Source organism: Rhodococcus sp. IEGM 1307, from assembly GCF_030056915.1.
In the GTDB taxonomy this organism is placed as follows: Bacteria; Actinomycetota; Actinomycetes; order Mycobacteriales; family Mycobacteriaceae; genus Rhodococcus_F; species Rhodococcus_F opacus_D.
The window spans coordinates 688136-803478 of the sequence record NZ_JASHKW010000001.1; the positions used below are offsets into that span (position 1 = coordinate 688136).

Sequence of the window (115343 nt, forward strand, 5' to 3'; positions counted from 1 at the left end):
AGGGCGATACGCACAGCACCGAACCGATCGGCGAGCAGCCCGCCCGGGATCTGCGACAGCGCGTAGGCGACGAAGAACGCCGACACGATCAGGCCGCGCTGCCCGTAGTCGAGTGCGAATTCCGTACCGATCGCGGGCAGGGCGAGATTGATGACGAGTCGGTCGATGTAGTCGACCGCCCACGCCGCGAAGAGCAGTAGCACGGTGATGCGAGTGGAACGCAGCACGATAAATCTCCTCACAAGACGAACTCGATGGGTGGGATGACTCACAATGGACCGCGTGGCACTCGAAACCCCTGACGCGCAGCATTCCGGCGCAGAACACCCCTTCGTGCCGGATTCCGGCGGCGCCTCGTTCAGCGAGTTCGACCTGACCCTGCTCAACGCGCTCCAGATCAGCCCACGCGGGTCCTGGGCCCAGATCGGCACTGCCCTCGGTGTGGACGCCACCACCGCCTCCCGGCGCTGGCGCCAGCTATCCGACGACGGACAGGCGTGGATCACCGCGTACCCGGTCGGGCAACACCACACGAACGCCTACGTGACGCTCGAGTGCACTCCCGAGGCCGTTCACCGCGTCGGCTCAGCACTGTGCGGGCTGAACTGCGCTTATCAGGTCGAACGCACCGACGGCAAGGCGCAATACTTCGCCGCCGTCGCCACCGCCGGCCCCCAGGCCCTCGACGATCTGGTCCACGACCATCTGAGCCGGATACCCGGAGTGGTCTCGATTCGGGCCGAGCTGTGTCTGCACGTCTACCACGAAGGCGGCGGATGGCAGCCGCGGACGTTGGACAGTGCCCAGCGCGCCCAGCTCACCACGCCACCGAGTGATCCGTTCCCGGTTCCGCTGAAGGCGTCCGACCGTCCGTTGCTGGACGCATTGAGCGCCGACGGGCGCTGCAGCTACGCCGAATTGGCCGACCGGTGCGGAGTCAGCGAGACGACCGTCAGGCGCAGGCTCGGCAAGCTCACGCGATCAGGCCAATTGGCCTTCCGATGTGACATGACCCAGCAGGCAGCAGGCTGGCCGCTCAATGCAATATTCGAGGTCGACGCGGGTGCCGATCTCGACCGTGTGGGCCGTGCCGTGTCCACGTGGCCCGAAATCCGGCTGTGCGCCTCGACCAGCGGGCGATACAACCTGCTCGTGTACCTGTGGCTGCGCTCGGCGCAGGACTGCCGCCGCATCGAGGAACGGCTCGTTGCCCTGTCCGACAACGTTCGCGTCGACAGCCGCCGGGTGACGCTTCGACCGCTCAAACGGATGGGGCGGTTGCTCGGCCCGCACGGCGCCGCAGTCGGCCACGTTCCCTTGGATGTGTGGCGCGACAGTTCGCCGAGATCGGCGTAGACGAACAACCCACACGATTTCGCTGTTGTGGTGGCCGCGTCCCGCAGGGAAGGTAGAGGCATGTCGATTCCTCTGAACTCCGCGCGGGCGGCGCTCGACCCCGAGGAACTGCTGGCCGTGGCGATCGCCGAAGCCGAACTCGGCAAACGTGAGGGCGGAATACCGATCGGGGCTGCATTATTCGCCGGCGACGGAACCCTGCTGGGCAGCGGTCGCAACCGACGAGTCCAGCACGGCGACCCGTCCGTCCACGGTGAGACGGACGCCTTCCGCGCGGCCGGGCGCCAACGTGACTACCGCTCGACGATCATGGTGACGACCCTGTCACCGTGCTGGTACTGCAGCGGTCTGGTCCGGCAGTTCAACATCGGCGCGATCGTGGTGGGGGAGAGCGTGACGTTCACCGGCGGTCACGAATGGCTCCGCGAGAACGGCGTGGACGTGACCGTCCTGCGCGATCAGCACTGCATCGACCTGATGGCCGAATTCATCGAGACCCAGCCCGAACTCTGGAACGAGGACATCGGCGTGGCCGAATGACCGGCGCCTCCGGCACCCGTGCGCCTTTCCGGTAGCGGGGGCTACCCGAAAGGCGCACGGGTCCGAAGGGCCTCGTCGGTCAGTTCCAGCCACCGGGTGACGCCGATGTCGTGGAGGAACTGCCGGTCGTGGCTGACCACGATCAACGCGCCGCGGTAGCTGCGGAGCGCCTGCGTGAGGTGAATGAGACTCGGCAGGTCGAGGTTGTTCGTCGGCTCGTCCATCAGCAGCAGCCGCGGGGCGGGTTCGGCCAGCAGGATGGTCGCGAGCGCGGCCCGCAACCGTTCCCCACCCGACAATGCCGCCGCGAGCACATCGGAATCGTTGCCGCGGAACAGGAACCGGGCCAGTTGGGCACGGATCTGTTCCTGCGACGCGTGAGGCGCCGCCGCGGCCACGTTCTCGGCGACCGTGAGCGATTCGTCAAACACGTCGAGTCGCTGCGGCAGCGCCTTGAACGGAACTCGCGGTCCCGCGGCCACGACGGCGTCGAGCAGGGTCGTCTTGCCGACGCCGTTGCGTCCGACGAGGGCGATCCGCTCGGGGCCCACGACGTCCAGCGACACCTGCTGTCCGCTGAGCAGGCTCACGTCCCGGACGGAGACCACCTCCTGGCCCGAATGCACTTCCGTGGCCGGGAGGTCGATGCGCACCTCGCGGTCGTCCCGCAGGGCACTTTCCGCTTCCGTCAACGACTCCCGCGCTTCGTCGACCTTCGCGATGTGGTTGTTCCGCAGCTTCCCCGCGGATTCCTGCGCCTGACGCTTCCGCAGCCCCATCACGATCTTCGGTTCGCGCTTGTTCTCGAACATCTTCTGCCCGTACCGCTTACGACGGTCGATCTTGATGCGGGCCTCGACGAGTTCCCGCTTCTGCTTCTGCACATCGCTGCGGGCATCGCGCACCGCGGCCCGCGCAGCCTCCTGCTCCGCCTCGACGATCTCCTGGTAGGCACTGAAGTTCCCGCCGAACATGCGGATCTCACCACCACGCAGCTCCGCGACGGAATTCATGAGATCGAGCAGGTCGCGGTCGTGGCTGACCACCAGCAGGGTGCCCGGAAACTGTTGCACCACCTCGTAGAGCTTGCTGCGGGACGCGCTGTCGAGGTTGTTGGTGGGCTCGTCGAGGAGCAGCACCTCCGGTTCCTTCAACAGTTGCGCGGTGAGGCCGAGCAACACGGTCTCACCGCCGGACAGGGTGCCGACGGTGCGATCGAGGTCGGACGTGCTGCCGAGCACGCGTTCGAGACCGAGCCGGTGCAGGGTCGAGACCGCCCGCTCCTCGATGTCCCAGCGGCCGGTCGCGGCATCGAAATCGTCTGGTGTGCCGTCGCCGGACTCGATGCGGTGCAACGCCGCCCGGAGGTCGGCGATGCCCAGGATCCGGTCGACCTTCAGTGTGGGATCGAGCGTGATGTCCTGCGGCAGGTACGCCACCTCGCCCTGCGCCGTCACCGACCCGCGGTCGGGGTGCAGGCGCCCGGCGATCAGCCGGAGCAGGGTGGATTTACCGGAACCGTTGAGACCGACCACCCCGGTGCGTCCGGGGCCGAAGACGGCATCGAGGCCGTCGAAGACCGGCTCGCCGTCGGGCCAGGTGAACGTGAGGTCGGACAGGGACAGATATGACTGGGCCATGGGGTACTCCCGAGGTGTGTGCGGATGAAGACTCGCGTGACTACCTCGTCAGGAGCAATGGACCGTTCCCCTCTGTCTGACACGCCCGGTGCGCATCGGTGACGTCCACGATAGGACGCCGCCGATGCCCGCGCAATCGAATTAGATCTGAGGGCCGTCGGCCCGGAGTTCGTCCACCTTCGCCATGGCGTCGCGGAGTTCGGCGAGCCACTGTTCGCTGTGCTGGCCGGCCAGGCGCACCGTCCACATCAGGGCGTCCGACCGCGACCGCGCCACACCGGCGTCGACGAGCGTGTCGAGAACCTTGCGTTCGGGTTGGCGCAGCCGGGTCATCACCGGAACGGCGAGGTGGGTGAACAACGTCTTGTGGCCGTCGAGGCTGACGCCCCACGCGACCTTGCGTCCGTAACGCCTCTCGGCCTCGTCGGCGATGCGCATCCGATCGCCCCGGGTCGTTTCGCGGAACCGGGAGATGCGTCCGTCGATCGCGGCCTCCGAACCGGAGTCGGCGGACTCGACGGGCGGCAATTCGCCGACCACCACGATCTCCTCGCGGTCGACCTCGACGGTCGCGGGGCCGGTGAACCAGTCGTCGGGAAGACGGCCGGTGAACCATTCGGCCGCGTCGCTCGCATCGGGGACATCCGCCTGCTGCCATCCACCGGGCCGGCCGAAGCGGCGCGGGCCCGGACCTTGTGTGTTCCTCATGGCGTCCTCCTGGGGACCCTGGTGCCGCGATCACTGTGATGCAGCACTGATTACATGATTACACCGATTATTCGAAGCGCGCCACCACGTCAGGCATGATCGAGTCCGTGCGCACCTCAACCGTTCGTCACAGCCCCATCCCTCCCACCCCCACCCGGAAGGCAGCGGCCGGAATCGCCGTCCTCGCGTCCGTGCTCTCCGCCTGCGGACTCTTCGGGCCGGACCAGCCCGACACCGTCTCGCAGCAGTTCGCCGACGCCCTCAACAGCGACGACGTGCAGGCCGCCGCCGAACTCACCACCGATCCGGTCGCCGCAACCGCCGCGATCACGGCGATGTACGACGGGCTCGGAAACAAGGACGGGACGTTCACCCGCACCGACGTGCAGGAGGCGGGTGACAACGGCGGCACGTTCACGATGGACGTGTCGTGGCCGTTCGCGCCGGGGCAGGAGTGGAAGTACAGCACCACCGGCAACGCCACCAAGGAAGGCGACGACTGGAAGATCGTCTGGGACCCGGCCGTCCTCGCACCCGGCCTCACCGACGACACCACCGTCCGGTACACCACCACGACCGGGGCGCCGCCGAAGGTCCTCGCGGCGGGCGGGGCACCGATCCTCGAGCAACAGGTCGTGACGCTCGTCAACCTCGAACCGGGTGCGGACACCGCGGCGGTGGCCGCGTTGCTGTCGCCCATCGCCCCGACGATCACCGCCGCCTCGCTCCAGCAGGATCTGGCCGGCGCCCAGGGCAAGCCGGTGACGGCCATCTCGCTGCGCGCCGAGGACCTCGCGCCGATCGAACCGCAGTTGCGGCAACTCGCCGGCGTGACACTCGCCCCGCAGACCAGACTGCTCAGCACGGACAAGGCGCTGGCCTCACCCACCCTGGCGGGCCTCGGCGACCTGTGGCAGGAGGGACAGGACGCCTCCGCCGGCTGGGCGGTGCAGCTGGTCGGCCGGGACGGCGCGGCCAAGAGCATCGCCGGCGAGCAGGGCCCCGACGCCCCCGACATCGCGACGACCCTCGACCTCCCGATGCAGATGGCTGCCGAGCGGGCGCTCGCCGACGTCCCGCAGCAGGCCGCGATCGTCGCCCTGCGACCGTCCACGGGCGAGGTGCTGGCGGTAGCGCAGAACGCCCCGGCCGACGCACTCGGGCCGATCGCGCTGACCGGCCTCTACCCACCGGGATCCACGTTCAAGACGGTGACGACGTCCGCGGCCCTGCAGGCCGGCGCCGCCACACCGGACACCGTTCTGCCCTGCCCCGGCACCGAGAACATCGAGGGCAGGCAGATCCCCAACGACGACGAATTCGACCTCGGCGCGGTCCCGCTGCACACCGCCTTCGCGCGGTCGTGCAACACCACCATGGGACGGCTGGCGGTCGGCTTGCCGCCCGACGCCCTGCAGCAGGCCGCGCTGCAGTTCGGGCTCGGCGTCGACTACGTGACGCCCGGGCTGACGACCGTGACCGGCAACGTGCCCGTCGCCGACAGTCCGGCGGCCCGCGTCGAGTCCGGGATCGGGCAGGGGCAGGTGACCGCGACGCCGTTCGGGATGGCCATGGTGGCCGCCTCCATCGCGAACGGTTCGACGCCGTCGCCTATGATCGTGCAAGGCCAACCGGGAACCGCCGACAAGGCGGCGCCCACCGTGCCTGCGAACGTCACCTCCGACCTCCGGACGATGATGCGCGAAACTGTGACGGGCGGTACCGCTACTGCGCTGCAGGACATTCCGGGACTGCTCGGCAAAACGGGGACGGCCGAGTCGGGAAATGGTCCAGCGCACGGCTGGTTCGTCGGAATCAAGGACGACCTAGCATTTGCCGTATTTATAGCAACAGGTGACAGTTCGGCCCCTGCTGTGCAGGCTGCGGGGCGTTTTCTTCGATAAACCCGTTCGCGCTTGGCTGTTCGGGGATAAGTTGTGGCTCAACCGTAACTCCTTCGTAGGCAAATGGTGCTTGTTACGCATGTGACTGAAAGCAAGATGGTGGACATGGGGAATGGACGATCGCTTGGCCGCCGCAACAGATACGTGATCGCCCTGACGTCGGCTGTCGTTCTGGCGGTGATTCTGGCGTCGTGTGTGCTGTCGAAAGAGGAGGCGACCGCTCAGTCGGTCGTCGACGACTTCGTCAACGCACTGAACGAGGGCGACGCCGCCGCTGCTGCAGCGCAGACCTCTTATCCCAACGCCGCGGAGACGGCGATTCAGCAGATGTTCGACGGTCTCAAACCCGAGGACGCCAAGTTCGACCTGACCCAGTTCATGGATCTCGGCTCGGACTCCGGCTTCTTCACCGTCGGTGCCGCTTGGCATTTCGGTGAGGGCAAGGATTGGACCTACCAGGTTCAGGGTGGCGTGCGGAACCTGTCCGTCGGCTGGCGCATCTCCTGGGATCCGTCGATCCTCGCGCCCGACCTGGGCAACGGACGGATCGTCCGCTACGACCGGACGGACGCCGCTCCGCCGCGGGTCTTCGACGCGTTCGGTGCGTTGCTCATGAACGAGCAGACCATCAACTCGGTCACCCTCGATCCCGCCACGATGCCCGATCCCGTCGCGACCACCCGGCGGCTCGCGGAGGTCCTCGAGCCGGTGGCGCCCCTCGTGACGTCCGACACGATGATGGCGGAGATGGCCGAGAAGCCTGGCCAGCAGGTCACCGCCGTGCTGCTGCGCGACCAGGACTGGGAGTACCTCGAGCAGGATCTCGCTATCCCCGGTGTCGTCACCATCAAGACGCCGAAGCTCATCACGGCGGATCGGCGCATCACGACGCCGCTGCTGGATCCGCTGCGCAAGGTGTGGCAGGCAAACCGGGATGCCACGGCCGGCTGGGCCGTCCATCTCGTGGACCCCGACGGCACGCTCATCCCGCAGGCAGGCTTCCAGGGCCCGCCTGGACCGGACATCGTCGCAACCATGGACTCCCGCCTGCAGCTGGCAGCCGAGGAAGCCGTGGTCAGTGTCGGCACCCCCGCGACGATCGTCGCGATCCAGCCGTCCTCCGGCGCCGTGCTGGCCGCCGCGCAGAACAATCAGGCGATGGAGCAGGGGCCGATCGCGTTCCAGGGCCTGTATCCCGCCGGGTCGAACCTCGACCTGGTGAAGAAGGCCGCCGGACTGCAGAAGGGCGTCGACCCGTCGTCGCTGTCGATCGAGGACATCGAGAAGGCGGGCAATCAGCTCGGGCTCGGCATGAACTACAAGATCCCGGGCCTCGACCATCAGACCGCCGTCTTCACCGCCGACCAGTCGGGCATGAACCAGGTCATGAACCGTAAGGACAGCGACCTGCCCGCCGTGACGCCGTTCGGGATGGCCATGCTGGCCGCGTCGATCGCGCGGGGCAGTGCGCCGGCCCCGATGATCGTCCAGGGACAGCCGGGCACCACGGATGTGGCCGCTCAGCCGCTTCCGGCGAACGTCAACGACCAGCTCCGCGGCATGATGCGCGACAACGTGGTGCGGGGCGGAGCGTCGTTCCTCAACGGCTACCCGGACCTCATGGGCATGAACGGGGCGAGCGGCGACGACCGCTGGTTCTACGGCTCACGCGGCGACCTGGCCTTCGCGGTCTTCGTCGCCGACGCCGATGGTGGCGACCGGGCGGTGAAGATGACCGACATGCTGTTCCGTGAGATGGCGAAGCCGGCGAACTGAGGACACGGTGATGGCGAAGCCGGCGAACTGAGGACACGGCGGGGCCGTCCGCGCTGAGGGAGTAAGTGAGCAAGGGTAAGTTTCTACCTTGTGTCCCTGCTTGATATCGGTCTTCTCGTCGTAGCGGGGTTTTTCGCGGGACTGGTCGGCTTCGTCACCGGCCTGGCGTCCATCGTGTCGTATCCCGCACTCCTCGCGGTCGGTCTGCCGCCGGTGACCGCGAACGTCACCAACACGGTCGCGATGGTGGCGGTCGGCGTCGGCGCCCTGTCCAACTCGACGCGGGAGGTCGCCGACACCGGTCCCAAGCTGTGGCGCTGGGCGCTGTACTCGGCTGCGGGCGGCCTGGTCGGCGCGGGAATCCTGCTGGTGGCCCCGGCGGGGTCGTTCGAGGCGATCGTTCCGTTCATGGTGGCGTTCGCCGCGCTGGCGCTGCTGTTGCAGCCCCGACTCCGCGCGCTCGCAGGCGAGCGGGACATGCCACGCGCGTATTCGGTGTCGCTGTTCGTCGTCGCCATCTACGGCGGATACTTCGGTGCCGGCGCCGGCGTGATCTTCCTGGCGATCGCGCTGATCCTCACCTCGGAGAAGATCTGGCGCGCGACCATCTTGAAGAGCTTTTTCCTCGGCGTCGCGAACCTGGTGGCGGCGATCGGGTTCGCGGTCTTCGGTCCCGTCCACTGGGGCGCCGCCGCCGCGATGGCGATCGGCGCCCTGGCCGGTGGCTGGTGCGGGCCGCCTGTCGTCAGGCGGATACCACCGTCCGTCCTCCGCGTCGTCATCGCGATCGCGGGATTCGGGTTGGCCGCGTGGTTGTGGGTGCGCTGAGTCGACGCTCAGTGCATCGTCAGTGTCGTAATGCCGCCATGCGTCAGTGCACGCCCTTCATCAGACGCCGGATCCACGGGGAGCCGATGGCGAGGAGCACACCGACGGCGATCGAGCCCAGCCCGACCGCGGTGAAGTACGGGACTTCGTTGTTCTCGTCGTAGTAGCCGGCCAGTGTGCCCGCCATGGCGGTGCCCAGGGCGACGGACAGGAAGAACAACGCCACCATCTGGGTGTGGAAGGCCTCGGGCGCCAGTTTGGTCGACAGCGACAGCCCGACCGGGGACAGCAGCAGTTCGGCGAATGTGAACAGCAACAGGATTCCGGCCAGACCCAGCAGCGGTGCACTGTTCGCGCCGCCACCCGACATCGGGATGAACGCCAGGAACGCGATACCCATGATGACGGTGCCCGCCGCGAACTTGATCGGCGACGACGGCTGGCGGGGTCCGAGCTTCGTCCACGCGGCTGCGAAGACGCCCGCGAAGATGATGATGAAGACCGGGTTGATGGACTGCACCCAGGACGGCGGGAAGTCCCAGCCGAACAGATTGCGGTCGAGTCGCTTGTCGGAGTACACCGCGACGGTGGTGAACTGCTGCTGGAACAGCGACCAGAACACCGCGCTGGCGATGAACATCGGGATGAACGCGTAGACGCGGCTGCGCTCGACGGCCGTGATGCGGCGGCTCGACAACATGATCGCGAAGTAGCCGATCGCCGCGACGATGGTGAGGCCGACCACGATGTCCGACATGTTGGCCGCGGTGATCACCCCGGTCAGGGACAGGGCCGCAATGACCACGACCGCGGCGGCGCCGATCGCGATCCACTTGGGTCGCTGGGCGCGGGGGAGGGGATTGGGCGGTTCCGCGCCGATGCCGCGGAGGTGCTTGCGGCCGAGCGTGTACTGGATCAGTCCGAGCGCCATGCCGATTGCGGCGAGCGCGAAGCCGGCGTGGAAGCCGATGGAGTCCTGCGCCCAGCCCGTCAGCAGCGGGCCGACGAGGGCGCCGAGGTTGATGCCCATGTAGAAGATGGAGAATCCGGCGTCCCGGCGCTCGTCGTTTTCGTCGTAGAGATCACCGACGAGGGATGTGGCGTTGGCCTTGAGCCCGCCACTACCGAATGCGACGCAGACCAGGCCGATTCCCACACCCCACAGTCCCGGGAACACGGCGAGGGCGATGTGGCCGAGCATGACGAGGATGGCGCTGTAGAACAGGGTCCGTTCGGAGCCCAGGAGCCGGTCGGCGATCCAGGCTCCGAGAATGGTGGACAGATACACCGTTCCGCCGTAGGCGCCGACGATGCTGGTCGCGGACGATTCGGCGATTCCGAGGCCACCGTCGGCGGCCGAATAGTAGAGGTAGTAGATCAGGATGCCTTGCATCCCGTAGAAGGAGAATCGCTCCCACATCTCGACGCCGAACAGGTTCGCGAGGGCGAACGGCTGGCCGAAGAAGCCGCGGTCGGACCGCTTCTCGTCCCGGGCCGGATCGATGGTGTCACTCATGGGAAAACTGTCTCACCTCGAGCGGGTGTGCGTGTGCCGTCGGGGCGGATTCGCCGCTATCGGGTGGTGGCGCGCGACTTCGTCACGATCTTCGCGACGGCACGCCAGCCGAGGAGGACCACGGCGAGCACCGTGCCCGCCACGAGGACGAAACTGAACGCCGTTCCCTGGCCGCTGACGACGCGCAACAGCATGCTCACCGCGAGCGTCGACAGCCACACCACGATGCCCGTCGGGACGATGAGGAACGCGTCGAACTTGTCGCGGTAGAGCGCGACGGTGGCCAGCCAGCCGACCGCCAGGCCGGTCAGGAACGGCCACGCCGTGGTGGCCAGACCCGTCAGTGCGTTGGCTTCGTCGTGACTGCGGCGGCCGATGGCGCAGAACACGATCACGAGGACGACGTCCAGGACGAGCGCGGGGAGGTACTTCTTCACACGGCCAGCCTAGAGGTGGTGCCTTCTCACAGTTCCGGCCGATCGACTTCGCGAGACCGCGCCGGCCGGAACGCGTCGCGAGCTGACGGTCGTGCGGTCACCGATCGTGGAAGGGCACGGCGTTCATACGATGACGCGGTGCGGGTCGGTACGTGAGAACGTTCGCAGGTTCCTCATCCGCATCGGGTGATGCGGACCGGGGCTGATCACCGCAGTGTTGTCAATCGTAGGGCTCGCCCACAGTCGGGGCCGGTATGGAGACCCGACGCGTATCCGAGACGAAGAACAGGGACGAAGAAAAGGATTGCCGTGACGAACCAGACGTTGTCCGATCTGGCATCTCATGCCTACATCTACGGATTTCCCCTCGTCTTCAACGTGGACCAGGTCCACCGGTATGTCCACGAGGGAGTCGGAGCGAATCCCGCAGCAGGGTTCAACACTTTCAGCCACGCGCGAGCCTTGGCCGGCCCGGCAGACACGTTCGTGACCATCAACAACGACACCGTGTACTCGATGGCCCAGATAGATCTGTCCGTGGGACCTGTCGCCCTGCACGTTCCGGACACTGCCGGCCGGTACTACGTGCTGCAGTTCGTCGACGCCTGGACCAACAACTTCGCGTACGTGGGCCATCGCGCCACCGGCACTGCCGCCGCCGATTTCCTGTTGGTGCCGCCGGGCTGGAACGCCGGCGATCCGGGCGACGCCACCGTCATCACGTTCCCTACGACGATTGCCTCGATCGTCGGCAGGTGGGGATGCTCCGGCGACGACGACCTTCCTGCTGTTCATGCATTGCAGGATTCGACCACTCTGACCGTGCTCCACCCCGGCACCCGACCCGCGGGTCTCCCGTCGCCGGATCCGACGGTCGGCACCGACCTTCTGTTCTTCGAGAAGCTACGGCTGTGGTCACAGGCTTTCCCGCCGGCTACACGCGATCGCGCATTGCAGGACTCGTTCGCACCGCTCGGAATCGACCGATCCGGCCCCACTCCCTACTCGTCACCCGACGACGAGACGGCGGCAGCTCTGCGCGCAGGCTTGGCTGCCGGTCGTCAAAACCTGGACACGGCACTGACAAAGGGGTCGAGTCCCGAAGTCAACGGCTGGAAGCTGACGTTCCACGCCTTCGACTACAACCTCGACTTCTTCGAAGTCGGGGCGCTCGACGACGCACGATTCAAGATCGAGGACCCCACCTTGCGGATCATCGAGCGGGCTGCCGCAGCCAAGGGAGGGCTCTGGGGGAATCACCCCTACGAGGCGGCATACATCATGACCTACCTCGATGATCGGGGCCGGCAGCTCACCGGTTCGAATACGTACACACTCCGGCTCGACCCGACTCCGCCCGTTGACGCATTCTGGTCGCTGACCATGTACTCGGTGCCGGACTTCTTCCTGGTGAGCAACCCGATCAACCGCTATTCGATCGGTGATCGCACTCCCGGGATCGTGCGCGACGAGGACGGGTCGTTGACCATCACCATCAGCCACACCAAACCCGCGAGTGATGCCGCAACCGCGAACTGGTTGCCCTCTCCCGCAGGAGACTTCCGGCCCGTACTCAGAATGTACGAGCCCGCACCATCAGTGCTGGATCAGACGTACGTCGTCCCACCGATCACCAGAATCTGAGACTGCGAGCGGACGACAGTCCCAGGTCGTAACGGGCACTCGTTTCAGTACCACTTATATCGACGCCCATGGGTCAGGCCTGCAGGCCGGCCTCGATCTCGAGGGTGATGGTGATCTTGTCGCCGACGACGGCTCCGCCGCCTTCGAGGGGCATGTCGATGGTGATGCCGAAGTCCTTGCGGTTGAGGACGGTGGTGGCTTCGAAGCCGGCGACCGGGCCGTTGCCCATGCCGGGGTTGACGCCGTTGAACTCGAGGGCGAGCTCGACGGGGCGGGTGACGCCGTGGAGGGTGAATTCGCCTTCGACCACGTAGTCGTCGCCCTTGGGGCGGACGGCGGTGGAGGTGAAGGTGGCGGTGGGGTACTGCTCGGCGTCGAAGAAGTCGGCGGACTTGATGTGGGCGTCGCGGTCGGTGTTCTTGGTGTCGATGGACGCGACCTGGATTTCGGCGGTGACGGCGGCGGTGCCGTCCTCGGCGACGGTGATCGCGCCGGTGAAGTCGTTGAAGGTGCCGCGGACCTTGCTGACCATGAGGTGGCGGACGGAGAAGCCGACGGTGGAGTGGACGGTGTCGATGGCCCAGGTTCCGGCGGTGAGGTTGGGCAGGGTGGCGGTGGCGGTGGTCATGTGAACTCCTCGGATCGTCGACTCAAGTAGTTGAATGTTCAAGTTCTTGTATCTTCAACTATGAACCCGGTGAATTTCTTCCGCAACCCGAATGTGATGCATGTCACATGACGCACGTGAGTGGCACGGTGTGCCCGGGGGCGCTTTCTCACTCACGTGGGGGAAGGCAGGCGCGTGCCGCGGCGAGGACCGTGGCGCCGGCGGCGTCGAGCGGTTCGGTGCTGCGCAGTGCACGGGCGAGGACGAACGCCCCCTCCAGGCTGGTGACGAAGCCGAGGATCAGGCGCCTCGCATCGGCCTCGTCGAATCCGCGCTCGCGCAGCAGGGCGCTGCCTGAGTCGATCCAGCTCGTGAACACGTCGGCCGTGGCCACGCGAAGCACCTCGTTGGTGCTCGCGACCTCGAGTGCGACCGTGGCTATGGGGCAGGCGTCCGCGTAGTCGGTGGCCACCAGGGTCTCGCCCGCCAGCCGGAACCCGACCTCGATCCCCTCGAGGATGTCGGAATGTGCGTCGAGGATGGAGAAGACCAGCCGGGCGTACTCCTCGCCCGACGAGCGGATGACCTCTTCGCCGAGTTGCTGCTTGCCGCCGGGGAAGAAGTGGTAGATCGACCCGAACGGGGCGCGGGCCTCCGCGGCGACCTGCTTGAGTCCGGTCCCGGTGTAGCCGTTGCGGCGGAAGAGGTCGCTGCTGGTGCCGAGGATCCGGGCCTTTGTGTCGTTCACTTTTCTGCCCTCCGACCGTTGCGCTCGGTGCGTACCTCATCGTAACCTGATTCTCAGTAGAACGATCTATCAAATGGAGTGAGTGCCATGAAGCAGATCGAGCTCTCCGCAGGCACCGTCGAGTATCGGGACACCGGGGGCGACGGCCCCGTCCTCGTGTTCATCTCCGGCCTGACCATCGACGGCACCGTGTGGCGACACGTGGTGGAGCAACTCGCCCCGGACTTCCGCTGCATCGTCCCGAACCTCCCGCTCGGCGCGCACCGCATTCCGATGCGCGAGGACGCCGACCTCTCGTTACGCGGGCTCGGACTGCTCATCGGCGAATTCCTCGAACGGCTCGATCTCGCCGACGTCACCCTCGTGCAGAACGACTGGGGTGGCGCGCAGGTGCTGATCGCCCTCGGCGACTCGAGCCGCATCGGGGCTCTCGTCCTCACCCCGTGTGAGGCGTTCGACAACTACCCGCCCGGAATTCCTGGTCGCGCAATCGGTCTCGCGGTGGCGATCCCCGGTGGTCTCACGTTGGCCATGCACGCGCTGCGATTCCGGGCGATGCGACGGGCGCCCGCTGGCTGGGGCTGGATGAGCAAGCGACCCGTACCGAAGTCGGTGATGGACGGCTGGTTCCGGCCCGCGACCACCGACCGCCTGGTGCGACGAGATCTGCGCAAGTACACGACCTCGGTGCCGCCGAAATCGACGCTGCGGGAGTGGGCGGAAGCGAACCGCAGCTTCGACCGCCCGGTCCTCGTGCTGTGGGCTGTCGAGGACAAGGTGATGCCCCGCGACCACGGCCGGCGCCTGGCCGAGCTGTACCCGCACGCCGAACTGCAGGAGGTCGAGGACAGCTACACGTTGATGCCCGAGGATCGCCCGGACGTGGTCGCGGAGGCTTTGCGGCTTCGCCACCCGTGAGTACTTATTAACCGCGGGAGGTTAACAAGTACTCACGGCTCGATACACCGCCCGGATCGCGGAGGCCGTCACCGACTGGTGTGAGCCCATGCCCCACACCGTCCGATCCCCGACGCGGCACTCCGCCAACGTGATCGCCGCGCTGTCGCTGCCCGACCTCTGCGAGTGCTGGGTGAGGGAGAGGACGTCGACGTCCATGCCCTTCGACGTGAGGACGTGGGTCATCGCCTCGACGGGGCCGGTGGCGACCGCCTCGCCCGACACTTCCACGCCGTCGACGTCGAACACGACGAACAGCCGGTCGCCGTCGGGGCCGTGCTCGACGGACCAGCGGCCGAGGCCGCCCCGGTAGCCGTACTCGGCGCAGAACAGCGTCCACAGTTCCTCGGCGGTGATCTCGAGCCCCGACGAGTCCGCCGCCTCCTGCACCTTCGCAGCGAAGTCGATCTGAAGCCGCCGTGGCAGCGTGACACCGTATTCGCTCTGCAGCAGATGCGCGATGCCGCCCTTGCCGGATTGACTGTTGATGCGGATGACGGCCTGGTAGTCGCGTCCCACGTCCGCCGGGTCGATCGGCAGGTACGGCACCGCCCACGGTGCGCTCCCCGCATCCAGCCCGAGTGCCGCCGCGGACGCCCGATGCTCCGCGAATCCCTTCTTGATCGCATCCTGATGGGTGCCGGAGAATGCCGTGTACACGAGGTCGCCGCCGTAGGGGTGCCGCTCGTGAACGGGAATCCTGTTGCAGTACTCCACGGTTCGCCGCACCGTGTCGATATCCGAGAGGTCGATCATCGGGTCGACGCCCTGCGCGTGCAGATTCAGGGCCAGCGTCACCAGATCGACGTTGCCGGTCCGCTCACCGTTGCCGAACAGGCAGCCCTCGACCCGCTGCGCACCCGCCAGCACCGCCAGTTCGGCGCAGGCGACGCCGGTGCCGCGGTCGTTGTGCGGGTGCACCGACAGGATGACCGAATCCCTCCGCTCCAGATGCCGGTGCATGTACTCGATCTGGTCGGCATACACATTGGGCGTCGAGACCTCCACCGTGGCAGGCAGATTGTGGATCACCGGACGGTCGGGGCTCGCGTCCCACAGCCGGGTCAGGCTGTTGCACACGTCGAGCACGAAGTCCGGCTCGGTCAGGTTGAACACCTCGGGTGAGAACTCGAAGCGCCGGCCCGAATGGTCACCGGCGCCGCGTGCCACCTCCTGCGCTGCATCGAAGATCAACCGGTGCAGCGCTTTCCGATCCTTGCCGAGAACGACGGAGCGCCACGTCGGCGCCGTCGCGGTGTACATGTGCACCACGACGTTCGGCAGTCCCTCGACCGACTCGTACGTCCTGGCGATCAGATCGTCGCGGGCCGCGGTGAAGACGACGATCGTCACGTCCTCGGGCACCAGGTCCAGACGCACGAGGTCGCGGACGAAGTCGAAATCGGTCTGGCTCGCTGACGGGTATCCGACCTCGATCTCCTTGTAGCCGATCGAGATCAGCAGTTCGAAGAATCCGCGTTTGCGCTCCGGATCCATCGGCTCGGCGAGGGCCTGGTTGCCGTCGCGCAGATCGACGGGCACCCACAGCGGGGCGGTGGTGGTGCGTTGCGTCGGCCAGGTGCGGTCGAGGTCGGGGACGGGAACGCGGTCCCAGATCGCGCGGTAGCGATCGGAGGGCATCGGTGAGGGTTGCTGGGTGTTCCACGTGGGGGCGGTGCCGGTCATGACGGTCTTCTCCTCGGAAATGGGATGCACGAGACGACCGACGCGGTGAAACCCCGCGGCAGGGTGCCGGCCTTCAGGCCCCGCCGCGGCAGTGGAGGAGAAGTCCACGGAACGCCACGGCGCTAGACTAGGAGAAATTCACTCATCAGACAACCTGAGGAGTTCTGCGTGACTTCGTCGATACGACGCCACCTGCTGACGGACCAGGCGGCGGATCTGCTGCGCGCGCGGATCGCGAGCGGAGAATGGGAGGTCGGTGCCAAGCTCCCCGGCGAGACCACGCTGGCGGCCGAACTGGGCGTCGGACGGTCGACGGTGCGTGAGGCCGTCCGGATGCTCGCGGGCCTCGGCATGGTCGAGTCGCGGCAGGGGGCCGGCGTGTTCCTCCGCAGGTCGTCGCCACGGCAGGACTGGGACCGGGTGCTCCGGACCGAGGAGATCCGGCACGTCGTCGAGGTGCGCCACACCGTCGAGATCGAGGCGGCCCGACTGGCGGCGTCCCGGCGCGACGAGGCCGATGTCGCGGCGCTCCGTCGGGCGCTGGACGCACGGTCCGCGGCGTCCGGGGCCGGTGCTGCCGCGTTCGTCGACGCAGACATCGCCCTGCATCGCGCGGTCGTGGTCGCCGCGCACAACCCGGTGCTGACCGAGTTGTTCGAGACGTTCGTCCCCCGGCTGCGGGAAGCGATGCTCGATCTGACGGCGGCGCTGGACCTGAGTGCGGGCAACGAGCCCGACGCGGACGCTCACCGACTGCTGGTGGAGGCGGTCGCCGACGGCGACGCCGAGGAGGCCGTCCGGATCAGTACCGCGCACCTCGAGCGGCTTCGCCGCCCGTGAGTACTTATTAACCGCCGGCGGTTAACAAGTACTCACGGCTGGGAGTCGGGCTCGGGGTCCCCGGTGTGCTTCGTGCGCTTGGTGGTCGGTGACGATTGCTCCCGGCGCTCGAACTCGAGGTCCATCTCCAGGTCCTCGTGTTGGTTGTGCCGGAACAGGATGAAGAAAACCACCCAGCCGACGATCGCGACGAGGATGTAGCTCACGACGCGGTAGACGAACACGGCCGCGAGGGCCTGCGACGCGGTGGCTCCCGCCGCCGTCAGCGTCGCGATCAGGGTGCCGTCGACGAACCCCAGCCCGCCCGGGGCGAGTGGAATGCTGCCCACGGCCTTGGCCGCGGCGAACGCGATGAGCAGACCCGCGAACGACGGTTCCGCGCCCACCGCCCAGCACGCGAAACCGAGGCAGGCGACGTCGGCGAGCCGGTGCACCGCCGACCACCCGAACGTGATGACGGAATCCTTGCGGCTCAGCTCGACCGAATCGAGCTGGCTCAGGATTTCCTTCCACCGCTCGACGCCCGTTTCGGGGGGATTCTTGCGGAACTTGTTGTACCGGGTCAGCACCCAGTGTCCGATCGACTCGATCGAGTCGGGATTACGTGAGATGTAGCGCAGCCCGTAGAACAGGGCGAACGCGGCCACCAGCGACAGTGCCAGCGTGACCGGACTCACCTTGGTGCCCACCGCGAACGCGCCTGCGGCGCCGAGTAGTGCGAGGCTGCCCGCGGCGATCACTCCGGAGATCGCCAGCTGCCAGGACGCGACGATGGGGGTGGCACCCCATTTGCGGGTCTGCTTGTAGGTGAAGGCGGTGGAGAACACCTGACCGGCCGGCAGGCTCACGGCCATCGCGGTGCTCGCGTAGATCACCGACACCGACTTCAGCTGACTGACGACGACACCGCCCGCCTGCAGCAGGCGCTGCTGGACCGCGCCGTACCCGCTCAGGGAGACGGCCTGGGCTGCGATACATGCCGCGACCCACCCCCAGTGGATCTCGGTGAGTGCTTTCCACGAGTCGCTGAGCGTGGGCCACAGGTAGATGCCCTCGACGGTCAGCAGGGCCAGGAGGCCGGCGCCGAGTAGCCATTTGATCCACCAGTATCGGCTTCGCTGCCGAGGAGGCTCGGCAGTGGGCGGGTCGGATCGAGGCTGGGCCACCTGGCCAGCGTAACCAACGGGTAGCGGATTACTCCGGATAGTCCTCCGGCCAAGCCAGATGGGTGTTGCGGCGGCGGCCCCGCAACTGGACCTGTTCGCCGAGTTCCCAGTGCGCCTGTTCGTCGTCGTCCGCGAAATACAGGGCGCTCGTCGAGGCCAGCACGCGGCTGGGGTGGAGCTTGGCCAGTTCGGTGAGCCGCGACGCCTCGTTGACGGGATCGCCGATCACCGTGTACTCGAAGCGTTCGGCGGCGCCGATGTTGCCGGCGACGGCGAGGCCTGCGGAGACGCCGATACCGACGTCGAGGCCGGTGATCTCGTTCAACGCGAACCGCAGTTCCCGGGCCGCCGCCAGCGCCGCCGTCGGTGCGTCGGGGCGGTCGAGCGGGGCGCCGAAGATCGCGAGCGCCGCGTCACCCATGAACTTGTTGACGAAGCCGTGGTGCCGGTCGATCACGTCGACGACGACGCGGAAGAACTCGTTGAGCAGGTTCACGACTTCGCCGGGGGGACGCTCCGCGGCGGCACCGGTGGAGCCGACCATGTCGACGAACAGCACCGCGACGAACCTCGTCTCTCCGCCGAGTTCGGTACCGAACTGCAGTGCCCGCCGCGCGACGTCCTCACCGACATGCTGGCCGAACAGTTCGCGCAGCAGCCGCCGTTCGTCCGATTCGCGCATCATGCGGTTGAACCCGACCTGCAGTCGCCCGATCTCACTGCCGTCGAACACCTCGACGCGGACGTCGGTGGCACCGCGCTGGACGCGTTCGATGGCCCGCCGCAGCTGTTTGATCGGGTCGGAGATCTGGCTGGCCGTCAGCATCGACAGCGCGAACGCCTGCGCGATCGCGATGATCGACAGCAGCATGATCGCCCACGCGAGCGCGTTCGGGGAGAACACCAGGTCGGTGGTTATCTGCGTCACGCACAGCAGGATGATGCCGATGACGGGCATCAGCGTGCCGAGCCCCCACGTCATGGCCATCCGGGTGCCGACGCCGGGCGCCATGGTCCGGTCGAACTCGCCCTCGCTGAGCGCGCGGGCGGCCACGGGACGCAGGATGCGTTCGCCGAGCATGTACGTGAAACCGAACGTCGTGGTCGCGGCCATGCAGACGGTGACGATCACCGCCACCGCGAGTTCCGGCATCTCGGTGATGGTGAGCAGCACGAAGATGATGCCGCCGAGGATCCACAGCACCAGGTGCACGATCGCCTGCCGCAGCGGTGCGTGCAGCGCCGACATCTGCTCGCTGCGCGTCGGCGGACCCCCACGCAACTGCCAGCGGACGACCGACCTCAGCATCATCGCGGCGGCCGTGAGACTCACCACTGCGGCGAATGCGAGGTAGCCACCGAAGATCGCGACGTTGCGCACCCGGTCGGCGATGATTTCCTGCGATTCGGGGATCGGCACGCCGTACCGCACGAACGCGAAGACGAGGATGGCGCCGATGAAATTGGCGAGGAGCATCGAAACCATATAGAGCGGCCATCTGCTGCGGACCGTCGCCGCGATCGCTCTATAGGATTTCCGCACGCCGTTCAATTTAGCGGGGGGTGTACCGGGTGGCGTAGGACACGTCCCCTAAAGGGCGCATATGCGTGCCCCGCGTGCGTGTTTCCCACGCGAATCGCCCGGCACTGTCCGAACCTCGATACGCTCCGCACGTGAACGCGAACGAGCAACGCTCGGACACTGCCGCGGTAACACAGGGCGGGGGCCATCCCTCGGCGTCCGTGCACCCGGTGGTGCGGGTGGCGGCCGAATGGACGTGGCGGCTTCTGGTCATCTTCGCGGGCCTGCTGACCCTCGGCTACATCGTGACCAGGCTCGACACCGTTCTCATCCCGGTGGGTCTGGCGCTGCTCTCGTCGGCGCTGCTGCTGCCGCTCGTCGACTGGCTGCAGGCCAAGGGCGTGCCGCGGTCGGCTGCCGTCCTGGTCGTCCTCATCGGTTCGATCGGCATCGTCGCCGGGATCATGACGTTCGTCGTCGAGCAGTTCATCGAAGGTCTCCCCGGCCTCACCGAACAATTCGAGGCGAGCGTCACACAGATCCAGGGATGGCTCACCGACGGCCCGTTGCACTTCAGCGAGGATCAGATCCGGCAGGCTGGCGACTCGGTGGTGAAATCCATCCAGGACAACCGCCAGCAGCTGACGAGCGGGGCACTGACCACCGCCACCGTCGTCGGCGAAATCTTCACCGGTGCCCTGCTGACGCTGTTCACGCTCATCTTCTTCCTCTACGGCGGATCTCAGATCTGGGAGTTCGTCACCCGCCTCGTCCCCACCGCGTCACGGCGACGGGTCCGGCTGGCGGGGAGTCAGGGGTTCGGCTCGCTGATCGGGTACGTCCGGGCGACGGTGGCGGTGGCCGCCGCGGACGCCATCGGAATCGGCGCGGGACTCGCGATTCTGGGGGTTCCACTCGCCCTGCCGCTGGCGTCGCTCGTGTTCATCGGTGCGTTCATCCCGATCGTCGGTGCGTTCCTCACCGGGTTCCTCGCGGTACTCGTCGCCCTCGTCACCAAGGGATTCCTCACCGCGCTGATCGTGCTCGGCATCATCATCGGGGTGATGCAACTCGAGGCCCACGTGCTGCAACCCCTGCTGCTCGGCCGCGCGGTCCGGTTGCACCCGCTCGCAGTGGTGCTGGCCATCACCACCGGCATCGTCCTGGCCGGGATCGTCGGCGGCCTCCTGGCGGTGCCGATCGTCGCGCTGCTGAACACGGCGGTGCGCTCGCTCATGTCCGAGGATCCCGACGCCACCTACGACGCACTCGAGGTCGACGACCCGGCAGTCCCGCTCTATCCCGCCGAGGCCGACGGCCCGCACCCGCCGCATCCCGCCGACCCGCATCTCGACGACCCGCATCTCGACGGCACAGCGCAGACCCATGACCGACCGGAATGAGCACCGCACCCGCCTGCACTACCGGCCGCGGGCCGCGACCGAGCTCGACACCCAGCCGGACGCACCGCTGTGGCGGGCGGCGCAGGCCTTCCGCCTCGTCACGCTGGTGTACGCGATCAGCTACCAGATCGTGTCGGTGCAGTACTACACCCATCAGCGGCTGAGCTGGTTCCTCGTCGCCCTGATGGCGGTGTGGTCGGGACTCTCGGCCGTCCTGCTGTCCCACGGGAAGGTCCCGCGCTACCAGGTGGTGATCGCCGACCAGCTGATCGTCATCGCCCTCATGGCGTCGACTCGCCTTGTCTCCGATCACGATTGGTACAACCACCATCAGACGCTGCCGACGACGCTGTGGGTCACCAACGCGGTGATCTCCGCCGCCGTGTTCGGCGGTCCGTGGCTCGGGATGGCGTCCGGTGTGCTGATGGCGACGGTGAGCGCGGTGGTGCGCGACCAAGTCAACCTCGACCTCTGGCGGGACGCGACGGCGCCCGTTCTGGTGTCGGTGGGTCTGGCACTCGGGCTCGCCACCACCACCGCGAGGCGTGCGCAGGCCCAGCTGGAGCAGGCCGTGCGGTTGGCCGCCGCCACCGAGGAACGGGAACGACTCGCCCGCGAGGTACACGACGGCGTCCTGCAGGTGCTCGCGCTCGTCCGTCGCCGCGGCAACGAGATCGGGGGACCCGCAGCCGAACTCGCGGATCTCGCCGGCGAGCAGGAGGTGGCGCTGCGCATGCTCATCTCCGAGCAGGGCGCCGGTGTGGTGTCGGATCTGGGTGGAAGCGCGATCGATCTGCGACTGCTGCTGGGCACGCGGGCGAGCACCACCGTGTCCGTGTCGACCCCGGCGGATCCGGTGACGATCGAGCGCGGCCGGGCGACGGAACTCGTCGCAATCGTCGACACCGCACTGTCCAACGTCGCACTGCACGCGGGGACCGGTGCCCGGGCGTACGTGCTGCTCGAGGATCTGGGCGACGAGGTGATCGTCAGCGTCCGCGACGACGGCAGCGGAATCGCTCCGGGACGGCTGGCCGAAGCGGAGGCCGAGGGTCGCATGGGAGTATCGAAATCCATTCTGGGCCGCGTCGGTTCGCTCGGCGGCACCGCCGAACTCGACACCGAACCTGGTCAGGGCACCGAATGGGAGATCCGCGTGCCGAAGGGAGACGAAACGCATGGGTGACACGGAGACTGACGAGCAGATCACCGTGATGGTCGTCGACGACCACCCGATGTGGCGGGACGCCGTGGCCCGCGACCTCGAAGGCGCCGGGTTCACCGTGGTCGCCACGGCCGACGGCGTCGCCGCCGCGGGACGTCGGGCGGCGGCGACCCGACCCGGTGTCGTGCTCATGGACATGCAACTGCCCGACGGGAACGGTGCCGCTGCCACCGCCGCCGTCCTCCAGGTGTCGCCGGACAGCCGGGTGCTGGTGCTGTCGGCGTCGTCCGAGCGTGACGACGTCCTCGACGCCGTCAAGGCCGGTGCGTCCGGGTACCTCGTGAAAAGCGCGTCCGTGGAGGAGCTGCTGGACGCGGTGCGGGCCACCGCGGCCGGGCAGGCGGTGTTCACTCCGGGGCTCGCCGGACTCGTGCTGGGGGAGTACCGCCGGATGTCGAGTGCGCCCGCCGGCGAGCAGGGTCCTGCCGTCCCCCAACTCACGGAACGGGAGACCGAGGTTCTGCGGTTCGTCGCGAAAGGGCTCAGCGCCAAGCAGATCGCCACCAAACTGTCGCTGAGTCACCGCACCGTCGAGAATCACGTCCAGGCCACGCTCCGCAAGCTGCAGCTGGCCAACCGCGTCGAGCTGACCAGGTACGCCATCGAGCAGGGCCTCGAGTAGCCGTGAGTACTTGTTAACCGCGGGCGGTTAACAAGTACTCACGGGCGCTAGCCTTGTAGGTATGGAGGCACGGGACCTACGCGTATCGGATGCGGAGCGCGAACACGTCGGCGAATTGTTGCAGCGGGCGGTGGGCCAGGGGATGCTCTCGCTCGGTGAGTTCACCGAGCGGATGGACACGGCACTCGCCGCGAAAACACGCGCGGAACTGAACGTCGTCCTGGTGGATCTGCCGGGAATCCAGCTGATCTCCGAGTTCACGCCGCCGCCGTACCCCGACCAGCCGTACGTGTCTCGCCCGGCGCCGCCGGTTCCGCCGGTCGCGCACCGGTTGCCCGCGCCGCCGCCGGGCGACGTCATCCGGGGCCGGATGTCGTCAGTCAGCCGCACCGGCTCCTGGAACGTTCCCCCTGCCCTCGAGGTGAACACCCGGGTGTCGACGGTGACGCTCGACTTCACGCGGGCCGTCATGTCCACGCAGGTGGTGCACGTGACGATCGACGACTACGCGAGCACGATCTCGCTGGTCGTGCCGGAAGAGGCGACGGTCGACCTCAACGGCGTCGAAACGGTCGGTGGTTCCGCGACCAACAAGGTGCGGACCGGCCCTCCCATCGGCCCGCTGCACGTCGTCGTCCGGGGCAAGGTCAGGTTCGGGAACGTGACCGCCAAACACCCGTTCGGCACCTCGATTCGCCGAATGTTCGGGTAGCACGACGCAGGCCTCTCGAGTAGGCCTACTCATGTGTGGGGGCCGTCGCCGCAGGACGATTGATCCATGTCCACACCTGGTACTCCTTCGATAGACCCGCGGCTGGTCGCGCAGCTTTCCGGCGACTTCTCGGCGCTCGGGCAGCAGATGCGCCACGTGGGTGAGAACCTCGCGGTCCTGCAGGCTCAGCTCGCAACCATCCAGAGGCCCCAACCGCAGCCCCAGCCCCAACCGCAGCCGGCGCCGCAGCCGATGTACCGACCACCGGTGCCGCAGGCACCCCAGGTCGCCCAGCCGCCGCCACCCGTACCGGCCGTCCCGTACCGTCCCGCTCCGCCGCCACCGCCCCGGGCGGCTCGCGAACCCTGGTGGCAGCGCGACGGGGTGATCAGCCGCGTGCTGGCCGTCGCGGGTGTCGCCGTCACTCTGATCGGTGTCGTGATGCTGCTCGTGCTGGCGGCGCAGGCCGGCTTCTTCGGTCCGGAACTGCGCGTCGCGGCGGGCGGGTTGTTCTCGGCCGGTCTCGTCTACACCGGTGCCCGTGTCTTCGGACGGCCCGGCGGCCGGGTCGGCGCGATTGCGCTCGCAGCAACGGGTATCGCCGGCGCCTACCTCGACGTCGTGGCCGTCGCGGTCGTCTATCACTGGTTGCTGCCGGTGCTCGCGATGGTCGTGGCACTCGGGATCGCGGGAGCCGGTGTCGCACTCGCGGTGCGGTGGGGTTCGCAGCCCCTCGCGCTGCTCGTGGTGACCGGCGCTGCCGTGCTCGCACCCGTCCTCACCGACGGCATCACGCTCACCCTCATCGGGTTCCTGTTCGTCATCCAGGTCGCCAGCTTCCCCGCGCAACTCGGTCGCGACTGGCTGTACCTGGCGGTCGCGCGGACGTGCCCGGTGGTGATCGCGTTGCTGATCGCGATCGCGAGTTCCGGACTGTCCGACCGGCCGGAGAGATTCTGGCTGCTCGCGTCCGCCGCACTGGTCGCCCTGTTCGGGCTCGTATCGTCGATCATCCTGTTGCGCAGCAATTCTCGTGACGTCACCGCGACCGCGATGATCGTCACGACGGCCGTCCCGACGCTGGTGATCGGCCACCTCTTCGACCGGCTCGGGTCCACGGTGATCGCGCTGGTACTGGCCGCAGCGATGTTCGCCGCGTTCGCGGCGGCGCGGTCGTTGCCGCGACACGCACGGATCGCGCTCGCGGGCGTGGGTACCCTAGCTCTGCTCGAGGCCTGCCTCATCGGATCGAGCGAAGACCTCGCGCCGCTCGTCCTGCTCGGGGTGGCGGCACTGTTCCTCACCATCGGCGGGCAGGCGGAGTCGCGGATCGCGTACGCCGTCGGCGCAGTCTTCACCGTCGTCGGCGGATTCGCCTTCGTGATCACCGCGCCGCCGTTCGTCCTCGTCGACGAGTACAGTGCGCTCGACTCGCTCGGGGTGACCACGGTGCTGTCCTCGCTGGTGCTGGCGGGAACCGTGTTCCTGTTCGTCTGGTACGCGCACACGCTGAAACTGTTGAGCGACAGCACCGCCCAGCCGTGGTGGGTGCTCGCCGGACTGGTGATCCTGTACGCCGTCACCACTGCGACGGTGTCCGCGGGCACGGCGCTCACCGGGACGTCCGCAGGATTCATCGCCGGACATTGCGCCGCGACCATCGCGTGGATGGCGGCGGCGACGGCGGCACTGGTGTTCGGACTGGCCCGCCGCGACTACGCGCACACGGCACTCGGCGTCGGGCTCGGACTGACCGCTGCGGCGCTGGCCAAACTGTTCCTGTTCGACCTGGCCACCCTCGACGGCCTGTTCCGCGTCCTCGCGTTCCTCGTGGTCGGCCTGCTGTTGCTCCTCGCCGGCACCCGCTACGCGCGTGAATTCGCGGAGCGGGAGGCCGGACGGGGAACGCCGAACGGCTCCGTCAGCGCCGGTTCTGCCGAGCGATGAGTTCGCTGACGCTGACGGCGTTGCCGTCGTCCGCGCGGTGCCTGCCGCTCGCGGCGTCGTCCGGATCGACGGGCGGCTCCTCGACGCTGCGGCGGCGCGAGCCGTTGGCCGGCGTTCCATTGGCAGGGGCGCCGTTGGACGGGGTTCCGTGCGCAGGCGAGCCGTTGCTGCGCCTGCCGCCGTTCACGGGTTCCGAAGGCTCGGCGGCACGACGCCTCGACGGAATCGGCGGCACCGGGCGGGCAGGAGACGACTGGGGGGTCTCCTGCTCGTACGGTGCAGGCACCGAGCGCGGCGAGCGGGTCGGCAGTGACGGCGCCGACGCACTGGGTCGCGGTTCGGCGGGCGAGGAGATCGGCCGCGGTTCGGCGGCCGACGTGGACCGGAGGTCCGCGAGCCAACTCTCGATCGGACGTGACTCGGTGGCCGGACCCGGGGCCGGGGCGGGGGCCGCCGGACGGGGCCGCGGAGCAGGACGCGACTGCGGCGCGGGCCGCGACGGGGGTGCGGGGCGCGACTGCGTCGGGGCCGGACGCGGCGGAGCAGCCTGCGGCAGCACCGTGGTCTGCGGTTCCGCGGTCGGCGTGTCCTCGATCTCCTCCGGTGCCCGAGCGGGGCGGCCGGTCGCCGAGCGGCGGGCCTCGTTCTGCGCCCGGCGTGCCTTCGCGTCGTCCTCGGACATCTTCGCGGCCAGCGCCCGCGCGGTGACCAACGGGATCGGCTCGGTGAGCGGTTCCGGTTTGCGGGGTGCGGGCGGCGCCGCGAGCTTGCGCTGCGGCGGGACGGCACCGATCGGGGTGAGCTCCGGGACGTCGGTGGGCATCAGCTCGTTGTCGAGGATGGGCTCACCGAGACCCGTCTTCTCCTGGATTCGCTTCATCCACGCCGGCGCCCACCAGCAGTCGTCGCCGAGGAGTTTCATCGTGGCCGGCACGAGGAACATACGGATGAGGGTCGCGTCGATGATCAGCGCGGCGATCATGCCGTAGGAGATGTACTTCATCATCACCAGTTCCGAGAACCCGAACGCACCGGTGACGACGATGAGGATGAGTGCGGCCGCGGTGATGATGCGGCCCGTGTGCGCCGTGCCGATGCGGATCGACTCCGTCGTACTGGCCCCCTGCGCCCGCGCCTCGACCATGCGCGAGAGCAGGAACACTTCGTAGTCGGTGGACAGGCCGTACACGATCGCGATGATCAGCACCAGCACCGGCGACATGATCGGGCCGGGGGTGAAGTTCAACCACTCCGAACCGTGACCGTCGATGAAGATCCACGTCAGGATGCCGAGCGTGGACCCGAGGCCCAGCGCGCTCATCAACGCCGCCTTGATCGGTAGCACCAGCGAGCCGAACGTCAGGAACATCAGCAGCGTCGTCAGGACGAGGACGGAGATCACCATCGTGGGCAGGTGGTCGAGCAGCGCGGCGATACTGTCCTGCTCGATCGCCGGGGTACCGCCCACCAGCACCTGCACGCCGTCCGGACTGTCCATGGCGCGCAGATAGTCGATGGTCGGCTTGGACTCGTTGCGGTCGACGAGGCCCGCCTTGAGGACGACCACACCGTCCTTGGCCGCACCCTCCGGGGTGAATCGCTCGATCAGCCCCGGCGCGCCGCTGGCTTCTTTGATGATCTGGCCGAGCGCCTTGTTGTCGGCGTCGGACACAACCAGCTTGACCGGTTCGGTGCGCAGGTTCGGGAAGATCTCGTCGAACTGTTCCTGCGCGGCTCGCGTCGAGCTGTCCGGGGGAAGGTAGGTCTCGTTGATGCCACCGAACTTGATGCCTGTGAGGGGCACGATCAGCAGGAGCAACCCCACGACGATGGGGATGGTGACTTTGAGCGGGTTACGCATCACCCAGCGGGTGAGCCGGCCCCAGATGCTCGCCTCGATCTCTTCGGTGTTCTTGGTCTGACGGAAACGGTCGAGGCTGAGGGCGTCGATGCGCTTGCCGAGGATGCCGAGGATCGCGGGCAGGATCGTGATCGACGTCAGCGCCGCCAGGCCGACCGTGGCGATGGCGCCGTAGGCGACGGACTTCAGGAAGCCCTGTGGGAACAGCAGCAGACCGCCGAGGCTGGCGACGATCATCGTCGCCGAGAAGACCACGGTGCGGCCCGAGGTCATCACCGTTCGGCGGACGGCGGAGCGGGTGTCGTACCCCTCCGCCATCTCTTCTCGGAACCGGCTGACGATGAACAACCCGTAGTCGATGGCCAGACCGAGCCCCACGAGGGAGACCACGGGCGCGACGAACGAGTTGACCTCGGTGAAGTTGGTGATCAGCCGGACGACGCCGTTGGCCCCGACCACGGTCAGGCCGCCGATGATCAGCGGCAGCGCCGCCGCGACGACACCACCGAACACGAAGAACAGCAGGATGCCGACGGCCGGGATCGCGAGGATCTCCATTCGCCTGATGTCCTTGGCCATCGTGTCGTTGAGCGCACCCGACACGGGCTGGAGGCCGGCGAGCTGCACGTCGACGCCGTCGATGTAGAACTCGTCCTTGACGTCGCGGAAATTGGCAGTGACCTCGGTGTCGTTGTCGCCGACGATCGCGATGCTCTCGATCGCGTGCTGCTTGTCGGCGTCCGCGGCGGACGCCAACTGTGGTGCGTTGCCGACCTTGAAGTAACCGCCGTTGATCTTGAGGATCTTGTCCGGGTGTTCCGCGGCCAGCCGCTCGAGGTTCTCGACGACCTTCGCCTGGAACTCGGGGTCCTCGATCGTCTTGCCCTCGGGCGCGGTGTAGAGCGCCACGACGTCGCTGTTGGTGTCGCGACCGAAGGTGCCGTCAGCCAGCTTGGCCGCGGCGACCGACTCCGAGCCCGGATCGTCCCAGCCGCTCTGGCTGAGATGCTTCTCGAGGCCCAGGCCGTACGCGGCCGAACCGAGCAACAAGGCAACCATGATGCCGATGACGGTGAATCGGGCCCGGTAGACGACGCTTCCCCAGCTCGCGAACACTGATCAACTCCTACTCGGCAGCACTCTTCCGCCCGACGAGCAGGGCGGAAAGCGGTCGGAACGGCTGCAACCAGGCACCCTCGTCGGGCAGTGTGTCGAGGCTGACCCGAGGGAGTGGCTCCCGGAACACGCCGGGGATGTCCTCGAGATCGACGAAGTCCAGAAGGTCGGACGCGACCGCCCAGCTGGCGTGCTCGCGGAACCCGAGTATCTGGACCGGAATGCCGGTCGCGGCGATGTCCTCCAACGGTTCGCGAAACGCTTGACCGTCGGCGGAGGCGACCATGACACCGGCCAGCCCCTCGCCGTGACGAAGGGCGATGTGGTCCAGCATGTCGGAATCGACGTCGCTGTCCTCATCGATCTTCGGCTTGGCGAACACCGCGAAGCCCACATTACGCAAGGCTTCGACCCACGGTCTCACGACATCGGCGCTGCCAGCCGCGATGTTGGTGAAGACCGTCGCCTCGGGTTCGAGTGTGTCGGTGCCGGACGCGGACAGTTCCGAGGTCCGGGAGAGCAGCCAGCGGCCGAGTGCGTCGAATCGTGGCCGGTAGGCAGCCGTGGGCCGGCCGCCGAGGATGGCGCCGAGACCCATGTCGAGGTTGGGCGCGTCCCAGACGAGAAGGACCCGCTTCTGGTGGCGTCCGTCACGTGCACCCACCACGGGAGATCCTGACGACACCGCGGTGCCTGCCGGGACCGCACCGGCTATGTCGGAGTACTGCTCGCTGACGCTCATGACCTGATCTTCCCCCAAATCAACTCGGTGATCGCACTGCCGACCTGGTGGGCCTTGTCCTCGAACTTCGTCACCGGGCGCTCGTGCGTCATCGGCGATTCCCAGTCGAGGGAGGTCAGGAGGGGTTCCGCGTTGCCTGCCTCGGCGATGGCCTCGGCGTACTCCGCGTGATCTGTTGCGACATGCAACACACCACCGGCCTTCAGGCGGCTCGCGATCAGGGCGAAAGTGGGGGACTGCAGTAGGCGCCGCTTGTGATGGCGGGCCTTCGGCCACGGGTCCGGGAAGAAGACACGGACTCCGGTGAGCGATTCCGGTTCGATCATGTTCTCCAGGACATCCATGGCGTCGCCGCGCAGGACCCGGATGTTCGGGATTTCGTCCCGTTCGATCTGTTGAAGCAACTGTGCGAGCCCGGGCCGGTAGACCTCGACGGCCATGAGGTTCACGTGCGGTTCGGCCTTCGCCATCGCCGCGGTGGCGGTGCCCGTTCCCGAGCCGATCTCGAGGATCAGAGGGGCGTCACGGCCGAACCACGACGGCGCATCCAGGAGATGGTCCGAGACGTCCGCGCCGATCCGGGGCCATTGCCGGTCCCACGACTCCTGCTGCGCAACGGTCAGAGCGCCCCTGCGCGAGCGGAAACTTGTCACCCTCGGGTGGAGACGGGACCCCTTCGAGTCCTTCGTCTGCCCCTCCTCGGGGACGGCGGGTGCATCCTGATCAGCGTGGTTCACCGGACCATTGTCACGCATGAGGGGCGTTTCTGGCATACGGGTCTGAAGTTCACCTTGAGACTTTTTCGGTAATCCGGTGCCCAGCCTGCACGGTTGCCCACGCCGATTCGGGGTCGGTCTGACAGAATCGGCGCGGGACGAAGGGGGTGACTGCGTCATGGGCACTGCAGATGCCGGGGGCGGGGAACTGGCGGATCTCGCCGAACTTGTGGCGGCACTGGACGGGGTTTCCGGTGACCGTGTGCGCGACGCCGTGGCCGCGTTTCGGGCGCCGATCCGGGTCCAGACCGCGGGTCGAGCGGGTGTGGGCAGGTCGACCGTCGCCGCGGCGCTGACCGCGAACGGGATCGCCGGCGCCGTCGTGGAGGAAGCGGACGCCGTCGACGTGCCCGGCGCACCCGACCCCACGCTGGACGGCGACGTCGTGGTCTACGTCCTCGTCGAGTCGGTGCGCGACGCCGATCGGGACGCCGTGCGGACGCTGGACCCGGCGCAGGCACTGTTCGTCCTCAACAAATCCGACACGTTGGGCGCGTCGCGCGCGGCGGCCGACGCCTGGGCGACGGCGACCGCGCGTGCCGCCGAGTGCTCGGACGAAGGCGGCCTCCCGACTCTGCCCCTCATCGGAACGCTCGCAGGAACGTCACCGGAGTCCGGAATCGACGCGGTGTCGGCTGCCGTCACCGACCGGGTCGCACGCACCCGGGCGCGCCGCGGCGAGACCCTGCTGAACGCGCTGCGGTCGCAGGCGGCGCGCAGCCCCGCGTCCCGCGACGCGCTGGAGCGGTACCTCGCCGGCGACCATGCCGTCGCGCTCGCCGCCGCCGCGGCCCGGCTTCATCTCGACGACTGCGCCGCGGAGGCGCCGGAGCCACCGCGCAGCGCCGCGGACGCCGCCCGGTGCGCGGACTGGTGGAGGGCGCAACTCGCCCGGCAACCGACGGCCCGCCGCCGCCGGGCGGTCGTCGACGTCCGGCGTCACTACGTTCGCATCTGGCAGCAGCTGAGCGGCAGCCCCGGAACGTGACGACGCAACAGCTGTCGGATCTGCCCGCCGAAACCGTCGACGTGGTGACGCGATGGAACCCGGACGGCGTCGCCCGCCTGAAGTCCGGTGAAGCCCCGCAGCCCGGTGTCTTCGTGGCGGGGCCGCGGCGCGCCGGGAAGTCCACGCTCGTCGGCGGGCTCCGCGCACTGGACGCATCCGCGCTCGCGTTCGTGGAGGACCCGGTCGACGCCCGAGTGATCCTGATGGTGCTCGATGCCGCGGCACCACTCGGACGGGAGGAGCTGTCCGTTCTCGACGTCGTCGCGCGACCGGCCCGTCCCGTGGTCTTCGCGCTCACCAAGACCGATGTCCACCGGAACTGGGCAGGTGTGAGCGAACGCGACCGGGCCCTGCTCGCCCGGCACTCGGCGCGATTCGCCGACGTGGAGATCCACCCGGTGGCGGCGGGTGACTCCGGGGCCGAGGCGCTGCTCGCGGCACTCCTGCGCGCCGCCCGCGCCCACACCCCCGACCCGCGCTCCGCCACCGAGACCGTGCTCGAGCAGACCCGGCGGATGATCGTGGCCACCGCCCGGTCCGTGCGGGAGACCGAACCCGGCGCCGAACTGCGCGCCGAGCGGGTTCGCGCGCTGACGCTGCGGGACGGCAGGCGCACCGAACGGGTCGCGCAGCTCCGCGGTCAGGTCCAGCTCGCGAAGGTCGAGTTGATGCACGAGGTGGCCGCCCAGTGTCGCGCGGCCGGCACGACCGCACGCGCCGAGATCGACCGCGCCGGCCGCGGGACGCTCGAGGGTTACCCCGACCGGCTCGCCGAGATAGTGCGCGAGAGAAGTGGTGCGGTCGATGCCGCGGTCACCGCGCGCCTCGACGACCTACGGTCGCGGGTCGGCGTCACCGTGGCCGCGCCCGAAAGCGACGTTCCGCTGCCGGAGCCGGTTGCGCCGGACGGTCTCGAACCGCGACACCGCGGACTCGAAGACCGGATGACGATCCTGATCGGTGCGTCCGCCGGGCTCGGTCTGGGCAGGCTGGTGGTCTCGCCGCTGTCGATGGTGCCGGCGCTCGACATCGCGACCATCCCGCTCACCCTCGCGCTGGGAGCCGTGGCGGCGTGGTGGCTGACGCGGGCGCGCGGGCACGTCGCCGAACGCGCTCACGTGCGGCAGTGGGCCGCCGACGCGTTGGTGCACGTGCGGTCCCAGTGGGAGCAGTTCGTCCTCGGCCGGCTGCTGGCGGCCGAGGCTCAGGTGAGTGAGGCGATCATCGCCGAGAGCCGGGTGTGCGCCCGGGACGTGGAGGAGCGGGTCGCGCAGATCGACGGCGAACTCCGCCGCCTGGCCGCGAGACGCAACGGGCAGCTGTCGTCCTGCGAACGCGACGTCGGGGCCGTCGATCGGGGTCTGCAGGAGGTCCGCCGGCAGCCGGGGGAACCGAATCGCCGCACCGAACGTCTGAATACATAGATGCCTGACCGAGGTTCGCCCGCTTTTGTGTGGAATCGTGTTGAATTATCTTGATATGTCTTGATTTGTGCGGGAAACTGGTCCGAAATGCGAAGGGAGACCGCGGTGGCGACGACTGAGAGTTTTCTGGTCCCGGACGTGCCGAACCTCGATACGGACACTTTCGGTCCCGATTCCGGGGCGGTCGCGCTCACCGGTCCCACCCACGACATCGACGGAGACGGCGTCCTCGACACCCAGACCTTCGACGCGGGCGACGCCGTCGTCATCGCCTCCGACCTCGACTCGGACGGCGACGCAGACCATCTGACGATGATCCACGAGGACGGCGCGTACGCGTCTTGGGAGTTTCGCCGCGACGGCGACGGCGTCGTGCACTGGCAGCAGACCGATGGTGGGACTCTCGGTAACGGCTGAACACCTCCGAAATCCGCACTGCAGACGCGGGAAAGGCCCCTGGTAGCTCTACTGAATCGTTTCTGTGACCATTCCAACCGCACCCGATTCCCCGAGACGGGACTCGCGGCGTTAACCTCTAGGGATAGGACACCCGGCGCCCGCGTCTTCCATGTGGCATGGACGGCCTGGCTGGACCCCGCCGAGAGGGGAAATCGGACCGTCTGGCACTCGCTGCGAGGTTCTCTCAGCGGACGGCAGATGGTCCGGTTCCGGCTCACCCCAGGAGAGTTTGATGACCTCAGCGACCATTCCCGGTCTGAACGGAACTGACGGCACGCCCCCCACGGAGCACAGTGAGCTGCTCGCCTGGGTTCGAGAGGTTGCCGAACTCACTCAGCCCGACCGCGTCGTCTTCGCCGACGGCTCGGACGCCGAATGGGATCGACTGACCGAGCAGCTCGTCGAGGCCGGCACGTTCACGCGACTCAACGACGAGAAGAAGCCGAATTCGTTCGTCGGCAACTCCGACCCGTCGGACGTCGCACGCGTCGAGTCCCGCACCTACATCTGCTCGCGAGAGGAGATCGACGCCGGGCCCACCAACAACTGGATGGACCCGACCGAGATGCGGTCGCTCATGACCGACCTCTACCGCGGCAGCATGCGCGGACGCACCATGTACGTGGTGCCGTTCTGCATGGGTCCCCTCGGTGCCGACGACCCGAAGCTGGGTGTCGAGATCACCGACTCCGAGTACGTCGTCGTCTCGATGCGCATCATGACGCGCATGGGTACCGCCGCGATGGAGAAGCTCGGCACCGACAAGCCGTTCGTGAAGGCGCTGCACTCGGTCGGCGCACCTCTCGAAGAGGGCCAGGCCGACGTTCCGTGGCCGTGCAACGATACCAAGTACATCACCCACTTCCCCGAGGATCGCGAGATCTGGAGCTACGGGTCCGGCTACGGCGGAAACGCGCTGCTCGGTAAGAAGTGCTACTCGCTGCGCATCGCGTCGGCGATGGCCCACGACGAGGGCTGGCTGGCCGAGCACATGCTGATCCTCAAGCTGATCTCCCCGGAGGACAAGCCGTACTACATTGCGGCCGCGTTCCCGAGCGCCTGCGGCAAGACCAACCTCGCGATGATCCAGCCGACCATCCCCGGATGGCGCGCCGAGACCCTCGGCGACGACATCGCGTGGATGCGCTTCGGTGAGGACGGCCGCCTGTACGCCGTCAACCCGGAGTACGGCTTCTTCGGCGTCGCGCCGGGCACCAACTACGGGTCGAATCCGAACGCGATGAAGACGCTCGAGGCCGGCAACTCGCTGTACACGAACGTCGCGCAGACCGACGACGGCGACGTCTGGTGGGAGGGTCTCGAAGGCGACCCGCAGCACCTCACCGACTGGAAGGGCAACGAGTGGACGCCCGAGTCGGGGGAGAAGGCCGCGCACCCCAACTCGCGCTACTGCACCCCGATGTCGCAGTGCCCGATCCTCGCGCCCGAGTGGGACGACCCGCAGGGTGTTCCGATCTCCGCGATCCTGTTCGGTGGACGCCGCAAGACCACGGTTCCGCTGGTCAGCGAGTCCTTCGACTGGCAGCACGGCACGTTCCTCGGTGCGACGCTGTCGTCCGAGCAGACCGCTGCCGCCGAGGGTGCCGTGGGCACCGTCCGCCGCGACCCGATGGCCATGATCCCGTTCATCGGCTACAACGCCGGCGACTACCTGAACCACTGGATCAACCTCGGCAAGCACGCGGATTCCGAGAAGCTGCCGAAGATCTTCTACGTCAACTGGTTCCGTCGCGGTGACGACGGCCGCTTCCTGTGGCCCGGTTTCGGCGAGAACTCCCGCGTGCTGAAGTGGATCGTCGACCGCATCGAGCACAAGGCCGGCGCAGAGTCCACCCCGATCGGATTCGTTCCGACCGCAGCGGATCTGGAGCTCGGCGGCCTGGACGTCGACGCCGACGACGTCGACGAGGCGCTGAAGGTCGACGTCGACGAGTGGAAGCAGGAGCTGCCGCTCATCGAGGAATGGTTCGAGTTCCTCGGCGAGAAGGTTCCCTCCGGCATCCGTGACGAGTTCGAGGCCCTGAAGCAGCGCCTGAGCTAGTCCCTCCCCGGTGACCGAATGTCACAGTGGTTCAGTCCGACTGAACCACTGTGACATTCGTCGTTTCAGGGGAGGATTCTGCAGTAAACGCATACCATTCGGTTTGTAAAGCCTCGATTCTCGAAGCTCGCACCCGACGAAAGGATTGCAGATGCAGACAGGGACCAGCAGGGGCATGAAACGACTCGCCGGAGGTGCCGCACTCGCTGCCGCTGCCGCCGCCACCGTAGCCATGACCATGCCGGCGACCGCTTCCGCAGCGCCGGAAGTCCAGCCTCCCACCGTGGTGACCGCGGTCGACGGAAACACCCTCGACATCACCGTCACCAACCCCAACGTCCTGAATCTGCTGGACGCCCAATCCTGCGGTGCCGTGGCATTCGACGCCACCAAGCTGCCCGCCGTCCTCGCCGATCCCACCGTCGTCCTCGAACCGGGATTCGTCGCGTGGGCCACCAACCCGATCGAGCGCGTCGTCGCGAACGCCGCAGGCAACGCGGTCAAGACGTTCACCACGCCGGAACTTCCCGACGGCGCGTACGCGGTCCTCGGCGAATGCCTGTCGCTGACCACTGTCGCCAACCCCCAGACCACGATGCCGCAGATCGTCCTCGTCGGCGGTCCTCTGGGCGGGATCCAGTTCGGCAGCTAGACCGCAGAAACGGCGACGAGCCGGCGATCTCACACGGTGATCGTCGGCTCGTCCTCTGTCGACAGGGTGAGTATCGCGCGGACCACGTGCGAGCTCCGTTCGAGCCGGGCCTCGAGGTCGCGGAGGGTATGGGCGACACGGGACTCCGCGTAGTCACCGACCAGGTCGACGCTCGCCACCAGGTACGCCTGTCGTGGTCCCAGGTACTCCATGCGCAGAAACGTCACCCGGTCGACCTCGGGCAGCGCCTCGAGCGCCTCGATGCCGGCCTGGCGCAGGGCGGGGGATGCCTCCTCGCCGATCAGGAATCGCCGGTTGCGGTCGATCAGAATCAGCGCGATGACGCCGAGCAGGATCCCGACCAGGATGGAGCCAATTTCGTCGGGGATCGCCGATCCCGTGATCTGGTGCAGCAGAACGCCCAGGAACGCGATGACCAAACCGATGAGCGCCGCGGCGTCCTCCGCGAACACGGCCCGGGTGGTCGGATCGGACGTGCGGAGTGCGTGGGCCAGGACGTCGCGGTCGATGGCGATGGCCTCGGCGCGCAACTGTCGGTACGCCTGCTGGAAGGAGATGGACTCGAGCACGAACGAGACACCGAGCACGACGTATGCGACGGCGAAGTTCGTAGCCGGCTCGGCGTGCACGAGCTCCTGGATGCCGTGCGTGACGGACACCCCCGCGCCCAGCGCGAACAGCCCGAGCGCCGCGAACATCGACCACACGTAGGCCTCGCGCCCGTACCCGAGCGGATGGATGCGGTCCGGCGTGCGCTTGGCCCGCGAATTGGCGATCAGGAGCAGGATCTCGTTGCCCGAGTCGGCCCACGAGTGGGCGGCCTCCGCCACCATCGACGCCGAGCCGGTAACCACGGCGGCGACGGTCTTGGCCAGTGCGATCAGAATGTTCGCGCCGAACGCGAGAACGACGGTGAGTGCACTCTCACCGTCGGCGTCGCGGGTGGTGTCCGGGGTCGATGCGGTCACCCGATCACGCTAACGCCTGTGCGCCTTTCTGGTAGCTGCAGCAACCAGAAAGGCGCACGGGCGGCGAAGCGCCTATCCGCTGTAGCCGGGCGGCATGAGGACGGACTTGGTCTCGCAGAACGCTTCGAGCCCCTCCGGTCCGTTCTCGCGACCGATGCCGGAGGCCTTGTAGCCGCCGAACGGTGAGCCGGGGTCGAACGCGTACCAGTTGATGGCGTAGGTGCCGGTGCGGATCTGCTTCGCGACGGCGAGACCGTGATCGATGTCGGTGGTGTACACCGAGCCGGCGAGTCCGTAGTCGGAGTCGTTGGCGATCTTGATCGCCTCGTCCTCGGAGTCGTAGGGGATCACGGACAGGACGGGTCCGAAGATCTCCTCGCGGGCGATCGTCATCGAGTTGTCGACGTCCGCGAAGATGGTCGGCTCCACGTACCAGCCCTTGTCGAGGCCTTCCGGACGGCCGCCGCCGAGCACCACGCGGGCGCCCTGTTCCTTGCCCTTGGCGATGTAGCCCTCGACGCGGTCGCGTTGCTTCTCGGAGATCAGCGGACCGAGTTGCGCGGCCGGGTCGGACGGATCGCCGACGGTCATGAATCCGGCACCCGCCACGAGGGCGTCCAGCACCTCGTCGTAGCGGGAGCGCGGGGCGAGGATCCGGGTCTGCGCGACGCATGCCTGCCCGGTGTTCATGAGTCCGGACATCACCAGCATCGGCATCGTGGACGCGAGGTCGGCGTCCTCGAGGATGATGGCCGCCGACTTGCCGCCCAGCTCGAGGGAGCAGCGCTTGAGGTTCTGTGCGGCGATGGCGCCGATCTTGCGGCCGACGGGACTGCTGCCGGTGAACGTGATCTTGTCGATCCCGGGATGCGACACCAGGTATTCGCCGGTCTCGGCGCCGCCGGGCAGGACGGAGATGACACCCTCGGGAACCCCCGCCTCCGCGAAGATCTCGGCGAGAAGGTGCGTGGAGAGCGGGGATTCGGGTGCCGGCTTCAGCAGGACGGTGCAGCCCGCGAGCAGCGCCGGGGACAGCTTGTTGACGGCGAGGAACAGTGGCACGTTCCAGGCGAGGACCGCGGCCACCACACCGACGGGCTCCCGCAGCACCTTCGTCTGCCCGAACGCGCCGGTGCGGGTCTGCTCCCACTCGAACTCGTTCGCGAGACCGGCGTAGAAGTTGAGGGTCGCGAGCGACGGCGTCTGCTGCATCATCCCGACCATCGCGGGCGGCTGACCCATCTCGGACGAGATCAGCGCGTTGAGGGCGTCGCCGCGCTCCTCGATGAGTTTCGCCGCCTTCGCGAGGATCTCGCCGCGCTCGGCGGGAGTGGTCTGCGGCCACGGACCTTCGTCGAATGCCCGCCTGGCCGTGGCGACGGCGTCGTCGATGTCGGCCGGCGACGCGACGGGACAGCTGCCGACGCGTTCCTCGGTTGCCGGGGAGAACACTTCGAGCACCTGATCGGTGGCCGGGGCCACCCACTTGCCGCCGATGTAGAGCTTGTCGTAGTCGGTCATGAGTCCATTCCTCGTGTCGTTCCCCCGGTCAGGAGGCGGTGTCGGTGAAACTGTCGAATCCGTACCGTGCGTGTGGGCCGATCGCTGCGACCTCGAACAGCCCTGTCCCGACGACGGTCTCGCCGCCGTCCTCGAGCCGGAAGCGGGTGAGATTGTCGACGGGGCAGAACATCCGGAGTCCCGGTTCGATCTCGGACGCTCGTTTGCGCAGTCCCTGCACCACGAGTTCGCCCTGCCACATACCGTGACGCCAGTCGGCTTCGAGGCCGTACCCCGTGCCGATACCGATGTAGTTGGGAACCAGCAGGTCGCAGGTGACGGTGACGACCTCGCCGGTCGGGCGGTGGAAACTCAGCGAGGCCGCCGTGACGTCGCGTGTCCCCGGTTCGAACTTCAACTCGTGTTCGGGTCGGCCCAGCCATTCGGGTTCGCGGTCGGCGTCCGGCCAGATGCGGACGGCTTCTTCGACGATGCGCCTGCCGAGTTCGTCCTCCTGCAGGACGACGGAGACGGAGTAGTCGTCGAACTGCATCACCGAGTAGATCCAGAAGAAGTTCTGGATCCCGTCGACCGCGCGCCGTCCGGGCGGCTCGGACTCGCCGACGGGGCGCACTCCCCACGACCGGTCGCGGTTGCCGCGCCAGGTGTCGGGGGTGACGGGGCGGCTCTGCCCGTCGATCGTGAGTTCGCCTGCCCAGGTGCCGGTCTGGACGAATCGGCTCGTATCGAACGTGACGCGCTCGAGTTGCCTGCGGAAGTGGCGGGGCTCCAACGTCGCGGGGATCGCGCCGTCGAAGGTGAGGTCGAAGGAGAGGTCGTAGTCGCCGGGCGCGAGCACCACCCGCAAGCGTTGCAGACCCTCGAGGACCTCGACGCGGAACGGCCCGACGGTGCTGACGGAGCGGTCATGTCCCAGCGCCGCCGACCCGCGGACGACGATGTGGTCGTCGCCGCGGCGGAGCACCGCGAACGCGTCCGTCACGCCGAGATTGGGGTACTGACCGAGACCGATGATGAGGAAGAGGTCGGACTCGGCCGAGGGATAGCAGTTGAAGTAGTAGCGGTCGTAGAAGTTGCGGTCGGACGTGGCGACGCGCCGGATGGGTTCGGCCACCTGATGGATGGGGTAGTCATCCATCGGGGACAGCGGATTTCCCGCGTAGTCGGCGGTCATCGGATCTTCTCCCAGTACGTGCCGTCGAGCATCGCCTCCAGCGACGCGCGGTGCATGATCATGTCGTCCGGATCCTCCGGAGCGACGGCCTGCCCGAAGTGGATGGCGCGCTCCTGGATCCGCAGCATGATGGTGGCCTGCCGCAGCGCCGCGTAGGCGGTGTAGTACTCGAGATCGCGGGGCGTGTGACCCGTCAGCTCCTCGTACAGGGCGGCGAGGTCGTCGAGTCGCAGGAAGTCCGGCATTCCGTCGAGTCCGGCCGACGCGGCGATGTCCTCGAAGAACCGGTGCAGGTACGTCATCCAGCCCAGGTCGAGTTCGCGGGGCCCGAGTGCGGCCATCTCCCAGTCGAGTACGGCCACGGGCCGGAAGTCCTCGAACATCATGTTGCCGATCCGGGCGTCGCCCCAGCAGAACACGGCGGGGGAGGGGTCGTCCGGGAGGTTCTCCTCCATCCACGCGAAGCCGCGTTCGATCAGCGGGGACCGGGGACCGGACAGCGTCGTCCATTCGTAATAGTCGCGTTGCTGCCGGATGTGCGCGGCGAGCGCCTCGGTGACGGTGGGACCGGAGCCGGGCAGTCGCAGGAACGCGAACCGCTCCCACGGTCGGTCGATGTCGTGGAGCTGCGCAAGCACATTCACCGCACTGTGCTGCAGCAGCGCGCGCTGCTCCTCGGTCGCCTCCGTCACCCACGACCCGAAGTTGTAGGGCATCACGTCCGGCGGGACCTGCCCGGAGACGCGGGCCATGACGAAGAACGGGGCGCCCAGCGGACCTGGATCGGATTCGGACCAGTAGACGACCGGGACCGGGACGGCGGAGTGCTCCCGGACCTGCGCCATCACCTGGAACTGTCCGTCGAGGTCGTACTCCGGGAAGACGGGCATCGTCGTGTCGGCCGGCGCGACCCGCGCGACCAGAGGGTGAATCTCGCCCGACCAGGTGGCGTCGAACAGGATGGTCTCGCTCGACATGCCGTTGGCATCGGGGAGGTGGACGTGCGTGACCTCGGGTGCGGCGTCGGCGGGCAATTGGGCGGCGAGCCGGCGTTGCAGCGCGTCTCGCAGTACCTCCGGATCGCGTCGGGAGTCAGTGGGCCGGGCGACTTCGGACGAGTGATCGGAGTCGTCGGCGGATCGGGCAGTGCTCGTGCTCACGGTCACCTCCTCTCCTGAACGTAGTGTGACCTTGAACACTAGAACACGTTACAGAATTTCGGAACAGGTGAGGAGATCCCGCTGCGTCAGCCCTCGTCGGCGGCCAGCACTCCCGCCCCGACGAGGGTTCCGGAGGCGCCGAGTTCCGCCGGGACCACCCGCAGATTCGCGACGAACGACAACCGGGCGTGGCGGGCGGCGGCCCTGCGCATCGGGTCCCACAACGGGGGTCCGGCCTGCGCGAATCCGCCACCGATCACCGCGAGATCGACGTCGAGGAGGGCCGCGGCCGACGCGATGGCCTGGCCCAGTGCGGTCCCCGCGCGGTCGAAGGCGGCCACGGCGACGTCGTTCCCGTCCGCGGCGGCCCTCGCCAATTCGACGCCCGTCGTGCCGCGCCATCCCCGGGAGCGGGCCCAGCGCACGGACGACGGTCCGCTCGCCACCGTCTCCAGACACCCCACCCCGCCGCACGTGCACGGCTCGGTTCCGCCGGGGACCACCAGGTGACCGATGTGACCTGCGTTTCCGGTCCGGCCGGTGGCGATGCGGCCGCCGAGGACCACTCCGCCGCCGATGCCGGTGGACACGACCAGGCTCAGCAGGTCGGGGGCACCGCGCCCGGCACCGTGGTGATGCTCGCCGAGAGCGGCGGCGGCACCGTCCATCGCCAGCCTCGCGGGGACGCCGGGAAAAAGTACCTGCACCAAGCCGACCAGGCCGAATCCGCCCGACCACTCGTCGATGTTGATGGGTGACGCGGTGCCGGCGACCGTGTCGACCGGTCCCGCGCACGCGATGCCGACCGACGTGATCGTCGCCGCTCCCGCAACCTCGCGCAGCAGCGCGGCGCACGCGTCCGCGACGCCGGTCTCCGGCGTGGGGGTGGTCGCCGGATGCGGCACCGTGCCGGCCGCGTCGACGATCCCGGCGGCCATCTTGGTGCCACCGATGTCGAGAGCCAGCGCGACCACGGTCAGTGCTTCCGCATCACGAGAACGAGATTGCTCACCAGGAACTCCCGCAGTCCGGGGACTCGCACCATCCACCACGCCCAGCGCGGGTGGTAGCGGGGGAAGGCCGCCAGGAAGTCCGCGTCCGGGGCACGCCGGGCCCACCGAAGCCCGTCGGCCGCACCCACTTTGAACAGCGAGACACCGTAGCGGTTCTTGGGTTCTCGGCCGTTCTTGCGCAGGTAGCGGCGGGCGGCGTACTCACCGCCCAGTGCATGCCACGGCCCGGTCTCGTGGCCGCCGAACGGGCCCCACCACAACGTGTACGACAGCACGATCAGGCCGCCTGGTTTCGTCACCCGGACCATCTCGTCCGCCATTGCCCACGGTTCGCTGACGTGCTCGGCGACGTTGGAGGAGAAGCAGATGTCCACCGACGACGTCCGGAACGGCAGCGCCAACCCCGACCCGCGGACCGCGCCGCCCACGGCAAGGCCAGCCGCATGCATCTCGGACGGATCCGGCTCCACCGGGACGTACCGGGCGCCGGCCCGCTGGAATACGTCCGCGAAGTAACCGGGGCCGCCGCCGACGTCCAGGACCGTCGTCCCGGTGAGATCCGAGTCGGTGAGACCGCCGTACAGGTCACCGATCAGTTCGACGGAGTCGCGGGCGAGGGTGCCGTAGAACAGGTCGGGTGCGGTCTGTTCGTGCCGGAAGTCGCTGAGCAGGCCGAACGACCGCTTCAGGGTTGCCCGTCGACCGAATCGCCGGGTCACGGGAGGCGTCGTCACGAGACTGAACCTTAGCGAGTGCAGCCGCCGGGGCCGCAATCCGTTCGCGGTGGCTGCAACATCCGGTGGAACGCGACCGATAGGGTGTTCGGGGACTACAGCGCGGACCGTCCCGCCCCGAGACCACATGTACCGCACCGACCACAGGAGTATATGAACGTGCGAGAGGTTCTGCTGCTCTGCTGGCGCGACACCGGTCACCCGCAGGGTGGCGGCAGTGAGCGGTACCTCGAGGAGGTCGGCGCCCAGCTCGCGGCGCGGGGAATCAAGGTCACCCTCCGCACCGCCGGTTACCGCGGCGCCGCCAAGAAGGAGACCGTCGACGGCATCGAGATCAGCCGGGCGGGCGGACGGTACAGCGTCTACCCCCGCGCCCTCGCCGCGATCGCCGCGGGCCGGCTCGGGTTCGGACCGCTGCGAGGCATCCGGCCCGACGCCGTCATCGACACCCAGAACGGCATCCCGTTCTTCTCCCGCGTCGTCGCCGGTGCACCCGTGACGCTGCTCGTGCATCACTGTCATCGCGAGCAGTGGCCCGTGGCGGGCCGGTTGATGGGCAAGATCGGCTGGTGGGTGGAATCACGGTTGTCGCCGCGCACCCACCGGGACGACCAGTACCTCACCGTGTCGCTGCCGTCCGCCGACGAACTCGTCGAACTCGGTGTCGAGCGCGAACGGATCGCGGTGGTGCGCAACGGCGCCGACGACATTCCTGTCGGCGTGGACATCGGCGGCACCGACACCCGGACCGCGCACCCCAGTGTGTGCGTCCTGTCCCGGCTGGTGCCGCACAAGCAGATCGAGGACGCCCTCGAGACCGTCGCGGCGTTGCGTCCCACGATCGCCGATGTGCACCTCGACGTCATCGGTGGCGGCTGGTGGGAGCAGAATCTCCGCGACCGCGCGCACGAACTGGGCATCGGCGACGCCGTCACGTTCCACGGGCACGTCGACGAAACCCGTAAGCACCAGTTGCTGTCGCAGTCCTGGGTGCACGTGATGCCGTCCCGCAAGGAGGGCTGGGGTCTGGCCGTCATCGAGGCCGCACAGCACGGGGTCCCGACCGTCGGTTACCGCAGTTCCAAGGGGCTGACGGATTCGATCGTCGACGGCGTGACCGGTGTTCTGGTCGGCAGTGCGGAAGCGGCGACGGCCGACGTCGGCGAACTGACCGCGGCCGTCAACGCCCTCCTGCTCGACCCCGAGACACGCATGGTCCTCGGGGAGAAGGCGCGGGTCCGCGCGGGTGAGTTCTCCTGGAAGCACACCGGTAACGGCGTCCACGAGGTGCTGGCGGGCACGGCCGCGGGCCTGCGGACGTCAGGGCTGGTGTCGCCGGCGCTGGCGCGTCCGGGCCTCGAGCACGCCCGCGCCGAGTAGACCGCCGGCCAGCAGCAGCGCCCACAGCACGTGGGCCGCGACCACCGTCGCACGCGCCCGGTCGGACGCCTCGTGCCGCGCGACGTCGCCGCCGACGCGGTACAGCTCCAGATGCCCGTCCGAGAACTGTCGCTCCAGACCGGCCAGGGTGGTCGCGGATTCGCCGCGCGGCCCGGGCGTGTCGCGCTCGACCAGGACCCACCGGACGCCCAGCGACGCGAGTTCGGCGGCGGAACCGCCGGTGAGCAGCACCCGTTCCACCTGCTGCGCCCGGGACCCCTCGCCCGTCACCGTGCCACCGGCCACCACCAGTTCGCCCGTCTGCAGCACGTCCTCCGGCAGCATCCTCGGGGCGGGGTCCAGGACGGGAGCGGCACCGCTGTAGGAGAACTTGCGGAACATGCCGGTGGGCAGCACGGCGACGTCCCCGCTGTCCGACTCGTGCGCCACCTCGGCGGCCACCTGCTCCCACGACGGCGGATAGTGGACCGGGCGCAGCGCGCCCCCGACGCCCCACGCGAGGTCGGGGAGGGCGAGCAGCACGACCAGGACGGCCGAGACGGACCACGTGCCGGGGCGTCGCAGCACCGCGGCCGCGGCGGCGAGCGCATACAGCGGCGCCGCGAGCGCCACCCACTTCTGCGCGTCCCGGAGCAATCCGGCGCCGGGGACGTTCTGCACCAGCCAGCGGCCGACGTCGAGTCCCCACGCGGTCGCGCCGAGTGTGGGCAGCAGCACCGCCACCAGCCCGAGCGCTGTCAGTGCGGCCACCACGGGATGCCGTCGCCGCCGCCACAGCGCCGGGAGTCCGCACAAGACGACCCCGAGCAGCAGGACCGTTCCGACGAGGGCGAACAGTGTGGTCCGGGTGTCCGGGACGGCGGTCTCGTTCCACACGCCGCCGAGTCCGGCGAGACTGCCCAGGGTCGCCAGCCCCGGCTCGGCGCGCGCCGCGAACGCCGCGACCCCTGCGGGATCGGAGCCGTCCCCGCCGCCGCCGCCCAGTGCCGTGGCCGCCAGCCACGGCGCGCTCGCGACGACGAACAGGCCCAGCGCGCCCGTCACCCGGAGCCACGCGGCCGAACGTCCGCCGAGGAGCGCGAGGACGGCCACCGTCGTCACCGCCGCGAGCAACGCCCCGGTGGGTGTCAGACCGGCCGCGGCGAGGCAGGCCGCGAGGGCGAACCACCCCCGGCGGTGACCCCGTCGAATCGCGACCGCCGCGCACACCGTCCACGGCAGCGCCGCGTACCCGGTCAGCAGGCTCCAGTGCCCCTGCAGCAGTCGCTCGGCGACGTACGGGTTCCACACCGTCACCGTCGCGGCGACGAGCTGCGGTCCGAGCCCCGCCGTCGGCAGGACGGTGCGGACCATCCGGGCGGCACCCCAGCCCGCCGCCCACAGCGCCAGCAGCAGGATCGCCTTCACCACCAGGCCGCCGTCGACGAAAACGCTCAGCGTCGCGAGCAGAGCGTCCTGCGGCACGGCCCGCGCGGCGGCGTCCGTGAGGCCGAGCGCCGAGTCGGTGAGATACGAGCGGGGAGTGCTGACCGCGTCCCGCAACAGCAGATAGCCCGGACCGAGCAGCGGCCCGAGGATCAGCAACGCCAGAAGGAGGCTGTAGACCGGCGCGACGAACGATGCTCGGCGCCGGGCGGTCATGGGCCGTCACGATACGTGGTGCATCGACCCGGCTCGCAGGGCACGTAGTGCATCATGGGGCGCATGCCACGCCAGACCCTCACCAGCTCGGCGGTCGCCGGGGTGACGATGGTGACGGCGGGCTCGATGATCGCGAACATCGCGTCCTACCTGCTGCATCTGCCGGCGAGCCGCTGGCTCGGCCCGGCCGGCTACGGGGAGTTCGCGAGCCTGCTCGCGGCCCAACTCGTCCTCGCCGTCCCCGCTCTCGCGCTGCAGACCGTCGTCGCCCGCGAGGTGGTCCGGGGCAAGGGAGCCCACGCGGTCCGCCTGCTGGGGTACCGCTGCGCGGTGATCGTCGCGGTCGCCGCGATGCTGCTCGCCCCCCTCGTGTCGTGGGCCCTCGACACCGGCATGCTCGCCACGTTCTCGGCGCTCATCACGGCGCCCGTCCTGGTCCTGCTCGCCACCGAGCAGGGACTGCTGCAGGGCGCGGCACGGTTCGGTCCGCTCAGCGTCGTCCTCGCGGCCGCGGGTATCGCGAAGGTCGTACCCGCGGTCGTGGTTCTGGCCGTCGGCGCCGGGCCGGGCCTCGCCCTCGCCGCGAGTGCGGTCGGCACGGGGCTGGTGGCCCTGTGTGCGCGCCTGTTCGCCGATTCCGCGATCACCGGGGAGTCGAGCATCCGGATCGGCGTCGCGGCCGTGCTGAAGGCGTCGCAGGTGCAATTGGCGCTGATCGCGTTGTCGTCGATGGACCTGGTGATCGCCCGGATCGTGCTCAGCAACGACGACGCCGGCCTGTACGCGCTGGGCGCCGTCGCCACCAAGGCCGCGTTCTGGCTGCCGCAGGCCGTCGGGGTGGTGCTCTATCCGCGGATGGCGAATCCCGCGCACTCCGTCCAGGCGATCCGGTCGGCGCTCGCCGTCCTCGTCGGACTCGGCGCGGTCCTCGTCGCGGCCGTCGCGGTGGCCGCCCCCCTCGTCCCGCTTCTCGTCGGCGACGCATACCAGCCCGTCCAGTCGCTGCTGTGGCTGTTCGCGCTCCACGGTGCCTGCCTGGCCGTCCTGCAGGGCGCCCTGCTGTCCGCCATCGCGGGGGAGCGGACGCACCTCGCCGTGATCGCCTGGATCGGCTTCGCCGTCGAGATGACCGGCATGCTGACCCTCGCGTCCACGATCGGGCAGTTCATCGCCGTCGCCGTGACGGTCGCGTCGAGCACCGCACTGGTCGCCAGCGTCCTCGCCGTGCGCAGCGCGCGGCGCGATGCCCCGCGCCCGATCTGACATCCGGGCGGTCCGACGAGCCGCCTGTGACATCGGGCGACACCGCACGGGCCGCCCCCGGGAACGACGAAGGGGACCTCGGTGCACTACCGAGGTCCCCTTCGCACCGGACTACGTGGCGTCCGGCTCCTTACGTCTAGCGCTCGTCGTACCTGCGCGGATCTTGCACGGGAATCTCTTCCGTCTTGTCCGTGGTCCAGTCGTGCTGCTCGGTGGGAGCCTCCGACTTGTCCAGGTCGACGTGGCGGCCACCGTCGCTCGGCGGGTAGTCGTCGCCGGCGGTGTGCGCGGGCTGCCTGCCCTTGCCGCCGCGCAGACCCAGGACGAGTCCCGCGATCAGTGCGATGACACCGAGGATGCCGGCGATGATCGGCACGGTGCGACCGAACGTGCTGATCTTGTCCATGCCGTCCTTGGCCTGCTGGACCTGGTATTCGATGGTCTGCTCGTTGAACGGCAGTTCCACCTTCAGGACGTCGATCTCCGGCTTGTCCTTGTTGCGGGCGTAGTACTGGTGCAGCTGCTCCTGGCCCTTGACGACGACACCGGTCTCGGGCTCGACCCACAGGTCGCGCACGTTGGTGTACCAGCGGGTCATCGTGACGGGGAGGGTGCCACCGGGGACGCCCCACGCCTCGGCGGGCAGCGTCAGCTTGTTGGTGGGCGAGCTGACCACCTTCGACAAGTCGACCGGTTCGATCGTCTGGTTGTAGTGGTACACCTTCAGGCCGTTGATCTCCGTCTCCTCGACGAAGTTGATGTCCTGGGTGGCGCGCGCGTTCAGGTCGAAGTAGGGGTAGCTCTGCTTCTCCGAGTTGAACGGGAACTTGTACTGCAGTCCGTCGCGCGGAACTTCCTCGGCAGGCTGGTTGGGCTGCGTCTGGATGGTGCCCACCGGGTCGTTGGTCGGCATCGACGTCTTGCGGTCGACGGTGTTGCGGTCGACGATCGCGGACAGCAGTCCGGTGTCGCCCTGCTTGTCGGTGCGACGCAGCGTCTGCCCCGCCTGGAGAGTGACGACGTCCGCGTCCGCGGGGTCTTCGGTGGTGACGTAGCGCTGTGACACCAGTGGAACGTTCGTGTTGACTTCGGCCTTGCCTGCGAGAAGAGCCTGCGAGTTGAGCACGCTGCCGGAACCTTCGGCGATCGTGGTCACTTCGAGGTCCAAGGGCGTCTTCTCCAATTTGCCCACCGTGTAGGTGGGAATGAGAATGGCGACGGCCAAGAGGAAGGCACCGAGGCCCACCAGAATGCAAGCAAGTATCCGGCTCGGCCCTGAGCGCTCCGCCATGCTTTCTCTCCTAACCCAATTCTGTCGATTGAGATTCCCCCACCGGCAGCACGGCTGCACGGATCGCATGGAGCCCACATCGACACCACGTGAGGCAAAACACTAACAGTCTCGAATGCGCATTTGCCCCATCGGATAGTAAACGCATCGGCCGTTCGCCAGCGAAGTGACTCGAACGGAGTTTTCCGTCACAGCCCCCGGACCAGGCACACTGTTGGTGATGAGCACCTCGGCCACCACCACGAGCACGACCGCACCGCCGCGCAGTTTCATTCCCGCACTCGAGGGAATGCGCGGTCTCGCGGCGCTGGGGGTGCTCGTGACGCACGTCGCGTTCCAGACCGGTGCGACGCACGTGCCCGTTCTCGGGCGCATCTGGGGACGATTCGATCTGGCGGTGGCGGTCTTCTTCGCGCTGTCCGGATTCCTGTTGTGGCGCAGCCATGCCGGGGCGGCGCGGGGGATGGGCCCCGCCCAGGGAATCGTCCGGTACTGGATCTCGCGGGCGACGCGCATCCTGCCCGCGTACTGGGTCGCCGTGGCGGTGGTGTTGACGTTCCTGCCCACCGCGAACGCGAGTTACCGCACGTGGTGGGCGAATCTCGGTCTCGTGCAGGTGTTCGTGCCCCTTACGCTCACCGACGGTTTGACCCAGATGTGGAGTCTGTCGGTGGAGGTGGCCTTCTACCTGGTGCTTCCGCTGCTGGCGTTCGCGCTGGTCCGGTTGCGGGGTCCGGCTGCGCGGCTGCGGGTTCCGGCGATTCTCGCGTTGATCGCGGTGAGTCTGACGTGGGCATTCGTGCCGGTGTCGACGCCGGGTGGCATTCATCACGACAACTGGTTACCGGGGTACCTGCCCTGGTTCGGAGCCGGGATGTTGCTCGCCGAGCTGGCGGTGAGTCCGCCCGGGCGAATGCACCGCTGGGCGCATCATCGCGTCCGGATGTTTCTCGTCGCCGCAGTGGCATTCGCGCTCACCGCGACCGATCTGGCCGGCCCGGAGGGGCTGGTGCGTCCCGAACCGTGGCAGTACGCCGTCAAGATGGCGCTCGGCGCCGTCATCAGCTTCGCGCTGATGGCCCCGCTGGTGCTGTCCGACACGTCCACCCACCGCTACCTCGCGAGTCCGCTCGCTCTCGCAGTGGGCCGCTGGTCGTACGGCATCTTCATCTGGCACCTCGCGGTGCTGTCGATCGTCTTTCCGGTGTTCGGGCTCGTTCCGTTCACCGGCCACTTCGTCTACATCCTGTTCCTCACGACCGTGATGAGCGTCGCGGTCGCGTCGGCCAGTTACGCGTTGGTGGAGGAACCTGCTCGCCGCGCCGTCAAGCGCTGGGAGGCGCGCGCCAGGAGCACGGACCGTCCGAGCGGCAGCACCGCCAGCCCGGTGGCGACGAGCGCCAGCAGCAGCGGGAACTGAACGAGGAACGAGTGCCCCACGTACCCGCCGGGTGCGCGCCACGGGCCGGTGGAGAGCATCGCCATGCCGAGCATCGTCGACGCTCCGGCGACCCCCACCAGCACGCGCGCGGTGGTGGCGGTTCCGCGTAGGCGGACGAGGGTGACGGCCAGTAGCGTCACCACGACCGTCGTCGCCGCGCCGACGGGACCACCGATCACGGTGGCGGCAGCGAGGATTCCCAGCCACCCGACCGTCGCGCTGCCCCAGGTCCGCGGTGCCGGGCCGGGATCGCGCTCGCGTGCGCGGCGCGGCCACAGTGCGGCGGCGATCAGCGGAATCAGCAGGAGTAGACCGCCGAAGATCCCCAGGCGGTACCAGTGGTCGGTGGGGAAGTCGAGGGTCACCGTCCCCTCGGTTCCCGCGGGCAGGATCCACCCCTGCTGCCAGCCGTCCACGACGATCGGTGTCAGTTCGCTGCCGTCCGGTGCGGTGGCCACCCAGCCGACGTTGGTGCTCTCGGGGACGACGACGACGCGCTCGGCGTCCGAGCGGGGCACCGTGAGTTCCCGGTGGTTCTCCGTCCATGCGGTGGTCGACACCTGCTCGGTCGGAACGGCCTTGGCCTGCGGTCCGGCGTCGAGGCGGAGACTGTCGACGAAGAACGCCGACCCCGGGTCGACGGTCACGTCCTGGGATCCGGCTCCCAGCGGGACGGGGCCGGGGGTGTCACAGAGGGTTGCGGGAACCGGGTCACCGGAGAGCACTTGCCCGACGGTTGCCGTGACGCTCGTGCGCACCGGCTGCCCGCCGATCGTCACGACCGGCCCCTCCTCGCAGGGCACCGTCACCGGGCGGGCGCCGGCGTCGTCGGCCGGACCCGAACCGGGCAGCAGGACGCCGTCCTCGCCCAGCACCCCGACCTCGGCGAGGCCCGCCGGCTGCAGCTGGGCGAAACCCAGCGCGTTCTGATCGAGGGTGCTCTTCCAGGACACGAGGCTGAGCACTATCCGGTCGGTCACCCGGGGTTCGACCGTCACGGTCCCGTCGTCCTCGTCCTCGTCCTCGTCGACGTCGCGCACCTGCGGTCCGTTCCCGAGGTCGACGGCGACCCGGTCGGGGGCGGCGGGCACGGCGCCCGCGCTGGGCGTCAGTTGCAGGCCGGTGACCAGCGTGGGTTGGGGAAGGTCGATCGTGAGGGTCGGTTTCGCGCCCTTGCCGCTGGTGGTGTCCTGCTTCGCCGACCAGCTGGTACGCGGATCGTTGTCGGTGGCGGCGAACGCCGACCCACGAAGGTCGGTGATGTTGCTGGTCCCATGGGCGGACGGCGAATCCCGTTGAGTGAGAATCTCTTCCAGTGGTGCGCCATGCCGTGCCCGCAGCACGAGCTGCGGCGTGACCGCGGTGGGTTCGGGCACCGACAACGTTCTCTCGAACGTGCCGACCTCCTCGGGCGGCAGGACGAAGGCGTTACTGCACCGCACGCGGTCCGGGGACTCGGCGCACGAGTTGCGGCCGGGGAGTTCCTGGCTGAGATCCCAACCCGAGACGGACGCACCCTGAGGAGTGGAAGGCAACACGGTCCGGTACCGGATCGGCACGGTTACCGGGGCGTCACGCTGGGAGAAGTCCTCGACCGACACCTCGCTGATGCCGAACTGCGTTCCCGCGGAACCGTTCTCGGTTCGGGTCGCGGTGATCCGCACCCACGGGGTGACACCGCCGGGAACGGACACGGCGATCGGTTTGCCCGGGGCATCCACCTTCACGGCCGTGCTGCCGTTGGGGGTCGACACCTCCATCCAGCGGACGGGGGCGCCGATCGCCGCCGGGCTGGTCGTGATGTGCAGCAGAGAACTCGTGAGTGGGGTGTCGAAGTCGATCTGGAGCCACTGGCCCAGCGCCCGCTCGATGCCGTTGCTGAACCAGCCCGTCGCCGGGTCACCGTCGACGGTCGCGGCGGCGCTGCTGGCCGGGGAGGTGCCGCCGAGTTGCGTGGCGTCGGACGCCGCACTCGACACGCTCAGCGTCGCGCCCTCCCACTGCCCCTCCACCAGCGGGGTGTCCGCCACCGGATAGTCGGGGACGAGATTGAACGTGCGGCGGGCGTCGTCCGGGGTGCGCAGTGCCGAACTGTGATTGTCGACCTGGCCGTAATCGGTTTCCCGGTTCCGGGGCGTGTCCGTGACGGTGACGTCGTCGACCGGTAGTCCGGCGCGCGTCGCGTCCGCGGCCAGCAATACCGGTCCGGCTCCGGGCAGGGCGCCGTTCTCCCGCAGGCGTTGCAGCGATTCGGGCCCGCCCTGCACCCGGGGGATGCCGTCGAGGTTCGCGGTGTACGGCCCGCTCGTCGTCGGCGAACCGTCCGGCATCGACACCTCGAAGATCTCGATCGCCGGGTACCGGGGACGCAGGTCGCTGTCGATCACCAGGCCTTCGACATCGCCGGGACCGATGTCCTCGCCGAATTCCGCGACCTGCGTGAATCCGGGCGAGCCGGTAACGGCCTGGTGCGCGAGCAGTGGGCGCGTCGACCGCGACGTCTCGGGGTCGAGGTCGTTGCGGAGGACGAGGTAATGGATGCCCTGGCCGAGCAGGGTCTGCGCCATGCCATCCGACGGGCGGCCGTCCGTGATCAGCCGCTGGATCGAGTCCATGGCCCGGATGGTGCCGGGCGGGGTGAGCGGGACGGCGTCGCGGGACGCCCACGGCGTGGACGCCAGCGCCTGCATCGGCTCGTCGCGGGTGAGACCCCAGAGCTGGCTGCCGAACGGTGCGCCCGGCACCACAAGCGCACGCTCCGCGTCGGAACCGTCGGGGCTCGTGCCCCCGGCGTTGTCCTCCAGCCACGAGGCGGCCTGCTGCCAGTAGTCGGGGACCTCGGAATACGTGCCCCGCGGTGCGAGCTTGCCCGTCCACGCCAGCGACGTCGCCAGGGTGAGGGCGACCAGCACCAGGCTCGTCACCGCGACCATCGGTTCGCGCTCGGGGTGCGCGAACGCGCTGCGCCACCGCGCGACCGGCACGGACCCGGGCAGCGGCACCTTCGCCAGCAGGTGCGCCAGCCCGAGCACGAGGGGCAGTCGGACGAGCGGCTCGAGTTTGTGGACGTTCCGGAGGGGTGCCCCGGTGGAATCGAGGAACAGTCGCACCTGCTCGGCGAACGGGGAGCTTAGTTCGCCGATGTACCCGGCCGCGAGTCCGGCGACACCGACGAACAGGATCAGGGTGAGGCGACCGCGGGCCGGCATCGACCGCATGCACAGTCCGGCGAGACCGGCGGCGGCGATCAGCCCGGTCGCCGCGACCGCGGCGGGCTGGGTGACGAGGACCGCGCCTGCGATGCGCTCGGGGGAGACGAACGGCGTCCAGCTGTCGGTGCCGCGGAGGATCTCGGCGAGGGACGTCCACTGCGTGGTCACCCCGGACGACTCGATGTAGTCGAGGAACGGCGGGCTCACTTTGCCGAGCAGTAGCAGCGGCACGATCCACCACAGCGTGGCCAGTGCCAGGAATGGGAACCACCAGGCGGTGAACACCCACCACCGACGGTTCGGCCGGTGCGCGATCCACCACAGACCTGCGACGAGACACGCGGCGACGGTCGCGACGGCGTTCACCGCACCCATCAACGCGACGGCGAGCGCCGACTGGGCCGCCAGCCGTGCAGGTGAGTGCCACCGTGTGTCCCGGGACGCTTTGTCACTCACATGGGCGAGGGCGACGACCACGGGCAGAAGAACCCACGGCGCCAGCATCATCGGGAGGGTTTCCGACGAGATCGAACCGAGGGTGGTGAGGACACGGGGGGAGAACGCGAACGCGACACCGGCGATGACGCGGGACGAGCGGCTGCCGACGCCGAGCGCCTCGGCGAGACGGACGATGCCCCAGAATCCGGCGACGAGCAGCAGGGCCCACCAGATCCGCTGGGTGATCCACGGCGGGACGCTCAGGACGTCGCCGAGCGCGAAGAACGCGCCGTGCGGAAAGAAGTAGCCGTAGGCCTGGTTCTGCACCTGGCCCATGGGGGCCTGGCTGCTCCACTGATGCGCGGCCCGTTCCAGGAATCCGATCGGATTCTGGGACAGGTCGTACTTGGTGTCAGCGGCGAGCCGGCCGGGGGTTTGGAGAAACGCGAGAAGAAACGCTACGACAGAGGCGCCGAACAGCCACCGCCGTGACAGAGGCTCCGCCGAGGGCGCCATGGACGACATGGCCGCCGACTCGGGGGAAGTGCGGGAACTTGTTGAGCCGGCGCTCTCAGCGGCTGCCGTACTCAACCTGGTTCAGGAGCGAGGAATCCGCGTTGCCGCTGCGGTCGATCTCGGGACGCGTGTTGTCCTGTGCGGCTGCGGTGATGCCGAGCGTCGCCACGGTGCCGAGAGCGACACCGACCACGGCGCTGACCACACCGGGCACAAGGAACTTCCCCATCAGACATCTCCCACCGTCGTGCCATCGACGCACACGGCTACTCCCGCGTACGAATTGCTCGGGTCAAGGTATCACCCACGGGCCGCCGAACTGCTGATTGGTGCTCGTGGGCCACCGTTTCTGCAGTTCACAGGCTCTGCTGCACGCCGAGCGCCCGGAGCAGCGTGCGCAGTTTGGTGGTCGTCTCGTCGAGTTCGGACTCCGGGTCGGACTCGGCGACGATGCCCCCGCCCGCCGTCGCCAGTGCCTCGAGTCCGTCCGCGGCGATCTCGGCGCAGCGGATGGCCACCACCCAGTCGCCGTCGCCGTCGCCGTCGCACCACCCGACGGCGCCGCCGTAGAACCGCCGATCCTCCTCGGCGTCCCGGATGGTCGCGAGGGCGAGGTCGGTGGGGGTGCCGCACACCGCGGGGGTCGGGTGCAACCGGGTGGCCAGGCTCAAAGCGCTGGTCGACGCGTCGCGCAGCACGCCTTCGATGGGGGTCGCGAGATGCCACACCTCGTGCGTGCTCGTCAGAACCGGGGAGTCCGGGACGGTCAACTCGGTGCAAAGCGGCGCCAGGACCTCCCTGATCCAGGCAGTGACGAACGCGTGCTCGGCCAGGTTCTTCGTGGACTCCAGGAGGCCGCGACCTTCCTTCTCGTCGGCCTCCGGATCGGCGCGCCGCGGGGCTGTTCCGGCGAGGGGACGGCAGGTGACGCGTCGCCCGCGCCGACTGAGCAGCACCTCGGGGCTGGCGCCGACGAGGCTGCGTCCGCGGAAGCCCTCGCCGGCCGCGGAGAGGTCGACGGCGAACCCGTTCGCGGTGGGATTCTGGTGAATCATTCTCGCGGCCAACGCTTCTGCGGAGATAGGGGTGTCCGAACGGAGGGTCACGCTGCGTGCGGCCACCACCTTGCCGAGGATGCCCTCGCGCAGGCGGTCGACGAGGGACCGCACCCGAGCCACGTGCTCGGCGGGGTCGGGGATTTGTCGCGTGAGGCGTACGGGCGGGAGGTCGGGAACGGTGCCGGGCCGCCACGGACCGTCCGTGAACTCCCACGATTCCGGGGCGGTCAGCGCGGCAGGACGCTGGGGATCGAACGGCAGCGCTCCGACGATCAACTCGGTGTCACCGTTCGCGAGGGCCGCGACAGCGGCTGCCGCGGTGTCGTACCCGTGCCGCGCACCGGACGTACGCAACGTCCGGTCGGCGCGGGAGAGAAGGAAGCCGTCCATGGTCACCCGACAGTAGTCGGGCGTCCGGACTACTTCCCGGGAGGCACGATCAGCACCGGGCGGTGACTGTGGCGCAACACGTGGTCGGCGACGCTGCTCTGCAGCAACGACCGCAGGCCGGTGGTGCCCCGGGTGCCGGTGACGATGATGTCGACCGCGAGTTCGTCGGACGTCTCGACGATGGCCGTCCAGATCGTGCTGGTGCACTCGATGCAGCGACCCTCGGTGGCGAGTCCCGCGGCCTCGGCGAGTTGGACACCCTCTTCGTTGGTGACCTTGGCGTCGGAGAACGCGACGTCCTCGGTCTCCTCGTCGGGCACCCACTCGGGTTGCATCACACCGGACAGACCTGACATGCGGGCGGCCTGACGGACCATCGGCTCCCACACCGTCACCAGCACAGCGCGATTGGAGGCGAGGAAACGACCTGCGCACTCCACCGCACGCTTGGCGTTGTCGGATCCGTCGTAGGCGATCAACATCAAACCACCGGGCACTACGACCTCCTGAGTACGGGCTTCCTCTGTGTCCAGATTACCAAGACGGGCGGCAGCGGTCGTCGATTCGGCGCCTGCCGCGGGGGTGCCGACGGCGAACTGGGCTACCGTCGAACCCATGCGGATCAAGTATGCACTCGCGCTCGCTGCCTGTACCGGCCTCGTCGCCGGATGTTCGTCGGGTGGTGGCGGGACGGTCGCGGAGTCGTCGTCGGCGACACCGTCGCCGTCCTCCGTCGAGCCGGCGTCGCACACCGGCACCGCAGCGCCCGCCGCCGCGCCGGCGTCGTGCGAGACGGAGTTCCTGCAGTCTTTGCCGTTGCGGCGCAAGCTCGCTCAGCTGCTGAACGTCGGAGTGACCGGCACGGCGGATGCGGCTCAGGTGGTCCGTGACGAGCAGATCGGCGGCATCTTCGTCGGAAGCTGGACCGACGAGTCCATGCTCGCGAACCGTGAGATTCCCCAGGTGGCGTCGGCGTCGTCGCTGCCCCTGATGGTGACGATCGACGAGGAGGGTGGGCGCGTGTCGCGCGTCGAGAACCTGCTCGGTGCCGATCCGTCCGCCCGGCAGACCGCAGCCACGATGACGGAGGAACAGACGTACCAGATGGCGCTAGAGCGCGGTCGCGGACTGAAGGACCTCGGTGTCACCGTGAACTTCGCCCCCGACGTGGACGTGAGCAGCCAGCCGGACGACAGCGTGATCGGCGACCGCTCCTACTCCGACGATCCCGCCGTGGTCACCCGCTACGCCGACGCGTATGCGCGCGGAATGCGGGACGCGGGAATCCTGCCCGTCATCAAGCACTTCCCCGGACACGGATCGGCGTCCGGCGACTCACACACCGGGGCCGTCACCACCCCGCCGCTCGAGCAGTTGCAGACGAAGGACCTCGTCCCGTTCCGGAACCTGGTGTCCACGGGTGTCGGCGTCATGCTCGGCCACCTCGAGGTGCCGGGTCTGACCGCACCCGGGATTCCCGCCAGCATCAGTCCCGACGCCGTGGCGCTGCTGCGCGGTGGCACCGGATACGGGGCGCCGCCGTTCACCGGGCCGATCTTCACCGACGACCTCAGCGGCATGCAGGCGATCACCGACCGCTACGACATCACCGTCGCCGTCGAGACCGCGCTGGAATCCGGTGTCGATGTCGCCCTGTGGCTCACCACCGACGACGTCCCGCGGGTGCTCGATCACCTCGAAAGCGTTGTGGCCTCGGGCAAGCTGCCGCAGCAGCGTGTCGACGAGGCGGTCCTGACCGTCGCGCGCGCCAAGGGCGTCATCGCCTGCTAGTGCGGAGTCCGCGACCGGGTGCTGGTATTCTTCTCGTCCGCCGGTCGGGCCCACTTTATTACCGTAGAGTAAGATAGCGGGTTCGACGATGATGGAGGACGAATGGCCGGCGGCACCAAGCGACTGCCGCGCGCAGTGCGCGAGCAGCAGATGCTCGACGCTGCTGTCGACGTCTTCTCCGACAGAGGTTTTCACGAAACGTCCATGGACGCGATCGCGGCCAAGGCGGAAATCTCGAAGCCGATGCTGTACCTCTACTACGGTTCCAAGGACGAACTGTTCGCGGCGTGCATCCAACGCGAGGGCCTGCGCTTCGTCGAGGCGCTCGCTCCGGCGGGCGATCCGGGGCTGAGTCCGCGCGAACAGCTGCGCCGGGCCCTCGAAGGGTTTCTCGGATTCGTGGGCAAGCACCGCAAGTCGTGGATGGTGCTGTATCGCCAGGCGATGGGGCAGCAGGCGTTCGTGGGGTCGGTGCAGTCGAGCCGCGACCGGCTGATCGAGCTGACCGCGCACCTGCTCGAGTCCAGCACCAAGGATCCCCAGCCTGGACAGGATTTCGAACTGATCGCCATCGCCCTCGTCGGTGCGGGTGAGGCCGTGGCCGACCGCGTCGCCGGCGGCGAGATCGAGGTCGACGCCGCCGCCGATCTGCTGGAATCCCTGGCGTGGCGCGGCCTCGCGGGCAAGAAGAAGCCGGAGTGAACGGGACGTTCGTTCGGTCAGATCGAACGAACGTCCCGTTCGTCCCCGTCAGCGCAGTGTCGCGGTGAGGTGCGGGTACCCCTTCTTCGGGTGCTTGATCGACAGATCCCAGCCGTCGCCGGTCTGATCGGCGTACACGTTCAGCGTCGACGGCAGCAGGATCGGCTTGCCGAAGCGCACGCTGTACGTGACGGCGTCCGGGATCCGGCCCTCCACCGACCCGAGGACGGCGGCAGCACTCCACATGCCGTGCGCGATGCTCTTCGGGAATCCGAAAGCCTTGGCGCCCAACGTCGACACGTGAATCGGGTTCCGGTCACCGGACACCGCGGCGTACTTGCCGATCGTCTTCTGATCGACCCGCAGCGTCCGCAGCGGACGCGGCGGCTCCTCCTCGGCCTTCGGTTCGGGGCCGGGCTGACCGGACAGCGACGTCTTCTGCTGACGCAGGAAGGTCGACGTCTGCTTCCACACCAGTTCGCGTCCGACCCGGATCTCGCTGATCACGTCGATCAGGAGTCCCTTGCGGTGCTCACGCAGATTCTCCGCGTGCACCGACACGTCCAGGGGCTCGATCACCGAGATGGGACGGAACTGCTCGATGACGTTCTCCGCGTGCACCGAACCGATGGCGGGGAAGGGGAAACCGTCGGACACCATCAGCTTCATCACGACCGGGAACACCAGCGTGAACGGGTACGTCAGCGGCAGGTGGTCGCCGAATCGCAACCCCGTCACCCGGTCGTACGCCGCCAGGTTGTCGGGGTCGACGCGCACCCCGTTCAAGACCAGCGTCGTGTCCGGGGCACTGTGCCCGCTCGCGCCGATGACCGGCAGCGCGCTGCGCACGGCCCGGGTGTAGATGTCGAGCGTGCCCGGCTTCTCCGTGAGTTGCACGACCTTGCCGGACATCACGCCCCCAGCAGGCTCTGGCCGCAGACACGGACGATCTGTCCGGTGACGGCGTTGGACGCGGGGCTCGCGAAGTAGGCCACGGTCTCGGCGACGTCGACGGTCTCGCCGCCCTGCAGCAGGGAGCTCATCCGACGTCCGGCCTCGCGGGTGGCGAAGGGGATCGCCGCGGTCATCGCCGTCTCGATGAAGCCCGGTGCGACGGCGTTGATCGTGATCTTCTTCGTCGCGAGTACCGGCGCCGAGGCCTGCACGAGTCCGATGACACCGGCCTTGGAGGTGCCGTAGTTGGTCTGGCCCCGGTTGCCCGCGATACCGGCGATGGAGGAGACGTCGATGACGCGGCCGCCTTCCTTCAGTGCACCCTTGGCGACGAGGACATCGGTGATGCGCTGCGGTGCAAGGAGGTTGACACCGATCACCATGTTCCAGCGGCCCTCGTCCATGTTGGCGAGGGTCTTGTCGCGGGTGATGCCGGCGTTGTGGACGATGATGTCCGCGCCGCCGTGCCGTTCGAGGACGAACTCGGCGAGCTTGTCTGCCGCGTCGTCCGCGGTCACGTCCAGGGCGAGGGACGTGCCACCGACCTTGTTGGCGGTTTCCGACAGCGCCTCACCGGCGGCCGGAATGTCGGCGCAGATGACGTGCGCGCCGTCGCGGGAGAGGACCTCGGCGATGGTCGCGCCGATGCCGCGGGCCGCACCGGTGACGATGGCGACCTTCCCGTCGAGCGGCTTGTCCCAGTCGGCGGGTGCGACGGAATCCTCGGCGCCGACCCGGATGACCTGGCCGCTGACGAACGCGGACTTGGCCGACAGCAGGAACCGCAGCGTGGATTCGAGACCCGACAGTCCCGCGGATGCCTTCGGCGAGACGTAGACGAGCTGCGCCGTGGCGCCGCGCTTGACCTCCTTGCCGACGCTGCGGGTGAAGCCCTCGAGCGCGCGCTGGGCGACGTGCTCGTCGACGCCGGACGTCTCCTCGGGGGTGGTCCCGATGACGACGACGCGCGCGGACGGCGCGAGGTTGCGGACGACCGGCTGGAAGAACTCGAACAACTGCTCGAGTTCGGTGACCGAACCGATGCCTGTGGCGTCGAACACCAATGCGCCGTACGTGTCGTCACCCGATCCCGCGGCGGGATAGTCGGACAGCAGTTCGCGCAACGGCTCGACGAGACGGCCCTTGCCGCCGATGAGGACCGGGCCGGCGAGCGGCGGTTCGCCGTGCTTGTATCGCCGCAGGTTCTCGGGTCGCGGCAGTCCTGCTTTCGCGGCGATGAATGCGCCGGGTGCGGATGAGAGGAACTGGGAATAGAGGTCGGGAGCTCCCTTGCTGGCTGCCACGGTCCTACCTTCTGTCGTCGTTTGGCGGTCAGTCACCGAGCACCGAGTGAAGTGCGGTGTCGACAAGTAACTTACTCCTGAGTAAGAATAGTAGCCAACAGGTAATCGCACCAGATCCTTGGAGACGTCAGTGACCAGCAAAGCTCGCACCAACTCGAACTCCGCAGCGGCGCCGAAGCCAGGCGGAAAGCAGCAGCGTCCCGTCGCGATCGTCGGCGGAAACCGCATTCCGTTCGCCCGCTCCGACCGGAAGTACGCGCAGGCGTCCAACCAGGACATGTTCACCGCCACCCTCGACGGCCTCGTGAGCCGCTTCAACCTCCAGGGCGAGAAGCTGGGCCTCGTCGCGGGCGGCGCCGTGCTCAAGCACAGCCGCGACTTCAACCTGATGCGCGAATGCGTCCTCGGCAGCGCCCTCAGCCCGTACACCCCGGCCTTCGACCTGCAGCAGGCCTGCGGCACCGGACTGCAGTCGATCGTCGCCGTCGGTGACGCGATCGCGGCCGGCCGCATCGATGCGGGTGTCGGCGGCGGCGTCGACACCACGTCGGACGCGCCGATCGGCGTCAACGACGAACTCCGCGAGTTCCTGCTGTCGCTGAACCGCGCGAAGAGCACCGGCGACCGCATCAAGCTCCTCGGCAACGTCCGCCCGTCCATGCTCGGCATCGAGATCCCCCGCAACGGCGAGCCCCGCACCGGGCTGTCCATGGGCGAGCACGCCGCCATCACGGCCAAGGAATTCGGCGTCCGCCGCGAGGACCAGGACGCACTCGCCGCCGCCAGCCACCAGAACATGGCCGCCGCCTACGACCGCGGATTCTTCGACGACCTGGTGACGCCGTTCCTCGGACTCACCCGCGACGACAACCTGCGGCCCGACTCCAGCGCCGAGAAGCTGGCCAAGCTGAAGCCGGTCTTCGGGGTGAAGGCGGGCGACGCCACGATGACGGCGGGTAACTCCACCCCGCTCACCGACGGCGCGTCCGCAGTCCTGCTGTCCACGGACGAATGGGCCGCCGAGCGCAAGCTTCCGGTGCTCGCGCATCTCGTCGACTCCGAGACCGCGGCCGTCGACTACATCCACGGCAAGGACGGGCTCCTGATGGCGCCGACGTACGCCATCCCGCGCCTGCTGGCCCGCAACGGCCTCACCCTGCAGGATTTCGACTACTACGAGATCCACGAGGCGTTCGCGTCCGTCGTGCTGGCGACGCTGCAGGCGTTCGAATCGGACGAGTACTGCAAGGAACGCCTGGGCCTCGACGGCGCACTGGGGTCCATCGACCGCAGCAAGCTCAACGTCAACGGGTCCTCGCTGGCGGCGGGGCACCCGTTCGCCGCGACCGGCGGCCGCATCGTCGCCTCGCTCGCCAAGATGCTGGCGGAGAAGGGCTCGGGCCGCGGCCTGATCTCGATTTGCGCCGCCGGCGGCCAGGGTGTGACGGCAATCATAGAGGCGTGATCCGACTGGCCTTTCCGGTAGCTGGGAGACCGGAAAGGCCAGCGTGCGCGCAGTGCGAGCGGGGATCCGGCAACGAGGGGTGGCCGGATCCCCGAAATCTTTTCCGACAGGTGTAACGCTGGAGATTAGCTGGCGATATCCCTGTCAGCCCCGTGTTGCTGCCTGACCCCCGACCTGGCAGCAGCGCGGGGCTCTTGCATTTCCGGCGGCCGGTACGCTGACGTGGGGGTCTCGACCGGGCCTCGCTCGGATCGGATCGCGCTTGAAATGCAACGAGCACCGACGGCAAGCTGAGGCCCGCACGAAGGACAACTCGGTGAGAGGGCCACGGTGAACGACGAAGACGGCGACAAGGGGAGCAAGGCACCCGAACGGTCGACGCCGGACCCTTCCGCGACGCCCGAGAGTGTCGAACCCGAGAATGTGGCCGACCCGGCCGCCGAGGTCCCCGCTCCCGACGATGCCCCGGAACCCGAAAACGCTCCGGCTCCCGAGGACGCTCCGGCCGTCGACGATGCCCCGGCTCTCGAGGATCAGGCGGAACAGCCGAGTGCCGACGACGCCCCGACGGCGCAGCTGAACCTCGGTGACCTCGGGGAACGCTCCGAGGAGCAGGCTCCCGACGCGCCGTTGTGGGTGGAGCCCCCGGCCAACGAGGACGTCACGCAGGTGATCCCCGCGATTCCGCCGGGACCTGTCCCCGGGCCCACGGCGGCGTACACCACACCGGCGGACGAGCCGACCGTGGTGGCTCCGGCTGCCGCGGCGCAGGTCCCGCCGCAGCCGGCACCGGAAACTTCCGCGCCCGCCGAGCCGTCCGCGGAACCGACCAAACCTGCCCGTGCTCCCTGGGTGAAGATCGCAGCGGTCACCGGTGGTGTGATCGCCCTGATCGGCATCGCGTACGCCGCGGACCTCGCGGTGTCCTCCGGGAACGTCCCGCGCGGGGTGACGGTGGCAGGCGTCGACGTGGGCGGTTCGTCCCGCGAGGAGGCCGAGGCCATTCTGCAGGCGCAGGTCGGCCCGCGCGCCGATCAGCCGCTGACGGTGACTGCCGGCGACGTGTCGACGCAACTCGTTCCGTCGGCCGCCGGGCTCGGTGTCGACTGGGAGGCCACCCTCGACCGGGCCGATTCGCAGCCGCTCAACCCGTTCACGAGGCTCACGTCGTTCTTCACCACCGACGAGATCGGTGTGGTGTCGACCCGTGACGAGGCCGCGCTGGCCTCCGCCGTCGACGGCCTCCGCAGTGAGACCGATCGCGCGTCCCGTGAGGGGACCGTCGTGTTCGAGGGCCCGACCCCGGTTCCGGTGGACCCGTCGACCGGGCAGAACCTGAACGGCGAGGGCGCCGAGGCGGCGTTGACCGAGGAATGGGCGTTCGGCCGGACCGTGGACCTGCCTGTCGACGTCGTGCCCGTGACGGTGACGAAGGAAGGCGTCCAGCGGGCGCTCGCCGAGGTGGCGGTGCCCGCTGCCTCCGCCGATCTGGTGGTGACCGGTCGTGACGGCAAGGTCGCGACCGCGGCGCGTCAGCAGATCGGTGCCATCGTCGGCTTCGAACCGGACGGCAACGGTGGGCTGAAGCCCACCTACAACATCGAGGCTGCGATCGGCATCCTGGCGCCGCAGCTCGTCTCGACGGAGATCGCACCGAAGGACGCGACGATCACGCTCGACGGCGGATCGCCCGCCGTCGCCCCCGCGGTCGTCGGCGACCTGGTGCAGTGGCCCAAGACGTTGGAGACGTTGCCCGAGTTGTTGCGCGGCAACGGTTCTCACGCCACTGCCGCGGTGTACGGACCTGTCCCGCCCGCCCTCACCACGGAGGCCGCGCAGGCGCTCGGCGTGAAGGAAGTGATCGGCGAGTTCACGACCGGCGGCTTCTCTGCCGCGTCGGGTACCAACATCCGGCTCGCCGCCAGTGAGATCAACGGGGCGCTCATCAAGCCGGGCGACACGTTCTCCCTCAACGGGTACACCGGCCCGCGCGGCACGGCCCAGGGCTATGTGGAGTCGGGCATCATCAACAACGGTCGCCCGGACACCGCGGTCGGCGGCGGTGTGAGCCAGGTGGCGACGACGCTCTACAACGCCGCGTATTTCGCCGGCATGGAGGACGTCGCGCACACCGAGCACTCGTACTACATCTCGCGTTACCCCGAGGCGCGTGAGGCCACCGTCTTCGAAGGCGCCATCGACCTGCAGTTCCGCAACACCGCCAAGACGGGTGTGATGATCCAGGCCATCGGCGGCGCCTCGGATCTGACCATCCGGTTCTGGGGAACCAAGACGGTCGACGTCGAGTCGATCACCGGTAACCGGACCAAGCCGACGGAGCCCGACACGGTCACCCTGCCCGCCGGCGATCACTGCATCGCCTCCAGTGGCGCACCGGGATTCACCGCCAGCGACACCCGGGTGATCTCCGATCACGCGACCGGTCAGGAAATCTCCCGGAACACCAGGACGGTCCGCTACGACCCCGTCCCGATCGTCAAGTGCGAGGAACCCGCCGCCGCACCCAAACCCGACGAGCGCACCCCCGCCGCCTCGCCGGCCCCCTCCGCCCCGGCGGAAAGCCCGAAGCCCACCACCCCGAAGCCGAATCCGAACGACGGCGAGTAGTCGCACCACTTCTCGGTTCGCGCACCGCTTTTCGGGCCCGAAAAGTAGAGCGCGAACCGAGAAAGGGTGCGACTACAGCGACCGCACCGTAAGCCGCTGGGCGGACGGGAGCGGTGCCTGCGTCACCCAGCCCCGTGGCGACCCGGCACGCGCGATCGCGCGGCGGACACGCTCCGCCACCAGCCGCGGTGACCCGAGGTCGTCCCAGATCCACCGCACCACCTGGAATCCGAGGTCGCGCAGCGCGTCCTCGCGTTGCTTCTCGGCGAAGACCGCGTCGCCGGGGGATTGCCCGGGTTTCAGCAGCCGTCCGTACTTGACGCGTCCGTCGAACTCCCCGAGCACGATGCCGTCGAAGTGGAAGTCGACGCGTCCGATTCGGCGCCCGCCGGGTTCGAACACCTCGCCTTGCTGGGACGGGGCGGGCAGCCCGGCACGCGACAACATGACCCGGCTTCGAGATTCACCGACGCTTTCGCTGTGCCCGCTCACGAAGCGGACGACCCTCCGCGCCGCATCGACACCGTGACGACGCGCAGCGCGGGCGAGTTCGGCGTCCAGGTCGTCTCGGCTGATGCCGAACCTCCGGACGGCCGCGTCACCCACCACGACGGCCTGCTCGAACGGCAGAGTTCTCGCGAGGTCGATGAGGGTCCGCACCGGGAGGGTCAGCGAATGCCCGTCCACCACTGCCACACGCTCTCCGATGGGCGCGCAGTGCACCGTGGTCCGCCGCTTGATCCGGCCACCTCCGCGTCGGTTTCTGGTGACGTGCACGCGGTCGAGGGGCGTCTTCCACAACGGCAGCCCGTACACGACGGCCGCGGATTGGTGGCTGAGCACTGCGTCGTCCGACACGGCGTGAATTGTCGAGTCGATGAGGAAGCGATGACGTTCCTCCTCGCCGAGCGCCGAGTACATCGACGCGGAGAGATATGCGCCGCGCCCGATGCGCTGCCATTCGCCGCGTGTGTACAGGCGTCGGATCTCGTCGTCGCTGTAGCCGCGGTCCAACGCCTCCTGGCGTCGCAGCATCGCCCCCGGGTCATGTTCCATGGGAACGATTCTCGCCGGAGCCGCCTGAAGAATCCGGTCCGAAGGACCCGGCTGTGGATGAACTGAGGCTTGTGGACAACTCCCGCACTCTCTCTCGGCTCGCGCACTACCTATGGGAGCCGAAAAGGGGTGCGTCGACCGGGAAAGAGTGCCGGAGTCCACATGGTCGGGACACGAAAAAGCCCGGCGGCCGGGGAGCTACCCCGGCCGCCGGGCCGTCTGAAGCCGATCAGAACGCTGCTTCGTCGAGCTCCATGATGTCGTTGTCGATGTTGGCGACGATGCTGCGGGTGGCGGTCAGTTCCGGCAGAACGTTCTTCGCGAAGAAGGACGCGATGGCGACCTTGCCCTCGTAGAACGCCTTGTCCTTGTCGGAGGCACCCTCGTCGAGGGCCTTGATCGCGATCTCGGACTGGCGGAGGAGCTGCCAGCCGATGAGCAGGTCGCCGACGGACATCAGGAAGCGGACGGAACCGAGGCCGACCTTGTACAGCTCGGACGGCTGCTCCTGCGCACCCATGAGGTACCCGGTGAGGGTGGCGGCCATGGTCTGGACGTCCTCGAGGGCGGTGGCGAGCAGGGCGCGCTCGGCCTTGAGGCGACCGTTGCCTGCCTCGCTGTCGATGAACTTCTTGACCTCGCCTGCGACGTGGGCGAGTGCCACACCGCGGTCGCGGGCGATCTTGCGGAAGAAGAAGTCCTGCGCCTGGATGGCGGTGGTGCCCTCGTACAGCGAGTCGATCTTGGCGTCGCGGATGTACTGCTCGATCGGGTAGTCCTGCAGGAAGCCGGAGCCACCGAAGGTCTGCAGGCTGTCCGTCAGGTACTGGTACGCCCGCTCGGAACCGACGCCCTTGACGATGGGGAGCAGCAGGTCGTTGACGCGGAACGCGAGGTCCTTGTCGGCGCCGGACACCAGCTTGGCGGTGGCCTCGTCCTGATGCGCCGCGGTGTACAGGTACACGGCGCGCAGGCCCTCCGCGTACGCCTTCTGCATGGCGAGGGCGCGACGGACGTCGGGGTGGTGCGTGATGGTGACGCGCGGCGCGGCCTTGTCCGTCATCTGCGTGAGGTCTGCGCCCTGGACGCGTTCCTTCGCGTAGTCGAGGGCGTTGAGGTAGCCGGTGGAGAGGGTGGCGATGGCCTTGGTGCCGACCATCATCCGGGCGTGCTCGATGACGTCGAACATCTGCGCGATGCCGTTGTGGACCTCGCCGACGAGCCAGCCCTGGGCGGGAATGCCGTGGCCGCCGAAGGTGACCTCACACGTGGCGGAGACCTTCAGGCCCATCTTGTGCTCGACGTTGGTGACGAAGACGCCGTTGCGCTCGCCCAATTCGTTGGTCTCGAAGTTGAAGTGCGTCTTCGGGACGAAGAACAGCGACAGTCCCTTGGTGCCGGGGCCTGCGCCCTCGGGGCGGGCCAGGACCAGGTGGAAGATGTTCTCGAACAGGTCGTCGGAGTCGGCGGAGGTGATGAACCGCTTGACGCCCTCGATGTGCCAGGAGCCGTCGTCCTGCTTGATGGCCTTGGTGCGGCCTGCGCCGACGTCGGAGCCGGCGTCGGGTTCGGTGAGGACCATGGTGGCGCCCCAGCCGCGTTCGACGCAGGTGGCGGCCCACTTCTTCTGCTCTTCGGTGCCGTTGTGGAACAGCACGTCCGCGAACGCGGGTCCGGCCTGGTACATGTGCGCGGCCGGCTGGGCGCCGAGGATCAGCTCACCGATGGCCCACACGACGGACCGGGGGACGGGTACGCCGCCGATCTCCTCGGAGAGTCCCATGCGGTACCACTCGGCGTCCCACAGTGCGCGGAACGACTTCTTGAACGATTCCGGCAGGGTGACGGTGTGGTTTTCGGGGTCGAAGACCGGAGGGTTGCGGTCGGCGTCGGCGAAGGACTCGCCCAGCGGTCCCTCGGCGAGGCGGGCAACTTCGCTGAGCATGTTGCGGACGGTGTCGGCGTCGAGATCGCCCCACACGCCTTCACTCAGCGGCTGCTCGAGACCGAGTACCTCGAAGAGGTTGAACTCCAGGTCGCGGACGTTGCTCTTGTAATGGCCCATGTCTTCTGTCTCTCCCAGTGAGATGGTGCGGTCTATCCGTTAGTACCGCCCAAGTTATTACTCGTCGGTAACATCAGCGATATTACGCCCGATTTACCTGACTGCCAAGACTCGGGCGGTGGGCGACGACGAGCGCGTCGATCGCCGTTCCGGCGTCCGTCTCGCGGAATCGTCGTTCGGCGACGTCGACGGAGAGTTGCCCGCCGAACGAGTTCACCAAATCGTCTGGTGTGTATAGGATTTCAGCGTCCTGGGGACCCCCGACTCCCTGCGACAAGTTAACGGCGTCATGCCCCAAAATCATGAGGATTCCATCAGGTTTCAGCGCAGATATGGCGCGGTTCACAACCTGCAGACGCTCCTCGGGGGCGAGATGGAGGTAGATCATGAGCACGAGGTCGTACTCGCCGCCGAGGTCCGTATCGGTGACGTCGGCGACGCGGTAGTCGAGCCTTTCGCGGACCGAGCGGGGTGCCTCGGCGGCCACCCGGCGGGCCTTGTCGACGGCCACGGCCGAGTAGTCGAGCCCCGTCACCTCCCAGCCGCGGGTGGCGAGCCAGTGCGCGTTGCGGCCCTCGCCGCATGCGAGGTCGAGTGCGCGGCCGCGGGGGAGCGAGGTGACCCGCTCGACCACGACGGCGTTGGGTGGCGCGCCCCACACCAAGTCGCTCTGTGAATACCGTTCGTCCCAGGCAGCTGCATCCATGCCCCGACGCTAGTACGCGGGCTACGGAGTGAGTGTGGTCCGCATGAGGAGCACGTTGTAGTTGTTGTGCACCGTCGTGAGGAAGTAGAGGTCGCGGCCCGACGACCACGGGTGGATGTAGGCGCCGTACGCCGTGGGCAGCTCCCGGGTGTCGACGAGCACCTCCGGTGGGCCCCACGGTCCGGTGACCGACGGGGAGCGGCGCATGACCACGGAGTTGTACTGGTCGGTGGTCAGCATGAGGTATTGGCCGAGGTACTCGTTGTACGCGACGGACAGTTCGCCGACTCCGCCCGGCATGATCGGCTTGGCGACGTCGGGGTTGCCCTTGATCCACTTGGCGCCGTCGAAGTATTCGTACGCGCCGAGGTCCATGATCTGGGGTTCCGGAACCCGCGCGATGTGGACGAGTCCGCCGCGGCCGGCGGGTGTTCCGTACTGGTAGACGAAGCCGTCGGCCTTGACGAAGGCGCTCATCTGGAAGTTGGCGTTGCCGCCGACGTTCGGGCGCTGCGTCTCGGGGGCGACGGTCCAGTTCTCGCCGTTGTCGTGTGAGTACACGAGACCGGAGTAGTTGGTGTCCCACGTTCCCGCCGGTCCCCAGTTCTTCACCGACATCATGCTCAGAACCTGGGTGTTGCCGACGGCGACGCCGGCGGTGGGGATGCGGCTGATTTCGACGAACGGGATCTTCGGGCTCGGGACGAGCTCCTTGGACTGGCCGAAGATGTCGCGGGGAGAGCTGTCGAAGTTCATCCCGTCGGCAAGGATGCCGTCCGTGCTGCGGAACAGTGTGCTGCTGCGCCAGGCCCACAGGCTGCCCGACAGCAGGTTGGGCAGTCCGAGCCCGGCGGAGTCGCCGAACGCCGTGAGGACCTGCCCCTGGCCGTTGTCCCACATGATGCCGAGGTCGGTGCCGAGGACGTTGGCATCCTGGGTGCGGTTCGGGCTGAGCATGCCGGTCTGCTGTGCGACCGCCTGGGTGCGTCCGGTGAGGTGTGGAATCCCGTTGGTGCCGTTGAGTCCGGGGATCGGATTGATGGCGTTGGGATTCGCGGCGGCTGGGCCGGCGAATGCGATCAACGTCACGGCCGCGCCGACGAGTGACGCTGCTGCAAGAGCTCTGGTTCGCTTCACGAAGGACACTCCATCTCTAGCAGCAGGCGGCACTGCGTGGCCCGAAGAGACCACTCCCCCTACCGGTGATCAACTGCTGGAAATCGCCAGAAGTCTAACAAGTCTGTTCTTACGAAAGTGTCGGTTTGACCGCAGTGTTCGTTTCATCGGCACCCCCACCGAACCGATATTACCGACGAGTAACAGGAACCGGTGCTACCCGCTGGGCGGTCGCCGACGTAACGTGTGCTGGCGACAAGTCCACACTGCGCGTAACCACGCGGGACCTGATGAGGAGATCGATCGATGGGAAAGCAGATTGCCACCGTGGCTGGAGGTCGGCAGTCCGCCCTTCTCGGGCTCGGCGTGTACCGGCCCGAACGGGTCGTCACCAACGACGAGATCTGTGAACTGATCGACTCGAACGACGAGTGGATCCAGTCGCGCTCGGGTATCCGCAACCGGCGGTTCGCGGCGGAGGACGAGAACGTCGTCACGATGTCCATCGAAGCCGGGCGTAAGGCGATCGAAGCGAGCGGGATCGATCCCGAGCAGATCGGCTGCGTCATCGTCGCGACGTCGACGTACCTCCTGCTGACCCCGCCCGCCGCGGCGGTGGTGGCCGACGCCCTGGGCACCAACGGGCCCGGAGCGTTCGATCTCGGCGGTGGCTGCGCGGGCTTCTGCACCGCGCTGACCGTGGCGTCGGATCTGGTTCGCGGAGGGTCCGTCGACTACGCCCTCGTCGTGGGCGTCGAGAAGATGAGCATCACCACCGACCCCACCGACCGCTCGACGCGATTCATCTTCGGTGACGGCGCCGGCGCCGTGGTCGTGGGCAAGAGCGACGTCGCCGGCATCGGTCCGGTGGAGTGGGGTTCGGACGGCGCCCAGGCCGACGCCATCGTGCAGGACCTGGATTGGTACGAATACATCACGACGCCGGGTGCCACGCGCCCGTACATCAAGATGGCCGGTACTGCGGTGTTCCGCTGGGCCGCCTTCGAGATGGGCAAGGTGGCCCTGCGGGCGATCGAGAAGGCCGGCATGTCGGTCGACGATCTCGACGCGTTCGTCCCGCACCAGGCCAACTCGCGGATCACCGAGGTGATCGCCCGCAGCATGAAGCTCCCCGAGAACGTGCCCGTGTCCGACGACATCGCCGAGAGCGGCAACACGTCGGCCGCGTCGGTGCCGCTCGCCATGGAGGAGATGCTGCAGTCCGGCGCAACCAAGCCCGGCGACACCGCCCTGCTGCTCGCCTTCGGAGCCGGGCTGTCCTACGCGGCCCAGGTCGTGACGATGCCGGTACTCGCGAAGAACTGATCCGGGCCCGTCGGGGTCAGGAAAGCAGGGGTCGATGAGTGTCACCCGGCAGTCGGTCGCCGTCGCGGTGCTGATGTCCGGCGCCGTGGCCCTCGCGGGCTGCGGCGGCGGGAGCACCGGCGGCGGCAGCACCTCGACGGTGTCCGGCTCTGCGGTGGAACTGAACTCGGGCGGTGACTGCGCGGGCCGCGACGTGATCGTCGACAGGGACGGTGCCGTGGTCGTCCTCGACGGCGAGTGCGGCACCGTCACCATCGAGGCCAACGGCGTCTCGGCGAACGTCGCGACGTCGAACGCGGTCGTCGTGAACGGTCAGGACACCAACGTCGTCGGCGGGCAGACCGGAACGCTCACCATCTCGGGACGCAGCAACAGTGCCACCATCGACGTCGTCGAGTCGATCGACGTGCAGGGCAACGCCGTCACCGTGCTCGGCAAGCAGGCGGGGCGGATCTCGGTCGGCGGCAGCGGGAACTCCGTGAGCGTGGACGACTCCGGTGCGATGACGGTGAGTGGCAACGACAACTTCGTGCGCGCCGTGTCCCTCGACTCCCTCGAACTCACCGGGTCCAACAACTCCGTCGACTGGGATTCCGGTGCGCCGGCCCCGTCGGTCGACACGGGCTCCGAGAACCGGCTCACCCCGCCCGGCGCGTGATCACCGGGCTCCGCAGCCGGTGAGCACCGCGGCCATCGCATCGCGCTCGGGCGGCGTCACCCAGAGCCGGTACGCCACTTTCACTTCCACCTGCCGCGCCACGTAGGTGCAGCGGTACGCCGCCAGCGGGGGCAGCCATGTCGACGCGTCGGCGTCGCTCTTGCGCTGATTGGTGGGTCCGTCCACCGCCTGCAGATTGCGGGGATCGTTCGCGAGGTCCGCCCGGGTCTGCGCGTCGAGGAGCTGAGCGCCCTTCTGCCACGCGTCCGAGAGTGCCACCACGTGATCGATTTGCACGGCGTCCGACGTCTTCGTGCCCCGGGTGAACGCAATGATGGTGCCCGTGTAGAGATCCCGCAACGTGCCCGACTGCACCACGCAGTTGCGGGTGCGGTCCCGTGACGTGATGTCGACGAGGTCGCGTCGCAGGATGTCGTTGCGGGTGTCGCAGCCGTTGCGTCCGAGTTCGACCGACACGTTGTCGGTCCAGCTGGCGCCGAACAGTTCCCGGTCGTAGCCCGTCTTGGGTGCCCGGCCCTTCACCTCGAGGGTGGACAGTTGCGTGAACGCCGTCTGTATCTGTTGTGCGTCAGTGACTTCCGAGGGTGCGACCGGTCCGGTTCCGGCGGCAAGGGTGTCGTCGGGGTCCGGAGTGAGCATCGTGACGAGCACGACGACGAACAGCCCGGCGAGGATCCAGGCCCACTTCGTGCGGATGGTCGTGATGATGGAGCCGGTATTCGGTACCGCAGAGCGGGGCATGAATCTCTCCTGAAATCAACGCTGTTCGTCATTTCTATCAGGAGTGGTCGCGCGGACCGGTGAGCGACCCGGGTTTACGTGGTGGCGCCGTGCAGCAGAGGAATCAGCAACTCGTCGTCGCTGAGTGCGCCGTGCTGCCCGGGCAGGGCGGACAGCCTCGACTCCGCCTTGCGGCGGACCACCGCGACCCCGCCCTGGGCGATGGCGACGACGTCCCCGATACGGCCCTGCACCTCGGACCGCACGGCCGGGCCGAACAGTCCCGCCGTGACGGCCTCGTCCCTCGTGCCGATCCACATTCGGTGTCCCAGTTCACTCCTCCACCGGTCGGCGACGTCGTGCCCGGCTCCGGCGCGGGTGTGGACGTGCCTGCACCGCGGTTCGCCGGCGAGCGCCACCACGTCGTCCGACAGGACGGGAGTGGCGTCGAAGTCGATCTTGTCCGCGTCGTCGACGATGACCATGCCGTGGTCGGCGGTGACGTACAGGTGGGTGTCGGGTTGTGCCGCCGCGAGTCCCGCGGCGAGCCTCTCGACGAGCCGGTCGACGAGGGCGACCTGGTGCAACCAGGATTCGGATCCCGGTCCGTAAATGTGACCGAGCGTGTCGATTTCGCTGAGGTAGCAGTAGGTGAGGGTCCGGTCGCCTGCCCGGGCCGCGGTGACGACGTGCGCGATCAGGTCACCGTATGCGTGTATTCCTGCGAACGTGCCGCCGCGGAGGACGGCGCGGGTGAGCCCGGACCCGTCGAACTTCGCGGGAACCACCGTCGTACACGTGATACCGGCTGCCGCGGCGCGTTCGAACACGGTCGGAGCGGGCTGGACGACCTCGGGCACCAGCCGGGTGAGTTCGTCGCCCTTGTGGCCCGCGCGCCACGACAACCAGTTGAGCGTGCCGCGAACCTCACGAACGTATGACTGGTAGCCGGTGATGCCGTGACTACCGGACGGCAACCCCGTGCCGAACGACGCGATGCTGGTGGCGGTCGTGGTGGGGAAGCCGGCCCGGATCGGCCGTCCCGTCAGGCTGTCGAGAAACGGGGCGTGGTCGCGGTGGCGACGCAGCGATGTCCAGCCGAGGCCGTCGATCAAGAACACCACGGTGTGCCTGCTGTCCGGCAGGTGCAGCCGGTTGGGTTCGCCGGCAACGCCGAGTGCGGCGAGGACGGACGGCATCAGGGCGGACAGCGTCGGCTGCGAATACACGTCGAGCGGGGGCGCCGTAACGGTCATGACTTCCACTATGGTGTATCGGCTCAGGCTGCACTTGGGATATCGGCTCAGCCCGCAATGTGGAGAGTCGGCTCAGCCGACACGGTGGTACAGGTCCACGGGCTGGCCGTCGGAGGGAAACGGCAGCGAGGTGTAGTTGAGCGGGGCGACGTAGCCGGGGCTCACCTGCCAGTCGAATCGCCGCAGCAGGTGGTGCATGACCGTCTTGATCTCGGCGCCCGCGAAGTGCATCCCCAGGCATTTGTGCACGCCGCCGCCGAACGGCTCCCACGCGAACCGGTGAACCTTGTCCTCGCGGCGTTCGGGTGCGAACCGTTCGGGGTCGAACCTCTCCGGATCGGGCCAGTACTCGGGCATGTGGTGGGTGAAGTGCACGACCACCGACATGTACGTGCCCCGGGGGATGTAGTGGCCGAGCACCTCGGTGTCCTCGACCGCGCGGCGGGCGACCACCGGGACCGGCGGAACGAGGCGCAGGCATTCCTTCATGACGAGGTCGAGGTCGGTCAGTTCGTCGAGTTGACCGTAGGTCGGGGTGGACGTGCCCAGTGCCGCCGACTGCCGTCTGCACCGCTCCTGCCAGTCGGGGTGCTGACCGAGGTACTGCATCATCGTCGACAGCGTGATGGTGGACGTGTCGTGCGCCGCCATCAGCAGGAAGATCATGTGGTTGACGACGTCGTCGTCGCTGAACCGTTGCCCCTCTTCGGATTCGATGTGGCACAGCGCGGAGAACAGGTCGTCGCCGGCGCCCGCTCGCCGCGCGGGCAGGTAGCGGCGGAAGAACTCCTCGAGTCGTGCGCGCCCGTCGATGCCGCGCTTCCACCGCGTTCCGGGCAGGGGATACCGCACCACCGACGTGGCGGCCTGCACGCTGTCGATGAACGCCTTGTTGATCTCGGCCATCTCCCGGGGCGTCGACCCCTCGGCGCCGCCCATGAAGATGCTCGTGGCGAGATCGAGCGTCAGCTCCTTCAGCGCGGGGTACGCGGCGAAGCCCGGGGTGGGCTGCCAGCCGTCGAGCCCCTTCTCGACGGCCGGATGGAGTGCCTCGGTATAGCGCGACAGCCGGTCGCGGGTGAAGGCCTGCTGCATGATTCGCCGGTGGGCGAGGTGTTCGTCGCCGTCGAGCAGCATCAGCCCGCGGTGGAAGAACGGCCCGATCAGCACGCTCCACCCGTCGCTGTTGACGAAGGCCCGGTCCTTGTTCTGCAGCACCGTCTGGCAGCCGTCCGGTCCGAGCACGGTGACCCACCGTTTGCCTGCCATGCTCAGCCACGACACGGGGCCGTAGCGATCCCAGCGACTCTGCAGCAGTCCCATCGGGTCGCGGAAGTAGTCCAGTGAGTGTCCGATGACGGGGAATCCGGCATTGCCCGAGATGGGTTGCAGGGTGCTTTGTGGTGGGGGAGCAGCGAGAACTTTGGGCATCGGCCCTCCTCGTGGCGTATGTGACAGGACTCTCTGTCAGATGTGTGTAGTGTGCGTCACACCTGTAGGTCTGTCAACATCGAGTCATGAGTTCACCGGCGCGCCAGTACCGCGGTCGAAGTTCGGAGGAACGCGCCGCGGACCGGCGCGCGCGACTGCTCGAGGCAGGACTGCAGGTGTTCGGCACCGTGGGTGGCGAGAAGGCGACCATGACCGCGATCTGCGCCGAGGCGAAACTGACGGAACGCTATTTCTACGAGGGCTTCCGCGACCGGGACGACCTGCTGGTGCAGGTGATCGAGGGCATTGCCGCGGAGATCGCGGAGGCGACGCGGGTCACCCTCCAGACCGTGACCGGCGACCCCGAGGTGCGGGCGCGGGCGGCGATCGCGACGTTCGTCGACATCCTGACGGCGGACCCGAGGAAAGGGCGGGTGTCGATCATCGAATCGGCGGGCGCCGAACCGCTGCGGACGCGACGGCGTGAATTGTTGCGGGCGTTCGCCCTGCTGGTCGCGGAGGAATCGAAGGAACTCTACGGCGACCGGGCGTGGTCGTCGCCGCAGGACGAGATCACCGCGCTGCTGTTCGTGGGCGGGCTCGCGGAGCTCATGACGGCGTGGCTGAACGGCGAGATCGAGGTGTCTCCCGAGCAGATCGTCGATGCCGCGACCTACCAGTTCACGTCCACCGCACACCGCTGATCGGGTCCCGGGCGGAAACGTGACGGGTGTCACGTGCGAAGCTGTGGGCATGGTGGATATCGCACGCCCGCAGTTGGAGGGCACGGTCGCGGTAGGCGAGGGGCGTCGGCTCGGCTTCGCGGAGTTCGGTTCGGCACAGGGCAGGGCGGTGTTCTGGCTGCACGGCACACCCGGTGCGCGGCGTCAGGTGCCGATGGAGGCCCGGGCGTTCGCCGAACGCGAGCACGTGCGGCTGATCGGGATCGACCGGCCGGGGGTCGGGTCGTCGACGCCGCACCGCTACGGCGCCGTGATCGACTTCGCCGAAGACCTGCGGACGGTCGCCGACACGCTGGGCGTCGACCAGATGGCCGTGGTCGGCCTGTCCGGTGGCGGGCCCTACACACTGGCCGCGGCGTACGCGATGCCCGACCGCGTGGTCGCGACCGGAATCCTCGGGGGTGTCGCGCCGACGAAGGGTCCCGACGCGATCCGCAGCGGGCTGATGGATCTCGCCGTCCTGGCGGCTCCGGTGCTGTCGGCGGGCGGTGTCCCCGTCGGGTTGGCGGCGAGTTCCGTGATCAGGCTGGCGAGACCGTTCGCGTCGCCGATCATCGACCTGTACGGGCGGCTGTCGCCGGAGGGCGACCGCCGTCTGCTCGCGCGGCCGGAGTTCAAGGCGATGTTCCTCGACGATCTGCTCAACGGCGGCCGTAAGCAGCTCAGTGCACCGTTCGCCGACCTCGTCCTGTTCGCGCGGGACTGGGGATTCCGGGTGAATGCGGTGAAGACCCCGGTGCGGTGGTGGCACGGCGACTGCGACCACATCATTCCGCTCCGGCACGGGCAGCACATGGTGTCGCTTCTTCCCGACGCCGAGTTCCACACGATGCACGGGGAAAGCCATCTCGGGGGCCTGGGCATGTCGGAGGAGATTCTCCGCTCGCTCCTCGACATCTGGGACGCCAAGGAGGCGCAGGCGCCGTTCGGCCCGGTGTGACGGTGGCGCGTTCTGCGCGCCACCGTCACCGGATCAGGACTGCAGCGTCGTGATCTGGAAGGTGGCGCCGAGCGGGTCGGCGACGGACGCGAGCCGCCCGAACGGGGTGTCCTCCGGTTCGCGCCGGACGTTGCCGCCCAGTTCGGTCACCTTCGCGACCGCCGCATCCGTGTCCTCGACGCCGATGTAGAACTGCCAGAACGAGGGGACGCCTTCGGGCAGGAACGAGTCGGCGTCCATGACTCCGGCCACGGTGCGGTCGCCGAGGTTCGCCTGCGAGTACCGGAATTCGTCTGTGTCGCCGAGGGTCCGGAAGGTCCAGCCGAAAACGTCCGCGTAGAACGGGAGCGCCGCCGCGTAGTTCCGCGACAGCGTTTCGTGCCAGACGGGCGCGCCGGGCTCGTCCACGAGACCGAAGCCGTCGTGCTGATCGGCCTGCCACACGCCGATCACGGCGCCGGCCGGATCACCGAGGATGGCCATCGTGCCCTGGTCGCCCACGACCATCGCGGGCATCATCACCTGGCCGCCCGCCTCGGCGGCCTTCGCCGCGGTGGCCTCCGCGTCCTCGGACGCGATGTACGTGGTCCACACGTTGCCGTACGGGTTGCCCTGCTGTTGCGGGCCAAGGCCCGCAATGGGTTTGCCGTTCATGCTGAAGATGGAGTAACCGCCGTACTGCGGATCCTCGTTGGTGTCCGACCTCCACCCGAGCAGTCCGGTGTAGAACGGAATGACCTGTCGTGGGTCGGAACTGGTGAGATCGATCCAGCAGGGAGCGCCGGTGAGGGACGGGCGGTCGGGCATCTCGGTCTCCTGGGATGTCTGGGGTTCGGTGTGGTGCCGGTCACAAACCTACGCGTCCCGGCGACCTGCCGTCGGTTCGTGCCGGCCTGTGGAAGACTCGGCGCATGTCTGCGAGCGAGAACCAGGACAGTCCGGGCCGGGCCCGCCAGAATCTGATCTACCGCGACGGCGTCCTCGGCCGCACACCCTCCGTTCCCACCGACTTCGACACGCTGGAGCGACGCGCGAAGAGGAAGATGAGCGCGAAGGGGTGGGCGTACGTCCACGGCGGCGCGGGGCTGGGTCGCACGATGCAGGCCAACCGCGATGCGTTCGACAAGTGGCAGATCGTTCCCCGGGTGTTGCGCGACGTCTCGAAGCGCGACATCGGGGTCGAGTTGTTCGGGCGCAGGATTCCGGCCCCGGTGCTGCTCGCCCCGGTGGGCGCGGCCGAACTGGCCAGGCCGGAGGCGGATGTGGCGATCGCGGCCGCGGCCGCCGAACTGGGTGTGCCGTACATCTTCTCCAACCAGGGCTGCGCACCGATGGAGGAGAGTGCGGCGGCGATGGGCGACGCACCCCGGTGGTTCCAGCTGTACTGGAGCACCGACGACGATCTCGTCGACAGCCTGCTCCAGCGTGCCGAGAACATTCGTGCGGACGCCGTCGTCGTCACCCTCGACACGACCATGCTCGGCTGGCGCCCGGAAGACCTCAACCTCGGCTCGCTGCCCTTCGCTCAGGGGCAGGGGATCGCGCAGTACACGTCCGATCCGGTGTTCCGCCGGATCGTGCACGAGCGGATCAAGGCCGCCGCAGGCAAGGCGGACGTCGAGGTGACGCTCGGCGCGATCCGGTCGCTGGTGTCGATGACCCGGCGCTTCCCGGGCCGCTTCCTCGACAACCTGCGGTCGCCGGAACCGCGGGCCGCTGTGGAGACGTTCCTCGACATCTACTCCCGGCCGTCGCTGAGCTGGGCCGATATCGAGACCCTCCGCAGCAGGACGTCGCTGCCGATCCTCCTCAAGGGTGTGCTGCACCCCGACGACGCCAGGCGCGCGCTCGACGCCGGGGTGGACGGCATCGTGGTGTCGAATCACGGTGGGCGGCAGGTGGACGGCAGCGTGTCGTCGCTGGACGCGCTCGTGGACATCGCGCCCGTCGTCGACGGCAGGCTGACGCTGCTCCTCGACAGCGGAATCCGCACGGGAGCAGACGTCTTCAAGGCCCTCGCCCTCGGTGCGGACGCGGTGACGCTCGGCAGACCCCACCTGTACGGCCTGGCCCTCGCAGGTCAGGCCGGTGCGCGGGACGCCACCGCCAACGTGATCGCCGAGTTCGACCTCACGATGGGTCTCAGCGGCCTGACGTCGGTGGCCGAGATCGACCGGAACGCCCTGCGCAGGGCGTAGACACGTCAGAGTTCGGCGATCGTGATGATCCCGTCCTGAAGGGCCCGCACCAGCAGCGCCGTCTTGGTGGACGCATCACGTCCGACCAGCGCGTACTTCTCGCGGATGCGGGTCAGGTGCGTGTTGACCGTTCCGAGCGCGATGTGGAGGTCGGCGGCGACGGCGAGCTTGGAGTCGCCGCGCAACCAGTGGCGGAGAACCTCGATCTCGCGCGCCGACAACGCCGGCTTCGAATACGTGCGGGCGACTGCCGGTTCGTCGGTATGTGGGGGGTGCCCGAGTGCGTCGGGTGCAGTGGTCATGCCGATCTCATCTTTCTGACATGTACGAATGCGCTACAGGTACCCGACGTCCCTGCAGGCAGTTCAGGTTAACTGGTGGCGGAGGTGCTTGTCGCGTCAGGCCCGGATCAGCTCTCACAGCCGACGCCGTCGCCGTCGCGATCGAGGTGGGTGCCGTAGCCCGGCTCGCCGATGCGGACCGGCGCGGCACCGGCCGCCTTGGCCGCCGAACAGTTCTTGTAGTAGACGTCGCTCGGCGGTGCCGTGTCGACGAACGGGACCGGTGCGGGTGCCGGAGCGGGAACGGGAGCGGGAGCGGGCGCAGGTGCTGCTTCCGGGACCGTGCTGGTAGTCGGAGCGGGCGCGACCGCAGGCGTCGCCGCCCCGCAGTCCTGGAGAACCCGGGCGATCGCATCGTGCTCGGCCTGGGTCACCCACAGCCCGTACGCGGCCTTCACCTCCACCTGATCGGCCACGTAGGTGCACCGATAGCTCTTGTTCGGGGGCAGCCAGGTTGCGGCGTCTCCGTCCGACTTCTGCTGGTTGGTGGGGCCGTCGACGGCTTTCAGGTTCCGCGGATCGTTCGCGAAGTTCGTCCTGGTCGCGGTGTCGAGCTGCTGCGCCCCCTTCTGCCAGGCGTCGGACAGCGCGACGACGTGATCGATCTGCACGGCATTCGACGTGCCCTCACCGCGAACGAAGGAGATGGTGTTGCCCGTGTACGGGTCGAGCAGCGTTCCGGTCTGTACCGCGCAGTCGCGGCTGCCCGGCTTGAACACGATCTGTTCGAGGTCGCGCCCGAGGATGTCGTTCCGCGTGTCGCACCCGTTGTGACCGCCGTCGACGGTGACGTCGTCGGTCCACGCCTGGCCGAAGAGATCCCGGTCGTAGCCGGTCTTCGGTGCGCGTCCCTTGACCTCGAGGCCGGCGAGTTGCTGCAACGCGGCGGTCGCGTCGGCGCCGCCGGCCGCGGCGGGTTCGACGGGTGAGAGGGCGAGCGCAGACGAAACCGGCACCGGTGGCGACGAACTCCACGCGGCACGCGCCGTCGTCGAATCGGCGACCGTGGGCGTCACGGACGCGGATACCGCTGTGGCCTGGGCCGATTGGTCGTCCTGTCCGGGGCTGAGGAACGAGACCGCGGCCACGACTACGACGATCCCGCCGGTGATCCAGGGCCACTTCTTACGAGTGGCAGGTGATGAGGGCGGGGGAAGCGTCATGCCGGTCCTTCAATGAACGTGGGGGGTCGGATGTTCATCGCGCGGAAGGGCTCTTCCGTTACTCGGCATCGCGGGAACTGTTAGCATGCCCGGGACCGGAATTCGTGCGGGTGGAGGGCGGTACTCGGTCGTGACACGACAGATCTTTCGGGGGAAATTGCGAACAGCGGCCGTGACGGCTGTGACCGTGGTCTCTCTCTGCCTCGGCGGCACCGTCGCGGCGGCCGCCGATCCGATCGTCGACACCGGTCAGGCGCTAGGTTCCGCGGTGGCGCCGAACGGGTCGACGCTCGATCACGTCACCGTGATCGATTCGAGACACCTGACGTTGCACGTCTTCTCGGCGTCGATGCAGCGGGTCGTTCCGGTGTACGTGCAGCGCCCCGCCGACACCAGCGTGCCGAGGCCGACGCTGTACTTCCTCGACGGTCAGGTCCGTCGGGAGAAGACCGATGTCGAAGAGTTCCTGGACGACCAGAACGTGAACGTCGTGAGCCCGTCCGGCGGCGAGAACGCGTATTGGACGGACTGGAAGAGCCCCGACCCGGTGATGGGGGTGAACAAGTGGAAGACCTTTATGACTCAGGAACTTCCGCCGGTCGTCGACGCGGCCCTCGGCACCAACGGAGTCAACGCGCTCGCCGGCATGTCACGGGTGGGTACTGCCGCTCTGCAGTTGGCGATTGCCGCTCCCGGCCTGTTCCGCGGTGTGGCCGCCTACAGCGGTTGCGCTCTGACCAGTGATCCGCTCGGTCAGCTCTTCATCAAGATCACCATGGACAACTACGGCTACGGCAACCCGGCCAACATGTACGGGAAGGCGGACGATCCGGCGTGGGCGGCGAACGATCCCTACATTCACGCCGCCGAACTGCGCGGAACGGAACTGTTCCTCTCCAACGGCAACGGTCTGCCGGGGCGCCACGAGACCCTGGACGGCCCCGGGATCGACGGGAACGTCGCGACGCTCGCGCGTCAGATCTACGCGGGTGGTCCCATCGAAGCGGTGACCAACTACTGCACCCATCGATTTACGGATCGCCTGGGGGAACTGGGAATACCTGCAACCGCAAGTTTCCGTAACTCGGGCACACACTCGTGGGGATACTGGCAGGACGACCTGCACGATTCCTGGCCGGTGCTCGCTCGGGCGCTGGGAGTGTGAGCGAAGTTCCTCCGGTGTTTCCCGGCGGCGAGGTCACCGACGACCTCGAGATCACGCGGTCGCTCGTCGTTCCGGCCGCCGAGTTGCAGTGGCGGTTCTCCCGCGCCGGCGGTCCCGGCGGTCAGGGCGTCAACACCACGGACTCGCGGGTGGAGTTGCGGGTGAACCTGTGGACGTTGTCGACGCTGTCGCCGTCCCAGCTCGAACGCATGCAGGTTCAGCTGGGACACAGGCTCATTGACGGGGTGCTTACCGTGACGGCGTCCGAAACCCGTTCGCAGCTGCGCAATCGGCGCGCTGCCCGGGCCCGGATGGCGGCGTTGTTGCGCGCGGCGGTCCTCGCCGAAACCCGCACTCGGCGTCCGACCAAGGCGACCAAGGGTTCGCACCGACGAAGACTCGACGCCAAGAAACAACGCGGCCAGACCAAGAACCTGCGGAGGAAGCCGGACATGTAAGGGGTTTCACGCACCGGGAAATGGGGAACCTCCCGGATGTGTTGACCCCTGGTGTGCCGGAAGATGAGTACGGAAGCGCCGTGACGGATGACCGGAGACGGCGAGGTCGGGGGATCGAGGGTCATATGAGTGTGCTCGACGAGGAATTACATTCGGCAGCGACGGCCGCCGCGGCGGGGGATCGCGAGGCTGTCGAGCGGGTGATGACGACGCTGTGGCCGCAGGTGGTGCGCTATTGCCGTACCCGCGTGGGGGATTCCGCGCAGGTCACGCGGCCGGCGGACGAGGTGGCGCACGAAGCGCTGCTCGCGGTCGCGTGCGAACTTCCGGCTCTCGCTCGCAGTGACCATCCTGTCCGCGAGGTGTATCGCGTCGTGAGCCGGACCGTCGCGGACGCCCACGGCAGCGCGGTCGGAAGTCCGGACATTCCGGCGGAAGTGGCCGTGCTGCTACGCCATCTCGACGCCACCGCCCGGGAGATCGTCCTGCTGCGGGTCATCGACGGGCTGTCCGTGCACGACACCGCGGGCCTGCTCGGGCTCCCGGTGGGCCGGGTCCTCGTCGTGCAGCACGAGACGCTGCGGACCCTGCGGGCGAAGGTGGCCTGATCGGCGTCAGCGCCGGCTGGACAGGACGCAGAACTCGTTGCCCTCGGGATCGGCGAGCACCACCCAACTCTGCTCGCCCTGACCGACATCCGCGTGCCGGGCGCCGAGCCCGAGAAGCCGCGCGACCTCGGCCTGCTGATCGTCGGGCTGGAAGTCGAGATGCAGGCGGTTCGGTATCTGCTTCCGGTCCGGAACCGCCACGAACAGGATCTCCGGGTGGCTGTCGGCCCGGGGCCGGATGTGGACGTCGCCGTCGGAGTCGGTCACGGCTCCCCAGCCCAGGGCCTCGGCCCACCAGCGTCCCAGGGCTGTCGGATCGAGAGCGTTGACCACCACGGCTTCCCATTGCAGTCCCATGCGTCAACGGTACGGGGAGCGGCGGACGCCCGTCTCCGATTTCACTGCAGCGTTGGATCGATCGGTTCGACGCCGAAGCGTTCGGAGTACTGCTCGTTGAGTTCGCGCCAGCCGTAGTTCATCGCCTCGGCGCCGACGATCGGTCCGATCGGATTGCCGCCGAGTAGGGCCTCGGCGACGTCCAGACACATGTGCCACCCGGCGGCCGTCATCGCCGCGGTTCGCTGGTCGTCGACCGTGTGGCGCAGGGTCAGTCGGGTGCCCGCGTCGGTTTCTTCGATCGTCCAGAGCAGGACGTCGTCACCCCAGGCGTGTTCGAGGGCGTGCGGTGAGTCGGCCCGGGTCACGGTGCCGTCGAGTTCGGTGCGGTTCTGCCCGTCGACCATGATCAGGGTCGCGGGACCGACTGTTCCGAGGTTCCGGTCCGCGGTGTACGGCGCCCACTGTGGAAGTTCGCCGGGGTCCGTGAGCGCGGTCCACAGCGCCGCCGGCGAGTGGGTGAAGTCGCGAACGAAGGTCAGAGCCCATCGGGTGCCGTCGGGTCGTGCTTCGACGTGCCGCAGTGGGCCGGGGCGGTAGTCGCGGCGTGCGTCTGATTCGGTCATGACGGGGTCTCCTTCGATTCGAGGTGCCGCTCGAGCGCATCGAGGTGATTCGCCCACAGCCGGCGGTAGGGCTGCAGCCACGCGTCGAACTCGTCGAACGGTTCGCGGTGCAGGCTGTAGATGCGGTGCTGGGCCGCGGTGCGGCAGGTGACGAATCCGGCCTGCCGCAACACCCGCAGGTGTTTGGACACGGTCGGCTGGGGCAGGGCGAGTTGGTCGACGAGTTCGCCGACGCTGGCGTGGCCGGCCCGCAGCCGTTCGAGGATCCTGCGGCGCTGTGGTTCGGCGACCACGGTGAACACGTCCGGTGCCATGACCCGAGCATGCGCCTACGCGTATATACGCGTCAAGGAATATGAATGTCCGGTTGTGGCATGAACGCGATCGCCAGCAGGGATCGGACGAACTCGCGCAGAGCCCGCTCGTCGGACGTGTCCACGATCCCCTCCGTGATGATGAGCGAGCCGATGATGCGGAACGCCCACTCGGAGATGGCGGTGGGGCTCACTCCCGACAGTTGCTCGGGAGCGAACAGGCGCTCGAAGTGGGGGGTCAGAAGTTGCGCCCCGAGTTCGATCATCGGCTTCGCCTTGATCGTGAACCAGGGGAGCACCACGTCGGGGTCGTCGCGCAATCCCTTCTGTAGCAACCGGTGTCCGTTTGCGTACTGGACGGCGAACACGACGGCGTCGACGAATCGCACCTGGAGTTGGCTCTGCCGTCCCCGCAGCACCGGGTCGAGCACGACGAAGAACCGCGAGATCTCCCGTTGGAAGAGGGCCTCGAGGATGGCGGACTGATCGCCGACGTGTTTGTAGAGCGTGGGCCGGGACAGTCCCGCTCGCTCGGCGATGACCGCATGAAGCCGGGTGCTGTAACCGAGTTCGATCAGGCATTCCTCGGCCGCGTCGAGGATCCGTTCCCGGAGTTCGCCGGGGCTCGGTGGCGTCGGCTGCGTCCTCACGGCCCTGATTGTGCTGTTCGGGTGGGGTGGGCGCAAACAGAAGCCACAAATGTGAACTCGGGTCACAGATAACCATTGACCTGCGTCACACCCGGGTTTACGTTTTACCTATAAACGGCAACGAGATGGAATCGCGCTCGACGAAGGGATCAGCGATGTCTCAGCGTTCACACACGATCGGTCGGGAGGAAGTCGCCGGGCGGCTCCTCGCCGGATCCGTCAAGCGTTCGTACGCCCCCGTGGTCGATATCGACTGGGACGCGCCCCTCGAGGACGGCAAGTACTTCCTGCCGCCGCAGGTCCTGTCCCTGTGGGGAACCGAGATGTGGGACCGGATGAGCGAGGCGCAGCGCATCGAGCTGTCCCGGCAGGAATCGGCGAACATCCTCAGTGTCGGAATCTGGTTCGAGAACATCCTCAACCAGGCGCTCCTGCGTGCGCTGCTGCACAACGATCCGAGCTCGCTGCACACCCGGTACACGCTCACCGAGATGGGCGACGAGTGCAGGCACATGACGATGTTCGGGCGCGCCATCGAGCAGATGGGCACCAAGCCCTTCCAGCTCCGGTGGTATCAGGCAGTCGTGGTCAACGTGCTGCCCAAGACATTTCGCGGAACCATGCTCTGGGTGGCCGCGCTGATCGGTGAGGAGATCTTCGACGCCACGCAGCGGCGCGTCCTCGCGGACCCGCAGCTGCAGCCGATGATTTCCCGGCTGATGCGGATCCACGTCACCGAGGAGTCCCGGCACATCCGATTCGCGCGCGAGGGGGTGCGTCGCCGCGTCGCGGAAGGCCACCGGATCGACCGGCTGTGGGTCGGAACGGTGCAGGGCATCGGCGGCCCGCTGTTCCATCGGCTGTTCACCAACCCGGCCATGTACGAGCGGGCCGGGCTGGATCCGAAAGAGGCACGTCGACAGGCGCTGGCAAATCCTCACTTTCGCGAAAATCAACGACGGGGGTTCGAGTCGCTGGCCGCGTTCCTCGAGGAGAACGGCCTGATGCGAGCGACGTCCCGCGCGCTGTGGCGGCGCGGGGGATTCCTGTGACAACCGGAATCACCGAGCCGGACGTCCTCGTCGTCGGCACCGGATTCGCCGGACTGTGCATGGCGATCAAGCTGAAGGAGGCGGGCGAGGAGAACTTCGTCGTTCTCGAGAAGGCCGATCGGGTGGGCGGAACGTGGCGGGAGAACACGTATCCCGGATGTGGTTGCGACGTGATGTCGCTGATGTATTCGTTCTCCTTCGCGCCCAACCGGAAATGGACCCGGATGTACGCGCGGCAGCCCGAGATTCTCGACTACATCGAACGGGTGGTCCGCGACTACGATCTGGCACCACACATCCGGTTCGGCTCCGAGGTGATCTCCTACGAGTTCGACGACACCACCGACCGGTGGCGGGTGGAGACCCGGTCGGGTTCCGTCTATCACCCCCGCATCGTGGTCGCCGGTCCGGGACCGCTGCACAAACCCAGCGTCCCGGATTTTCCCGGCCGGGAGTCGTTCTCGGGTGTGGCATTCCATTCCGCCGAGTGGGATCACTCGGTCGACATGAGCGGTAAGCGGGTGGCGGTGATCGGCACCGGAGCGAGTGCCGTGCAGTTCGTCCCGGAGATCGCGAGGACGGCCGCGCACGTCGACGTCTTCCAGCGGACGCCGCACTGGATCCTGCCGAAGCTGGACCGTCCGATCACCGCCGGGGAGAAGGCGGTGTTCAAGGCTGTTCCCGGAGTCCAGAAGGCTTACCGCGGTGCGATCTACTGGAGTCACGAATCGCTGATCGCCGGGTTCCTGCACCCGCGACTGATGACGGTGCTGGAGTCGGCCGCCCGGGGTCTGCTGCGCAGGCAGGTGCGTGATCCCGAACTGCGTGCCACACTGACCCCCGACTACATCATCGGCTGCAAGCGGATTCTGGTGTCCAGCAATTTCTACCCGGCCCTGCAACGCGGGAACGTCGATCTGGTCACTTCGGGTATCTCGGAGGTCACCGAACGCGGGATCCGCACCGAAGACGGAACGATGCACGAGGCGGACGTCATCGTCTACGGCACGGGATTCGCGGTCGGCGACCGGTTCGAGAACGAGCACATCGTGGGCTGCCGCGGCCTGACGATCCAGCGGGCCTGGCGCGACGGCATGGAGGCGTACCTGGGCGTCGCGGTCGCGGGGTTCCCGAACTTCTTCCTCATGATGGGGCCGAATTCCGGTGGCGGCAACCAGTCGATCGTCTTCGTCATCGAGGCCCAGGCGCACTACATCACCCGATGCCTGGCGCTGATGAAGAACCGCGACGCGACCCGGATCGAGGTGCGCGCGGGCGCGCAGCGCGAATTCAACCGGGTGGTCCACCGCAAACTCGCGGGCTCGGTGTGGAATTCGGGGGGTTGCGACAGCTGGTACCTCGATTCCACCGGCCACAATCGGGCGGCGTGGCCCGGGTCGAGCGCATCCTACTGGCGGCACACGCGCACCCCCGACGACCGGCACTTCGAGCTGAGTTCGCTCGCCGAGCGCGAGGACGACACCGAGTACCGCGGGCCCGGCGTGCTCACGTCCGGCGACCTGACCGTGGCCGTCGAGGTCTTCCTGAACGGTCACATCGAACCACTGGACGGCCTCTACCACTGGTACGGCCGCGTCGTCGGCGACGGCGTCGACGAGGCGAAACGCCGCAACCGCGCCCCGTTGTTCCTCACGATCGGGGACGGTCCCGAAGTGCCCGCGGCGCTCGCGGAGCGCGACCCGTGGGGCCACTTCCGGATCGCCGGGGTGGGCACGCCCCCGTTCCCGCTGTCGCCGGTCGAAGTCGAGGTTCCCGTCTCCCGGGCCAAACTCGCCTCGGCGGAATAAGCTTGGTGCTGAGCGTGTATCACACGTCGGACTCGAGCGGGAAGGGTGCTGATGCGCGACGTGCTGGCGGACCTGATGGCGGTGTGGACCGCGGGTGGGACGGCGGGTGTCGGGACGGTGGTCCGCACGTTCCGCTCCGCGCCGCGACCGCCGGGGGCGTCGATGGTCGTGGCGCCCGACGGGAGCGCGTCCGGTTCGGTGTCCGGCGGGTGCGTCGAGGGAGCGGTCTACGAACTCGCATCCGAGGTTTCGGCGTCCGGCACGCCGGTGCTGCAGCGGTACGGGATCAGCGACGAGAACGCGTTCGAGGTGGGTCTGACCTGCGGTGGAATCATCGACATCTTCGTCGAGCCCGTGTCGCGGGACAATTTTCCGGAGCTCGGTGAGATCACCCGGGACATCGACAATCACCTGCCGGTCGCGGTGGCGACCGTCGTGGCGCATCCCGATGCGGCTCGGGTGGGGCGCCGGCTGGTCGTCCGGCCCGAGAGCGTGAGCGGTTCGCTCGGCTCGGACCGGGCCGATTCCGCGGTCACCGACGACGCCCGGGGCCTCCTCGCGGCGGGCGGCAGCACCGTCCTGACGTACGGCACCGACGGTCAGCGACGCGGCGAGGGCATGGAGGTGTTCGTCGCCAGTTACGCGCCGAGGCCGCGCATGCTCGTGTTCGGGGCCATCGACTTCGCCGCCGCGGTGGCCCGGCAGGGTGCCTTCATGGGATACCGGGTGACGGTCTGCGACGCCCGTCCGGTGTTCGCGACACACGCGCGGTTCCCGACGGCCGACGAGGTGGTGGTGGACTGGCCGCACCGGTATCTCGCTGCGCAGGCCGATGCCCAGGCCATCGATGGCCGGACCGTGATCTGCGTACTCACCCACGACCCCAAGTTCGACGTCCCTCTCCTCGAGACGGCGCTGCGCCTCCCGGACGTCGCGTTCATCGGCGCCATGGGCTCCCGCAGAACGGACCTGGACCGGCGTGAACGCCTACGTGAGGCCGGTCTGACCGACACCGAACTCGACCGGCTGTCGAGCCCCATCGGCCTGGACATCGGCGCCCGGACACCCGAGGAGACTGCGGTGTCCATCGCCGCCGAGATCATCGCCCGCCGGTGGGGTGGCACGGGGCGCCCGCTGGCGGAGTCGAGCGGCCGGATCCACCACGAGGAACCCGTCGATTCCTACGTCGACTAGGGCGGTTCAGCCGGGGTTGACGGACCACCGGTTCTTGCGCAGGCTGAGAGGATCCACGTTTGTGAGGTAGGTCACAATGCAAGTACCAGGATCCTTCGAATACGAGCGTGCAACGGGCGTCGAGGACGCCATCGCCCTGCTCGACCGGCTGGGCGACGAAGCCCGCCTCGTCGCAGGCGGCCACAGCCTGCTCCCCATGATGAAACTTCGCCTCGCCAATCCCGAGTACCTCATCGACATCAACGACCTCGAGGGTGAACTCGGCTACATCACGACCGAGCGGTCGAGGCTGCGGATCGGTGCGATGACACGGCACCGCCGGCTGCTCGAATCGGACGAACTTGCGGCGGCGTTCCCCCTCTTCCGCGACGCGGAGAAGGTGATCGCCGACCCGGTGGTCCGCAACCGCGGGACCATCGGCGGATCGCTGTGCCAGGCGGATCCGGCCGAGGACCTCACCACTGTCTGCTCTGTTCTCGACGCCACCTGCGTGGTACGTGGGCCCGGCGGACGCCGCGAGATCCCCATGTCCGAGTTCCTCGTCGGGCCGTACGAGACGGCGCTCGCACACAACGAGATGCTCATCGAGATCGTGATACCCGTCCACGGCCACAGCTCCAGCGCGTACGCCAAGGTCGAACGGCGGACCGGGGATTGGGCGGTCACCGCGGCCGGAGCGGCCGTCACGGTGGAGGGCGGCGAGATCGCCCGGGCAGCGGTCGGCCTCACTGCGGTCGACCCGGATCCGTCCGGACTTTCGGATGTCGCCGACTACCTGATCGGACGTCCCCCGTCCGAGGAGGCGTTCGCCCAGGCCGGGCGGATGGCCGCGCAGGCCTGCAAACCCGTCGCCGACGCCCGCGGCACCGTCGACTACAAACGCCATCTCGCATCCGAACTCACGATCCGCACACTCCGTACAGCGGTCGACCGGGTGCTCCGCAGCGACGTGGAGCACGAGCCGACCGGAGAAGAGGCATAGCCATGCAGGTGAACATGACCGTCAACGGTGAGACAGTGAGCGCCGAGGTGGAACCGCGCATGCTGCTGGTCCATTTCCTCCGCGACCAGCTCGGCCTGACCGGAACCCACTGGGGCTGCGACACCAGCAACTGCGGCACGTGCGTCGTCACCGTGGACGGCGATCCGGTGAAGTCGTGCACGATGCTCGCCGCGATGGCGAGCGGACACGACGTTCGCACGGTCGAGGGCCTCGAACACGACGGCGAACTCGATCCAGTCCAGCAGGGCTTCATGCAGTGCCACGGACTGCAGTGCGGGTTCTGCACCCCCGGCATGATGATGACGGCGCGGGCACTACTCGACCGGGAGGAGAGCCCCGACGAGGCCACCATCCGGGAAGCGATCTCCGGCCAGATCTGCCGCTGCACCGGGTACACCACGATCGTGCGCTCGATCCAGTGGGCTGCCGACCATCGGGCGGGCGAGGCCGCCGAGCCGGAACCGGCAGGCGACTTCGACGCGGACGTGCAGGAGGACAAGACGCGGGGCGCCGAGGGCGCACCGATGACAGTCGAGGAACACGCGACGACTGGAAGTGCATCATGACCACCGTCGAATCCCGCCCGCCGTCTGGCGGCGCGGATATCGTCGACAACGACAAGAAACCCTGCGGCCACGGCCGCATGCTGCGCAAGGAGGACCCCCGCTTCATCCGGGGGCTCGGAAATTACGTCGACGACATCACCCTCCCCGGCATGCTGCACCTGGCGATCCTGCGGTCGCCGGTCGCGCACGCGCGGATCGTGAACATCGATACCACTGCCGCACAGGAACACCCGAAGGTGACGGCAGTGGTGACGGGCGCCGACCTCGCCGCGAAGAACCTCGCCTGGATGCCGACGCTGTCCAACGACGTGCAGGCCGTGCTGGCCACCGACAAGGTGCGTTTCCAGGGCCAGGAGGTGGCGTTCGTCATCGCCGAGGACCGTTATTCGGCCCGGGACGCGCTGGAACTGATCGACGTCGAATACGACATGCTCGATCCCGTCGTCGACGCGCGCGCCGCGCTCTCGCCCGACGCGCCGGTGATCCGCGACGACCTCGACGGCAAGACGGACAATCACTGCTTCGACTGGGAGACAGGCGATGCCGCCGCGACCGAGGCGGTGTTCGCGAAGGCGGACGTGGTGGTGAAGCAGGAGATCGTCTACCCCAGGGTGCATCCGGCTCCGATGGAGACGTGCGGTGCGATCGCCGACGTCGACAAGGTGTCCGGCAAGCTCACCCTGTACACCACGTCGCAGGCGCCGCACGCGCACCGGACGGTCTACGCCTTGGTCTCGGGGATCCCGGAGCACAAGATCCGGGTGGTGTCCCCGGACATCGGCGGGGGATTCGGCAACAAGGTCCCGATCTACCCGGGATACGTGTGCGCGATCGTGGCGTCGCTCGTGACGGGCAAACCGGTGAAGTGGATGGAGGATCGCAGCGAGAACCTGATGAGCACGGGCTTCGCCCGCGACTACATCATGGTCGGCGAGATCGCGGCGACCAGCGAGGGCAAGATCCTCGCGATCCGCACGAAGGTACTGGCCGATCACGGTGCGTTCAACGGCACGGCGGCCCCGGTGAAGTATCCGGCCGGTTTCTTCGGCGTCTTCACCGGCAGCTACGACATCGAGGCCGCGCACTGCGCGATGACGGCGGTCTACACGAACAAGGCGCCCGGCGGGGTGGCGTACGCCTGCTCGTTCCGCATCACCGAGGCCGTGTATCTGGTCGAGCGGCTCGTCGACTGCCTGGCGTTCGACCTGAAGATGGATCCGGCGGAACTGCGGCTGAAGAATCTGCTCAGGCCGGAACAGTTCCCGTACACCAGCAAGACCGGGTGGGTGTACGACTCGGGCGACTACGAGACCACCATGCGCAAGGCCATGGACATGATCGGCTACCAGCAGTTGCGGGAGGAGCAGAAGGAACGCCGCGAACGCGGCGAGCTGATGGGAATCGGCATGTCGTTCTTCACCGAAGCCGTCGGTGCCGGCCCCCGGAAGGACATGGACATCCTCGGCCTGGGCATGGCCGACGGCTGCGAACTGCGCGTCCACCCGACGGGCAAGGCCGTCGTGCGGTTGTCGGTGCAGACCCAGGGACAGGGTCACGAGACGACGTTCGCACAGATCGTGGCGGAGGAGCTGGGGATCCCACCGGACGACATCGACGTCGTGCACGGCGACACCGACAACACGCCGTTCGGGCTCGGCACGTACGGCAGCCGGTCGACACCGGTGTCGGGGGCGGCCGCGGCGCTGGTGGCCCGCAAGGTCCGGGACAAGGCGAAGATCATCGCCTCGGGCATGCTCGAGGCCTCGGTCGCGGATCTGGAATGGGAGAAGGGCGTATTCCATGTGAAGGGCGATCCCTCGGCGAAGGTGACCATCCAGGACATCGCGATGCGGGCGCACGGCGCCGGCGACCTGCCGGAGGGAATCGAAGGTGGCCTCGACGCGCAGATCTGTTACAACCCCGAGAATCTGACGTACCCCTACGGCGCGTACTTCTGCGTCGTCGATGTCGATCCCGGCACCGCGGTGGTGAAGGTGCGGCGGTTCCTCGCCGTCGACGACTGCGGCACGCGCATCAACCCGATGATCATCGAGGGGCAGGTCCACGGCGGCATCGTCGACGGCATCGGTATGGCGCTCATGCAGATCATCGAGTTCGACGAGGACGGCAACTGCCTCGGCGGATCACTGATGGACTACCTGATCCCCACCGCGCTCGAGGTCCCGAAGCTCGAGACCGGTTTCACCGTGACCCCGTCGCCGCATCACCCGATCGGCGCGAAGGGCATCGGTGAGTCCGCGACGGTCGGATCGCCCGCGGCCGTGGTGAACGCGGTCGTGGATGCACTCGCCCCGTTCGGTGTCCGGCACGCCGACATGCCGCTCACCCCGTCCCGGGTGTGGGAGGCCATGCAGGGCCGCGCGACACCCCCGATCTGAATGTCGCCCGTCGGCTGCGAGGAGGCCCGATGGATCTGAAAGAGCGTGCGGCGCAACTGGCGCGCGACCGCAGGCCGTTCGTCCATGCGACCGTGGTGCGGGCGCAGCCGCCCACGTCCAGCCACACGGGCGACGAGGCGATCCTCCTGCAGGACGGGACGATCGAGGGGTTCGTCGGTGGTCAGTGCGCGCAGAATTCGGTGCGTTTGGCCGCCCTGGGCGCGCTGGCAACCAACGAGAGCGTGCTGTTGCGGGTCCTTCCCGACGGGGCGGTGCAGTTCCCCGAGACTCAGGGCGCGTCCGTCGTGGTGAATCTGTGCCTGTCCGGCGGTGCCATGGAGATCTTCCTGGAGCCGCAGCTGCCACCGCCGTTGGTGCGGATCTTCGGCACCACGCCGATCGCGCAGGCGTTGGGGGGCATAGCGGAACTGCTGGGATTCACCGTCGAGCACGACGACGCCGGTGTCGAGCAGTTCTCCGGCACCACGGCGGTGGTGCTCGCCGGTCACGGCGGACCCGAAGCGGAGGTCATCCGTGCGGCGCTCGACGCCGGGGTCGGGTATGTCGGACTCGTCGCCAGCCGACTACGCGGTGGGGCCATCCTCGACACCCTGGGTCTCACCGAGTCCGAACGGTCGCGGGTACACACCCCCGTCGGTCTCGACATCGGGGCGCGGACGTCGGCGGAGATCGCGGTGTCGATCGCGGCCGAGTTGGTGCAGGAACTGCGAACCGCGGGACTTCACGCGCCCGAAGATGATTCGACTCCGCGAGCGGCGGCGACGGAGGTGATCGATCCCGTGTGCGGGATGCGCGTCGTCGTGGGGCGGGACACCGCCCACCTACGGCGCGGCGGTGACGACTTCTGGTTCTGCGGGCCGGGTTGCCGGGCATCGTTCGCGCAGGAGACGGGAGCGGTATGACGGCGGCATTCGAGGACGTGGCGGACGTGGTCCGGCGCTTCGATGCCGAGGACTACCTCCTGGACTTCGGAACCGCGTCGGCTCTGTATCTCGCGGCGGCCCTGCGCCGCCCGCTCCTGCTCGAAGGCGAACCCGGAGTCGGCAAGACCACCGCGGCGAAGGCTCTCGCGACCGTCCTCGGCGCCCCGCTGATCCGATTGCAGTGCTACGAGGGCCTCACCGCGAACGAAGCCCTCTACGACTGGAACTACCAGCGGCAGTTGCTCACCATCCGGCTGGCCGAATCGCGGGGCGACGGCCTCACCGAGGACGACCTGTTCGCCGAGGAGTTCCTGCTGGAACGTCCGATCCTCCATTGCGTGAGATACCGAGGACCGACCCCGCCCGTACTGCTGATCGACGAAATAGACCGAGCCGACGACGAGTTCGAGGCACTCCTCCTCGAATTCCTGGGGGAGGCATCGGTCACCGTGCCGGAACTGGGAACGTTCACGGCCGAACAGCACCCCGTCGTCGTGCTGACGTCCAACCGGAGCCGCGACCTCCACGACGCGCTGCGCAGACGATGCCTCTACCACTGGATCGACTATCCGGAGCCGGCGCGGGCGGCCGCCATCGTGCGCCGCACGGTGCCCGTGGCGGCGTCGCCCCTCATCGAGCACGCCACCCGCTTCGTCGGCCGGGCCCGCGAACTCGATCTCGACAAGCCGCCCGGAATCGCCGAGACGATCGACTGGGTGTCCGCACTCGCGGCGCTGGGAGTTGCCGATCTGGTGCGCGACGACGCGATCCAGAGCCTGAGTGCCCTCGCGAAGACCCCGGACGACCGCACAATAGTTCAGGACGCATTCACCGACTACGCGCACGGCCTGGCCACCGGATGAGAGGCAACTGCCATGAAGATCGCCAACGAGTTCACCGTCAGCGCCCCGATCGAGCAGGCCTGGGAGGTGCTCAGCGACCTCGAGGAGGTTGCTCCCCTGCTCCCCGGAGCTCAGATGACAGGGCGGGAGGGTGACGATTACCTGGGGAAGGTGAAGGTCAAGGTCGGCCCGGTGACCAGCGAGTTCAAAGGCAAGGCCGCCTTCGTCGAGCGTGACCCGAAGGAGCATCGCGCCGTGATCGATGCCCGCGGGAGGGACTCGCGCGGGTCCGGCAACGCGTCCGCGACGATCATCGCCCAGTTGCACGAGGTCGGCGACCGCACACGCGTCACCGTGGACACCGACATGAAGATCGTCGGCAAACTCGCGCAGTTCGGCAGCGGAATGATCCAGCAGGTGTCGGAGAAACTCATGGGGCAGTTCGCGGAGTCGCTGGAAGCGAAGCTCGCCGGGGGACCCGCCGACCAGCCCACGGCCGCGCCCGAGGCGGCCGGCACCACGAACCTTTCCGTGGCCCGGCCTGCCGCCGAACCGGCGCCGCTGGACCTGCTGGCGCTGTCCGGTGCGGGTGCGTGGAAACGGTACGCCCCGATCTTCGCTGCCATCCTCGCCGGGATCGTGGTCGTCCTCGTGGTGGGCCGCCGCAGGCGATGAGCGCGTCGGGCGTCCTGCGGGGCGTCGATCTCGCGGCGTTCGCGGTGGCACTCGTCGCCCGGTTGCGCTCACGTGGTGTCGTCGTCTCGGCGAGTGGCCCCGCGGTGTTCGTGCAGGCACTTCATCTGTCGCCGCCGGCTTCGCGGTCGCGGCTGTACTGGTCGGCACGTCTGACGCTGGTCAACCGCGTCGACGACCTCGCGTCGTTCGACGCGGTGTTCTCCGCGGTCTTCGAGGACGCCGTGCTGTCCGTGGATCCGCACGCGCGACGCGGCGCTGCGGGACGAGAGACCGCCCTCGCCGGTGTCCGAGACGGCCGCGACCGGCCCGGTGAGGCGCAGGACGTCGAGGGCGTGCCGTGGATGACACGACCAATGATGACCGGCGGCGACGACAGCGGCGAGGACGACATTCACGACGCGCTCACCGCCGTGCCGGACACCCTGCCCAGCAGGCTCGTGGCCCGCGCCGACGAACCCTTCGCCCGATTCGACGCCGGCGACCTCCGGCTCCTCGGGTCCTGGCTGGAGCAGGCCACCGCCGCGTGGCCGTCCCGCCGCACCCGACGTCGCGAAGTGCATCGCCGCGGCCGGCGTATCGACCTGCGCGCCACCATGAACCGGTCGAGGGCCACGGGCTGGGAGCCGGTGGTCCTCGCGCGGAGCCGTCCGCGGAGCCGTCCGCGGCGCATCGTGATGCTGTGCGACGTGAGCCGGTCGATGCAGCCGTACGCCGCGATCTATCTCCATCTGATGCGGGCGGCGGTGCAACGACAGACCGCGGGCAGGCCGGAGGTGTTCGCGTTCTCCACGTCGCTGACGAGGCTCACGCCCGTGCTCGCCCACCGCAGCGCCGAGACCGCGGTCCGTAAGGCGAACGACAAGGTGGTCGACAGATTCGGTGGCACCCACATCGCGGGCAGCGTGAGCGAACTGCTCGCGTCCCCGCACGGCAACGCGCTGCGCGGCGCAGTCGTGGTCATCGCGTCCGACGGCTGGGACAGCGACGACCCGACGCGCCTGGCGCAGGCCCTCACCCGGGTCCGGCGCCGCGCCCATCGACTGGTGTGGCTCAACCCCCGCGCCGGTGATCCCGACTTCCGGCCGCTCGCCGGATCGATGGCGGCCGCGCTGCCCCTCTGCGATGCTTTCCTCCCCGCGCATTCCGTGTCGGCGCTCCGCGACGTGCTGGACGTGATCAGCCGGATGGGATAGCGGGTGGCGCGATTTCCACACCCAGGGTGCCTGGCCGCCGTCATGTGTTTCGCCGAAGCTCTATGGACGGTGCACACCGTTCTTCAGCTCACAGGAGGAACCCACATGTCGACTTCCAGAACTTCCGCCAGAATCGTGGCTGCCATCGGGGCGGCCCTCGCAGCCCTCTCGATCTCACTGGTGGGGAAGGCCGAAATCGCCGGCGCCAGACCATGTCAGAACGATTGTCACGCACCGGTTCCCAAGCCGCCGGTCGACGGCTGCCAACTCTGCAATCCCAACCCACCACCGCCTCCGCCGCCACCGCCCCCGCCCCCGCCGCCACGGTAGGGAAGAGTTCGGCATGCCAGACACGCGCCTCGGCCGCACGGTCGGGGCGCGTGTCGCGTTGTGGGGACGCCCTCGGTCAGTTGTCCGCGATCAGTCCTCCGCGCCACCGGGATCCGATTCGCCTTCGGCCTCGTCGCGGTCGGCCCACTCGAGCAGCGGTTCGAGCGAGAACACGGCGTCGTCGATTCCGGCATGCAGGTCACCGAGTTTCGCGAAGCGGTCGGGGACGGTGGCGATCGTGAACTCGTGGGGGTCCACGTCGTCGATCTCGTCCCACGTCACCGGTGTGGACACGGTCGCGTCGGGCACACCCCGCACCGAGTACGCGCTGGCGATGGTGTGATCGCGGGCGTTCTGGTTGTAGTCGACGAACAGCTTGCGCGGATCGCGGTCCTTCCGCCACCAGGTGGTGGTGACGTCCTGCGGGGCCCGGCGCTCCACCTCGCGGGCGAAGGCCAGCGCGGCCCGCCGGACATCGCCGAAACTCCAGTCGGGCCGGATCCGGACGTAGACGTGCATGCCGCTTCCGCCGGACGTCTTCGGCCAGCCCGTCGCACCCAGTTCGTCGAGCACCTCGTGCACCACCCCGGCCACGCGCCGCACCGTATCGAAACCGCACTCGGGCATCGGATCGAGATCGATCCGCCACTCGTCGGGGCGTTCGACGTCCGCGCGGCGTGAATTCCACGGATGGAACTCGACCGTGGACATCTGCACCGCCCAGATCACGTCCGCCGGGTGCGTCACGCACAGTTCGTCGGCGTGACGGTTGTACCGCGGAAACGTCACCCGCACCGTCTGGACCCAGTCCGGTGCACCGTGCGGCAACCGTTTCTGGTGCACCTTCTCGCCGCTCAGGCCGTCCGGAAAGCGGTGCATCATGCAGGGACGTTCGCGCAGGGCGCGGACGATCCCGTCGCCGACGCTCAGGTAGTAATTCGCGAGGTCGAGCTTCGTGGCACCGGTGGCGGGGAAGTAGACGCGTTCCGGGTGCGAGATCCGCACGGTCCGGTCGCCGACCTCCAGTTCGACAGCGGGAGCCTTGCTCTTGCCGGTCGCCATGCAGTCAACCTAACCCGCACTCGATCCCTCCCGCGCTGTTTGCAGACGGTTTCGCCGGAATCCCAGGCAAATTGCGTGTGAAGCTGGCAAATGTCCGTGCGTCTGTGGGGCGGGGTCAGAAGCCGGGCGCCCGGCCGCCGTTCCACAGTTGTTCGGTGACGTCGTGGAAGCAGACGAGGGTCACCGGATCGTCCTGCCGGCGGAGGATGGGCCGGCTGACGAGTGCGCGTACTCGGGATCCGTCCTGATGTGCGAGGTCGACGAGTGTGGTGGCGGACTCGCGGAGGTGCTCGACCGCGCCGGTACCCGTCGGTGCGTCGTCCAGGTCGAGGAGTTCGGACACCGGGTGTCCGCGCAGTGACGCGACGGGATGACCCAGCATCTCCTCGAAAGCACTGTTCGCATGGACGACGGTGCCGTCGCTCTCGACCGCCAGGACGGGAACCGGAAGGCGTTCGAGCAGGACGAGGGCGGGTAGCTGCTCGAGGTAGCCCAAGGGAGTTTCCGGGGTCGGGCGACGTCTCTCCTCATGCTCTGCCTGTGCGCTCACAGCCCTATACTCTCACCGATTCCGACCGCTCGTCCCGTTGTCGTCGTAGACGGCGGTTCAGCGGTGTGCGGACTCGACCATCGGTTCGGTCGCGAGGATCCGTCCGTCGCCGCCGACGATGGTCAGGGCGGACGGGGTGTGCCGGTATTGGGTGCCGCCGTCGCCGGTGGCCACGAAGCCGGAACCGCTCGAGATCGGGTCGTCGACGGAGATGGCGGCGCCGTCGCTGATGCGCACGCCCTGGTAGTAATAGCGCCCCACTCCGGTCTCGCAGACCACGACGAGAGACTTCGTGGTGCGACCGACGAACACCGCCGGGTTGGTGTAGTTGCACCGTGCATCGGACGGGGGCAGGAAACCCTGCCCGTCGGCGCCCGACACCTCGCCGGCGATCGGCGGCGGGGGAGCCGTCGTCGTTCTGGGTGTCGTCACGGCAGGCGGGACCGTCGTCGACGCCGCCGACGTGACGGGTACGTCCTCCGTGGCCGGGATGCGGACCCGACTGCTGGTGGCGGCGGCGTCAGTGGACGCGTCCGGAGTGTTCCGATCCAGCACGAGCCATCCGACCACCCCGCCGAGTGCCAGCAGCGCGATCACCAGCACGGTGACGATCACCGGCACGGCCACCGACCGTCGAGCCGGCGGCGGGGCGGCGTAGGGAGTCGCGGGGTAGTACAGCGCCGCCGGGGGCGGCGCGGGTGGCCCGCTGTGGAACGCGGTCGGCGGGTAGACGGGGGGCCGGCCGCGGTCGTCGACGCGCGTCGGTTCGGACCGCATGCCCGGCGAGGGTTCCGGGCGGGTCACGATGTCGGTTTCGGTCTTCCGCTCGCGAGCGGTCAACGCGGACCGGGCGGCAGCCGCGAAGCCGCCGGCCGTCGGGTACCGATCACGGGGGTCCTTGGCCAGACCTCGGGCGATCACCTCGTCGAACGTGGCGGGCACGTCGGGTCGAATCGAGCTGGGGCTGGGCACCGGCGTCGTGAGGTGGGCGCGGATCGCGCTGCTGATGCTGGTGGACGGGAACGGGATGGACCCGGTGAGGCATTCGTAGAGGACACACGCCAGCGAGTAGACGTCCGCGCGCGCATCGACCGGCGCATTGTCGAACCGCTCGGGCGCCATGTACGCGTAGGAGCCGACAGCGCTGCCGAGGGTGGTGAGGCGGAGGTCGGAACTCGAGTGTGCGATACCGAAGTCGACGAGGTACGCGAACTCACCCGCCGTGACGAGAATGTTCTCCGGCTTGACGTCGCGGTGGATGAGACCGTCGGTGTGCGCGGCGTCGAGTGCCGCCGCGATCTGGTCGACGATCGCGACCGCGTGTGCGGGACCCATCGGGCCCCGTGTGCGGAGCAGCGAACGCAGGTCCTGTCCCACGACCAGGCGCATGTCGATGTAGAGCACGCCGTCGATTTCGCCCCAGTCGTGAATCGGAATGACGTGCGGCTCCTGCAACCGGGCCGCGGCATGCGATTCGCGACGAAACCGCTGCTGATAGGTGGGGTCTTTCGCGAGGTCGACGTCGAGGATCTTGAGGGCGACGGTGCGATCCTTGGTGGTGTCGTACGCCTCGTACACCTCCCCCATTCCGCCTCGGCCGAGCAGCGCCCTGAGATGGTATTGCCCGAACTGCGAGCCGACCCGTGTACCTGCCGCCATTGCCGTTTCCCCTCGAAGCCGGAAACAGCACGATACACGCAGGTGTCGCGCGGTCCGGTCCGGGATGACGAATTCGTTTCCCGCAGTGAGGGATCTGGGCTCAGTCGAGCACGGCCAGCTCGGGGACGGGGACGACGAATCTGCCACCCCAGTCGCGGATGTACGACATGTCCCGAATCACCTCGTCCCGCAGGTTCCACGGGAGGATCAGCAGGTAGTCGGGGCGGGTGTCGCGGATGTGGTCGGGCGCGTGGATGGGAAGGTGGGTTCCCGGCAGGAACCTGCCCTGCTTGTGGGGGCTCCGGTCGACGGTGTAGTCGAGCAGGTCGTCTCGGATCCCGCAGTAGTTGAGCAGGGTGTTGCCCTTGGCCGGCGCGCCGTAGGCGGCCGTCGACAGTCCGCGGTTGCGTGCATCGACAAGGAATTCGAGCAACGCTCGTTTGGTGCGCTTCACTCGCTCCGGGAACGCGGTGTAGCCCTCCGGAAGGTGGAGGCCGGCGGCCTGTTCGAGTTCGCCCAGCTCCCGCAGTCGCCGGGACGTGATGTGACGGGGATACTCGGCGTGACAGGCGTAGATCCGCAGGGAACCGCCGTGGGTGGGGAGTTGTTCGACGTCGAACAGCCGCAGGCCGTGGGCCGCGAACACGCGTGTGACGGTCAGCAGCGAGAAGTAGGAGAAGTGCTCATGGTAGATCGTGTCGAACTGGTTGTGTTCGATCAGCTGGAGTAAGTGAGGGAATTCCATGGTGATCACGCCGTCCGCCGCGAGCACGGTCGCCATTCCGGCGACGAAGTCGTTCAGGTCGGGAACGTGCGCCAGGACGTTGTTGCCGATCAGGAGGTCTGCCTGAATGTCCTCCCCGACGAGTTTGCTCGCCATCGAGGTTCCGAAAAACCCTATCCGGGTGTCGATCCCGCGTCGTATGGCGACCTCGGCCACGTTCTCGGCCGGCTCGATGCCGAGTGACGGGATACCGGACTCCACGAAGTACTGGAGCAGATACCCGTCGTTGCTGGCGATCTCGACGACCTGCTTCGAACTGTCGAGGTGGAACCGTGCCGTCGTGTCCCGGACATACGCATGGGCATGATCGAGCCAGCTCTGCGAATACGACGAGAAGTAGAGGTAGTCGGTGAAGATGAACTCGGCCGATTCGAACTCGGCGAGTTGGACGAGAAGGCACTTCGAGCACACGTACGCATGCAACGGGTAGAACACTTCTCGTCGATCCAGTTGATCGGCGGCGAGGTACGAGTTGGCGAGTGGCGACATCCCGAGGTCGCAGAACGACTGCTCCAGAGGAGTACCGCAATGCCTACAGGGAGTACTCATGATCGTCCCCCTCGCAGCCCAGTCCGTCGTTCCAGATCTTCCAGGGGGCCTTGTCGTTGTCCCAGAGTTCGTTGAGGTAGATCTTGTCCCACAACGTGTCCATACCGCGCCAGAAACCGGGGTGCTGGTACGCGGAGAGTTCACCGTCGGATGAAAGGCGCTCCAGCGGGGCACCTTCGAAGACGGTGTCGTCGCCGTCGATGTAGTCGAGGACGGACGGGTGGGCCACGAAGAATCCGCCGTTGACCCAGCCGCTGCTGCCGCGGGGCTTCTCCTCGAACTGCACCCGGTCTTCCTCCATCAGGAGTGCGCCGTAGCGGCCGGGCGGTTGCACCGCGGTGACCGTCGCGATCGAACCGGACTCCCGATGGAACTCGGCGACCCGGCGAATGTCCACGTCGGTGACGCCGTCGCCGTACGTGAACGAGAAGACGTCGTCGCCGATGTGCTCTTTGGCCCGCAGCAGGCGTCCACCGGTCATGGTGGAGGCGCCCGTGTCGAGCAGTGTGACGGTCCACGGCTCGGTCTTGGACGAGAGCGTCTTGGTCGTGTCGGTGGCCAGATCGATCGTCACGTCGGACATGTGCAGGAAGTAGTTGGCGAAGTACTCCTTGATCATGTAGCCCTTGTAACCGAGCAGGATGATGAATTCGGTGACGCCGGCTTCGCCGTAGATCTTCATGATGTGCCAGAGGATCGGTCGCCCACCGATCTCGACCATGGGCTTGGGCCGACTCTGCGACTCCTCGCTGATTCGAGTGCCGCGTCCACCGGCGAGAATGACGGCCTTCATGACAGTTCCTTACGTGGTCGAAGAATGGTGTGTAGTACGTCGCACACCCGGTCGACCTGCGCTTCGGTCAGCATGAGCGCCGAAGGCAGATTGATCGAGCGCGACGCGATGTCGTAGGCGGTCTTGTTTCGACGCGCCGCTGTCACCGCGGTGTGGTATCCCGCGAACGCGGGCAGTGAACTCAGGGGCGGCAGGAAGGGGCGGGTGTCCACCGAATGCAGATCGAACAGCTCCATCATCCGGCGGGCACGCAGCCGGTAGTCCGGGTGGAGAACGGCGGTGACCATCCAGAACGTGTTGGTGAGCCCGTCCCGCCGGTGATTCAGATCCAGGCCGGGAACGTCCGCGAGACGCTCCTCGTACCACGCGAAGATCTGCTGCTTCTTGTCCAGGAGTTCGTCGATGCGGGCCAGCTGGGCCCGGCCGAACGCGGCCTGCAAACTGCTCATCCGGTATTTGAAACCCAGCTCCTCGGTGGTGAAGAACCGGTGGTCCGCCGGTGTGCGACCGTGGTCCCGTAACCGCTGGATCCGTTCCGCGAGGTCGCTCCGATTCGTTACGACCATTCCACCCTCACCGGTCGTCAACGTTTTCGTGCCGTGGAAGCTGAAGGTTCCGATGTCGCCCAGCGTGCCGGCGAGTCGCCCGTCCAGCTTGCCGCCGATGGCCTGGGCTGCGTCCTCGATGATCGGAATGCCGGCCGCGACGGACCGGACGTCCGCCATGTCCGGTATGCCGCCGTACAGGTCGACGGTGACGATGGCCGCGGTCCGGGAGCTGACGCACCTCGCGAGCGATTCGGGTGACAGGCACCAGGTGTCGGCGTCGATATCGGCGAAGACGGGGGTCGCGCCGACATAGGTGACGGGGGCTGCCGTCGCCACCCACGTCGATTCCGGCACGATCACCTCATCGCCCGGTCCCAGGCCGAGGGCGAGCATCGCGAGATGCAACGCGGAGGTGCAGTGCGGCACGGCCGCTGCGAAGTCGGTGCCGAGGTAGTCGGCGAACTCGGTCTCGAAGAGGCCGACCGATTCGCCGGCGTGGGTGTACCAGTCGTTCGCCGCGGCCTCGGCGACGTACCGGACCTCGAGGTCGGTCACCCACGGCCCGGCAACGGGAATACGGTCCCGCTCGCGCAGGGCCGCTCGCTCCTCGACATCCGGGACCGTCTTCGGCTCGATCATGTTGCCACCCAGCGCAGATCGCAGTCGAGTCGGCCTCGGTCGAGGTGCTGCTGGATGGTCCTCAGCCGGAAGAACCGTGGTCCTTCGAAATGCTCCGCGGTCATGCCGCCGTCGGAATACGCCACCAACAACTCCTCGATTCCCTGGCGCAGGGTCCACTGGGGCCGGTAACCCGGCAGCTCCCTCTCGATCTTGGAGAAGTCGACGCGGTAGTCGCGGATGTCGGCCGTGGCACCCTCGGAATGTCCGACGACGCAATCGGGCACGACATCGGCGACGAGTCGCGCGATGTCGAGCACCTGATAGTTCTCGCCGACCCGTCCGACGTTGAAAGCCTGATCGTGGACGAACTGTCTCGGCGCTGCGAGCACCTGTGCGAATGCGTGCGCGATGTCGAGGACATGGACGAGAGGCCGCCACGGCGTGCCGTCGCTCTGCAGCAGTACCTTGCCCGTGGTCACCGCGTGCCCGAGTAGGTTGTTGACGACGACGTCCGCACGCAGTCGCCGTGAGAAGCCGTACGCCGTGGCGTTCCGCAGGTACACCGGCGAGAAGTCGTCGTCCGCGAGCCGGGACAATTCCTGCTCGACTCGCACCTTCGATTCCCCGTACGGTGTCACGGGGTTGAACGCCGCCCCCTCGTCCAATTCGAGATCACTGCCCGCGCCGTACAGGCTGCACGAGGACGAGAACACGAACCGGCCGACGCCCGCCGCCTTGGCCGCCTTCGCGAGCCGGACGGATGCGGCGAGGTTGATGTCGTACGTCAGGTGCGGATCGATGTCGGACAGTGGATCGTTCGACAGGGCGGCGAGGTGGACGACGGCATCGAATCCTTCGAGGTCCGCCGGGGTGACGTCCCGGACGTCGAGATCCAGCGTCGGCACCGGATCGGGAGGCGCGAGGAAGTCGCAACCGTCGAAGTAGCCGGTGTCGAGGCCGACGACCTCGTGTCCGAGGAGGACGAGCAGCGGAGTCATCTCGGCGCCCAGGTAACCCAGGTGTCCGGTGACCAGAATTCTCATGGGTGATGATGTGCTGTCGGTCATTCCACCGGCTCCTCGATGATCGTTCTACGTGACTTCGAGTACGGACGGGTCGAACACGAGGACGCCGTCGGTGCTGCCGCCCCGGTCGTACAACGCAACGATCTCGTCGGGTACCCGGTCGTAGGTGTCGGCGCGCAGGTAGTCGCGGACGGAAGTTCCGGTCGAATGGGAATCGACGTTCGGGGGGCCCGCTTTCGCGATCAGATCGTCGAGACTGATCGTGCGGAAATCGAAACTGAATCGGGCCTGACCGGTCGTGTTCGGCACCGTTGCGTGCAGTTGTGCGCCCGAGAACGACAGGATCGATCCGACCTCACCGACGATCCGGACTTCGCTGCCGGGACCCTGTCCGCTGAGCCGGGGGTGCGGCCGCGGGTCCTCCTTGATGTAGAGCGCGGCGTCGCGACGGGAGGAGCGATTCCATTCGTAGGCGTCGAACTCGGCGCTCGAATTGTCGGTGGGTCGCTGCCAGAATTCGGGGTGGAACGCCATGCAGCTCTTGTCCGTCACGCCGAGAATCGGTGCCCACCAGTTGTTCTGGCATTGCGGTGAGGAGTACCAGGTGTCGCGGTGCGGTGTGTAGTTGTATCCGAGGCCTGCCGTGAGATAGGAGGCCGGGGGGACGGCGCGCAGTTTGGGCACGTCGAAGTAGGTCCGGGTGATGTCCGCTCCGAGGTCGACGAGTACGTTGCGCAGGAGTTCCTTGGAATGGGGATGGTGGGTGAAGCCCGTCTTCAGCGGCCCGAGGATGCGCACGTATTCCTCGACTGGAAGGTCGTCGTGCGCGGTCAGCGGATTGTGCGCGCCGAAGGCGGCTTCGATCAACTCCCAGGCGAATTCACTGAAAGCGCGGATGGAGTCGCGGGGCGGGAAGCAGAACACCTCGCCCGAGAAGATTCGCTCACGTCGGGCCTCGTCCGTGACGTCGGACTCGGTGGAAATAACGAATGCCATGGGTCTGTCCTCACATCGTGTCGATACTCGGTTACTGTCGGAGGCCGCGTCGAATTTTGCTCGCCGGCATCGCCGTCCGCCGCCTGGTGTGCTCTGGCGCGGACTGGCCCGCCAACGTCAGGGTCTCGCGCTTCGCGGTGAGCGCGGCATCCGATTTCGCCATCGTGTTGATCTCCCGCCCCGGCCCCTACCGGCCGACTCGCCTCGAAGGGACGTTGCCAGCTCGGGTTCCGATCAGACCAGTCTTCCACATTTGTGGACTAAAACAAACCTATGCCCTGTTATTAATGCACTCTTTGTTCCTGGACCTCGTTTCTGGCTTCTCAGCCGCCGGTGCTGACGGTGCCCGAACCGGTGCGGTCGAATTGGTAGACGATCGTGTGGTCGTCCTGCAGTCGGATCGACCACTGCGGACTGTGCCGGAACTGACTCTCGAATTCCGCTACTGCCTCCGGGGTGAAGTACCGGTAGTAGTCGATGGCGTCGAGTGCCTGCGTCGTGAACACGAAATAGGTTTCTGCACTGCTCGATTCCGCCACCAATGTGATGTCCTCGAACTGGCGGGCATCGGGAAAGTCCTTCGGGAACTCCGGCCAGCGATCGACGATCGGCGTGTCGAAGTCCTGATCGTGCTTGGCCAGATCGGCGTAGTCGGCGGTGGCGCGACTGGGGAATCCCGCCGAATCCAGGCTGGTGATCATGGCGGGGCCGTGAATATCTGCGGTCAGGTCGTCGAAAAGGGTGACCTGCGACCGATACTCCACGACCAGCGACCACAGACCGTAATAGCCTTGCAGCCCCGCGACGGCCGCGCCGCACAGGCCCACAGCGGCGACCGCCGCGGTCGCCCGGTGGAGCACGACATGACGACCCGTGCGGGTGATCACCGCGAGGAACAGGGGAGCGATCAGGATCGCGCACCCGGGCAGTGCATACAGGTACACCCGGAAGATGGCCTCGCCGCCGTAGTTCTGCAGAAAGAGCAGGGAGAACGAACTGAACGCGAAGATCACCGGTGCGAGGAACGGCCGGCCCTGACGCCACCACACGATTATTCCGACGACGGCGAGCACGATCACCGCGGCGGACAGTCCTCGGCACACTGTGGACGTGACGAGCTTGCCGAGGGAACCCGCGTACTCGACGTTGCTGGATCCGTTGGCAACGGGATTGACGCCCGAGAACAACCCGTGCGGGAGCACGACGTACATGCGTGGCACGAGGTAGCCGACGAGCATTGCCAGATACGGGATGGGGAGCCACCACGGTCGGATCTGCCGAGTCACGACCAGTGCCACGATCACCCCGAGCAGCCAGTACGGCGTCAGTTGATGCGTCGGGATGAGGGCGGCAAACGCAAGGAGCGCGATGTAACCCGCATGATGACAGGTCCGGGAGGCGATGAGCAGCGCGAGGATGCCGACCGCCATGAGCAGTGCGAACGCCTGCGGGGCGAAGTAGTCCTGCCCCACCCAGTTCACCAGTTCGGTGATCATTGCCGCCGCGAGCGCGTGCCGGAGCTCCAGCCCCAGCAACATCGCCAGGGCGCCGACGAGCAACGCCAGCAGGGCATGGATCACCGGGGCGAACCATTGTGCAACCAATAGTGAATCGACGGACGTGATCTCGCCGAACCACGCGAATGCCGTGAAGAAGGCGGGCCATTCGCCGTACACGTCGATACCGCGCGGCGGAAGCGTCTGATGCTGCTGGAGGTAATCCACGACGCCGATGTGTTTGTACGTCCAGGTGTAGATCGGCACCTCGGTGATCAGGCTGACGGTCACACGTTGCACGACGATCACGGCGCCGATGATCGCCGCGGCGGTGACGAGGTGGTTCCTCCGCAGCGCCCAGACGAACGCCCCGACCATCGATCCGACGACGAGGACGAGTCCCGGCCCGGTGCCGACGGCCAGCAGGCCGAACTCGGAGTAGGGCACGTCGATCAACCCCGGCAGAACGGCCAGCCAGGCTCCCAGCATCGCCGTGGTCCAGAGCAGGGGTGCGTTTCCGCGAGGTGCCGTTGCCCGGGGAATGGTCGGGACGAGAGTGGCGAGTCCTCCCACGTGTCGCGCGTGGAGCAGAGCGGAGAGGGCGACGCCGGCGACGAGGGCCAGCAGGAACGGGACGGGAACCCAGCGATTCGCCCACCCGAGTACCGCGGTGAAACCTGTCATCATCGACAGACCGGTCAGGGGTATCGCGGCGGCGACGGCGGGCGCCTGGAGCCGCATCCACGTCACCACGGCAAGTCCTGGCCCCGTGAGGACGAACGTCGCGAGCAGGATCGCGCGCAGTTCCGGCGACAGCGGAGCCAGCGCGAGCGCACCGACCGCCGCCGATATCAAGGCGAGGGTGTCGTACGGATCGGGCGCCGCCGCGTCCGTAGTGGTCGCGACTGCCGCGCGCCGGGGCGTGTCGAGCTGAGGCGCGGACCTAGTCATCGGTGACACGTACCCAGTCGACGACCATCGCGGCCGGGAACGGCGTGCTGCTGTCGGGAGGCCCGGGCCATTCCCCGCCGACGGCCACGTTGAGCAGGAGGAAGAACGGCTTGTCGAACACCCACCGTTCGTCCGGTGGGAGACCGGCCGCGGTGACGGCGCCGGTGATCTGGCCGTCGACCCCGAACGTCACCCGGCCGGGGGCCTTCTCCACCCAGTAGGTGTGGAAATCGTCCACGAAGGTGTTCGCCACATCGGTGGTCGGTCCGGCTTGCCAGTCGCCGCCGGAGGTCCTCGGCCCGATCACACTGCTGTACAGCTGGCCGGCACCGCCGATCGTCTCGACCACGTCGATCTCGCCGCTGTCCGGCCAGCCGACGACTCCGAGGTCCGTGCCGAGCAGCCAGAAGGCCGGGTGCATTCCCGATCCGCGGGGGAGCTTGGCACGCGCCTCGGCGCGGCCGTAGAGGAGGGACGTCCGTCCCTGTGTCGTCACGCGTGCGGACGTGTATTCCCCGCCGTCGTTGCGGGCCTCGATCACCAGGTGCCCCGCACCGTCCAATCGGACGTTCGAGGGTGCGGACGTGTAGGTCTGGGACTCGCCGTTGCCCCAGCCGCCGCCGCCCGTGTCGTACGACCACCACTGCGGATTCGGCGGCGCCCAGGCGGGGCCGTTGAAGTCGTCGAACATGAGAGCCCGCTGCTTCTGGTACGACGAGACCGACTGCACTGCAAGGTCGGTGGGCGGAGCTGCCGCCTGTGCGATCAGAACGGCACTCACGCCGATCAGCGACGCACGGGCCGCTCGAACCCACGATCGTCTACTCAACTCGCTCACCTCCCGGATCGTCTGCGGGAATCTCGTCGTACCCGCGCTCTTGTGAGGCCCGCCGAAGCCAGAGAATCACCGGACCGATCAGAATCAGCGCCGACACCGCCTCGGCGGCAAGGTAGGCCCAGCCGACGCCGACGACACCGATCGCCCGGGTGCCGATGACGGAGCCGGCGACGATGACCAACGTGGAGAGGCCGCGGACGACCAGTGCCAACGTCAGCCTGCGGTGCACCCGCGCAAGTCCCTCGTAGACGGCGCCCACCACGGACAGGGGAATGAACACGCCGGCGAGGTAGAGCAATCCGGTGCTGTGGGTGCGGTACTCGGCGCCGACGACACCGAGGAGGAGGGGGCCGACGACCACCAGTCCCACCCCGCCGGCACACGCCACCACCGCGAGGGTGCGCACCAATCGGCGGGACAGCGACGCGACCCTGCCCGGGTGGGCGGCGACTTCCGCCACGTACGGGCTGACCACCAGGTGCACCATCAGGTACAGCGCGCTGATCATCGCCCACGCGATCGCGAAGTACGCATTCGCCTCGGCGCCGACCTGCGTGACCACGATCAGCGGCACCACGAGAGGTCCGATCGCCCAGAGCGCCGTGATGCCGAAGGACGAACCGAAGTACGACCACAGTTCACGGCGGGGCGGCAGGTTCGGTGCCGCCAGGAACCGGGGGTGGGAGCGGGATCGTCGGTGCAGCGCAACCAGAATGCACAGTGCCGCCGCCGCTGCGGTCGCGCCCCACGCGGACACGATGGACACCGCCACGTCGGTGCCTGCCAGTGCGAGCAGGACGACGAGCTTGGCCGCCGCATGGAAGGCGTTCTTCGCGGCCGACCACCTCGCCACCCCGAGTCCGGCGGTGGCCTTGTCCTGCAGCGTGAACACCCCGAGAATCATCACGAAGACGGGGAAACAAACCATCGCCCAGCCGGATTGGAACAGTGGGTCGCGGGGGCCGAACGCCACGAGCGCCGTCCCCGACAGCAGGGACGTGGCGGACACCACGAGAAAACCGTGCTTGAGAATTGCTCCGGTGTGGGTGCCCGCCAACGGCAGGAACCGCTCGTACATCGTGTCGATGCTGAGTAACGACAATGTCGACAGCATCACGGCGGACGTGATCAGCGCCGAGGCCACCCCCACTTCGTGGGCGGGGAACAGCCGGGCGGCCGCGGCCCAGAAGGCGAGCCCGAGAACTCCCGCCAGGACGTTGGCGAGAATCAGGGAGTTGGTGTTGAGGCGCAGGTTCCGCTCGGCCGGGTGCTCTGCGTCGACACGGCGCGCCTCGATATGTGGAATGCCGGGAGTCACGGCTCGACCCTCGGGTGGGTGACCGCAGTCGGCCGCTGCGCGGTCCGTTCCCGCATCGGCGCAGCTGACCGGCCTTCTCGACGCGCCGACCGGTAGGCCCAGGGGCCCTTCATGATCGACCTGGCGGTGGTGGAGCCGATGCCTGCCGGCAGGAGTCCCGCGAGGTCCGCCGGTGGCGCCGTCTCTTTCGACGAGGCGCGGAGGTGGCGGACGAGCGCGCCGCCGCGTCGAGCCGCCGTCGTCGCCGCGAGCGTGGCCATTGCCGGATCGCTCGCGATCTTCGCGAGCCACGCGCCGAGTCCCAGTCCGTAGCCGCGGGACTGGACGAGAAGGCCTTCGCTGTCGGCGCGGTGCCGATGCCACACGATCGCCGCCGGGTCGTGAACGAGTTGGCGGCCCGAGCGCAGAATCCGGAAGAACATGTCGATGTCCTCGCCCCCGCCCGTCGGGGCACCCGCGCCGAGCGCCTCGTCGAAACCGCCGAGGCGGCGAACCACGTCGCGCTCGACCGCGAAGTTGGCGCCCGTGCCGTAACAGCGAACGGTGAAGGGAAACAAGGGCACGTCGTCGGGTGGCTCCGACCAGTCGAAGATGCGGGCGTCGGTGGAGTCCGACCAGCCGACCCGTCGATCGAAGTAGGCCTGCGCCGGCGTCCGGATCTCACCGGCGGGCACCATCCCGGACACGCACGAGACCCTCGGGCCCCGGCTGAAACCGTCGACCAGCGCGGAGAGCCAGTGCGGGTCGACGACCACGTCGTCGTCGGTGTACGCGACGATGTCGCCGGTGGCCACCGACAGTCCGGTGTTCCGTGCCCGTGAGAGCCCCGGGAGGGGCTCACAGATCAGGCGCACCCTCGGATCCGCGAGACCGAGTACGTACTGCCGGGTGGCATCGGTTCCGGGGGCGTTGTCCACGACGAGTACGTCGAACGTCGGATAGTCCACCGCGAGTACGGATCGGAGGGCCGCTCGCAGCATCGACACCCGGTCGCGAGTGCATACGACTACCGTCACCGGCACGGCCTTCCCCGCGGACACGCGAGCCGGACCTGCCCGCACAGGGCGGTCCGACTCGGTGGCCCGCAGTCCCGCGACTCGGCGCCTGAGCTCGCCGAAGTTCACGGAACCTTCCGACACCTCGATTTCGACGAACCCGAGCGGGCGTCCGTCGGCGCGCGCGAGCAGTCGCGCCCGGCCGTAGCCCTCCGCGCGCGCCAACCGGCAGCGGACCGGAATTCCCGCCGCCCGCCCGGTCCGGTCGGCGTTCTCTATCGCGTCGACCCACACTTCACCTATCCACACCGCACCGTCCCAGTCCGGCCGCTCGGGACTGTCCAGGGCGGGGCGGAGAGTGAGAGCGGGTGCGGCGGGATCCATCAGGTCCTCCTGGTGTGCAGCCGGATGGCGGCCCTGCCCTGAACGTATCCGGCGGTCGTGACCGCCAGGCCCAACATCACGACGGCTGCCCGCGCGAGTCCGTCCCGCCGCATCGAGAGGCCTTCACGCAGCACCGCTCGCGGTAGGACATGGAGGGTGTAGGTGCGCTCGCTGCTCAGCGCGTCCGCTGCGGTGGTCAGCTCCGCGACGACAGCCTTCGACAGTCCTTCGTGATGGCATCTCCGCACGAAATACCGCAGAGTGGCCCGGTCCGCCGACACATGATGCTGTACCCGCATGTCCGGATCGAACAGGATCTGGTTCGAATCCGGGTTCGACCGGATGCGGATACAGAGTTCGGTCTCCTCACCGCCCACGGGAACGGAGCCCACGCGGCCCACCTCGGATCTGAATCCGCCGACGGCGTACAGAACCGAGCGGCGCATCGACATGTTGCAGCCGATCGGGTTGCGGACGGGCGCGACCCGTGTCGGCTGACCGACGTAGCTGCAGCCGACGACCCAGTCGAACTCCTCCGGAAGCCACGGGGGACGCGCCCCGGACCAACTCGGGACCGCGTACCCGCCCACGCCGGCAATTCCGCGATTCCGGTAGTGATGCATGAGGGCCTGTGCCCACCCCGGCTCGGCGCGGGCATCGTCGTCGACGAACGCGATCACGTCGCCGTGGGCGGCTCGGACACCGGTGTTGCGTGCCCCGGACAGTCCCCGGGTATCCGCGTTCGCCAGGACTGTTACCCGCGTGTCGGTGCGGAATCGGTTGCACGCGCGGATATACAGCTCGTCGCAGTGATCGATCACCAGGATGAGTTCGGGATCGGGACCGTCCTGGGACAGCACCGACTGCACCGACCGGCACAGGTCGAACCAACGCCGAGTGGTGTAGGCGCAGATGACGACCGAAAGGGATTCCGCATCGAATTCGTCGGTCGCGTCCAGAAGCGAATGCCCGGTGGCCGGGACCTCATCGGGCAACGTAATCACCGCGATCGCGGGACCGCCACGAGTAGACGGACCGGCGGGTGAGTGAGGTCGGCCGCTCGGCCGACTTCGCCGTCATCTTCGTCCCGTTGCGGTGTTCCATCCGAACGGTGCGCAGTACCCGCAAACCGTCCCGCACCACGTTCAGGTTGCTCTTGCCACTGATCCGCCGCCGCTCGAAGCTCGGTATCTCGACGATACCGAGACCGGATGTCGCCATCCGGACGTTGATCAGCGTCTCGATCTCGAAGCCGTCACCCCAGTGGGCGTCGGGGCGGTCGGTCGCGGGCAGCGACATCACACTGACGTGCCGGCGCCAGAACGCGTTGTAGCCGTAGCAGAGGTCGGTGAACGAGACAGCGAATTCCATGTTGACGAAGGAATTCAGCATCCGGTTGCCCAGTCTTCGGGTGAACGTGATGTCTGCGCTTCCACCGCCTGCGATGAACCGGCTGCCCTTCGCGAAGTCCGCACCGCGGACCAGCGCGTCGACGAACGCCGGAATCTCGGCGGGGTCGGTGGACCCGTCTGCGTCGATCATCACCACAATGTCGGACGTGGCATGCAGGAAACCGCAGGCCAGCGCATTGCCTTTGCCCTTTCGGGTCTGCGTCAGGACCTTCGCTTCGGGCCACAATCGTTTCGCGACGGCAACGGTGTCGTCGACGGAGTTGCCGTCGACGAACACGAGTTCGTCGATGTCGGCCGGCATCCGGGCCGCGACGAACGGCAGATTCTTCGCTTCGTTCAGTGCCGGCATCACCACCGACACGGTCGGCCTGGGCGTAGTCTTCCTCGGATTGTCGTTGGGGTGAATCTCGGTCACGTGTGCATCCATCGCCTTCACGTCCGTTGCGTCATAGGGGCTTTCGCGTGCCCGCGTCCTGCTGAAGTCTGGGTTCTCTCCGGACGAATGCGGTGCTCCGGAGGCTGTTCGTTGCGGTGATCTGTTCGTGTCCAAGAGGATTCACCCCGGCCGTTCGCGGCCCTTCTCCGATCCGAGCGCGCGCCGACGTCTCGATGCACGGAGCGCGCTGAGAGCGAACAGCAGACTTCGCCGCATCTGCATGTCATACGAGTTGATCCGGCCGAGTACTCGGTCGGACAGCGGGATCTGCCATTCGGGATCGTGGATCAATCGACTCGTGAACTCGAGCTGCTGGGCGAGTTGTGAACGTGCCGAGGTCAATGCGGTGTTCGAATCGCTGCCGATCCGGAAGGATGCCAGCGTGCGCGGCACACCGACGAAGTCACCCTTTCGAACGAGCCGCGACCAGAGGTCGAGCTCCATCGGAAAGAGAAGCTCGCCCCGGAAGCCGCCGCACCGGTCGAAATCGACCCGGCGGAACATCCCGGCCACCGGGGGGCCGACGGGGTTGCTTCCGCTCCGGACGATTCGCCGGACTACCGTTTGTCCAGAATTGTGCCCGACGATTCCCCCGAGCCCCCGGGCCGGCCGCAGCAGCACGCCCTCGTCGTCGATGAAATCGGTTCGCACGGACACCAGCGCCACGCCGTCGTCGGCCTCGAGCACCGCGGCTTGTGTTGCGACACAATCGGGCTCGATCGTGTCGTCGGCGCAGATCAGCTTGGCGAACCGTCCTCGGCTCTCGCGTATCGCGAGGTTGAAATTGTCCACCATCGGCACCGTCGCCGCGTTCCGGATGATCCGGACGCGGTCGTCGTGGACGTTCTCCAGGATATCGCGGGTGCCGTCCGAACTGTGGTTGTCGACGATCACGACTTCCAGGTCGGTGAAGGTCTGCGCCAGAACGCTGTCGAGCGTCGTCTGCAGATGACGCTCCGCCTGATAGGCAGGAATACACAGCGAAACGGTCGGTGGTCGCTCCCGGTCGCGGCCCGGTACGGACTCCGTGCCGGCCTCGCGCCTCGACGTGTGCGCGGCGTCCGAATTCGTCACCATGCTGTTCTCCCACCCCGGCCCCGCACCCACCGATTCGCACCGTGGTTACAGCGTTCTCGGCTTGGGTTCCGATCAGACCAGTGTTCCACATTCGATGCCAGAAACATACCTTTCCCCTGTTATTGAAAGAATTACTCAACTGCGTCCGGGTTTTTCTGAATATGGTTCCCGTTGCCTGCGCCGGGCGGAGCGCGTCCCGCGAAACCTGGACCGTCGAAAATCCGTTGCTCGACCTCACTGCGGTCCGTATTGTCACGTGGCTTTGTAACCCGTCGACAGAAGGAGTTCATCTCGTCATGGAACCCGTCACCGAACGCGACATCAGGTCGTCGTTCATCAACTGCTCCAAAGGCGACGCCAAGCGTCTGCCCGTCCCTCGTGACCTGGACGATCGGCCCTGGGACGATCTCGACTTCCTCGGCTGGGGTGACCCGTCGTTTCCGGGCCGCTGCTATGTGGTCGTGCCACGGGACGGCGGTCTGGTCGGCGTCGCGCTGCGCTACGAAACGGGCGGTTATCGCCGCGCGCAAATGTGCACGGTCTGTATGACCACGCACGCCAATGGCGGCGTCTCGCTGATGACCGCCCGCAAGTCGGGTGAATCCGGACGCCGGGGCAACTCGATCGGCACCTACATGTGTGCCGATCTCGCGTGCTCGCTCTACGCGCGCCGGAAGAAGTCGCCCGCGCTGGGCAGGCAGTATCGCGAGGATCTCGAGCCCGAGGAGAGGATCGAGCGGGTCCGCGACAACCTCGATGCCTTCATCTCGAGGGTCTACGGCTGACCGATCCGACACCCACCCACCGTGCAGCCCGGTAGCTGCCGACAAGAATCGGAGGTAGATGCCATGCGCCGACATTCGAGGAACCCGCTTCCCGGTGCACCCCGAGTCCGGAGACACTGCAACGACACTCGGGGTGTCCGGAATCCTCTCCGGTCGAGACGGCCCGGACGCAGGCCGGACCGTGCTGTCCGGAGAGGATTCCCGAACTACGCTCGTCGACGCCGAGAACTGAAGTGGGCAAACGCCTTCGCCATGATCGGGGTGGTGACGAGCATGATGACCAGGCGCAACACCTGCGCGGCCGCGACGAACGTGACGTTGGAGGCGGTGGACGCCGAGACGGCCAGCACCGCCGCCAGGCCACCGGGCGTGGTGGCGAGATAGGCCTCGAGGAGGCTCACACCGGTGAGGTGGGAGAGGAGGACGCCCAAGCCGGCGCAGGCCGCCCCGACCAGCAGCGTGAGCAGCGCCGCATACGGCAGGATTCGTCCGATCGCCCGCAGGCTCGCCCGGTCGAACGCGAGCCCGGCCTGCCAGCCGATGAGAATCAACGCGCCGGTCATCAGCATCGGCGGGACCGCGACCGCGTCGCTCCAGCCGCCGAGTTCGAACCCGGCGCTCACGGCCAGCGGACCCAGCGTCGCGGGAGCGGGTAGTCGCACGAGTGACGCCACGGCGGTGCCGCCCACGATGAACAGTGCCAGGAATGGCAGGGCCACATACCATTCGGACCCGCCGGCATCGGTGCCTGTCACGGTGTCCGTGCCGGTATCGGCGCGGAAACCGAACGTGACGATCATCGGCATCGACACGACGACGAGCGCCACCCTCAGGTACTGCACCACTGCGACGACCCGGTCGTCGCCGCCGAGTTCGCGGGCCATCGCCACGAGTCCGGTGGCGCCGCCCGCAGTCATGGAGAGGGATCCGGTCACCGCGTCCACGTCGCGGTGCAGCGCGAGCAGGGCCCCGGCCGCCACGCTGAGCGCGAGAGTCGCGGCCGCGATCGAGACCACCGGCACCCACATCGAGCCCAGGGCGGCGATTGTGTCCCGGTGCACCATCAGCCCGACCGCGCTCGCCAGCACTCCCTGGGCAAGCTTCCCCAGCGGGCGGGGCACGCGGGACGGGCCCCAGCCGGTGACGGCCAGGGTCGCCCCGACGATCAG

100 protein-coding genes and 1 pseudogene (2 of these 101 running past the window's edge) are annotated in these 115343 nt (G+C 68.0%); 44 read left to right on the forward strand and 57 right to left on the reverse strand.

Annotated features, from left to right (window positions below):
* Positions 1–227, reverse strand: partial view of an MFS transporter gene (locus QM841_RS02975; RefSeq protein WP_283330853.1) — the beginning only. Its footprint begins 1036 nt before the window's first position; only the first 227 of its 1263 coding nucleotides appear in the window; the start codon lies at positions 225–227; the stop codon falls past the left edge of the window.
* A 55-nt stretch (positions 228–282) separates the two neighbouring features.
* Between QM841_RS02975 and QM841_RS02980 the strand changes: the two genes are divergently transcribed.
* Together QM841_RS02980 and QM841_RS02985 are read left to right on the forward strand one after the other, a co-directional pair.
* The gene (locus QM841_RS02980; protein WP_280784563.1) at positions 283–1356 is read left to right on the forward strand and encodes an Lrp/AsnC family transcriptional regulator; all 1074 of its coding nucleotides are present in this window, start codon (positions 283–285) and stop codon (positions 1354–1356) included.
* 60 nt (positions 1357–1416) lie between these two features.
* A complete protein-coding gene (locus QM841_RS02985) occupies positions 1417–1896 on the forward strand; it encodes a nucleoside deaminase (RefSeq protein ID WP_280784562.1) in 480 nt (159 codons plus the stop codon).
* 41 nt (positions 1897–1937) lie between these two features.
* Here the strand turns inward: QM841_RS02985 and QM841_RS02990 are convergent, their stop codons facing one another.
* Both QM841_RS02990 and abmR read right to left on the reverse strand, forming a co-directional pair.
* Positions 1938–3536 carry an ABC-F family ATP-binding cassette domain-containing protein gene (locus QM841_RS02990; protein ID WP_283330854.1) on the reverse strand — a complete coding sequence of 533 codons (1599 nt, stop codon included), beginning with the start codon at positions 3534–3536 and terminating at the stop codon, positions 1938–1940.
* A 141-nt stretch (positions 3537–3677) separates the two neighbouring features.
* Positions 3678–4244 (reverse strand): ATP-binding transcription factor AbmR, encoded by a 567-nt coding sequence (abmR, locus tag QM841_RS02995; protein ID WP_280784560.1) that lies wholly within the window; start codon positions 4242–4244, stop codon positions 3678–3680.
* Positions 4245–4339: 95 nt separating this feature from the next.
* On the opposite strand from abmR, the gene QM841_RS03000 reads away from it, so the two are divergent.
* From QM841_RS03000 to QM841_RS03010, 3 genes are all read left to right on the forward strand, one after another.
* Positions 4340–6148, forward strand: a complete 1809-nt coding sequence (locus QM841_RS03000) for a penicillin-binding transpeptidase domain-containing protein (RefSeq protein WP_283330855.1) — start codon at positions 4340–4342, stop codon at positions 6146–6148.
* 96 nt (positions 6149–6244) lie between these two features.
* The gene (locus QM841_RS03005) at positions 6245–7924 is read left to right on the forward strand and encodes an NTF2-like N-terminal transpeptidase domain-containing protein (protein ID WP_283330966.1); all 1680 of its coding nucleotides are present in this window, start codon (positions 6245–6247) and stop codon (positions 7922–7924) included.
* A gap of 90 nt (positions 7925–8014) precedes the next feature.
* Positions 8015–8752 carry a sulfite exporter TauE/SafE family protein gene (locus QM841_RS03010; RefSeq protein WP_280784558.1) on the forward strand — a complete coding sequence of 246 codons (738 nt, stop codon included), beginning with the start codon at positions 8015–8017 and terminating at the stop codon, positions 8750–8752.
* Positions 8753–8795: 43 nt separating this feature from the next.
* Here the strand turns inward: QM841_RS03010 and QM841_RS03015 are convergent, their stop codons facing one another.
* Positions 8796–10268, reverse strand: coding sequence for a peptide MFS transporter (locus QM841_RS03015; protein WP_283330856.1), 1473 nt, complete (start codon positions 10266–10268; stop codon positions 8796–8798).
* A gap of 56 nt (positions 10269–10324) precedes the next feature.
* Entirely contained in the window at positions 10325–10705 is a 381-nt protein-coding gene (locus QM841_RS03020; RefSeq protein ID WP_283330857.1) for a DUF3054 domain-containing protein, read from the reverse strand.
* A gap of 309 nt (positions 10706–11014) precedes the next feature.
* On the opposite strand from QM841_RS03020, the gene QM841_RS03025 reads away from it, so the two are divergent.
* Complete coding sequence (locus QM841_RS03025; protein ID WP_283330858.1) at positions 11015–12349, forward strand: DUF1254 domain-containing protein; 1335 nt, start codon at positions 11015–11017, stop codon at positions 12347–12349.
* Between the two features lie 73 nt (positions 12350–12422).
* On the opposite strand, the gene QM841_RS03030 is transcribed toward QM841_RS03025, so the two are convergent.
* The gene (locus tag QM841_RS03030) at positions 12423–12977 is read right to left on the reverse strand and encodes a YceI family protein (RefSeq protein WP_283330859.1); all 555 of its coding nucleotides are present in this window, start codon (positions 12975–12977) and stop codon (positions 12423–12425) included.
* Positions 12978–13125: 148 nt separating this feature from the next.
* Positions 13126–13704 carry a TetR/AcrR family transcriptional regulator gene (locus QM841_RS03035; RefSeq protein ID WP_283330860.1) on the reverse strand — a complete coding sequence of 193 codons (579 nt, stop codon included), beginning with the start codon at positions 13702–13704 and terminating at the stop codon, positions 13126–13128.
* Between the two features lie 87 nt (positions 13705–13791).
* Between QM841_RS03035 and QM841_RS03040 the strand changes: the two genes are divergently transcribed.
* Positions 13792–14622 (forward strand): alpha/beta fold hydrolase, encoded by an 831-nt coding sequence (locus QM841_RS03040; RefSeq protein ID WP_283330861.1) that lies wholly within the window; start codon positions 13792–13794, stop codon positions 14620–14622.
* 21 nt (positions 14623–14643) lie between these two features.
* Here the strand turns inward: QM841_RS03040 and QM841_RS03045 are convergent, their stop codons facing one another.
* Entirely contained in the window at positions 14644–16347 is a 1704-nt protein-coding gene (locus QM841_RS03045) for a 2-isopropylmalate synthase (protein WP_283330862.1), read from the reverse strand.
* Positions 16348–16515: 168 nt separating this feature from the next.
* On the opposite strand from QM841_RS03045, the gene QM841_RS03050 reads away from it, so the two are divergent.
* A complete protein-coding gene (locus QM841_RS03050) occupies positions 16516–17187 on the forward strand; it encodes a FadR/GntR family transcriptional regulator (protein WP_283330863.1) in 672 nt (223 codons plus the stop codon).
* 32 nt (positions 17188–17219) lie between these two features.
* On the opposite strand, the gene QM841_RS03055 is transcribed toward QM841_RS03050, so the two are convergent.
* Positions 17220–18353 (reverse strand): lysylphosphatidylglycerol synthase transmembrane domain-containing protein, encoded by a 1134-nt coding sequence (locus QM841_RS03055; protein WP_283330864.1) that lies wholly within the window; start codon positions 18351–18353, stop codon positions 17220–17222.
* Between the two features lie 28 nt (positions 18354–18381).
* Positions 18382–19839 (reverse strand): adenylate/guanylate cyclase domain-containing protein, encoded by a 1458-nt coding sequence (locus QM841_RS03060; RefSeq protein WP_005258596.1) that lies wholly within the window; start codon positions 19837–19839, stop codon positions 18382–18384.
* Between the two features lie 188 nt (positions 19840–20027).
* On the opposite strand from QM841_RS03060, the gene QM841_RS03065 reads away from it, so the two are divergent.
* From QM841_RS03065 to QM841_RS03085, 5 genes are all read left to right on the forward strand, one after another.
* Positions 20028–21278 (forward strand): AI-2E family transporter, encoded by a 1251-nt coding sequence (locus QM841_RS03065; RefSeq protein ID WP_283330865.1) that lies wholly within the window; start codon positions 20028–20030, stop codon positions 21276–21278.
* Positions 21262–22464 (forward strand): MacS family sensor histidine kinase, encoded by a 1203-nt coding sequence (gene macS, locus QM841_RS03070; RefSeq protein ID WP_283330866.1) that lies wholly within the window; start codon positions 21262–21264, stop codon positions 22462–22464. Before QM841_RS03065 ends, macS begins: the two co-directional genes overlap by 17 nt.
* Entirely contained in the window at positions 22457–23125 is a 669-nt protein-coding gene (locus tag QM841_RS03075; RefSeq protein ID WP_283330867.1) for a response regulator, read from the forward strand. The genes macS and QM841_RS03075 overlap by 8 nt, the downstream gene beginning before the upstream one ends.
* 61 nt (positions 23126–23186) lie before the next feature.
* A complete protein-coding gene (locus QM841_RS03080) occupies positions 23187–23837 on the forward strand; it encodes a DUF1707 SHOCT-like domain-containing protein (RefSeq protein WP_280780624.1) in 651 nt (216 codons plus the stop codon).
* Positions 23838–23903: 66 nt separating this feature from the next.
* Positions 23904–25784: a DUF2339 domain-containing protein gene (locus QM841_RS03085; RefSeq protein ID WP_283330868.1), complete on the forward strand. Its 1881-nt coding sequence runs from the start codon at positions 23904–23906 to the stop codon at positions 25782–25784.
* Here the strand turns inward: QM841_RS03085 and QM841_RS03090 are convergent.
* Genes QM841_RS03090 through trmB form a run of 3 tightly spaced genes read right to left on the reverse strand, consistent with a single transcriptional unit; the run spans position 25759 to position 30276 of the window.
* Positions 25759–28761: an MMPL family transporter gene (locus tag QM841_RS03090; RefSeq protein WP_283330869.1), complete on the reverse strand. Its 3003-nt coding sequence runs from the start codon at positions 28759–28761 to the stop codon at positions 25759–25761. The genes QM841_RS03085 and QM841_RS03090 overlap by 26 nt on opposite strands.
* Positions 28762–28771: 10 nt before the next feature.
* Positions 28772–29503 carry an NYN domain-containing protein gene (locus QM841_RS03095; protein WP_283330870.1) on the reverse strand — a complete coding sequence of 244 codons (732 nt, stop codon included), beginning with the start codon at positions 29501–29503 and terminating at the stop codon, positions 28772–28774.
* Complete coding sequence (gene trmB, locus QM841_RS03100) at positions 29500–30276, reverse strand: tRNA (guanosine(46)-N7)-methyltransferase TrmB (RefSeq protein WP_283330871.1); 777 nt, start codon at positions 30274–30276, stop codon at positions 29500–29502. The genes QM841_RS03095 and trmB overlap by 4 nt, the downstream gene beginning before the upstream one ends.
* Positions 30277–30397: 121 nt before the next feature.
* Between trmB and QM841_RS03105 the strand changes: the two genes are divergently transcribed.
* The 5 genes from QM841_RS03105 (at position 30398) to QM841_RS03125 (ending at position 35885) form a co-directional block, all read left to right on the forward strand.
* Positions 30398–31267, forward strand: coding sequence for a hypothetical protein (locus tag QM841_RS03105; RefSeq protein WP_283330872.1), 870 nt, complete (start codon positions 30398–30400; stop codon positions 31265–31267).
* Complete coding sequence (locus tag QM841_RS03110) at positions 31264–32712, forward strand: GTPase Era family protein (protein WP_283330873.1); 1449 nt, start codon at positions 31264–31266, stop codon at positions 32710–32712. The genes QM841_RS03105 and QM841_RS03110 overlap by 4 nt, the downstream gene beginning before the upstream one ends.
* A 105-nt stretch (positions 32713–32817) precedes the next feature.
* Positions 32818–33129: a DUF6802 family protein gene (locus QM841_RS03115; protein ID WP_283330874.1), complete on the forward strand. Its 312-nt coding sequence runs from the start codon at positions 32818–32820 to the stop codon at positions 33127–33129.
* A gap of 274 nt (positions 33130–33403) precedes the next feature.
* On the forward strand, positions 33404–35233 hold the full coding sequence (locus tag QM841_RS03120; RefSeq protein WP_009478209.1) for a phosphoenolpyruvate carboxykinase (GTP): 1830 nt from the start codon (positions 33404–33406) through the stop codon (positions 35231–35233).
* Positions 35234–35384: 151 nt separating this feature from the next.
* Entirely contained in the window at positions 35385–35885 is a 501-nt protein-coding gene (locus QM841_RS03125; RefSeq protein ID WP_283330875.1) for a hypothetical protein, read from the forward strand.
* A 29-nt stretch (positions 35886–35914) separates the two neighbouring features.
* Here the strand turns inward: QM841_RS03125 and QM841_RS03130 are convergent, their stop codons facing one another.
* The 6 genes from QM841_RS03130 to QM841_RS03155 all read right to left on the reverse strand — a co-directional run bounded on the left by QM841_RS03130 (position 35915) and on the right by QM841_RS03155 (position 42461).
* Positions 35915–36874 (reverse strand): cation diffusion facilitator family transporter, encoded by a 960-nt coding sequence (locus tag QM841_RS03130; RefSeq protein ID WP_283330876.1) that lies wholly within the window; start codon positions 36872–36874, stop codon positions 35915–35917.
* A 72-nt stretch (positions 36875–36946) separates the two neighbouring features.
* On the reverse strand, positions 36947–38395 hold the full coding sequence (locus tag QM841_RS03135; protein ID WP_061042465.1) for an aldehyde dehydrogenase: 1449 nt from the start codon (positions 38393–38395) through the stop codon (positions 36947–36949).
* A 28-nt stretch (positions 38396–38423) separates the two neighbouring features.
* A complete protein-coding gene (locus tag QM841_RS03140) occupies positions 38424–39569 on the reverse strand; it encodes an Rv3169 family protein (protein WP_283330877.1) in 1146 nt (381 codons plus the stop codon).
* Positions 39566–40735 (reverse strand): phosphotransferase family protein, encoded by a 1170-nt coding sequence (locus QM841_RS03145; protein ID WP_283330878.1) that lies wholly within the window; start codon positions 40733–40735, stop codon positions 39566–39568. The genes QM841_RS03140 and QM841_RS03145 overlap by 4 nt, the downstream gene beginning before the upstream one ends.
* Before the next feature lie 80 nt (positions 40736–40815).
* Complete coding sequence (locus QM841_RS03150; protein WP_283330879.1) at positions 40816–41703, reverse strand: ROK family protein; 888 nt, start codon at positions 41701–41703, stop codon at positions 40816–40818.
* 2 nt (positions 41704–41705) lie between these two features.
* Positions 41706–42461 carry a class I SAM-dependent methyltransferase gene (locus QM841_RS03155; protein WP_283330967.1) on the reverse strand — a complete coding sequence of 252 codons (756 nt, stop codon included), beginning with the start codon at positions 42459–42461 and terminating at the stop codon, positions 41706–41708.
* A gap of 174 nt (positions 42462–42635) precedes the next feature.
* Between QM841_RS03155 and QM841_RS03160 the strand changes: the two genes are divergently transcribed.
* The gene (locus QM841_RS03160; RefSeq protein WP_283330968.1) at positions 42636–43856 is read left to right on the forward strand and encodes a glycosyltransferase family 4 protein; all 1221 of its coding nucleotides are present in this window, start codon (positions 42636–42638) and stop codon (positions 43854–43856) included.
* On the opposite strand, the gene QM841_RS03165 is transcribed toward QM841_RS03160, so the two are convergent.
* Positions 43797–45518, reverse strand: a complete 1722-nt coding sequence (locus QM841_RS03165; protein WP_283330880.1) for an MmpA family trehalose lipid delivery protein — start codon at positions 45516–45518, stop codon at positions 43797–43799. The genes QM841_RS03160 and QM841_RS03165 overlap by 60 nt on opposite strands.
* 63 nt (positions 45519–45581) lie before the next feature.
* On the opposite strand from QM841_RS03165, the gene QM841_RS03170 reads away from it, so the two are divergent.
* Positions 45582–46781, forward strand: coding sequence for a polysaccharide biosynthesis protein (locus QM841_RS03170; protein ID WP_283330881.1), 1200 nt, complete (start codon positions 45582–45584; stop codon positions 46779–46781).
* A gap of 136 nt (positions 46782–46917) precedes the next feature.
* On the opposite strand, the gene pgfA is transcribed toward QM841_RS03170, so the two are convergent.
* Positions 46918–48072, reverse strand: a complete 1155-nt coding sequence (pgfA, locus tag QM841_RS03175) for a cell envelope lipid trafficking protein PgfA (RefSeq protein ID WP_283330882.1) — start codon at positions 48070–48072, stop codon at positions 46918–46920.
* A gap of 220 nt (positions 48073–48292) precedes the next feature.
* Here pgfA and QM841_RS03180 point away from each other — a divergent pair.
* A pseudogene (locus QM841_RS03180) lies at positions 48293–49339 on the forward strand (acyltransferase family protein); the annotation flags it as partial.
* 23 nt (positions 49340–49362) lie between these two features.
* Here the strand turns inward: QM841_RS03180 and QM841_RS43150 are convergent.
* The 4 genes from QM841_RS43150 to QM841_RS03200 all read right to left on the reverse strand — a co-directional run bounded on the left by QM841_RS43150 (position 49363) and on the right by QM841_RS03200 (position 55624).
* Positions 49363–53688 carry an alpha-(1->3)-arabinofuranosyltransferase domain-containing protein gene (locus tag QM841_RS43150; RefSeq protein WP_349307381.1) on the reverse strand — a complete coding sequence of 1442 codons (4326 nt, stop codon included), beginning with the start codon at positions 53686–53688 and terminating at the stop codon, positions 49363–49365.
* A 46-nt stretch (positions 53689–53734) separates the two neighbouring features.
* Positions 53735–53908 (reverse strand): DUF2613 domain-containing protein, encoded by a 174-nt coding sequence (locus QM841_RS03190; protein WP_005258546.1) that lies wholly within the window; start codon positions 53906–53908, stop codon positions 53735–53737.
* 127 nt (positions 53909–54035) lie between these two features.
* Positions 54036–55127 carry an isochorismate synthase gene (locus QM841_RS03195; RefSeq protein ID WP_283330884.1) on the reverse strand — a complete coding sequence of 364 codons (1092 nt, stop codon included), beginning with the start codon at positions 55125–55127 and terminating at the stop codon, positions 54036–54038.
* A 29-nt stretch (positions 55128–55156) separates the two neighbouring features.
* A complete protein-coding gene (locus tag QM841_RS03200) occupies positions 55157–55624 on the reverse strand; it encodes a universal stress protein (protein WP_005243718.1) in 468 nt (155 codons plus the stop codon).
* Between the two features lie 118 nt (positions 55625–55742).
* On the opposite strand from QM841_RS03200, the gene QM841_RS03205 reads away from it, so the two are divergent.
* Together QM841_RS03205 and QM841_RS03210 are read left to right on the forward strand one after the other, a co-directional pair.
* Complete coding sequence (locus tag QM841_RS03205; protein ID WP_283330885.1) at positions 55743–56918, forward strand: glycoside hydrolase family 3 N-terminal domain-containing protein; 1176 nt, start codon at positions 55743–55745, stop codon at positions 56916–56918.
* 102 nt (positions 56919–57020) lie between these two features.
* Positions 57021–57620, forward strand: a complete 600-nt coding sequence (locus QM841_RS03210; RefSeq protein ID WP_280780642.1) for a TetR/AcrR family transcriptional regulator — start codon at positions 57021–57023, stop codon at positions 57618–57620.
* A gap of 48 nt (positions 57621–57668) precedes the next feature.
* Here the strand turns inward: QM841_RS03210 and QM841_RS03215 are convergent, their stop codons facing one another.
* Both QM841_RS03215 and QM841_RS03220 read right to left on the reverse strand, forming a co-directional pair.
* On the reverse strand, positions 57669–58532 hold the full coding sequence (locus tag QM841_RS03215; RefSeq protein ID WP_283330886.1) for a MaoC/PaaZ C-terminal domain-containing protein: 864 nt from the start codon (positions 58530–58532) through the stop codon (positions 57669–57671).
* The gene (locus tag QM841_RS03220; protein WP_283330887.1) at positions 58532–59878 is read right to left on the reverse strand and encodes a 3-oxoacyl-ACP reductase; all 1347 of its coding nucleotides are present in this window, start codon (positions 59876–59878) and stop codon (positions 58532–58534) included. The genes QM841_RS03215 and QM841_RS03220 overlap by 1 nt, the downstream gene beginning before the upstream one ends.
* Before the next feature lie 130 nt (positions 59879–60008).
* Here QM841_RS03220 and QM841_RS03225 point away from each other — a divergent pair, with 130 nt between their 5' ends.
* Both QM841_RS03225 and QM841_RS03230 read left to right on the forward strand, forming a co-directional pair.
* The gene (locus tag QM841_RS03225) at positions 60009–61343 is read left to right on the forward strand and encodes an acetyl-CoA C-acetyltransferase (protein ID WP_005575008.1); all 1335 of its coding nucleotides are present in this window, start codon (positions 60009–60011) and stop codon (positions 61341–61343) included.
* 330 nt (positions 61344–61673) lie between these two features.
* Complete coding sequence (locus QM841_RS03230; protein ID WP_283330888.1) at positions 61674–63971, forward strand: VanW family protein; 2298 nt, start codon at positions 61674–61676, stop codon at positions 63969–63971.
* A gap of 72 nt (positions 63972–64043) precedes the next feature.
* On the opposite strand, the gene QM841_RS03235 is transcribed toward QM841_RS03230, so the two are convergent.
* The 4 genes from QM841_RS03235 to QM841_RS03250 all read right to left on the reverse strand — a co-directional run bounded on the left by QM841_RS03235 (position 64044) and on the right by QM841_RS03250 (position 68935).
* Positions 64044–65027, reverse strand: coding sequence for a hypothetical protein (locus QM841_RS03235; RefSeq protein WP_283330889.1), 984 nt, complete (start codon positions 65025–65027; stop codon positions 64044–64046).
* A gap of 229 nt (positions 65028–65256) precedes the next feature.
* Positions 65257–67092, reverse strand: coding sequence for an acyl-CoA dehydrogenase (locus tag QM841_RS03240; RefSeq protein WP_005243698.1), 1836 nt, complete (start codon positions 67090–67092; stop codon positions 65257–65259).
* Positions 67093–67174: 82 nt separating this feature from the next.
* Positions 67175–67798 (reverse strand): class I SAM-dependent methyltransferase, encoded by a 624-nt coding sequence (locus tag QM841_RS03245; protein ID WP_280780649.1) that lies wholly within the window; start codon positions 67796–67798, stop codon positions 67175–67177.
* A gap of 21 nt (positions 67799–67819) precedes the next feature.
* On the reverse strand, positions 67820–68935 hold the full coding sequence (locus QM841_RS03250) for a glycoside hydrolase family 183 protein (protein ID WP_283330890.1): 1116 nt from the start codon (positions 68933–68935) through the stop codon (positions 67820–67822).
* A gap of 285 nt (positions 68936–69220) precedes the next feature.
* Here QM841_RS03250 and QM841_RS03255 point away from each other — a divergent pair, with 285 nt between their 5' ends.
* Together QM841_RS03255 and QM841_RS03260 are read left to right on the forward strand one after the other, a co-directional pair.
* Positions 69221–70240 carry a beta-ketoacyl-ACP synthase III gene (locus QM841_RS03255; protein WP_105417277.1) on the forward strand — a complete coding sequence of 340 codons (1020 nt, stop codon included), beginning with the start codon at positions 69221–69223 and terminating at the stop codon, positions 70238–70240.
* Between the two features lie 34 nt (positions 70241–70274).
* The gene (locus QM841_RS03260) at positions 70275–70898 is read left to right on the forward strand and encodes a DUF3060 domain-containing protein (RefSeq protein WP_283330891.1); all 624 of its coding nucleotides are present in this window, start codon (positions 70275–70277) and stop codon (positions 70896–70898) included.
* On the opposite strand, the gene QM841_RS03265 is transcribed toward QM841_RS03260, so the two are convergent.
* From QM841_RS03265 to QM841_RS03275, 3 genes are all read right to left on the reverse strand, one after another.
* Positions 70899–71660, reverse strand: a complete 762-nt coding sequence (locus QM841_RS03265; RefSeq protein WP_283330892.1) for an HNH endonuclease family protein — start codon at positions 71658–71660, stop codon at positions 70899–70901.
* 74 nt (positions 71661–71734) lie between these two features.
* Positions 71735–72895, reverse strand: a complete 1161-nt coding sequence (locus tag QM841_RS03270; RefSeq protein WP_283330893.1) for an alkaline phosphatase family protein — start codon at positions 72893–72895, stop codon at positions 71735–71737.
* Between the two features lie 72 nt (positions 72896–72967).
* Positions 72968–74326 carry a cytochrome P450 gene (locus QM841_RS03275; protein WP_283330894.1) on the reverse strand — a complete coding sequence of 453 codons (1359 nt, stop codon included), beginning with the start codon at positions 74324–74326 and terminating at the stop codon, positions 72968–72970.
* Positions 74327–74412: 86 nt separating this feature from the next.
* On the opposite strand from QM841_RS03275, the gene QM841_RS03280 reads away from it, so the two are divergent.
* Complete coding sequence (locus tag QM841_RS03280; protein WP_283330895.1) at positions 74413–75030, forward strand: TetR/AcrR family transcriptional regulator; 618 nt, start codon at positions 74413–74415, stop codon at positions 75028–75030.
* Positions 75031–75079: 49 nt separating this feature from the next.
* Positions 75080–76009: an alpha/beta fold hydrolase gene (locus QM841_RS03285; protein ID WP_011597417.1), complete on the forward strand. Its 930-nt coding sequence runs from the start codon at positions 75080–75082 to the stop codon at positions 76007–76009.
* A 33-nt stretch (positions 76010–76042) separates the two neighbouring features.
* Here the strand turns inward: QM841_RS03285 and QM841_RS03290 are convergent, their stop codons facing one another.
* The gene (locus QM841_RS03290) at positions 76043–76816 is read right to left on the reverse strand and encodes a VOC family protein (protein WP_283330896.1); all 774 of its coding nucleotides are present in this window, start codon (positions 76814–76816) and stop codon (positions 76043–76045) included.
* Positions 76817–76920: 104 nt separating this feature from the next.
* On the opposite strand from QM841_RS03290, the gene QM841_RS03295 reads away from it, so the two are divergent.
* Positions 76921–78207 (forward strand): alpha-hydroxy-acid oxidizing protein, encoded by a 1287-nt coding sequence (locus tag QM841_RS03295; protein ID WP_283330897.1) that lies wholly within the window; start codon positions 76921–76923, stop codon positions 78205–78207.
* Between the two features lie 5 nt (positions 78208–78212).
* On the opposite strand, the gene QM841_RS03300 is transcribed toward QM841_RS03295, so the two are convergent.
* Both QM841_RS03300 and QM841_RS03305 read right to left on the reverse strand, forming a co-directional pair.
* The gene (locus QM841_RS03300; RefSeq protein WP_280780657.1) at positions 78213–78509 is read right to left on the reverse strand and encodes a response regulator transcription factor; all 297 of its coding nucleotides are present in this window, start codon (positions 78507–78509) and stop codon (positions 78213–78215) included.
* Between the two features lie 107 nt (positions 78510–78616).
* Positions 78617–79711, reverse strand: coding sequence for a GmrSD restriction endonuclease domain-containing protein (locus QM841_RS03305; RefSeq protein ID WP_283330898.1), 1095 nt, complete (start codon positions 79709–79711; stop codon positions 78617–78619).
* A 172-nt stretch (positions 79712–79883) separates the two neighbouring features.
* On the opposite strand from QM841_RS03305, the gene QM841_RS03310 reads away from it, so the two are divergent.
* The 3 genes from QM841_RS03310 (at position 79884) to QM841_RS03320 (ending at position 81942) form a co-directional block, all read left to right on the forward strand.
* Positions 79884–80876 carry an alpha/beta hydrolase gene (locus QM841_RS03310; RefSeq protein WP_283330899.1) on the forward strand — a complete coding sequence of 331 codons (993 nt, stop codon included), beginning with the start codon at positions 79884–79886 and terminating at the stop codon, positions 80874–80876.
* Entirely contained in the window at positions 80873–81334 is a 462-nt protein-coding gene (gene arfB, locus QM841_RS03315) for an alternative ribosome rescue aminoacyl-tRNA hydrolase ArfB (protein WP_502943209.1), read from the forward strand. The genes QM841_RS03310 and arfB overlap by 4 nt, the downstream gene beginning before the upstream one ends.
* A gap of 125 nt (positions 81335–81459) precedes the next feature.
* Positions 81460–81942 (forward strand): sigma factor-like helix-turn-helix DNA-binding protein, encoded by a 483-nt coding sequence (locus QM841_RS03320; protein WP_283330900.1) that lies wholly within the window; start codon positions 81460–81462, stop codon positions 81940–81942.
* A 6-nt stretch (positions 81943–81948) separates the two neighbouring features.
* Here the strand turns inward: QM841_RS03320 and QM841_RS03325 are convergent, their stop codons facing one another.
* From QM841_RS03325 to QM841_RS03340, 4 genes are read right to left on the reverse strand one after another with little or no spacing between them, the layout of a single operon-like run.
* A complete protein-coding gene (locus QM841_RS03325; protein ID WP_280780662.1) occupies positions 81949–82299 on the reverse strand; it encodes a VOC family protein in 351 nt (116 codons plus the stop codon).
* 41 nt (positions 82300–82340) lie between these two features.
* Positions 82341–82904, reverse strand: a complete 564-nt coding sequence (locus QM841_RS03330; protein ID WP_280780663.1) for an SRPBCC family protein — start codon at positions 82902–82904, stop codon at positions 82341–82343.
* Positions 82901–83218: an ArsR/SmtB family transcription factor gene (locus QM841_RS03335; protein ID WP_283330901.1), complete on the reverse strand. Its 318-nt coding sequence runs from the start codon at positions 83216–83218 to the stop codon at positions 82901–82903. The genes QM841_RS03330 and QM841_RS03335 overlap by 4 nt, the downstream gene beginning before the upstream one ends.
* A 32-nt stretch (positions 83219–83250) precedes the next feature.
* Complete coding sequence (locus QM841_RS03340) at positions 83251–83868, reverse strand: TetR/AcrR family transcriptional regulator (RefSeq protein WP_283330902.1); 618 nt, start codon at positions 83866–83868, stop codon at positions 83251–83253.
* Positions 83869–83993: 125 nt separating this feature from the next.
* Between QM841_RS03340 and QM841_RS03345 the strand changes: the two genes are divergently transcribed.
* The 10 genes from QM841_RS03345 (at position 83994) to QM841_RS03390 (ending at position 95565) form a co-directional block, all read left to right on the forward strand.
* Positions 83994–84920: an AurF N-oxygenase family protein gene (locus tag QM841_RS03345; protein ID WP_283330903.1), complete on the forward strand. Its 927-nt coding sequence runs from the start codon at positions 83994–83996 to the stop codon at positions 84918–84920.
* A complete protein-coding gene (locus QM841_RS03350; protein WP_283330904.1) occupies positions 84917–86728 on the forward strand; it encodes a DUF4873 domain-containing protein in 1812 nt (603 codons plus the stop codon). The genes QM841_RS03345 and QM841_RS03350 overlap by 4 nt, the downstream gene beginning before the upstream one ends.
* A 51-nt stretch (positions 86729–86779) precedes the next feature.
* Positions 86780–87922: an XdhC family protein gene (locus QM841_RS03355; RefSeq protein ID WP_283330905.1), complete on the forward strand. Its 1143-nt coding sequence runs from the start codon at positions 86780–86782 to the stop codon at positions 87920–87922.
* A 76-nt stretch (positions 87923–87998) separates the two neighbouring features.
* Positions 87999–88904 (forward strand): FAD binding domain-containing protein, encoded by a 906-nt coding sequence (locus tag QM841_RS03360; protein ID WP_283330906.1) that lies wholly within the window; start codon positions 87999–88001, stop codon positions 88902–88904.
* Positions 88905–88906: 2 nt separating this feature from the next.
* Entirely contained in the window at positions 88907–89491 is a 585-nt protein-coding gene (locus QM841_RS03365) for a (2Fe-2S)-binding protein (protein WP_283330907.1), read from the forward strand.
* Positions 89488–91890, forward strand: a complete 2403-nt coding sequence (locus QM841_RS03370; protein WP_283330908.1) for an aerobic carbon-monoxide dehydrogenase large subunit — start codon at positions 89488–89490, stop codon at positions 91888–91890. The genes QM841_RS03365 and QM841_RS03370 overlap by 4 nt, the downstream gene beginning before the upstream one ends.
* Positions 91891–91919: 29 nt before the next feature.
* Positions 91920–92813: an XdhC family protein gene (locus QM841_RS03375; RefSeq protein WP_283330909.1), complete on the forward strand. Its 894-nt coding sequence runs from the start codon at positions 91920–91922 to the stop codon at positions 92811–92813.
* The gene (locus QM841_RS03380; protein WP_283330910.1) at positions 92810–93697 is read left to right on the forward strand and encodes an AAA family ATPase; all 888 of its coding nucleotides are present in this window, start codon (positions 92810–92812) and stop codon (positions 93695–93697) included. Before QM841_RS03375 ends, QM841_RS03380 begins: the two co-directional genes overlap by 4 nt.
* A gap of 12 nt (positions 93698–93709) precedes the next feature.
* On the forward strand, positions 93710–94351 hold the full coding sequence (locus tag QM841_RS03385) for an SRPBCC family protein (RefSeq protein ID WP_280780671.1): 642 nt from the start codon (positions 93710–93712) through the stop codon (positions 94349–94351).
* A complete protein-coding gene (locus QM841_RS03390; RefSeq protein WP_283330911.1) occupies positions 94348–95565 on the forward strand; it encodes a vWA domain-containing protein in 1218 nt (405 codons plus the stop codon). The genes QM841_RS03385 and QM841_RS03390 overlap by 4 nt, the downstream gene beginning before the upstream one ends.
* Before the next feature lie 420 nt (positions 95566–95985).
* Here the strand turns inward: QM841_RS03390 and ligD are convergent, their stop codons facing one another.
* From ligD to QM841_RS03465, 15 genes are all read right to left on the reverse strand, one after another.
* Positions 95986–96957, reverse strand: coding sequence for a non-homologous end-joining DNA ligase (gene ligD / locus QM841_RS03395; protein ID WP_105417328.1), 972 nt, complete (start codon positions 96955–96957; stop codon positions 95986–95988).
* A gap of 115 nt (positions 96958–97072) precedes the next feature.
* Complete coding sequence (locus QM841_RS03400; RefSeq protein WP_283330912.1) at positions 97073–97507, reverse strand: PAS domain-containing protein; 435 nt, start codon at positions 97505–97507, stop codon at positions 97073–97075.
* Between the two features lie 57 nt (positions 97508–97564).
* Positions 97565–99166 (reverse strand): serine/threonine-protein kinase, encoded by a 1602-nt coding sequence (locus tag QM841_RS03405; RefSeq protein WP_283330913.1) that lies wholly within the window; start codon positions 99164–99166, stop codon positions 97565–97567.
* Between the two features lie 100 nt (positions 99167–99266).
* Positions 99267–100499, reverse strand: coding sequence for a class I SAM-dependent methyltransferase (locus tag QM841_RS03410; protein ID WP_283330914.1), 1233 nt, complete (start codon positions 100497–100499; stop codon positions 99267–99269).
* Complete coding sequence (gene rfbF / locus QM841_RS03415; RefSeq protein ID WP_283330915.1) at positions 100483–101292, reverse strand: glucose-1-phosphate cytidylyltransferase; 810 nt, start codon at positions 101290–101292, stop codon at positions 100483–100485. The genes QM841_RS03410 and rfbF overlap by 17 nt, the downstream gene beginning before the upstream one ends.
* The gene (locus tag QM841_RS03420) at positions 101289–102479 is read right to left on the reverse strand and encodes a DegT/DnrJ/EryC1/StrS family aminotransferase (protein ID WP_283330916.1); all 1191 of its coding nucleotides are present in this window, start codon (positions 102477–102479) and stop codon (positions 101289–101291) included. The genes rfbF and QM841_RS03420 overlap by 4 nt, the downstream gene beginning before the upstream one ends.
* A complete protein-coding gene (locus tag QM841_RS03425; protein WP_349307382.1) occupies positions 102476–103528 on the reverse strand; it encodes an NAD-dependent epimerase/dehydratase family protein in 1053 nt (350 codons plus the stop codon). Before QM841_RS03425 ends, QM841_RS03420 begins: the two co-directional genes overlap by 4 nt.
* Positions 103529–103552: 24 nt before the next feature.
* Positions 103553–104482 (reverse strand): hypothetical protein, encoded by a 930-nt coding sequence (locus tag QM841_RS03430; RefSeq protein ID WP_283330917.1) that lies wholly within the window; start codon positions 104480–104482, stop codon positions 103553–103555.
* 323 nt (positions 104483–104805) lie between these two features.
* The gene (locus tag QM841_RS03435; RefSeq protein WP_283330918.1) at positions 104806–106929 is read right to left on the reverse strand and encodes a hypothetical protein; all 2124 of its coding nucleotides are present in this window, start codon (positions 106927–106929) and stop codon (positions 104806–104808) included.
* The gene (locus QM841_RS03440; protein ID WP_491932232.1) at positions 106922–107767 is read right to left on the reverse strand and encodes a glycoside hydrolase family 16 protein; all 846 of its coding nucleotides are present in this window, start codon (positions 107765–107767) and stop codon (positions 106922–106924) included. The genes QM841_RS03435 and QM841_RS03440 overlap by 8 nt, the downstream gene beginning before the upstream one ends.
* Positions 107751–109085, reverse strand: coding sequence for a lipopolysaccharide biosynthesis protein (locus QM841_RS03445; protein ID WP_283330920.1), 1335 nt, complete (start codon positions 109083–109085; stop codon positions 107751–107753). The genes QM841_RS03440 and QM841_RS03445 overlap by 17 nt, the downstream gene beginning before the upstream one ends.
* Positions 109082–110464 (reverse strand): glycosyltransferase family 2 protein, encoded by a 1383-nt coding sequence (locus tag QM841_RS03450; protein WP_283330921.1) that lies wholly within the window; start codon positions 110462–110464, stop codon positions 109082–109084. Before QM841_RS03450 ends, QM841_RS03445 begins: the two co-directional genes overlap by 4 nt.
* Positions 110464–111459: a glycosyltransferase family 2 protein gene (locus QM841_RS03455; RefSeq protein ID WP_283330922.1), complete on the reverse strand. Its 996-nt coding sequence runs from the start codon at positions 111457–111459 to the stop codon at positions 110464–110466. Before QM841_RS03455 ends, QM841_RS03450 begins: the two co-directional genes overlap by 1 nt.
* A complete protein-coding gene (locus QM841_RS03460; protein WP_418341464.1) occupies positions 111449–112303 on the reverse strand; it encodes a glycosyltransferase family 2 protein in 855 nt (284 codons plus the stop codon). Before QM841_RS03460 ends, QM841_RS03455 begins: the two co-directional genes overlap by 11 nt.
* 129 nt (positions 112304–112432) lie before the next feature.
* A complete protein-coding gene (locus QM841_RS03465; protein WP_283330924.1) occupies positions 112433–113389 on the reverse strand; it encodes a glycosyltransferase family 2 protein in 957 nt (318 codons plus the stop codon).
* A 296-nt stretch (positions 113390–113685) separates the two neighbouring features.
* Here QM841_RS03465 and QM841_RS03470 point away from each other — a divergent pair, with 296 nt between their 5' ends.
* Positions 113686–114174: an FBP domain-containing protein gene (locus tag QM841_RS03470; RefSeq protein WP_280780676.1), complete on the forward strand. Its 489-nt coding sequence runs from the start codon at positions 113686–113688 to the stop codon at positions 114172–114174.
* Between the two features lie 206 nt (positions 114175–114380).
* On the opposite strand, the gene QM841_RS03475 is transcribed toward QM841_RS03470, so the two are convergent.
* Positions 114381–115343 carry the 3' portion of an AbrB family transcriptional regulator gene (locus QM841_RS03475; RefSeq protein WP_280780677.1) on the reverse strand. Its footprint extends 156 nt past the window's final position, so the window shows 963 of its 1119 coding nt (coding positions 157–1119); its start codon lies beyond the right edge, outside the window; it ends in the stop codon at positions 114381–114383.

Coding starts and splice junctions, on each gene's coding strand:
- QM841_RS02985 (WP_280784562.1), top strand. CDS start 1,417: ATGTCGATTCCTCTGAACTCCGCGCGGGCGGCGCTCGACCCCGAGGAA.
- QM841_RS02990 (WP_283330854.1), bottom strand. CDS start 3,536: ATGGCCCAGTCATATCTGTCCCTGTCCGACCTCACGTTCACCTGGCCC.
- abmR (WP_280784560.1), bottom strand. CDS start 4,244: ATGAGGAACACACAAGGTCCGGGCCCGCGCCGCTTCGGCCGGCCCGGT.
- QM841_RS03000 (WP_283330855.1), top strand. CDS start 4,340: ATGATCGAGTCCGTGCGCACCTCAACCGTTCGTCACAGCCCCATCCCT.
- QM841_RS03005 (WP_283330966.1), top strand. CDS start 6,245: ATGGTGGACATGGGGAATGGACGATCGCTTGGCCGCCGCAACAGATAC.
- QM841_RS03015 (WP_283330856.1), bottom strand. CDS start 10,268: ATGAGTGACACCATCGATCCGGCCCGGGACGAGAAGCGGTCCGACCGC.
- QM841_RS03030 (WP_283330859.1), bottom strand. CDS start 12,977: ATGACCACCGCCACCGCCACCCTGCCCAACCTCACCGCCGGAACCTGG.
- QM841_RS03040 (WP_283330861.1), top strand. CDS start 13,792: ATGAAGCAGATCGAGCTCTCCGCAGGCACCGTCGAGTATCGGGACACC.
- QM841_RS03045 (WP_283330862.1), bottom strand. CDS start 16,347: ATGACCGGCACCGCCCCCACGTGGAACACCCAGCAACCCTCACCGATG.
- QM841_RS03060 (WP_005258596.1), bottom strand. CDS start 19,839: ATGGTTTCGATGCTCCTCGCCAATTTCATCGGCGCCATCCTCGTCTTC.
- macS (WP_283330866.1), top strand. CDS start 21,262: ATGACCGACCGGAATGAGCACCGCACCCGCCTGCACTACCGGCCGCGG.
- QM841_RS03075 (WP_283330867.1), top strand. CDS start 22,457: ATGGGTGACACGGAGACTGACGAGCAGATCACCGTGATGGTCGTCGAC.
- QM841_RS03080 (WP_280780624.1), top strand. CDS start 23,187: ATGGAGGCACGGGACCTACGCGTATCGGATGCGGAGCGCGAACACGTC.
- QM841_RS03085 (WP_283330868.1), top strand. CDS start 23,904: ATGTCCACACCTGGTACTCCTTCGATAGACCCGCGGCTGGTCGCGCAG.
- QM841_RS03095 (WP_283330870.1), bottom strand. CDS start 29,503: ATGAGCGTCAGCGAGCAGTACTCCGACATAGCCGGTGCGGTCCCGGCA.
- trmB (WP_283330871.1), bottom strand. CDS start 30,276: ATGCCAGAAACGCCCCTCATGCGTGACAATGGTCCGGTGAACCACGCT.
- QM841_RS03105 (WP_283330872.1), top strand. CDS start 30,398: ATGGGCACTGCAGATGCCGGGGGCGGGGAACTGGCGGATCTCGCCGAA.
- QM841_RS03120 (WP_009478209.1), top strand. CDS start 33,404: ATGACCTCAGCGACCATTCCCGGTCTGAACGGAACTGACGGCACGCCC.
- QM841_RS03125 (WP_283330875.1), top strand. CDS start 35,385: ATGCAGACAGGGACCAGCAGGGGCATGAAACGACTCGCCGGAGGTGCC.
- QM841_RS03135 (WP_061042465.1), bottom strand. CDS start 38,395: ATGACCGACTACGACAAGCTCTACATCGGCGGCAAGTGGGTGGCCCCG.
- QM841_RS03140 (WP_283330877.1), bottom strand. CDS start 39,569: ATGACCGCCGACTACGCGGGAAATCCGCTGTCCCCGATGGATGACTAC.
- QM841_RS03165 (WP_283330880.1), bottom strand. CDS start 45,518: ATGACCGCCCGGCGCCGAGCATCGTTCGTCGCGCCGGTCTACAGCCTC.
- QM841_RS03170 (WP_283330881.1), top strand. CDS start 45,582: ATGCCACGCCAGACCCTCACCAGCTCGGCGGTCGCCGGGGTGACGATG.
- pgfA (WP_283330882.1), bottom strand. CDS start 48,072: ATGGCGGAGCGCTCAGGGCCGAGCCGGATACTTGCTTGCATTCTGGTG.
- QM841_RS43150 (WP_349307381.1), bottom strand. CDS start 53,688: ATGTCGTCCATGGCGCCCTCGGCGGAGCCTCTGTCACGGCGGTGGCTG.
- QM841_RS03190 (WP_005258546.1), bottom strand. CDS start 53,908: ATGGGGAAGTTCCTTGTGCCCGGTGTGGTCAGCGCCGTGGTCGGTGTC.
- QM841_RS03195 (WP_283330884.1), bottom strand. CDS start 55,127: ATGGACGGCTTCCTTCTCTCCCGCGCCGACCGGACGTTGCGTACGTCC.
- QM841_RS03205 (WP_283330885.1), top strand. CDS start 55,743: ATGCGGATCAAGTATGCACTCGCGCTCGCTGCCTGTACCGGCCTCGTC.
- QM841_RS03210 (WP_280780642.1), top strand. CDS start 57,021: ATGGCCGGCGGCACCAAGCGACTGCCGCGCGCAGTGCGCGAGCAGCAG.
- QM841_RS03215 (WP_283330886.1), bottom strand. CDS start 58,532: ATGTCCGGCAAGGTCGTGCAACTCACGGAGAAGCCGGGCACGCTCGAC.
- QM841_RS03235 (WP_283330889.1), bottom strand. CDS start 65,027: ATGGAACATGACCCGGGGGCGATGCTGCGACGCCAGGAGGCGTTGGAC.
- QM841_RS03240 (WP_005243698.1), bottom strand. CDS start 67,092: ATGGGCCATTACAAGAGCAACGTCCGCGACCTGGAGTTCAACCTCTTC.
- QM841_RS03245 (WP_280780649.1), bottom strand. CDS start 67,798: ATGGATGCAGCTGCCTGGGACGAACGGTATTCACAGAGCGACTTGGTG.
- QM841_RS03255 (WP_105417277.1), top strand. CDS start 69,221: ATGGGAAAGCAGATTGCCACCGTGGCTGGAGGTCGGCAGTCCGCCCTT.
- QM841_RS03260 (WP_283330891.1), top strand. CDS start 70,275: ATGAGTGTCACCCGGCAGTCGGTCGCCGTCGCGGTGCTGATGTCCGGC.
- QM841_RS03265 (WP_283330892.1), bottom strand. CDS start 71,660: ATGCCCCGCTCTGCGGTACCGAATACCGGCTCCATCATCACGACCATC.
- QM841_RS03270 (WP_283330893.1), bottom strand. CDS start 72,895: ATGACCGTTACGGCGCCCCCGCTCGACGTGTATTCGCAGCCGACGCTG.
- QM841_RS03275 (WP_283330894.1), bottom strand. CDS start 74,326: ATGCCCAAAGTTCTCGCTGCTCCCCCACCACAAAGCACCCTGCAACCC.
- QM841_RS03280 (WP_283330895.1), top strand. CDS start 74,413: ATGAGTTCACCGGCGCGCCAGTACCGCGGTCGAAGTTCGGAGGAACGC.
- QM841_RS03285 (WP_011597417.1), top strand. CDS start 75,080: ATGGTGGATATCGCACGCCCGCAGTTGGAGGGCACGGTCGCGGTAGGC.
- QM841_RS03290 (WP_283330896.1), bottom strand. CDS start 76,816: ATGCCCGACCGCCCGTCCCTCACCGGCGCTCCCTGCTGGATCGATCTC.
- QM841_RS03295 (WP_283330897.1), top strand. CDS start 76,921: ATGTCTGCGAGCGAGAACCAGGACAGTCCGGGCCGGGCCCGCCAGAAT.
- QM841_RS03300 (WP_280780657.1), bottom strand. CDS start 78,509: ATGACCACTGCACCCGACGCACTCGGGCACCCCCCACATACCGACGAA.
- QM841_RS03305 (WP_283330898.1), bottom strand. CDS start 79,711: ATGACGCTTCCCCCGCCCTCATCACCTGCCACTCGTAAGAAGTGGCCC.
- QM841_RS03320 (WP_283330900.1), top strand. CDS start 81,460: ATGAGTGTGCTCGACGAGGAATTACATTCGGCAGCGACGGCCGCCGCG.
- QM841_RS03325 (WP_280780662.1), bottom strand. CDS start 82,299: ATGGGACTGCAATGGGAAGCCGTGGTGGTCAACGCTCTCGATCCGACA.
- QM841_RS03330 (WP_280780663.1), bottom strand. CDS start 82,904: ATGACCGAATCAGACGCACGCCGCGACTACCGCCCCGGCCCACTGCGG.
- QM841_RS03335 (WP_283330901.1), bottom strand. CDS start 83,218: ATGGCACCGGACGTGTTCACCGTGGTCGCCGAACCACAGCGCCGCAGG.
- QM841_RS03345 (WP_283330903.1), top strand. CDS start 83,994: ATGGAATCGCGCTCGACGAAGGGATCAGCGATGTCTCAGCGTTCACAC.
- QM841_RS03355 (WP_283330905.1), top strand. CDS start 86,780: ATGCGCGACGTGCTGGCGGACCTGATGGCGGTGTGGACCGCGGGTGGG.
- QM841_RS03360 (WP_283330906.1), top strand. CDS start 87,999: ATGCAAGTACCAGGATCCTTCGAATACGAGCGTGCAACGGGCGTCGAG.
- QM841_RS03365 (WP_283330907.1), top strand. CDS start 88,907: ATGCAGGTGAACATGACCGTCAACGGTGAGACAGTGAGCGCCGAGGTG.
- QM841_RS03370 (WP_283330908.1), top strand. CDS start 89,488: ATGACCACCGTCGAATCCCGCCCGCCGTCTGGCGGCGCGGATATCGTC.
- QM841_RS03375 (WP_283330909.1), top strand. CDS start 91,920: ATGGATCTGAAAGAGCGTGCGGCGCAACTGGCGCGCGACCGCAGGCCG.
- QM841_RS03380 (WP_283330910.1), top strand. CDS start 92,810: ATGACGGCGGCATTCGAGGACGTGGCGGACGTGGTCCGGCGCTTCGAT.
- QM841_RS03385 (WP_280780671.1), top strand. CDS start 93,710: ATGAAGATCGCCAACGAGTTCACCGTCAGCGCCCCGATCGAGCAGGCC.
- QM841_RS03390 (WP_283330911.1), top strand. CDS start 94,348: ATGAGCGCGTCGGGCGTCCTGCGGGGCGTCGATCTCGCGGCGTTCGCG.
- ligD (WP_105417328.1), bottom strand. CDS start 96,957: ATGGCGACCGGCAAGAGCAAGGCTCCCGCTGTCGAACTGGAGGTCGGC.
- QM841_RS03405 (WP_283330913.1), bottom strand. CDS start 99,166: ATGGCGGCAGGTACACGGGTCGGCTCGCAGTTCGGGCAATACCATCTC.
- QM841_RS03410 (WP_283330914.1), bottom strand. CDS start 100,499: ATGAGTACTCCCTGTAGGCATTGCGGTACTCCTCTGGAGCAGTCGTTC.
- rfbF (WP_283330915.1), bottom strand. CDS start 101,292: ATGAAGGCCGTCATTCTCGCCGGTGGACGCGGCACTCGAATCAGCGAG.
- QM841_RS03420 (WP_283330916.1), bottom strand. CDS start 102,479: ATGATCGAGCCGAAGACGGTCCCGGATGTCGAGGAGCGAGCGGCCCTG.
- QM841_RS03425 (WP_349307382.1), bottom strand. CDS start 103,528: ATGACCGACAGCACATCATCACCCATGAGAATTCTGGTCACCGGACAC.
- QM841_RS03430 (WP_283330917.1), bottom strand. CDS start 104,482: ATGGCATTCGTTATTTCCACCGAGTCCGACGTCACGGACGAGGCCCGA.
- QM841_RS03435 (WP_283330918.1), bottom strand. CDS start 106,929: ATGACTAGGTCCGCGCCTCAGCTCGACACGCCCCGGCGCGCGGCAGTC.
- QM841_RS03450 (WP_283330921.1), bottom strand. CDS start 110,464: ATGGATCCCGCCGCACCCGCTCTCACTCTCCGCCCCGCCCTGGACAGT.
- QM841_RS03460 (WP_418341464.1), bottom strand. CDS start 112,303: ATGGATGCACACGTGACCGAGATTCACCCCAACGACAATCCGAGGAAG.
- QM841_RS03465 (WP_283330924.1), bottom strand. CDS start 113,389: ATGGTGACGAATTCGGACGCCGCGCACACGTCGAGGCGCGAGGCCGGC.
- QM841_RS03470 (WP_280780676.1), top strand. CDS start 113,686: ATGGAACCCGTCACCGAACGCGACATCAGGTCGTCGTTCATCAACTGC.